Source organism: uncultured Flavobacterium sp. (assembly GCF_951805225.1).
Taxonomy (GTDB): domain Bacteria; phylum Bacteroidota; class Bacteroidia; order Flavobacteriales; family Flavobacteriaceae; genus Flavobacterium.
Genome location: NZ_OX638201.1, coordinates 1,845,487 through 1,960,829 on the forward strand (window position 1 = coordinate 1,845,487; position 115,343 = coordinate 1,960,829).

75 protein-coding genes (2 of these 75 only partly in view) are annotated in these 115,343 nt (G+C 35.1%); 48 read left to right on the top strand and 27 right to left on the bottom strand.

Going from position 1 to position 115,343, the window contains the following annotated elements:
* The 16 genes from WN975_RS07790 to WN975_RS07865 form a co-directional block, all read left to right on the top strand.
* Window positions 1–453: the 3' end of a hypothetical protein gene (locus tag WN975_RS07790; protein ID WP_337966026.1), read on the top strand. The gene continues 1,491 nt to the left of window position 1, outside the view; the window shows 453 of its 1,944 coding nt (coding positions 1,492–1,944); its start codon lies off the left edge, out of view; it ends in the stop codon at window positions 451–453.
* A 14-nt stretch (window positions 454–467) separates the two neighbouring features.
* Window positions 468–1,310 carry a hypothetical protein gene (locus tag WN975_RS07795; protein ID WP_337966027.1) on the top strand — a complete coding sequence of 281 codons (843 nt, stop codon included), beginning with the start codon at window positions 468–470 and terminating at the stop codon, window positions 1,308–1,310.
* 438 nt (window positions 1,311–1,748) lie between these two features.
* The gene (locus tag WN975_RS07800; RefSeq protein WP_337966028.1) at window positions 1,749–2,672 is read left to right on the top strand and encodes a hypothetical protein; all 924 of its coding nucleotides are present in this window, start codon (window positions 1,749–1,751) and stop codon (window positions 2,670–2,672) included.
* Window positions 2,662–4,035: an ATP-binding protein gene (locus WN975_RS07805; RefSeq protein ID WP_337966029.1), complete on the top strand. Its 1,374-nt coding sequence runs from the start codon at window positions 2,662–2,664 to the stop codon at window positions 4,033–4,035. Before WN975_RS07800 ends, WN975_RS07805 begins: the two co-directional genes overlap by 11 nt.
* A gap of 6 nt (window positions 4,036–4,041) precedes the next feature.
* On the top strand, window positions 4,042–4,620 hold the full coding sequence (locus tag WN975_RS07810) for a hypothetical protein (RefSeq protein WP_337966030.1): 579 nt from the start codon (window positions 4,042–4,044) through the stop codon (window positions 4,618–4,620).
* A gap of 83 nt (window positions 4,621–4,703) precedes the next feature.
* Window positions 4,704–5,342: a GH25 family lysozyme gene (locus WN975_RS07815; protein ID WP_337966031.1), complete on the top strand. Its 639-nt coding sequence runs from the start codon at window positions 4,704–4,706 to the stop codon at window positions 5,340–5,342.
* A gap of 44 nt (window positions 5,343–5,386) precedes the next feature.
* Window positions 5,387–6,205: a GH-E family nuclease gene (locus WN975_RS07820; RefSeq protein WP_337966032.1), complete on the top strand. Its 819-nt coding sequence runs from the start codon at window positions 5,387–5,389 to the stop codon at window positions 6,203–6,205.
* 7 nt (window positions 6,206–6,212) lie between these two features.
* Complete coding sequence (locus WN975_RS07825; protein ID WP_337966033.1) at window positions 6,213–7,346, top strand: DUF4157 domain-containing protein; 1,134 nt, start codon at window positions 6,213–6,215, stop codon at window positions 7,344–7,346.
* 75 nt (window positions 7,347–7,421) lie between these two features.
* The gene (locus WN975_RS07830; protein WP_337966034.1) at window positions 7,422–7,808 is read left to right on the top strand and encodes a hypothetical protein; all 387 of its coding nucleotides are present in this window, start codon (window positions 7,422–7,424) and stop codon (window positions 7,806–7,808) included.
* Between the two features lie 192 nt (window positions 7,809–8,000).
* Window positions 8,001–9,047, top strand: coding sequence for a DUF4157 domain-containing protein (locus WN975_RS07835; protein WP_337966035.1), 1,047 nt, complete (start codon window positions 8,001–8,003; stop codon window positions 9,045–9,047).
* A gap of 188 nt (window positions 9,048–9,235) precedes the next feature.
* Window positions 9,236–10,357 carry a hypothetical protein gene (locus WN975_RS07840; protein ID WP_337966036.1) on the top strand — a complete coding sequence of 374 codons (1,122 nt, stop codon included), beginning with the start codon at window positions 9,236–9,238 and terminating at the stop codon, window positions 10,355–10,357.
* A 62-nt stretch (window positions 10,358–10,419) separates the two neighbouring features.
* Entirely contained in the window at window positions 10,420–11,904 is a 1,485-nt protein-coding gene (locus tag WN975_RS07845) for a DUF4157 domain-containing protein (protein WP_337966037.1), read from the top strand.
* 533 nt (window positions 11,905–12,437) lie between these two features.
* Complete coding sequence (locus WN975_RS07850) at window positions 12,438–13,016, top strand: tail fiber protein (RefSeq protein ID WP_337966038.1); 579 nt, start codon at window positions 12,438–12,440, stop codon at window positions 13,014–13,016.
* Between the two features lie 54 nt (window positions 13,017–13,070).
* Entirely contained in the window at window positions 13,071–14,207 is a 1,137-nt protein-coding gene (locus WN975_RS07855) for an ABC transporter substrate-binding protein (RefSeq protein ID WP_337966039.1), read from the top strand.
* Between the two features lie 15 nt (window positions 14,208–14,222).
* A complete protein-coding gene (locus WN975_RS07860; RefSeq protein WP_337966040.1) occupies window positions 14,223–23,225 on the top strand; it encodes a T9SS type A sorting domain-containing protein in 9,003 nt (3,000 codons plus the stop codon).
* Window positions 23,226–23,276: 51 nt separating this feature from the next.
* Window positions 23,277–24,125, top strand: coding sequence for an outer membrane beta-barrel protein (locus WN975_RS07865; protein ID WP_337966041.1), 849 nt, complete (start codon window positions 23,277–23,279; stop codon window positions 24,123–24,125).
* A gap of 533 nt (window positions 24,126–24,658) precedes the next feature.
* Here the strand turns inward: WN975_RS07865 and WN975_RS07870 are convergent.
* Both WN975_RS07870 and WN975_RS07875 read right to left on the bottom strand, forming a co-directional pair.
* Window positions 24,659–25,081: an MgtC/SapB family protein gene (locus tag WN975_RS07870; RefSeq protein WP_099708117.1), complete on the bottom strand. Its 423-nt coding sequence runs from the start codon at window positions 25,079–25,081 to the stop codon at window positions 24,659–24,661.
* A 49-nt stretch (window positions 25,082–25,130) separates the two neighbouring features.
* Window positions 25,131–25,499 carry a helix-turn-helix domain-containing protein gene (locus WN975_RS07875; RefSeq protein WP_099708118.1) on the bottom strand — a complete coding sequence of 123 codons (369 nt, stop codon included), beginning with the start codon at window positions 25,497–25,499 and terminating at the stop codon, window positions 25,131–25,133.
* Between the two features lie 158 nt (window positions 25,500–25,657).
* Between WN975_RS07875 and WN975_RS07880 the strand changes: the two genes are divergently transcribed.
* A complete protein-coding gene (locus WN975_RS07880) occupies window positions 25,658–26,188 on the top strand; it encodes an NAD(P)H-dependent oxidoreductase (RefSeq protein WP_337966042.1) in 531 nt (176 codons plus the stop codon).
* 342 nt (window positions 26,189–26,530) lie between these two features.
* Here the strand turns inward: WN975_RS07880 and WN975_RS07885 are convergent, their stop codons facing one another.
* Window positions 26,531–27,646: a taurine catabolism dioxygenase TauD gene (locus tag WN975_RS07885; RefSeq protein ID WP_337966043.1), complete on the bottom strand. Its 1,116-nt coding sequence runs from the start codon at window positions 27,644–27,646 to the stop codon at window positions 26,531–26,533.
* A 270-nt stretch (window positions 27,647–27,916) separates the two neighbouring features.
* On the opposite strand from WN975_RS07885, the gene WN975_RS07890 reads away from it, so the two are divergent.
* The 8 genes from WN975_RS07890 to WN975_RS07925 all read left to right on the top strand — a co-directional run bounded on the left by WN975_RS07890 (window position 27,917) and on the right by WN975_RS07925 (window position 39,447).
* On the top strand, window positions 27,917–28,549 hold the full coding sequence (locus WN975_RS07890) for a nitroreductase (RefSeq protein ID WP_337966044.1): 633 nt from the start codon (window positions 27,917–27,919) through the stop codon (window positions 28,547–28,549).
* A gap of 29 nt (window positions 28,550–28,578) precedes the next feature.
* A complete protein-coding gene (locus WN975_RS07895) occupies window positions 28,579–30,102 on the top strand; it encodes an aspartate aminotransferase family protein (protein ID WP_337966045.1) in 1,524 nt (507 codons plus the stop codon).
* Window positions 30,080–32,521, top strand: coding sequence for a GNAT family N-acetyltransferase (locus tag WN975_RS07900; protein ID WP_337966046.1), 2,442 nt, complete (start codon window positions 30,080–30,082; stop codon window positions 32,519–32,521). Before WN975_RS07895 ends, WN975_RS07900 begins: the two co-directional genes overlap by 23 nt.
* 17 nt (window positions 32,522–32,538) lie before the next feature.
* Complete coding sequence (locus WN975_RS07905; RefSeq protein ID WP_337966047.1) at window positions 32,539–33,879, top strand: SidA/IucD/PvdA family monooxygenase; 1,341 nt, start codon at window positions 32,539–32,541, stop codon at window positions 33,877–33,879.
* Between the two features lie 201 nt (window positions 33,880–34,080).
* Entirely contained in the window at window positions 34,081–35,916 is a 1,836-nt protein-coding gene (locus WN975_RS07910) for an IucA/IucC family protein (RefSeq protein ID WP_337966048.1), read from the top strand.
* On the top strand, window positions 35,913–37,319 hold the full coding sequence (locus WN975_RS07915) for an MATE family efflux transporter (protein WP_337966049.1): 1,407 nt from the start codon (window positions 35,913–35,915) through the stop codon (window positions 37,317–37,319). Before WN975_RS07910 ends, WN975_RS07915 begins: the two co-directional genes overlap by 4 nt.
* Before the next feature lie 215 nt (window positions 37,320–37,534).
* On the top strand, window positions 37,535–37,777 hold the full coding sequence (locus WN975_RS07920) for an acyl carrier protein (RefSeq protein WP_337966050.1): 243 nt from the start codon (window positions 37,535–37,537) through the stop codon (window positions 37,775–37,777).
* A 284-nt stretch (window positions 37,778–38,061) separates the two neighbouring features.
* Complete coding sequence (locus WN975_RS07925; protein ID WP_337966051.1) at window positions 38,062–39,447, top strand: AMP-binding protein; 1,386 nt, start codon at window positions 38,062–38,064, stop codon at window positions 39,445–39,447.
* A 231-nt stretch (window positions 39,448–39,678) separates the two neighbouring features.
* Here the strand turns inward: WN975_RS07925 and WN975_RS07930 are convergent, their stop codons facing one another.
* Window positions 39,679–42,066 carry a TonB-dependent receptor gene (locus tag WN975_RS07930; RefSeq protein ID WP_337966052.1) on the bottom strand — a complete coding sequence of 796 codons (2,388 nt, stop codon included), beginning with the start codon at window positions 42,064–42,066 and terminating at the stop codon, window positions 39,679–39,681.
* A gap of 456 nt (window positions 42,067–42,522) precedes the next feature.
* On the opposite strand from WN975_RS07930, the gene WN975_RS07935 reads away from it, so the two are divergent.
* Window positions 42,523–43,638: a PepSY-associated TM helix domain-containing protein gene (locus tag WN975_RS07935; RefSeq protein WP_337966053.1), complete on the top strand. Its 1,116-nt coding sequence runs from the start codon at window positions 42,523–42,525 to the stop codon at window positions 43,636–43,638.
* A gap of 361 nt (window positions 43,639–43,999) precedes the next feature.
* Here the strand turns inward: WN975_RS07935 and WN975_RS07940 are convergent, their stop codons facing one another.
* Entirely contained in the window at window positions 44,000–44,434 is a 435-nt protein-coding gene (locus WN975_RS07940; RefSeq protein ID WP_121330337.1) for a carboxymuconolactone decarboxylase family protein, read from the bottom strand.
* A 321-nt stretch (window positions 44,435–44,755) separates the two neighbouring features.
* On the opposite strand from WN975_RS07940, the gene WN975_RS07945 reads away from it, so the two are divergent.
* The 4 genes from WN975_RS07945 to WN975_RS07960 all read left to right on the top strand — a co-directional run bounded on the left by WN975_RS07945 (window position 44,756) and on the right by WN975_RS07960 (window position 47,432).
* Window positions 44,756–45,595, top strand: a complete 840-nt coding sequence (locus tag WN975_RS07945) for a hypothetical protein (RefSeq protein WP_337966054.1) — start codon at window positions 44,756–44,758, stop codon at window positions 45,593–45,595.
* A gap of 20 nt (window positions 45,596–45,615) precedes the next feature.
* Window positions 45,616–45,972, top strand: a complete 357-nt coding sequence (locus tag WN975_RS07950; RefSeq protein WP_337966055.1) for a hypothetical protein — start codon at window positions 45,616–45,618, stop codon at window positions 45,970–45,972.
* Between the two features lie 88 nt (window positions 45,973–46,060).
* Entirely contained in the window at window positions 46,061–46,693 is a 633-nt protein-coding gene (locus WN975_RS07955; protein ID WP_337966056.1) for a hypothetical protein, read from the top strand.
* 154 nt (window positions 46,694–46,847) lie between these two features.
* Window positions 46,848–47,432: an XRE family transcriptional regulator gene (locus tag WN975_RS07960; protein ID WP_099708132.1), complete on the top strand. Its 585-nt coding sequence runs from the start codon at window positions 46,848–46,850 to the stop codon at window positions 47,430–47,432.
* Between the two features lie 244 nt (window positions 47,433–47,676).
* Here WN975_RS07960 and WN975_RS07965 read toward each other — a convergent pair whose 3' ends face one another.
* From WN975_RS07965 to WN975_RS07985, 5 genes are all read right to left on the bottom strand, one after another.
* Window positions 47,677–49,359 carry a DUF4983 domain-containing protein gene (locus WN975_RS07965; protein ID WP_337966057.1) on the bottom strand — a complete coding sequence of 561 codons (1,683 nt, stop codon included), beginning with the start codon at window positions 49,357–49,359 and terminating at the stop codon, window positions 47,677–47,679.
* 309 nt (window positions 49,360–49,668) lie between these two features.
* Window positions 49,669–50,349: a phosphonatase-like hydrolase gene (locus WN975_RS07970; protein WP_337966058.1), complete on the bottom strand. Its 681-nt coding sequence runs from the start codon at window positions 50,347–50,349 to the stop codon at window positions 49,669–49,671.
* A gap of 232 nt (window positions 50,350–50,581) precedes the next feature.
* Window positions 50,582–51,739, bottom strand: coding sequence for a TIGR03364 family FAD-dependent oxidoreductase (locus WN975_RS07975; protein ID WP_337966059.1), 1,158 nt, complete (start codon window positions 51,737–51,739; stop codon window positions 50,582–50,584).
* Window positions 51,740–51,803: 64 nt separating this feature from the next.
* Window positions 51,804–53,084 carry a DUF5690 family protein gene (locus WN975_RS07980; RefSeq protein WP_337966060.1) on the bottom strand — a complete coding sequence of 427 codons (1,281 nt, stop codon included), beginning with the start codon at window positions 53,082–53,084 and terminating at the stop codon, window positions 51,804–51,806.
* A gap of 155 nt (window positions 53,085–53,239) precedes the next feature.
* Entirely contained in the window at window positions 53,240–56,116 is a 2,877-nt protein-coding gene (locus WN975_RS07985) for a TonB-dependent receptor (RefSeq protein WP_337966061.1), read from the bottom strand.
* A gap of 687 nt (window positions 56,117–56,803) precedes the next feature.
* Between WN975_RS07985 and WN975_RS07990 the strand changes: the two genes are divergently transcribed.
* The 3 genes from WN975_RS07990 to WN975_RS08000 all read left to right on the top strand — a co-directional run bounded on the left by WN975_RS07990 (window position 56,804) and on the right by WN975_RS08000 (window position 59,049).
* Window positions 56,804–57,799: an SDR family NAD(P)-dependent oxidoreductase gene (locus WN975_RS07990; RefSeq protein WP_337966062.1), complete on the top strand. Its 996-nt coding sequence runs from the start codon at window positions 56,804–56,806 to the stop codon at window positions 57,797–57,799.
* 183 nt (window positions 57,800–57,982) lie between these two features.
* On the top strand, window positions 57,983–58,606 hold the full coding sequence (locus WN975_RS07995) for a hypothetical protein (protein ID WP_337966063.1): 624 nt from the start codon (window positions 57,983–57,985) through the stop codon (window positions 58,604–58,606).
* Between the two features lie 56 nt (window positions 58,607–58,662).
* A complete protein-coding gene (locus WN975_RS08000) occupies window positions 58,663–59,049 on the top strand; it encodes a hypothetical protein (protein WP_337966064.1) in 387 nt (128 codons plus the stop codon).
* A 191-nt stretch (window positions 59,050–59,240) separates the two neighbouring features.
* Here the strand turns inward: WN975_RS08000 and WN975_RS08005 are convergent, their stop codons facing one another.
* From WN975_RS08005 to WN975_RS08015, 3 genes are all read right to left on the bottom strand, one after another.
* Complete coding sequence (locus tag WN975_RS08005) at window positions 59,241–59,744, bottom strand: hypothetical protein (protein ID WP_337966065.1); 504 nt, start codon at window positions 59,742–59,744, stop codon at window positions 59,241–59,243.
* A gap of 565 nt (window positions 59,745–60,309) precedes the next feature.
* On the bottom strand, window positions 60,310–61,173 hold the full coding sequence (locus WN975_RS08010) for a helix-turn-helix domain-containing protein (protein ID WP_337966066.1): 864 nt from the start codon (window positions 61,171–61,173) through the stop codon (window positions 60,310–60,312).
* A 127-nt stretch (window positions 61,174–61,300) separates the two neighbouring features.
* Window positions 61,301–62,527 carry a PQQ-dependent sugar dehydrogenase gene (locus WN975_RS08015; RefSeq protein ID WP_337966067.1) on the bottom strand — a complete coding sequence of 409 codons (1,227 nt, stop codon included), beginning with the start codon at window positions 62,525–62,527 and terminating at the stop codon, window positions 61,301–61,303.
* A gap of 276 nt (window positions 62,528–62,803) precedes the next feature.
* On the opposite strand from WN975_RS08015, the gene WN975_RS08020 reads away from it, so the two are divergent.
* Entirely contained in the window at window positions 62,804–63,628 is an 825-nt protein-coding gene (locus tag WN975_RS08020; protein ID WP_337966068.1) for a helix-turn-helix domain-containing protein, read from the top strand.
* Window positions 63,629–63,689: 61 nt separating this feature from the next.
* Here WN975_RS08020 and WN975_RS08025 read toward each other — a convergent pair whose 3' ends face one another.
* Entirely contained in the window at window positions 63,690–64,688 is a 999-nt protein-coding gene (locus WN975_RS08025) for a hypothetical protein (RefSeq protein ID WP_337966069.1), read from the bottom strand.
* A gap of 90 nt (window positions 64,689–64,778) precedes the next feature.
* Here WN975_RS08025 and WN975_RS08030 point away from each other — a divergent pair, with 90 nt between their 5' ends.
* Window positions 64,779–65,621, top strand: a complete 843-nt coding sequence (locus WN975_RS08030; RefSeq protein ID WP_337966070.1) for an AraC family transcriptional regulator — start codon at window positions 64,779–64,781, stop codon at window positions 65,619–65,621.
* A gap of 7 nt (window positions 65,622–65,628) precedes the next feature.
* Here the strand turns inward: WN975_RS08030 and WN975_RS08035 are convergent, their stop codons facing one another.
* Window positions 65,629–66,117 carry a MarR family transcriptional regulator gene (locus WN975_RS08035; protein WP_099708141.1) on the bottom strand — a complete coding sequence of 163 codons (489 nt, stop codon included), beginning with the start codon at window positions 66,115–66,117 and terminating at the stop codon, window positions 65,629–65,631.
* Window positions 66,118–66,119: 2 nt separating this feature from the next.
* Complete coding sequence (locus WN975_RS08040; protein WP_337966071.1) at window positions 66,120–66,611, bottom strand: GNAT family N-acetyltransferase; 492 nt, start codon at window positions 66,609–66,611, stop codon at window positions 66,120–66,122.
* A 508-nt stretch (window positions 66,612–67,119) separates the two neighbouring features.
* On the opposite strand from WN975_RS08040, the gene WN975_RS08045 reads away from it, so the two are divergent.
* The 3 genes from WN975_RS08045 to WN975_RS08055 all read left to right on the top strand — a co-directional run bounded on the left by WN975_RS08045 (window position 67,120) and on the right by WN975_RS08055 (window position 71,487).
* On the top strand, window positions 67,120–67,707 hold the full coding sequence (locus WN975_RS08045) for a TetR/AcrR family transcriptional regulator (RefSeq protein ID WP_337966072.1): 588 nt from the start codon (window positions 67,120–67,122) through the stop codon (window positions 67,705–67,707).
* A 153-nt stretch (window positions 67,708–67,860) separates the two neighbouring features.
* A complete protein-coding gene (locus WN975_RS08050) occupies window positions 67,861–68,673 on the top strand; it encodes an SDR family NAD(P)-dependent oxidoreductase (protein WP_337966073.1) in 813 nt (270 codons plus the stop codon).
* Window positions 68,674–69,039: 366 nt separating this feature from the next.
* Window positions 69,040–71,487, top strand: a complete 2,448-nt coding sequence (locus WN975_RS08055) for a sensor histidine kinase (protein WP_337966074.1) — start codon at window positions 69,040–69,042, stop codon at window positions 71,485–71,487.
* Window positions 71,488–71,736: 249 nt separating this feature from the next.
* On the opposite strand, the gene WN975_RS08060 is transcribed toward WN975_RS08055, so the two are convergent.
* The 3 genes from WN975_RS08060 to WN975_RS08070 are packed head-to-tail and all read right to left on the bottom strand — an operon-like array spanning window position 71,737 to window position 74,685.
* Entirely contained in the window at window positions 71,737–72,582 is an 846-nt protein-coding gene (locus WN975_RS08060; RefSeq protein ID WP_337966075.1) for an oxidoreductase, read from the bottom strand.
* Window positions 72,583–72,627: 45 nt separating this feature from the next.
* On the bottom strand, window positions 72,628–73,647 hold the full coding sequence (locus WN975_RS08065; RefSeq protein ID WP_337966076.1) for an MBL fold metallo-hydrolase: 1,020 nt from the start codon (window positions 73,645–73,647) through the stop codon (window positions 72,628–72,630).
* A gap of 24 nt (window positions 73,648–73,671) precedes the next feature.
* Complete coding sequence (locus tag WN975_RS08070; protein ID WP_337966077.1) at window positions 73,672–74,685, bottom strand: alpha/beta hydrolase; 1,014 nt, start codon at window positions 74,683–74,685, stop codon at window positions 73,672–73,674.
* Between the two features lie 425 nt (window positions 74,686–75,110).
* On the opposite strand from WN975_RS08070, the gene WN975_RS08075 reads away from it, so the two are divergent.
* From WN975_RS08075 to WN975_RS08090, 4 genes are all read left to right on the top strand, one after another.
* Entirely contained in the window at window positions 75,111–75,674 is a 564-nt protein-coding gene (locus WN975_RS08075; protein ID WP_337966078.1) for a Crp/Fnr family transcriptional regulator, read from the top strand.
* A 73-nt stretch (window positions 75,675–75,747) separates the two neighbouring features.
* The gene (locus WN975_RS08080) at window positions 75,748–76,074 is read left to right on the top strand and encodes a multidrug efflux SMR transporter (RefSeq protein WP_099708149.1); all 327 of its coding nucleotides are present in this window, start codon (window positions 75,748–75,750) and stop codon (window positions 76,072–76,074) included.
* 471 nt (window positions 76,075–76,545) lie between these two features.
* Entirely contained in the window at window positions 76,546–77,208 is a 663-nt protein-coding gene (ribB, locus tag WN975_RS08085; RefSeq protein WP_337966079.1) for a 3,4-dihydroxy-2-butanone-4-phosphate synthase, read from the top strand.
* Between the two features lie 3 nt (window positions 77,209–77,211).
* On the top strand, window positions 77,212–77,784 hold the full coding sequence (locus tag WN975_RS08090; protein WP_337966080.1) for a Crp/Fnr family transcriptional regulator: 573 nt from the start codon (window positions 77,212–77,214) through the stop codon (window positions 77,782–77,784).
* 502 nt (window positions 77,785–78,286) lie between these two features.
* On the opposite strand, the gene WN975_RS08095 is transcribed toward WN975_RS08090, so the two are convergent.
* The 4 genes from WN975_RS08095 to WN975_RS08110 all read right to left on the bottom strand — a co-directional run bounded on the left by WN975_RS08095 (window position 78,287) and on the right by WN975_RS08110 (window position 100,393).
* Window positions 78,287–79,987, bottom strand: a complete 1,701-nt coding sequence (locus tag WN975_RS08095; protein WP_337966081.1) for a ribonucleoside-diphosphate reductase subunit alpha — start codon at window positions 79,985–79,987, stop codon at window positions 78,287–78,289.
* Window positions 79,988–80,002: 15 nt separating this feature from the next.
* Window positions 80,003–80,977, bottom strand: a complete 975-nt coding sequence (locus WN975_RS08100) for a ribonucleotide-diphosphate reductase subunit beta (protein ID WP_337966082.1) — start codon at window positions 80,975–80,977, stop codon at window positions 80,003–80,005.
* Window positions 80,978–81,788: 811 nt separating this feature from the next.
* The gene (locus tag WN975_RS08105) at window positions 81,789–82,688 is read right to left on the bottom strand and encodes a PorP/SprF family type IX secretion system membrane protein (protein ID WP_337966083.1); all 900 of its coding nucleotides are present in this window, start codon (window positions 82,686–82,688) and stop codon (window positions 81,789–81,791) included.
* Window positions 82,689–82,768: 80 nt separating this feature from the next.
* Window positions 82,769–100,393, bottom strand: coding sequence for an MBG domain-containing protein (locus WN975_RS08110; protein WP_337966084.1), 17,625 nt, complete (start codon window positions 100,391–100,393; stop codon window positions 82,769–82,771).
* 615 nt (window positions 100,394–101,008) lie between these two features.
* On the opposite strand from WN975_RS08110, the gene WN975_RS08115 reads away from it, so the two are divergent.
* From WN975_RS08115 to WN975_RS08130, 4 genes are all read left to right on the top strand, one after another.
* Complete coding sequence (locus tag WN975_RS08115; protein WP_337966085.1) at window positions 101,009–102,487, top strand: ankyrin repeat domain-containing protein; 1,479 nt, start codon at window positions 101,009–101,011, stop codon at window positions 102,485–102,487.
* Window positions 102,488–102,637: 150 nt separating this feature from the next.
* Window positions 102,638–103,114: a DUF2271 domain-containing protein gene (locus WN975_RS08120; protein WP_337966086.1), complete on the top strand. Its 477-nt coding sequence runs from the start codon at window positions 102,638–102,640 to the stop codon at window positions 103,112–103,114.
* Between the two features lie 84 nt (window positions 103,115–103,198).
* On the top strand, window positions 103,199–105,388 hold the full coding sequence (locus WN975_RS08125; protein ID WP_337966087.1) for a PepSY domain-containing protein: 2,190 nt from the start codon (window positions 103,199–103,201) through the stop codon (window positions 105,386–105,388).
* Window positions 105,389–105,590: 202 nt separating this feature from the next.
* Entirely contained in the window at window positions 105,591–106,598 is a 1,008-nt protein-coding gene (locus WN975_RS08130; protein ID WP_337966088.1) for an FAD:protein FMN transferase, read from the top strand.
* Between the two features lie 393 nt (window positions 106,599–106,991).
* Here WN975_RS08130 and WN975_RS08135 read toward each other — a convergent pair whose 3' ends face one another.
* The 4 genes from WN975_RS08135 to WN975_RS08150 form a co-directional block, all read right to left on the bottom strand.
* A complete protein-coding gene (locus tag WN975_RS08135; RefSeq protein WP_337966089.1) occupies window positions 106,992–107,486 on the bottom strand; it encodes a hypothetical protein in 495 nt (164 codons plus the stop codon).
* 202 nt (window positions 107,487–107,688) lie between these two features.
* A complete protein-coding gene (locus tag WN975_RS08140; RefSeq protein ID WP_338140815.1) occupies window positions 107,689–109,065 on the bottom strand; it encodes an efflux transporter outer membrane subunit in 1,377 nt (458 codons plus the stop codon).
* Window positions 109,066–109,111: 46 nt separating this feature from the next.
* On the bottom strand, window positions 109,112–112,276 hold the full coding sequence (locus tag WN975_RS08145; RefSeq protein ID WP_337966091.1) for an efflux RND transporter permease subunit: 3,165 nt from the start codon (window positions 112,274–112,276) through the stop codon (window positions 109,112–109,114).
* Between the two features lie 8 nt (window positions 112,277–112,284).
* Window positions 112,285–113,448 carry an efflux RND transporter periplasmic adaptor subunit gene (locus WN975_RS08150; protein WP_337966092.1) on the bottom strand — a complete coding sequence of 388 codons (1,164 nt, stop codon included), beginning with the start codon at window positions 113,446–113,448 and terminating at the stop codon, window positions 112,285–112,287.
* A 267-nt stretch (window positions 113,449–113,715) separates the two neighbouring features.
* On the opposite strand from WN975_RS08150, the gene WN975_RS08155 reads away from it, so the two are divergent.
* On the top strand, window positions 113,716–114,765 hold the full coding sequence (locus tag WN975_RS08155; protein WP_337966093.1) for a histidine kinase: 1,050 nt from the start codon (window positions 113,716–113,718) through the stop codon (window positions 114,763–114,765).
* Window positions 114,762–115,343: the 5' portion of a LytTR family DNA-binding domain-containing protein gene (locus tag WN975_RS08160; protein ID WP_337966094.1), read on the top strand. Its footprint extends 150 nt past the window's final position; 582 of the gene's 732 nt are visible here — the first part of the coding sequence; the start codon lies at window positions 114,762–114,764; its stop codon lies beyond the right edge, outside the window. Before WN975_RS08155 ends, WN975_RS08160 begins: the two co-directional genes overlap by 4 nt.

Genomic DNA, 115,343 nt, shown 5'->3' on the forward strand with positions numbered 1-115,343 from the left:
GATACGGAGCAGGACAAATCAAAAAATAACAGTTTAAAAAATGCTTTGTCTGATGCTAAAGAAAAATTGCGTCTTGCAAAAATTCAATTGGCAGAATTGAATGCAAAACTGAAAGAAACTAAAGATAAAGCGCCTAAAACGGTTAAAAATACTAACGCTTTTTTCTTCAATCTGAATTTAGCAGAGAATATTCCTGCCGGAAATTATACGAGCGCCAAATCGCATAAAAGCAGTAATTCGGCTAACGAATTTATCGCTCATATTGATGGTACAACTACTGATAATTTTGGAAATCCGCTGATTGAGGACAAAAAATATATTCCTGTTGTTTTGTCTTACTACAAAGGTCCCGAAATTTTTAAAAGCAAGTATACAAACAGTCTTTCTGATTGGCAAAATACTACTCCGGAACTTTATTCTACAAAAGAAATTGCAAACCCAACAACTAATTAATACCACATAACGATATGGAAACTCAAGTATTACAACCTGGCCCAAAATTGCAAAGATATGGGATTACTGAAAAGAAAAAAGCGGAACTGGACTTCCTGAAAAATCAAGTAATTGATGCAACAGCAACTGTTCAGCAACAGCAAATAATTGTGAATTCGCTGAACGAAAAATCGACAAAATATCAAGGTTATTTATTAGTTTCAGAAAGTAATCGTTCACACGCTTTAAGCAATAAAAACTTAATCGATCAGGTGATTCAAAACGCTTATGAATTGGGTTATAATTCTAATAATGCCTTTAGCAAAACGATAATTTCAACTGAGAAAGCGACAAAAGTTACAGAAAACATTAGCGAATTAATCAATAAGTTAATTTATTCTGTAGAAATAATCAACAAGCTTTCTAATCTTGTTATTCGCAAAAAAGCACTTAATCCGTTGATTTCTGACGATTTGATTAGCCGAATAAATACGGCTGGTACAGATGCTAATAATGCTGTTTCGCTTACTTTGATTGCTCTAAAATCGACTTTGGCAGCAGAAGCTTCTGTTCTGGAATCTGAAGCGGCAATTACTTTGGAAAACAAACAGGCTGCTAAATTGTATGTGACTTTGACAGATGAAAAATCTATAGACGCGCCTTTAACTTTGAAACCTGTATCTGATTTTTCAATCAGAGCATTATTATACAATGCTTACAAAAATGCTCAGATTGCATACGAAAAAGCAAATTCGGCAAATGATGAAACTGCAAGACAATTGAGTATTGCAACTGGCAATTTGGCTAAAGCGCAAGTTAGACTTCAATCGCTTCAATCTAGTTTGGCGGCAGCAACTGCAGCAGCTTATGCATCTTAAGATAAAGTAAAAATAATTTTAAACACGAATTTCATGAATTGATACAATTCGATCGTGAACTTGCTTTCGCAAAATCAGTTAACTAATGCGAATCAAGAGTTGAAATGTGCTGTTAGGCACTAAATATTGGTAGAAAACATGAATTGAAATAAATTTAGCGTGCCGTAGGTACGCAATAGTTATCAATTTGTTGCGTACCTACGGCACGCCAACGAATTTAGAACCTATAAGGGCTACCAATATTTAGTGCCAAACGGCACAAATTTCAAACTTTCAACTCTTTATTGGCATAACTAATAAAAGTTTGTGCGAATTAGCGACTTGAGTGATAGTGAACAGACGAAGTAAGTTCGTGTTTGTTTTTTTGCACTTATATCCAAACTGTAACACTGTTTCAGAAATGTATTCAGTGAACTTTAATCAATAAATTTTAAGGTTATGGATCATACAAACAAGAATTTTTACAGACAATTTTATCTTAAAACGGGAGGATTTCTGCCGACGAAACCGTTGAATAAAAATCTTTTTCCAGGTGATTATTTCCAAATTAAAAATGGAGAAATAATGCTTCTTGGCAACATTTATCGCAATGGCATTATATCACATCACGATGCAGATATTAGTGGAATAATTACCTTAAATGATGCTAATTGGAATTTTAGCGACGGGATTTCAAAACCGTATTCGGGACGCGCTCACGCACACGGTTCTATCGAAAGTAATTTTGAATTCAGCAAACAAATACTTGCTTTTGCCAATAAGGGAAGTTTCATTTTTAAGGCTGAAGAACCGGAATCGATAAAAATCAATAATTGGAATGAAATTCAGCAGCAATTAATTATAAAGTTAACGCAAACTTTATATTCTTTCAGGGAACTTTATGTAGTTACAGAAAGTGCTACAGCTTCTAATACAACTCTTGCTACGGCTGGTGAAGCAAATGCTGAACTGGAATTGGCTTGCGAGGCTGAAAACTTTGGTTTGGTTGATATTTTTGGACATCATAATACCAAAACAATTCAATCAAAAGATATTGAATATTATCACAGGGAAACCAAAAGAAAACCTGCTTACTTCAAAGCTAAAAAACTAGTGGTTCAGGACGAAAAACTGGCTTATTTTATTAGTGATTTTATTGCTAAAGAAAATAATATCAGTGAATGGACGGATTCTTTTTTTGACTCGAATTTTCATAATGAAATTGATTATAATACTCAAATGCTGATGCAAAATGCGCAGGGATTTTATCTTGATATGTTGCAATGCAATGAGTTAAATCCTAATACGGCTTTGTTGTATTTTAAATGGGTTGATGCCAATCTTGACGATGTAGAAAAACTATTTGGCGCTTATGGAAACTAATCCTGATATTATTGTTTTGCATAATGAAATGGATTGGCTGCAAAGGGTAATCGATCAGGTTATTTGCAGTTATTTGCTTCAGGAAGGTCATGAAAATCGATGGCAGGATATTCCTTTGCCCGAAACTGAAACTGACACCGATATTGAAGATAGTGTTTATTATAAAAAAATAATAGAATGGGATTTGAATCTCTACGAACGTCTTTGTCTTGCTTTGATTCTTGCGCCTCAGATTAAACCTGAAGTTCTGGATATTTTCTTTAGCAAAAATGCGATGTACGATCGTGGTTTTACGGAGTTTGGCGGAGTTGTCAATAAAAATCACAGCGGTTTTTTACCAACTGGTCAAACTTTATCTTTTTTGATTACGGCGGTTAATCCTGAATTAAGAATCGAAATATTGAATATTCTGAGCTCGGCAAATATCCTTGCTAAAGAACAGGTTTTGGTTCTGGAAGCTACAGAATCTTATGTGCCAGTTTTGAATCAGATAATTTCGATTAATGATCGTTGGTTACATTATTTTATAACTGGAGTTTTGCCTAAACTCGAACATAGTGTTTCGTTTCCGGCGCAGCAAATTTCGACCAATATGAATTGGGATGATTTGGTTTTGGAAGATCATGTTATGAATCAGGTTATGGAAATTAATGCGTGGCTCAATCATGGTGAAACTCTTATGAAGGAATGGGGTCTTGAGAATAAAATAAAACCGGGTTATCGAACGCTTTTCTACGGACCTCCGGGAACGGGTAAAACGCTTACGGCAACTTTACTGGGAAAAAACACAAACAGAGAAGTTTACAGGGTTGATCTTTCGATGATTGTCTCTAAATATATTGGTGAAACCGAAAAAAACCTGTCTAAGATATTTGACGTTGCACAACACAAAGACTGGATTTTATTCTTTGATGAAGCTGATGCGCTTTTCGGAAAAAGAACCAGTGCAACCTCATCAAATGACCGACACGCCAATCAGCAAACGGGATATTTACTGCAAAGAATTGAGGATTTTCCGGGAGTTGTTATTCTGGCTTCTAACTTAAAAGAAAATATGGACGAGGCTTTCTCGAGAAGGTTTCAGTCGATGATTCATTTTACGATGCCAACTGCCGAAGAAAGGATTTTGTTATGGGAAAAAGCATTCTCAGGAAAATGTCGGCTTGATCCGGAAATTGATATTGAGAACATTGCCGAAAATTATGAATTGGCTGGTGGAGCAATTATAAATGTTCTGAGGTTTTGTGCTTTGGCTGCAATTCAAAAAAATGAAACTATTGTAAGTCGTCAGGATTTGCTGGAAGGCATTAGACGTGAATTTAAAAAAGAGAATAAAACGCTAAAGGTTACTCAAATGAATTGACGGATTATGAAAAAGACTGAAAACATAAAGAAAGTCGCCGTTGCTGCACCGCAAATGCAACGCCATAAAGTGACGCTTAAAATTGGTGACTGGAAAAAACATTTCGATTTCAATTATGTAAATGCAATAATTGCAATGGCTTTGAATGATTTTGATGATAAGATTTATTTTTTTATAAATGGATATCTTATTACAAGTCAGAATGTTTATTTGGTTGTACAAACTACCGAAAAAAACATAGAGGAAATGGTGAATAAAATTGAGACTAAGATTATTCTTTTATTAAAAACCAATCCTCAAAAACTAAAGGAAAACAGGAGAGAAATTTCTTTTATTGCTGATGATGAAAATATTTTTTACGAAGCACGAAAACCTTTGTTTAAAATTTATCCTTTACAAAATGATCATTTAGTAAAGCTTATTACGGGAGAAAAAGTTACGCTTCCTTATTATGATCGAAATCTTAGGGAATTAAAAGCTTTGATTCATAACCATCCTTTTTGTTCGGCAATTTATTATTTAAAAGGAATTGGTCCTGTAAAGGTGACTAAGTTTAAAAAAATAGAAGAAGACGACGATCTCTAGAATATAACTGATTAACTTTTTTACTCCCGAAGCCTCGGGATCTTGCAATTCTAATTCAAAAAACAACTTAAAAAACATAAAAAATGACTACACCAACAACCAGTAATTTTACAGTATTTGGCATTGATATTTCGAGATATCAGGGCAATGAAATCAATTTTCTAAACAAGCAAGTTGATAAGCTTTCTTTTATAATTTGTAAAGCTACAGAAGGAATTACGTATACGGATTCGAGTTTTAAGACAAACTGGCCAGCAATTCAGGCAAAAGGATATGTTCGTGGCGCGTATCATTTTTACCATTGTAATGATGATCCTTCTAAGCAAGTTACAAATTATTTGGGTGTTATGGGCGCATTTTCAGACACGGACATTCCTCCTATTGTTGACTTTGAAGAAAGCAGTATTGATGCGGGCGTTAATAAAGCGAGTATTCAGCCTAATTTATTGCAGTTCTTAACTTTATTAGAACAAAAAACGGGACGAAAACCTCTTATTTATACAGATAATAATACAGCAAATGCTTATTTGACGGATCCTTCGTTTGCGGGTTATGCTTTATGGATTGCCAATTATAACAGTACGCTAAAAATACCAAATGTCTGGAAAAACTGGACGATCTGGCAACAATCTCAAAGTTATAAACTAAATGGTCAGCTTAATGATTATGATGTTTTTAATGGTGATAGTAATGCTTTTTCAAATTTTATTCAATCGAGTTAAGATTCTGAAATAATGCGCAGTTGTATAATTCAAAAAGGAGGAAAATGACGCAGCAACACAAAAAAATATCGGAAAATAAAACATTTCTATCTGCCGCAAATGCAAATCGGGATAATAACACGGTTCAATTAAAAGACAATCGTGAATATTCTCTTGTACAAAGAAAAATACAGGAACATGTAGAGAATAGTCTACAAGAAAATACATTTTCTAATACTGGTGTTGTGCAGTTAAAAGGTGGTAAAAAAGAGGAGAAAAAGAATTCGAAGAAAAGAAAAAGAGAAGATCCGGAAAGTGATGAGGAAAAAAATGACGGCGATGACAGCGGTAATTTTGTACCTCCGCAAGCAAAAAAGCAAAAGAGATATCATGTACCACTAGAGACTACTGAACAGGTAATAAGAAAAACTGCGCACAAACGTGAAAATGTAAACGATAAGTACAAGGAGATTTATACTTGTCCGGCATGCAGACGACCATTGGCTGCTACAAAAAAGGAAAGCAAAAAATTAGAATTGACAAAGTTTGCATATACAAGTAAAACAGGGAATTTACACGAACAACGGGCTTTGACATTAGACCACTATCCTACTTGGGCAACACGGGAACGCGATTTGAAGTCGAAAGGTGCAACTAATGAAGAAATAAAAGAAGATCATAATGATCCGGATCGTTTAAGGGCTCTTTGCAAAGTATGCAATGAAAGTCACAAGTATGAGAAAAAGAAAAAAGTAGATTATGAAAGTGATACTGATGAAGAAGGATATCATACTCCTAGTGAAGAACCTGAGAACGAAGGTTTTTATAGCGATTTCCGCAAGGGTCCAGATCCCGGTTCTGGCGGCGCAGGCATAACATCATAAAAAGAAAATGACTCAACAACACGAAAAAATACTCGAAAATAAAATAGCTTCAACTGTTCCCGATAAAGGTGCCGGAGCTACTGCTGTACAATTAAAAAATAATCGGGAATATTCTGTTGTACAAAGAAAACTTGCTGATAGAAGTAGTTTGCAACAGGCTTCTCTTATGCCTGTTCAAAGAAAAGTGAATCAAACTGGTTTGCCCGATAATTTAAAATCCGGAATAGAAAATCTCTCAGGTCATTCTATGGATGATGTAAAAGTACATTATAACTCTAATAAACCTGAACAGCTTAACGCCCACGCTTATGCACAGGGAACAGATATTCATATTGCATCAGGGCAAGAAAAACATTTACCGCACGAAGCCTGGCATGTTGTCCAACAAAAACAAGGACGGGTAAAACCTACTTTGCAAATGAAGGGAAGAGTAAATGTGAATGATGATGCAGGCTTGGAGAAAGAAGCGGATGTGATGGGTGCAAAAGCATTACAGACTAAAGCAAAAGAGAATAACTTAAAATCTCAAAATAAAAACTATTCTGTTGATCAAAAGTCTCTCCGTAACAATTCCAACAAACCCAATCAATTGAAATCTCTTGTCGTACAAAAAGGTAAAAAGCTAAAGCCAAAGGCAAAGGCTAAAAAAGCTCCCAAACATGCAATTGATCTTAAGAAACAAACAATGACTGTTAGAAATAAAAAAGATAGCTATACCTCTGGATTAATAAATGGTTTAAGTCGGGCGACTGGAGTTGAGAGTGGACCAAGAGCGGAAGCACAAAAGGTAAAGAAATTTTTTGGAGGTAGCTGGATTGGAGGACACATGGTTAATGATCAATTGGGAGGCAGTGGAAGTTTCAAAAATATTGTCCCGATTACTTCTTCAATGAATGGGCTACATAAAACCATTGAGAATCGAGCAAATAATCTACTAAGTGCGGGTAATGGTACTCAAATTGAATACAAAATGAAAATCCTTAAAAGAGCAACAGTAAAAAACGCATTAAAAACCGTTAAAAACCTTCCAATTGAATTTAAACAAACCCTTAATGTTCACCCTGTAGGTTTACCTATGTATACAATAGATGGGCATATACTACAAGAAGCTTATCCAGGAGATGGTATAATACAACCTTAAAACTCCATAACAAAACCTGGCAGAAAACTATTTGACTTTAATTAGTACAATTAATTAACCAAATTTTAAAAAAATATGAATACTCACATTGACAAAATACCCGATAATAAAAGCCAATCTGTAGCAAATGCTGTTGCACAGAGAAAAGATAATGGCAAGAATTCAGTAATTGTGGATAACCGTCCAACATCTGTTTTGCAAAGAAAAATAGGAGACGCAACATCTGATAATAAAAATGTGGTACAACTAGCAGATCATCGTAAAAAAGCTTCAGGCACGGGGATGGCAAGAAAAGACCCAGGTCATGGAAATGTAGAAAGTAAACAGCATGCAGCCGCTCGAGCAGAAAAAGACGGAAAAAGAGAAGCCAAAAGGGCTGAAGATAGAAAGCATTTTCAAGAACAAAGAGCAGCAAAAGCGGCAGCAAAAGCTATTAAAAAGGCACCAAAAGGTGGTAGATAAGAAATTTGATAAAAAAAATTAAGTGTTAACACTAGCTTTTTAGACACCTAAGTAGTAAGCGACTTCATTTTTAAAAGAAAATTAGAATAAACCTAAAAATGATGAAGACTTATATAGGCAAAAACACAAGAACAAAAAAAAGCTAATTCGCAGATTTAATAACGGGTTCCTAATATTCTAATAAAATACTAGATGGAAAATAGTTATGAAAAAGCCAAAACGCAATCTGTTGCGAATAGTCTGAATGAAAAACCCATTCAGAACAAAGCAATTACTTTACAAGACAATCGCCCTGCTTCTCTCTTACAAAGAAAAGTAAACAATACTGGCTTACCTGAAAATCTAAAATCAGGAATCGAAAATCTTTCCGGTCATTCTATGGATGATGTAAAGGTTCATTACAACTCTAATAAACCTGCACAGCTTAATGCTCACGCCTATGCGCAGGGAACTAATATTCATATCGCGTCCGGACAGGAAAAACATTTGCCTCATGAAGCCTGGCATGTTGTACAACAAAAACAAGGCAGAGTAAAACCTACTTTGCAAATGAAGGGGAAAGTAAATGTGAATGATGATAAAGGTTTGGAAAATGAAGCTGATGTTATGGGTGCTAAAGCTTTGCAAATGAAATCAAAACCGCAATCTGCAATGGTTTCTCCTAGTAATAAATCAGTGCAAAATACTTCGACAGCGCAACTGGTAAGCGCAAGTAATAAAGAAGGCACGGTGCTAGAGGTTGTTTATTCTGAGGGAAAAGTTTCATTAACGTCAAACGAAAAAGAAATAGGTTTTGTGAATTATACTTCTATAGGTATGGGAGTTGTTTCGCAAGATTACATAAAAGTTGAACCTGGTTTTGCTCGACAAGGAATTTCATATTTATTAACCTATCTCGCAGCTACACAACGTGGACATTCGATTATGTATTTGGGTGGAGGTTCTTTAAGTGAGAGTGGTGCATTAGTTGCAAAAAAATTCGGCTTTAAAAATTATGAGCCTAAAAAAGCTGAAGAAGGTGGTTTCTGGTCTTGTTTTACCAGTTGTTTTGGCAGTAAAAAAACTGGCGACAGCGCTCCATTGCTTCCAAAAGGAAATCTTGCTTTACTCGACTATGCTTACAAGACGCAAGAAGATCAGGCTGGAGGAAAAATACCACCTATTAAGTGGATAGAAATAGAAACACTTATAGCGGAAGCAGCAGGAAAGGTTAAGCAATATGGCTGGATAATTAGTTAAAATGTTTTAAAAAGAGAAAACAATTATTATGTGCGTATCTGCAAATAAATCTGAAAAATTTAATTCCGGCATTAATTCAACTGAGACTGCGTAGCGTGTTTGATATCTGGAATCTTACAATATGAGACATAAATAAAGAATTTTTAAATAATAAATAATTTATTCATTAACCATTAAAATCAACCATTATGAACAAAAATTTCAACGGAATGTGCTACGCACCTTATCCTCACGGATATGATCCATCAACTGCAAATGATACTTTAATCTTCTATGGAAGTGATGTTGCTTATGATTGTATGACTCCTATGTGGGGAAAAGAATATACTTCTAAAGCCGGAAGTCATTGTGATCTTAACGGACCAAATAAAGCCAGAAATGATATTCAGACATTGGCTAATATGGGAGTTACTCTTATTAGATTATACGATTGGGATCCACGAAATAATCATTTGAAGTTTCTGGATTATTGCAATTCATTTAATATAAAAGTTCTGGTATCTGTTTCTTGTTATTTTGTAAAGCCGGGTGATGATAACGGACTAAAGGATCGAGATATACAAATTCCTAAATTGATTGATTCTTTTTCTAATAGTCAAAAAACAGATTACCACAGTGCTGTTGCAGGAATTGTTATTGGAAATGAACCTGCCAGAAATGGTTATAATGCGCAACACTGTATCGATTTTACAACTTCCTGGGCTGATATTGAAGCATCAAAATATCCAAATTATAGAGAAGTACTAATTGGACATCCTGTTGATTTTGCAACATATGGGGCTAAGTATCCTTGCTTTGGTTTTTGGGATCCTTTGTTTGCGGTTTTGGATAAAAAAACAACTAAGAACTTAAACAAACGTTTGTTTCTGGCTCCACAAACTTATAATGATCGCGAGTATCTATTTCAAAATGCCGAAGCATCCGGAAAAGGATACGTTGATATCGCATACGAAAAATATCAAAAGCCAATTATATTTACAGAAATCGGAAATAACAGATTGCTTTCAAATTATCAAGAAGTTGTAGACGGACAATTGGCCGGAAGTATTGAGTATGCTGCTAAAAACCCTAATAAACTATTAGGTATCTGCTTCTTTCAATTTGCTGACAAAGTCTGGATTCCCGGAACTACAGAAGGTTCACACGGTACACGTAGTCAAGGTAACGACATATTGTGTACAATTAACTACGTCAATGGAGATTTTACACATTGGGATAAAGAAGGTATTAAGAATGTTCCTTTGACGGTAAACGCTTTAATCCCAACTCCATTAAATGATATTGTTGTTAAAAATTATAAAAAGGTTTAAGCTGTTTTATAATTCAAAACTGAATCATAGCCTATAAAAAGTAGATTCCTAAAACCAACAAAATGGAACAACGTCAGGAAAGAATACATGAAAACAAAACACAGACTAGCGCAGCTAATGTGAATACTAATGCTATTCAGTTAAAGGATAACAGAGAATCAAATGCCGTGCAAAAAAAACTTTCTGAAAAAGCAATTGGTCAGGAATCTACTTTTAAACCCATTCAAAAAAAAGCAAATAATACGGGTTTACCCAACCATCTGAAATCGGGAATAGAAAATCTTTCGGGACATTCTATGGATGATGTAAAGGTACATTATAACTCAAACAAACCTCAACAACTTAATGCGCATGCTTATGCTCAAGGTACAGATATTCATTTAGCATCGGGACAAGAAAAACATTTGCCTCATGAAGCCTGGCATGTTGTGCAGCAAAAACAAGGCAGAGTAAAACCTACTTTGCAAATGAAGGAGAATGTAAACGAAAATACATCTTCTGAAACTATTCAAAGAATGACGATTTCGACTAAACCCGGTTCTATGGAAATGTTGGGAGATGATAAAAAAACTATCGAAACGTTCAATACTCTTGTAAATATAATACAACATACTCTTCAGCCTGTTTTTCCAAATGATTCCATCGAAATAGAAATCACTAATAAAGGAGAAATGACTCCTGCATGGAATCATCATAAAGGAACAAAGTTTCATCCTGGTAAAAAAGGAAATATTGGTGTTCAATTAAATAAATGGTATTTGGAAAAAGTTTCAATAGGAAATTTAATCGGGATGTTTATCCATGAAATTGGTGTGCACACTTTTGCAGATAACCTTATGGGAAAAGAAATGCTAGACGATGGAGGTTGGGAAGCTGATAATCAAAGTGATGCAATTAGTGAACTTGACGATGAAAACAAGGATCATCATAATGATATTAAGGGCAAAATAGCAAAATATCCAAATGAAATTGAATCAGGAAAGAAAAAAGGCAGATCAAGACAACGTGATCACGTAAATCTGGCAAAAAGCCTCGCAGGCGGAAATAGTACAAGATATAATGTTTATAAAAACTTATATCTAAATACAGGCGATTCTATAGCAAGTAAACTAGAAGGCGAAAAAAGAGATCAGGCATTAAAAGATTTAACCTTTTCATTTTTATTCGATTTAGGAAGAATCGCAGCCACAGATGATGGTAATCCTGTATCTATTTTTACAAATACAGATGCGATTGGGCAGTTAATGATTATTTACCGTAACAATATTGTAAAAGAAAATGAAAACAGATATAAATGGTTGAAAGAAGCTTCCGCTAATATCAAAACAGGCAAATGGCCTTTACGTGCCTATTTAGTTGGTCAAGTTGCGACATTGGCAGCATCTTCTAATCCTCTTGCTAAAAAAGCTCGTCGATCTGCTGTTGGAGGAATAATTGCTGGTGGTGTTGCGATTGCAGCCGGAGCAGCTGCTGCTCCAGCAATAGCAACGGGTATTGCAGTTGGAGTCGGACTTCATTTTTTACAAAAACTGTTTGGGGTCCAATAAAATTGGATTAAAAAATTAAAATAAAATAAGAATAAACTTAGAAAAATCTGTTTTTCTGATAGTTATGTCATATTTATTTTATAAATTTATTATCTCAAATCGAAAAAGCATACTTCAGTATAAGCCTACAAAGATATTCCTTATTACAACTTTCAATAAAGTCTCTGTGTTTTGATTGACAAAAATTAAGCTTCTTCAGCAATAATCAATCAAAATTACTGTGACACAAAAAAGCGATTTTATGACACGAAAAAACTGTTCTGTGTCATATTATCCAGATTTTATGCGTCGGATATTTAATTTTAAAAACTGAAAAGAGAAATGATAGCGCCGGAAAGTTTCAAAGTAGAGTTACTTCGTAAGAAGAATCCTAAATCAGCAGAAAGTTCTTTTAAAAACAGGTAAAAACACCTGTTTCTAAGAGAGTTATATAAAGTAATTTAGCATTTCATTAACAAAAATATATTTCAATTTAAAACTTGAAATGATTAACAAATCTAATATTAACACTAACCAATTAAACAAAAAAAATTATGGACGTATTTTTAGGAACAATTCTAGCATTTGGATTTAACTTTAACCCTAGAGGTTGGCAATTATGTTATGGGCAACTAGTTCCCATATCACAATACAATGCACTCTTTGCACTACTAGGAACAACTTATGGAGGCAATGGGACATCTACATTTGCTTTGCCTGATTTAAGAGGTAGATCTCTTGTAGGTCAAGGACAAGGAAATGGCTTAGCTAATGTCGTGATGGGACAAATAAGTGGTACTGAAACCATTACGCTTACAGCAAACAATATGCCTATACATGGTCATCCTCTTGTTGCGGCTACGTCTCCTATTGCTGTGGCTGTCAGTGCAATAAGCTTAAAACCAATCAGCAATGATCCTGATGGCGGTAATAATAATTTTGCTGCTGGCGGAACTACTCCAAATATCTATAGTGAACCTGGAGGAACAAGTAATGCAGTTGGTGGTGTAACTGCAACAATTAGCGGTGCTACAGGTGTTGCTGGAGGTAGCCAACCATTTGCCTCAAGAAATCCATACTTAGGTATAAACTTTTGTATCGCTATGGAAGGAATTTTCCCAAGTAGAAACTAATACAATTAAAATGAAACAGAGGCAATCATGCCTCTGTTTTTTTAATCTCATTTTATGGAAGATATTATTAAAATAGGAATTCTAATTCCAAAATCACAACAATACCCTACCCTGGACAAAGATTTTATGAGAGGATTAAAACTTAATAATCTCAATGTGAAGTTTTTTGTGGAAAGTATTGGTATTGGTGCTGATGAAAAAATGATAATTGATAAAATACAAAAATTAAATTTTCAAGAGGATATATCTATTATTGTTGGTTTTTTTGGGCATTATAACATGACTGAAGTTTATAACTATGCCTCCAAAAACGATATACTATTGCTTGCTGCAGATACCGGAGCAACTATGCCTTATGAAACATCTCCTTATAAAGGTGTTTATATAAATTCTTTTGGATTAACGGAATCCTGTTATCATTTAGGAACTTATTTAATCGCCAAAAACTATCAAAAAGTCGTAACCTCAACTTCATTTTATGATTCGGGTTATGGTATGCTGGCGGCAATTGAATATGCTTTTAAAGAAAATCCAATTTTTTCAGGCCACTACATCACTCCTTTTGTGCCCAGAGAAGATGAATCTGAATACATGGGACAGTTTATTAATTCGTATGAACCTGATGCTGTTTTTGCTTTCTACAGTGGTTTGTATGCAAAAGAAAATGCTGATTTTGTAAGTCAAAATAAAATCACTAAAAAGTATCCGTTTTATGTTACTCCGTTTTTTATCAATGATAAAATTATTGAAGATTATAAAAATGAACCGCACGATCTTTATGTAGTGAGTTCATGGATGCAAAATGATAGTGATAACAGCAATTTTACTGAGGATTATAAAAATAAATACTCAGAGGTCCCAACAGTCTTTTCTATTTTGGGATATGAAAATGGACTTATATTAGAAAACCTTCTTCTAAATGCAGAAAACAATCTTAATACAAGTTCTTTAATTAACCTGATTAGCAAATTGAATATTACTGGACCAAGAGGCAATATTAAATTTGATAAGGACACTAACAGAACAATATTTAATCATTATATGTATAAATTAAATTTTGATTCTTCTAACGATATAAGCTTTAATAAAATTGAAACATTTGTAAATGACGGGCAATTTACCAGAGCTTTTAATTCATTTACTAAGCCCGATTATGTAGGCGGATGGCAAAATGCCTATTTATGTCATTAAACTAAACTGTATGTTATGAAAAAAAAATTACTCTTATTTATCATCTTTTTGTGTACATTCTTTGTACAACAAAACCTTAAAGCCCAAGCAACTGTCTTGGCGCCAGGTGATATAGCATTTATTGGTTATCAAGCGGGAACTCCAACCGATGGTTTCTCTTTTATCACTCTTAAAGATATCAATGCCGGAACGCTTGTATATTTTACAGAAGATGGCTGGGGAAACGGTTCATGGACTCCAACAAACGTCGAAACAAATTTATTGTGGACTGTTCCAGCCTTTACACCTGCTGGTAGAATTGTATCAATAGTCGAAAGTTCGGCTGATACTTTTACAGTTACAGGTACAACTGGAGTAACACTTGCGTCAGGTTCAGGTTTTAATCTTCCTAATGCCGGCGACCAAATATTGGCGTATCAGTCTGCAACGGGTCCAAGACCAGCGTCACCTACATTTATTGGAGGTATCCATGCAGATTATAACGCTTCAGATTATGACCCTGTAACAACATGGAGTAATGCAGCACAAGTAAGTTCATTTGGAGGATCTGAAAGTTCATTACCTCCTGGTTTAACCAACGGTGAAACTTGTATTTCGTTGTTTCCGGCAGGAGTTCCCCCTGAACAAAATAACAGTAAATACATAGGGACTTTAACAGGTACTACTGCTGAATTATTGGCAAAAATTAATAATCCTTCAGCCACATACTGGTCACATAGTACCGGAAACGTTGATTTAGGAATTACTCCTACTAGTTACCCTACACCTGCAGTATCTACTGTTGTAGTTGCAACTGTTACTACTACAACAGCTACAAGTGTTAAAGCTGTTTCTGCTGTAATGGGTGGAAATTTAACCGCAGATGGTGGTGACGCAACAGTTCAAAGAGGAATTGTTTGGGCGACAACTGCAGCTCCAACTGTTGGTGCTGATCATAAAGTTCAAAACGGAACGGGAACAGGAACATTTAGCGCGACAATAACAGGACTTCCTTCTGGAACAACTATTCATTACAGAGCTTATGCTACAAACAGTGCCGGTACCAGTTATGGTACTGAATTGACATTTAATACAGGTGCAGGTTTAAGTACCTCATCAACTCCACAAGTTGATGTACTTTGTAATGGAGCTTTAACTGGTTCAGCCACTGTTAATGTAACTGGTGGTACGTTAAATTATACCTATTTATGGTCTCCATCTGGAGGAAGCGCAGCAACAGCTTCTAATCTTGCTGCCGGAAACTATACGGTAACTATTACTGATGGTGAAAGCACACAAATTACCAGAGCTTTTACAATAACACAACCTGCAGTAATTGGAGGAGCAACTTCAACAACTCCAGTAACTTGTTTTGGATTAAATAATGGTACTGCAAATGTTAATGCAACAGGAGGTGTTGGATCATATACTTATGCATGGTCTCCATCTGGAGGTACCGCAGCAACTGCATCTGGACTTGCACCCGGAACTTACAGCGTTACTATTACAGATGGTAATGCTTGTTCAAGAACTATTTCTGGTGTTATTGTTGGAGGGCCAACAGCCGCTCTGACTGCAACTTCCTCTACAACAGCAGTTTCTTGTTTTGGAGGCGGTAATGGTACAGCAACTGTTACTCCGGCAGGAGGAACAGGAACGAAAACCTATCTATGGTCAAACGGAGCAACATCTGCTACAGCTACAAATCTTTCAGCCGGAACTTATAGTGTTACCGTTAAAGATGCAAATTTATGTTCTACAACTGTAACAGGAATCGTTGTAGGAGGACCTACAGCCGCTGTTAGCGGAACTTATGTTACTACACCGGTTTCTTGTTTTGGAGGAAATAATGGTAGTGCTACAGTTACTGCATCAGGAGGTGTTGGAGGATATACTTACTCATGGTCTCCATCAGGAGGTAGTGCGGCATTAGCAAATAATCTTACAGCTGGAACTTACAGCGTTACTATCACAGATAATAATGGCTGTCCAACTACTGTTTCTGGAATTGTAGTAGGCGGACCAGCAGCAGGACTTACAGCAATTGCAAGTACAACTGCTGTTAGTTGTTTTGGAGCATCTAATGGATCTGCAACAATTACAGTATCTGGAGGTACTCCAAATTATTCATACTTATGGTCAAACGGAGCTACCGGATCAACAGCATCTGGACTTGTCACTGGAACTTACAGTGTAACAGTTACTGATGCTAATTCATGTAGCCGAACTTTCAATAATATTTCAGTAGGAACAGTAACGGCTATAAACCCTACTCCAACGCAAGTAAATGTAAGTTGCAATGGAGGTAATACTGGTTCTGCAACGGTTACTCCTACCGGAGGATCGGGAACCTATACTTATCTTTGGACTAATGGCGCGACTTCAGCCACAGCATCAAATTTATTGGCAGGAAATTATTCTGTAACTATTACTGATTCTTTTTCTTGTTCAGTAACACAAGCTTTTACTATTACTGAACCAACTGTATTAGTAGCTTCTCAGAATACATTTACTAATCCGAGTTGTAATAGTGGAGCAAACGGATCTGCAACAGTTGCAGTTTCGGGAGGAACTACACCTTATACTTATTCATGGTCTCCATCTGGAGGAACTGCAGCTACTGCTTCAGGTCTTGAGGACGGTACATATACTGTTACCGTTACCGATGCTAAAGGTTGTATAGCAACTCAATCTTTTACACTTGTAGAGCCATCTGCTTTAGCGGTAACACCTTCTCATGTTGATATATTATGTAATGGAGCTGCAACTGGTTCAGCCAGTGTAGTTGTATCAGGAGGAACACCTGGTTATACTTACTCATGGTCACCTACAGGAGGAACTGCAGATACTGCTACAGGTTTAACAGCAGGGACTTATACGGTAACAATTACAGATAGTAAAAGTTGTTCTACTACAGAATCAATTACAATAACAGAACCAACAGCATTAACTGCTACAGCAGGGACAACCGTTAATGTAAATTGTAATGGAGATACTACGGGATCTGCTACTGTAAATGTAACAGGCGGAACTGGTTCTTACTCTTACTCTTGGTCGCCATCTGGTGGTACAGGAGCAACAGCCTCTGGATTAACTGCCGGAAATTATGTTGTAACTGTAACTGATGATAATTCTTGTTCAACAACTCAGAGTTTCACTATCAATCAACCTTCATTTGCACTTTCAGCAACTACAGCATCAACTGGAGTTAGTTGTTTTGGTGGGTCTAATGGAACTGCAAGTGTTACGGTATCAGGAGGAACACCAAATTATTCTTATTCATGGGCACCTTTAGGTGGTTCAACATCAGCTATTTCGGGCAGACCTGCCGGAGATTACACTTGTACAATTACTGATTCAAAAGGATGTACATTAACTAAAACTATTACAATTAGTTCTCCTACTCAACTATCTGGTACGATCTCAAAAGTGGACGTTTCATGTAATGGAGGAACTAATGGATCAGCAACTGTAACTCCAACAGGAGGAGTTGGTTCATATACATATTCATGGTCACCTACAGGAGGTAATGCTGCGACTGCATCAGGACTTGCTCAAGGAACTTATACTGTCACAATCCAAGATGGAAATACATGTGGCGCAACAGTAAGTGTTACGATAGATGAACCTGCACCTTTAACGGCATCAATTACTAAAACTGATGTATTGTGTAACGGTGGCGCAACAGGAACAGCAACCGTAACTCCATTAGGTGGAAATGGTTCTTATACATACATTTGGTCACCTTCTGGTGGAACTGCAGCAACGGCAACTGGTTTGACACCTGGAAATTACAGCTGTTTAGTTACCGATGCTAAAGGTTGTTTTGTATCACAATCAATCACTATTGCTGAACCTGCAATCTTAAGTGCTACAACATCTCAAATAGATGCAACCTGTTCAACAGGTGGTCAGGCAGCTGTAAATGTTAGTGGCGGTTCAATTCCATATTCTTATTTATGGTCTTCTGGTCAAACATCAGCAATAGTAACGGGATTAGCTGCTGGAAGTCATTCTTGTACAATCACAGATGCTAATGGATGTACGCTTACTAAAAACTTTTTTATTAATACAACGAATACTTTAGTTGCTGTTACATCTCAAACTGATGTTTACTGTAATGGTACAAATACAGGTTCAGCTTCAGTAATTCCATCAGGAGCACCGGGTCCATTTACTTATGTTTGGTCACCGTCTGGCGGAAATAGCGATACTGCAAGCAACCTTACAGCTGGAAATTATTCAGTAACAATTACATCTGCAAATGGTTGTTCTATTGTAAAAACCTTTACAATTACTGAACCTTCTGCTTTAGCAGTTACACCATCTCAAGTTGATATTTTATGTCACGGAGGAACTACAGGATCTGCATCTGTAGCTGTTACTGGCGGAGCTGGTTCTTATACTTATGCATGGTCACCTTCTGGCGGAACTGCAGATACAGCAACCGGACTTACTGCCGGAACTTATACTGTAACGATTACAGATGGCAATTTATGTCAAATAACTCAATCATTTACAATTACAGAACCTAATGCTTTTACTGCAACAATTGCTCCAACAAATGTTAGCTGTAATGGAGGAACTAACGGATCTGCAACTGTAACTGCAACCGGAGGAACTGGTGCATATACCTATTCATGGTCTCCAACTGGTGGAACTGCTGCAACAGCTTCAGGGCTTACTGCAGGAACTTATACAGTAACTGTAACAGATGCTAATAGTTGTACAACAACTGAAAGCGTTACAATAACTCAACCAAGCCCATTAGTTGCTTCTAATGGAGGTCAGACAGATGTTACTTGCAACGGTCTTAATAACGGATCTGCAACTGTAACTGCAACTGGAGGATCTGGTTCATATACTTATTCATGGTCACCTTCTGGTGGAACTGCTGCAACTGCAACTGGACTTAGTCCGGGAACTTATACTGTAACAGTTACTGATGGAAACAGCTGTACTGAAACACAAAGTTTTATTATTGTAGAACCAAATGTTTTAACAGCTTCGGCAGCAGGTCAAACGGATGTTTCTTGTAATGGAGGAACTACAGGATCTGCAACTGTAATTGCAGCTGGTGGATCTGGTACATACACATATTCATGGGCACCTTCTGGTGGAACTGCTGACACAGCAACAGGACTTGCTGCAGGAACTTATACAGTAACTGTAACAGATACTAACAATTGTACTGCAACACAAAGTTTTACAATCACAGAACCAAATGCACTTACAGTAATAATTGCTCCAACAAATGTTAGCTGTAATAGTGGAACAAACGGATCTGCAACTGCAACTGTAACTGGAGGAACTGGTTTATACACTTATTCATGGACGCCAACTGGCGGAAATGCAGCGACTGCATCAGGTCTTGCTGCAGGAACTTATACAGTAACTGTAACAGATGCTAATAACTGTACTACAACTCAAAGCGTTACGATAACTGAACCAAATGCATTAGTTGCTTCTGTAGGAAGTCAAACTGATGTTACTTGCAACGGTCTTAACAATGGATCTGCAACTGTAAATGTAACTGGAGGAACTGGTACTTATACCTATTCTTGGTCACCTACTGGTGGAACTGCTGCAACTGCAACTGGACTTAGTCCGGGAACTTACACTGTAACAGTTACTGACGGAAATAGCTGTACTGCAACACAAAGTTTTACAATTGTAGAACCAACTGTTTTAACAGCTTCGGCAGCAGGTCAAACGGAAGTTTCTTGTAATGGAGGAACTACAGGATCTGCAACTGTAACTGCAACTGGAGGAACAGGAACTTATACTTATTCATGGTCTCCGTCAGGCGGAAATGCTGCAACAGCTTCTGGACTTAGTGCAGGAACTTATACAGCAACCGTAACAGACGCAAACAATTGTACTTCTACACAAATTTTTACAATTACAGAACCTAATGCACTTACAGCATCAATTGCTCCAACAAATGTTAGCTGTAATAGTGGAACAAACGGATCTGCAACTGCAACTGTAACTGGAGGAACTGGTTTATACACTTATTCATGGTCACCTTCTGGTGGAACTGCTGCAACTGCAACAGGACTTAGCGCAGGAACTTATGTAGTAACTGTAACAGATGCTAATAGCTGTACTACAACTCAAAGCGTTACTATAACTCAACCAGCTGCTTTAATTGCTTCTGCATTAGGTCAAACCGATGTTACTTGCAACGGTCTTAATAATGGATCTGCAACCGTAAATGCAACTGGCGGAACTGGAACTTATACATATTCATGGTCTCCATCAGGTGGAACTGCTGCAACTGCAACTGGACTTAGTCCGGGAACTTATATTGCAACAGTAACAGATGCAAATAATTGTACAGCAACACAAAGTTTTACAATTACAGAACCAACTCCATTAACGGCTTCAGCAACAAATAAAACAGATGTTACTTGTAATGGACTTAACAATGGATCTGCAACTGTAACTGCAGCTGGCGGAACTGGAACTTACACATACGCATGGGCACCTTCTGGTGGAACTGCTGCAACTGCAACAGGTCTTAGTCCTGGAACTTATACAGTAACTGTAACAGATGCAAACAATTGTGTTGCAACACAAAGTTTTACAATTGCGCAACCAGCTGTACTAACAGCTTCAGCAGTAGGTCAAACAGATGTTACTTGTAACGGACTTAGCAATGCATCTGCAACTGTAACTGCAACTGGAGGAACAGGAACTTATACATACTCTTGGTCTCCATCTGGTGGAACTGCTGCAACAGCAACAGGACTTGCCGCAGGAACTTATATAGCAACTGTAACAGATGCTAACAACTGTACTGCAACACAAAGTTTTACAATTACAGAACCTAATGCAATTACTGCGACAATTACACCAACAAATGTAAATTGTCACGGAGGAGCTACAGGATCTGCAACAGTAACAGCAATTGGAGGAACTGGTACTTATACTTATTCATGGGCACCTTCTGGCGGAACTGCTGCAACAGCAACAGGACTTAGTGCAGGAACTTATACAGTAACTGTAACAGATGCTAATAGCTGTACTACAACTCAAAGCGTTACGATAACTGAACCAAGCTTAATAGTTGCTTCTATTACAGTTGACGCAAATGCTTCTTGCAATGGCGCAACTAACGGATCTGCAACTGTAACTGCAACCGGAGGAACTGGTGCATATACTTATGCATGGGCACCTATTGGAGGAACTGCTGCAACAGCAACAGGACTTGGCGCAGGAAATTATACTGTAACAGTAACCGATGCTAATGGATGTATCGCAACTCAAAGTATTATAATTACTGAACCATCTATCTTGACTGCGGCAACTACACAAACAGATGTAACTTGTCTTGGAGCAGCAGATGGATCTGCAACTGTAACTGCAACTGGAGGAACAGGTTTATATACTTACGCATGGTCACCTTCTGGTGGAACTGCTGCAACTGCAACAGGTCTTAGCGCAGGAAATTATACTGTAACTATTACAGATGCAAACGGATGTTCAGTGACAAAAGCACTAAGCATAATAACAATTCCTGATGTAACAGCTCCGGTACCTAATTTGGCAACATTGCCTGCGATTAATGCTAGTTGTTCAATTACTGCAGCTCAGATTCCTGTTCCAACAGCAACTGACAACTGTGCAGGAATAATTAATGGAACTACAACAGATCCTTTAAATTATACAACTGTTGGTGCTCACGTAATTACATGGAGCTATAATGACGGACACGGAAATATTTCAACTCAAAATCAAACAGTTAATGTAACAGCATCTCCTTTAGATCTTGTAACATTTATCGATACAGAGTTTACTTATAACGGAAGTCTTAATACTATACAAGTAGGAAATCTTCCTGCAGGAGCAACAGTAACTTATGCAATAACTCCTTCAACAGGAACGCCAAATGGAGCAATAAATGCAGGTGATTACAGCATAACAGCTACAGTAACACCATCTGCAAGTACGCCAAATTGTACTCCTGTAACTCTAACTGCGCAGCTTACAATTAAAAAAGCAGCACAACAGATTACTTTTGGAGCTATACCAGTTAAAATTCTTGGAGCAATTAACACCTTCAATTTAGCTGCAATTGCCAATTCAGGATTAGCAATACGTTACTCATTTACATCTCCTACTGCCCTGCCGGCTGCAAATGTTTCTGCAACTACAGGTTTAGTAAATTTGTTAAGAGCAGGTTCAATATCAATTACTGCACATCAGGATGGTGATAACAATTATTTACCAGCTCCAGACGTTACTCAACTTCTTGTGATCAAGAATAATGATGTATCAATTGCAAAAATTACTATTGGAAGCCAAACATTCCTTACTCCAGGTAATAATATTAAATACGTAATGGCATGTGATGAAAACAATCCAAGTGTTTCTATTGTAAATGAAACAAATGCGATTATTACTCCATCTGCTAACTTTAATATCAGTACTCCAAAACCGGGAATTTATACGCAAAACGTAACAGTTACTTCTGAAGATGGAAGTGTAAGTAATACTTATACAATCACTGTAGAAAAACCATTTGGATTCTTTGATATCGTTCGTCAAAAATTCAATAACGTACTTCTTGTAAATAACAATCCATTAACTAATGGAGGTTACGAATTTGTATCGTACGAATGGTTTAAAAACGGTCAGCCAATTGGAACAGGTCAGTATTATTCAGCAGGAAATGCTTTAGGAACAACATTAGATCCAACAGCAGATTACAGCGTAAAAATGACTACAAAAGATGGAAAAGTACTTCAGACTTGTAACAGTAAAATTACACTGGCAAAAACAGCAGAAGCGAAACTTTATCCAAATCCAATTCAGACTGGAAAAACAATTACTGTTGAAGCAGATTTCCCTGTAGAAGAATTAGCAAACATGCAAATTAGTCTATATTCTGTATCAGGTCAATTGATCAAAACGGTTAAATCGTCTTCAATACAAACTGAGATACAATTACCAGAAGCAGAAACAAGTATGTATATCGTAGTTGTTGAAACTGGTAATATCAAGAAAACACTAAAAGTAATTGTAAATAAATAATATCTGTCAGTGCTATTCATTCAATAGCACTGACATAAAAAACAATTAAAGATGAAAAAATATATAAACTATATAACATCAACATTGATGATTACGGTACTTTTAGGAACATCTCTAAAAAGTAATGCTCAGGATAAAAAACAAGAACTATCAATTTCTGTAGCAGGTCCATTTTCATTTCTGAAGTATCCTAGCGCAGGACAAGTAGTCCCTGGAAACGGAATCAGTGCCGGACTTCGCTATTCGTATTATTTAAACGAAGGCATAAGTATTGGTATTGGTGCAGAATATCAAACGTATCGTTCTGATGTAAAATTCGCGTATTTAGCAGGGCAATATACAACTACTGATGCCGAAAATGAATCATTTCAATTCAGATATAAAGCAACTCAATTAAGAGAGAAGCAAAATTTAGGATATGTGAATGTTCCAATTACGATTCAATATGAGAATCCGGGACCAACAAAATTGTATGTAGCTGCCGGTGTTAAAGTAGGATTCGCAGTAAGCGGAAACTACGAAACAAAAATGCACAATCTTACTACAAGCGGTTATTATCCACAATACAATGTTGAATTGTTTGGACCGACATTTGCAGGATTTGCAAGTACAGATGACGTTAAGGTAAGTAAGCAAGATGTTACTACTAAGACCTCTTATTCTGCTACTTTTGAAACAGGTCTAAAACAAAAAGTTGGAGACAGAAGTGCAATTTACATCGGACTTTATCTGGACTATGGATTAAATGACATAATAGATAAAAACAACAATAAAAATCTAGTCGAATATAATCCTGCATTGCCAGTACAACTGCACTACAACAGTTCACTTAATACCCAATTCACAAATAATATCAGATTGGTTTCATACGGACTTAAATTGAGATATGCCTTGAGATAAGTTTTTACAATTTAGATAATCTTTCCATAAAATGGGAAAAATTAAAAGCCGATTTTCTTAACGAAAATCGGCTTTTTTATTAATATATAATCCTCCACAATTTGTGTCGCTAGACACTAAATATTGGTAGAAAAAAATATGCGCAGAAATGATTTAGCGTGCCGTAGGTACGCAACAAAATAATAACAATTATGTACCTAAAGGCACGCCAACGAACAATGAGCCTATAGTTATTACCACCATTTTGTACCTAAAGGCACATCTTTTTTTAATACAAATTTTAAAACACAAAGTTAGCAAAGCTATAATCGATAAAGCTTTGCGAACTTTGTGTTTATTAAGCGCAATCTAAAAAAAGACCTTTGCTATCTTTGCGGTAAAAAAACTACCAATATTTTGTACCTAAAGGCAAATATCTTTTTCTTTAAAACACAAAATTCGCAAAGCTATAATTGATAAAGCTTTGCGAACTTTGTGTTTATTAAGCGCAATCCAAGAAAAAGACCTTTGCTATCTTTGCGGTTAAAAAAAAATCACTTCCTGTTTCTCAACCAATTCTCAACAGGTTCCAAAACAGTATTTACAGTAACAACCAAAAAAGTACAAATCAAAGCCTCAACAAAATACCCCGAAGCAGCAATACAGCCAATAGCCGCGCTGCACCATATTGTAGCCGCCGAATTTAATCCGTGTACATTGGCACCTTCCCTAAAAATAACTCCCGCACCCAAAAAACCAACGCCCATAACAACTTGAGCAGTAATACGCGTAACATCAATATTTGGTGCCGTTCCAGCCACTTTTATAGACAACAAAACAAAAGCTGCCGCACCGGTTGCAACCAGCATATTTGTTTTTAAACCAGTTTCTTTATGATGCCATTGACGCTCAAAACCAATAATTAATCCTGCAAACAAAGCAATTACGAGTCGGGTTAAAAATTCTGTAGTACTCAATATGATATGATTTTATAAGATTAAAAATAAAAGTTTCCAAAAGCAGATATTAGCTTTCTACTTCAACAGTTTGATTTTCTAATATATTTTTTAACTGAGGAGCAAATTCCAATCCCCATTTATCAATAGCAGAAATCAAAGGCATTAATGATTCGCCCTCTTCCGTTAGAAAATATTCTACACGCAGCGGAACTTCATAATAAACAGTTTTTCCTAAAAGTCCATGAAATTCCAATTCCTTAAGCTGGTTTTGCAATACGCGTTTCGTAATCCCCGTAATCGCATTAACCAAATCCTTGGGACGTTTTATACCTTTTGAAATTTCATCCAACAAACAAAATTTCCATTTAGAACCAAACACTTCCATAGCTACAGTAAGACCGCAGTTATAATCAATTGGTATTTTTCGCTGATACATAAAATATTCATTTAGTATTACAAAAATAGAAAACAAATATCGTTTTTATAAGAAAAATGAATAGGGATTAATTTATCACTATGGGATTAATTCGCCCCTTATTGTAGTATTTATCAATGTGTTTGATCTTTGCAATAGCAAATTTTAATAGAAAAAAAATGAAAACACTTGTAATTATAATTCATCCCAATCTCGAAAAATCCATTATAAACAAAAGATGGATCGAAGAATTAAATAAATATCCAGATCAATATACCATACACGATTTGTACAGTTTATATCCAGACGAAAAAATCGACATTAAAAAAGAACAAGAATTAGTAGAAAATCACGATAAAATTATATTTCAGTTTCCATTTTACTGGTTCAATTGCCCGCCTTTATTCAAAAAATGGCTCGATGAAGTTGTAATCTCCGGATGGGCTTACGGAAAAAATAGCCCTTATAAATTAGCCAATAAAAAAATAGCCTTAAGTATTTCAGCAGGAATTAATAAAGAAGATTACAGCCAAAACGGAAGATACAAATACACACTCGAACAACTAACGGCGCCATTTGAAGTTTCTTTCAATTACATCAAAGCAGATTACAAACCCTTATTTGCTTTTTACGGAGCAGAACACGAAGTAACCACAGAACAACTAGAAAATAATACAAAAGAATATATTTCATTTCTGGAAGCTTTGTAAACATAATTTTGTCATAAAGATCATCCACAATACAACCATAATCTTGTCATTTCGACGGAGGAGAAATCACACTAGAAACTCGACAAAGATTGGCAACAAACTAACCACAATCTTGTCATTGCGAGGAACGAAGCAACCTCACTAACATTAAGACACGAAATTTGATTTAGCAAATGTGATTGCTTCGTTCCTCGCAATGACAAAAAACAACAAAAAAACCTCTAAAATCAATACTTTAGAGGTTTTTATAAAATAAAAAAAAAAAGAAAAAAATACGCTACAATTTGCATCTAACATCTTGCCTCTTGCTTCTTGCTTCTAAAATCTTGCATCTAAAAAAAACTAATCCAGATCAAAAATTTTCCCCAAATGCTCTTCCATGATAAAATAAGGATCGTTAGTCTGAGTTACAGATCGCATATGAATTAAACTAGTTTTGCTCATCATTCTAAGCATTTGTCGGCGTTCGCATTTTACAATCTTGCCATTTTCTTCGCGTTGTCCCGCAACAAAAGCACTTCGCCCATGTGCGCACAAATGATTATTTACAAAGATTACATCACCGGAATTTGGCACATATTCACTATTTATAAGTTCCTTAGCCTCGTTCCAAAATTCAGTTAAATTATAAAGAGCTTCCGGAGTTTGTCCCGCATTTTCATTGAATATTTGTTCGGCGGCGTCAAAACGAATAAAAGGAAGTTGTCTGTTTCCGTATAAAACCGAAGCCGTTGGACCAGGAATTGCCTGATCATCATCATAATTAGCATCTTTTGGACACTGATAAATCGGATCAAATAATTTTTCCATAGTCTCATTAACTTCACCGTGAGAACGAATCGAATATAAAGTTGAAGGAACCCTTTCCTCATTTCTTAAATAAAGAAAACTCAAAAAGTCAGCCTGATTGCTCAAAAAAGCATCTTCGGTATGAACGTACAAATCCGTTTTAGAACCTGATCCGGTTTGAGTTGCAGCCATTTTTTCGTCAGGAATCACAGCGTGCAAAAGTCCTCCACCCTTTCTTTGCGCATAATATTGCACCGGTTTAGAAGGAACTGCCCCGTGAAGAAGCGAACATATAAATCCGTATTTATTCAGCTTTGCATAATCAGCGCCTTGCCAGTTTGGAGGTGTTGGCCCTAAATCTTCCTGATCTACTTCCAAAAGACCCTGAAAAACAATTGCCCCATATTGATTAGCAGAAAAATCAGAACCAAACTGACTCAAAATTCTACTAAGGCGTTCCGGAAGCAATTGAAAAGCGTGAAGATGAAGCGCGGCAATATAATCGGGGTTTTCATAATGATCAAAAGCTTTCACTAAAAGATTGCCAACATTCGACAAAATATTCCTTTCCTGAGGCGTAACTACTACTATTAATGGCTTTGTAGGAATTTCAAAACTTAAACTTGTTTTCGCAGGCCTTTCCTCTGCAATAATTGATTGTGATTTCATTTTTTCAATTCATTTATAGTTATTAAAAGATGTGGGTGATAAAATTTACAATTACTTAATATTCAATTAAATAAAACTTAAACATTAGATACATATGTTTTAATATGTACGGACATTCGTATAAAATTTTTAGCATTTATTTTTTTTATAAAGATTAATTTATACATTTGTCAAACACTATTCTTATTTATTCTAAATAATAATTACTTACAAATATATTTTTATTTAATCAAAACAAAAAGAATTTTCTTAAAAAAATTTCGAAAATGTATGAAAATTAAGTACAATGCCAGTAAAATCAAGCAATCAGAAACTTCTGATAAACTAAAAAAGGTTTCAAAGAATATTCGCAATAGAAGAAGCGTCTTTGCCAATGAGTTTATCAAAAAAGAATTGCCCGATAAATTGCTTGAAGAAATTCTCATCAATGCCACTTGGGCTCCAAATCATAAAATGACTGAGCCTTGGAGATTTATTGTTTTTAAAGGAAAATATCTTAAAGAATATGGTGAATACATGGCGCAGTATTACACCAATTTCTATAGCGAATTATCTCCCGAAGATCAAAAAGAGAAGCTTCGTTATCTCGCCAATTATCCACTAAATGCGGCTTGTCTTATTGGCGTAATTATGGTTCGAAACACCAAAATTAATTTACCGGAATGGGAAGAAATTGCAGCAGTTTCTTCGGCTGTGCAAAATATAGCGCTTACCTGTACTGCCCATAAAATAGGCAGTTATTGGAGCACAAAAGGAGTTGCTATCGATTATGTTGCACAGTTTGATCTTGCTGAAAACGAAAAATCATTAGGACTTCTCTATCTGGGATATCATCCTGAGGATTTAAAATCTTCTAAAAAGAAGCGAACTCCCCTATCCAAAAAAGTCATTTATCTAGAATAACAATAACTAAACCCCTTAAACAACTATTTATGAATACCACACTAATCAACGAAAAACTACCTACAGACAAAGCGCTCCTGCCAGAACAGGAACTTTACAAAGACATATTCCATCAAAATTCAGGTCAGGAATATGAAAATGCTGTAAAATTAGCGCAGGAACGTGTTTCTAATTTTCTAAAAAACACAAAGAAACCTTTTACGGGAATCAGACCGGCAGAAATGAAAACCAAAGTTGAATCAATAGATTTAGCTTCACCTCTACCCGATTATCAAAGTCTCCTTGACGAAGTCGACGAAATTTATGTAAATCATGCTACAGCTTATCACCTTCCTGAATATATCGCGCACTTAAATTGCCCGGTTGTAATTCCGGCTTTGGCAGCAGAAGTTTTGATAAGCGCTATAAATTCTTCGCAAGATACTTATGATCAAAGTGCTGGCGGAACTTTTATGGAACGTAAACTTATCGACTGGACAAGCGAACAAATTGGTTACGAAAACGGCGATGGAATTTTTACTGCCGGAGGTTCTCAAAGTAATTTAATGGGATTGCTTTTGGCAAGAGATTATTATTCGTTAGAATACCAAAAATGGAATATCAAATTAGACGGTCTTCCGCCTGATGCATCAAAATTCAGAGTTTTTGTTTCGGATAAAGCCCATTTCAGCAATCATAAAAATGCATGGATTTTAGGACTTGGAGAACAAGCAATCGTTCATGTTGGTGTCGATCAAAGATACCGTATGGATCCTGAAAAACTGGAAAAAGCCATTGCTCAGGAAATCGAAAAAGGCAATATTCCAATCGCGATTACAGCAACTGCGGGAACAACAGATTTTGGAAACGTAGATCCGCTAAAAGCAATTGCCGAGATTGCCAATCGCAACAATTTATGGCTACATGTCGATGCAGCTTACGGTTGCGGATTGCTTCTGACAGAAAAACACAGACATCTTTTAAACGGAATTGAACTGGCAGATTCTGTAACGATCGATTATCATAAATCGTTTTTTCAGCCAATCAGCAGCAGCGCTTTTATCGTAAAAAACAAACTTCACCTGAATATAATCAAACATCACGCTGATTATTTAAATCCAAAAGAACAAAACTACGACGCACTTCCTGCACAAATCAATAAATCGATTATACAAAGTACGCGCCGTTTTGATGCCTTGAAACTGTGGTTTACACTTCGTTATTTGGGCAAAGAAAAGTTGGGACAATTTACCGATACTATTATCGAAACAACCCAAAAAACAGCCGCTTATATAGAATCTGATAAAAACTTTGAACTATTATGTCATTCAGATATGGGCGTTTTAGTGTTCAGATATCTTGACGGTCCAGCCGAATCGAACTCTTGCGAAGTCAATCAATACATCAAAGAAAAACTATTTTTTAGCGGAGAAGTATTAGTTGCAAGCACCAAAGTAAACGGAGAATTCTATTTAAAATTCACCATTTTCAATCCAATTACAACCCTAAACGACATTAAAAACATTCTTAACCTCATAAAACAAAATGGAAATGAATACCACAGACTTAACTAATTTTCATCAATTGGCAGAACAGGTAAATTTTAAATCCCTGCTCAATTGTTATTGCAGAGAATTCAGTAATTGGAGTCGCTACGAAGGCATTCCTAAATACGACCAAACGCTGGCTGATTTCATGCAAACGATTAATCACTGTACGTTTTTTAGATTTGATTTTACAAAGATTGGTCAGGAAGTTTTTGCTCCGCTGACTTATTTTTCTGAAAGCGGCGTTCATTCTTTTGGTTTTCCAATTGTGTCGCGCAATACGACAACAGACGAAATCAAAGCCATAAATCCAATGGAATTTACAGCGCTTGTAGCTCAATATTCTAAAACAGAATATCCTGATATAGATGCAATTCCTACGCAGGAACGTATGGAAAACAGTATCGAAAATCTGGCTTTATACCTGGAAAATTATAAAAATAGCGATCATTCTGCCAATAATGCCGAACAAACTTTTATAGAATCAGAGCAATCTTTGATTCTTGGACATAGCGTGCATCCGTTACCAAAAAGCCGAGAAGGTTTTACAAAAGACGAATTACTGAAATATTCTCCAGAAACCGCAGGGAAATTCCCTTTGCATTTTTTCCTTATTCATCCTGAAAATGTAATAGAAAAAAATGCAGAAGAATTTTTAATGACCGATTATCTGAGAAATGAAGTTTCAAAATATACAGATAAAAGCGCTAAAGAATTACTGGATTTTTATACCAATTACAAAGTAGTTCCTGTTCATCCTTGGGAAGCCAATTATTTATTATATCAAAAAGAAGTAAAAGAAATGCAATCGAAGCAACTTTTATTCAGTCTTGGTCAATTTGGACCTTCATATACAGCGACTTCATCTGTTCGAACGGTTTATAATGAAGAAAGCGAATGGATGTACAAATTCTCTTTGCATGTAAAAATTACCAATTCGTTCCGTGTCAATTATCTACACGAATTAAATCGTGGTTATGATGCTGCATTATTGATGAAAACAGATTGGGGAAAAGGTATTCAGGAAGATTTTCCACAAATTCAGCTTATTACAGATCCTGCTTTTATCGCCGTTACTTATAATGATGAAATTATCGACGGTTTCAGTACAAGCGTTCGTCAGAATCCTTTTTATGGAGCCAATGCAAAAAAAAATGTAACGATGGTTGCTTCACTTTCTCAAGACGGAATTCTGGGCGAAACACCAAGAATCGTGAATCTTATCAATGAAGCAGCCAAAAGACAAGATTCTTCTGTAACCGAAACAGCTCTTTCGTGGTTCAAACAATATTTGAATATTACGATAACGCCTTTGGTTGGAGTTTTTAATGAATACGGATTTGGTTCCGAGTTTCATCAGCAGAATATGTTGGTAGAATTTGATGAAAATCTTTTTCCTGTAAAACTTTATTTCAGAGACAATCAAGGCTATTTTTTCCGTCAGGGAAAAGTTGAAGAATTAGAAAAACTGATTCCTGATTTCGGAAAAGACAGCAGATCTTTTATTGCCGAAAAAAGAATTATTGATTTCTGGGGATATTATCTTTTAGTAAATCATTTGTTTGGAATAACAAGTATTTTGGGCAAAAACAAACTAGCTGACGAAAATGTATTGCTTAATCTAATCTATGAAGCATTAAAAAAACAAGAAGATTCAGATACTACAGGTTTAATTTCGCATTTTACAAATAGTGTGACATTGGTTGTAAAAGGAAATCTCTTAACGAGTTTAAACAATATGGATGAAGCGAGCGCGCCAAGAACAAATCCGGCGGTTTACAGAACTTATCCAAATCCGTTAAACAAACATTTCTTCTCTAAAAAACTCATTAATCCAAAAGAAAATACAACCGTTTTCAGTCGCTTTTTCGAAAAAGAAAATGTAACCATAACATTGCGTCCCGTAGATATTGACAAAGATATTGAGATGCTTCACGAATGGTTTCACCGTGAACATGCTTTGAAAATCTGGCAAATGAACTGGCCAATTCGCCAAATCGAAGCCTTCTACAGAATGTTGCTTCCCGGAGATCACGGACATAGTTTTATTGGCGAAGCAAATGGAGCTCCAACTTTTAACATCGAAGTATATTGGGCAAGCCGCGATATTGTTGGAGAATATTATGATGTTCTGCCGTCAGATTATGGAACCCATCAATTTATCGCACCAACAGATCCAAAACTAAAATACGGATCTCCGGCAACACAATCGATGATGGATTTTGTTTTTGGAGAGCCAAAAGTTGGTAAAATGGTTGGCGAAGGATCTGTAGATTCAATTGCGTCAATGATGAATAAAGCGCACGTAGGTTTTAAAATCGAAAAAGTGATCGAAATGCCACACAAAAAAGCCAATCTAAACTTCTGTTACAGAGAATGGTATTGGGCAAAATTTCCTGCAGCCAAAGATTTTCAAAACAACACAATTTCAGCACCTCAAGTTTAATTCGTAAAAATACCACAATGAGTACAGAAAAAATATATTCCGTGATCGGGATCGGAATTGGTCCTTTTAATCTTGGACTTGCAGCTCTTATAGAACCCGTTGAAGAACTGTCGGCACTGTTTTTTGATCAGTCAGAAAGTTTTGACTGGCATCCGGGACTTATGCTGAATAACGCAACGCTTCAGGTTCCGTTTTTAGGAGATTTGGTCACAATGGCGGATCCTACAAACAAATACAGCTTTCTAAATTACATCAAAGAAAGCGGACGTTTATACAAATTTTATATCAGAGAAAATTTCTTCATTTACAGACGAGAATACAACGAATATTGCAAATGGGTTGCAAATCAATTGCCAAATTGCAAATTCTCGCATAAAGTAGTTTCAATTGATTATGTTGATGATCTTTATAAAATAATGGTTATCAATACGCAAACTTGCATAACAAATACTTATTATGCCAATAAAATTGTTTTAGGAACCGGAACTTCTCCTCATATTCCTGATTTTATCGATCACGAAGTTTTACCAAATGTAATTCATGCATCAAAATATCTGAATTTCAAATCACGTATTAACAAAAATGCATCCGTTACGGTTATTGGTTCCGGACAAAGTGCAGCCGAAGTTTTCCGTGATCTTTTGCCCGAAACTGAAAATGGTTTACAATTAAAATGGTTTACACGTTCGTCTCACTTTTTCCCTTTGGATAATAAATCAAAACTAACGCTAGAATTGACTTCTCCGGAATATGTAGATCATTTTCATAGTCTTTCTGATGAAAAGCGAAAACAGCTTTTGGCGAGACAACACGGACTTTACAAAGGAATCGATCAGGAATTAATTAACGAAATCTTCGATAGTTTGTACGAAATGAGTTTAGAAGATAAACCTCTAAATGTAGAATTGCGTTCGAATATGCGTCTTACTTCCGTTAACGAAGAAAATGACGGATCTTATAATCTGGATTTCATTCACACAGAATTAGACCAACCTTTTGAAGATCAAACAGATTATGTAATTCTGGCGACAGGATATAAATACAAAGAACCGGGAATTCTTGCAGGAATCGAAAGCAAAATCCAACGTTTAGAAAATGGTTTATTCAACGTAAATCGCAATTATACAATCGACAAAAACGGTACAGATATTTTTGTTCAAAATGCTGAATTACATACGCACGGACTTTCTACTCCAGATTTAGGAATGGGCGCTTACAGAAATTCCTGGATTATAAATCAACTTGCGAATCGTGAAGTTTATAAAGTCGAAAAACGAATTGCTTTTCAACAATTTGGCGTACAAAAAACCACGCAGGAATTGTCTGAAGCCAATGTTTTGGAATTAATAAACGAGTAACTAATTGTGTATAATTTAACACATAGAAATATAGGTTTTGGGCTTGAAAAAAGGCGTTTCACTTATTTAAAATTCACATATACAACTATGTGTGAAAGAATGAATTTCTTTTTAATATCCTTTTTCCACAAATAAAATCTATGTCTCTATGTGTTAAAATTAATGCGCAAACGAATTAAATAAATAAGAAAAATAATCAGGATGATAACCCCAGAAAACACATTCAAAGACGCACAGCATCTCAACTCAGCGACTTGGGATAAAGTAAATCGAAACCTACTCGCCAAAAGTATCGCAGAATTAATGCGCGAAGATGTAGCGAAACCTCAAATAATTAGCCGCGAAGAGAATGGTTTGACCCATTTTATATTAGACACCGATAAAGAGAATATTTATTACAGTTTTTCAGCTTATCCAAGGTTTCTGAATTACTGGCATATTGTCAAAGAAAGCATTCATAAAATCGAAAATGAAGTAAAACTGGATCAAATTGATGTTCCAAATTTCTTTATTGAACTTCAGGAAACTTTCGGGATTAACTCCTTCACACTTGCCCATTATATCGAAGAATTGCTGCATACTTTATATGCCGATGCCTTTATTCATTCAAAACGTCGTTTGTCGGCTTCAAAGTTGGCTGATGCCGATTTTCAAACCATCGAACACAGTCTTGACGGTCATCCGTGGGTAATTGTAAACAAAGGCCGAATAGGTTTTGACTCCGAAGATTATGAAAATTACACGCCTGAATCCGGTCAAAAAACACGTTTAGTTTGGATTGCTGCTCATAAAAACAGAGCAACTTTACGCCTTCAAACCGATATGAATGACCAGACTTTTTATGAAAATGAAATTGGTTCTGAAAAAATAGAAACCTTTAGAAACAAACTAATTCAGTCGAAAGTAAATCCGGACGATTACATTTTTATTCCTGTGCATTTATGGCAATGGCAAAATAAATTGGTTATGCAATTTGCCAATGATATTGCGTCTAAACATCTTATTCCGTTAGAATTAACCGAAGACATTTATAGTCCGCAACAAAGTATTCGTACTTTTTTCAACCAAAGCAAACCCAACAAACATTACGTAAAAACGTCAATGTCAATCTTAAATACAAGTCACATTAGAGGTTTGTGTCCAAGACAATTGTCGATTGCGCCACGTTTGACAGGTTATTTGAAAGATATTCTTAAAAAAGATCAGCATTTACAAAAAATGGATGTTGTGCTTTTGGGCGAAATGGTTTCGGTGAGTTACACACATCCAAATTATAGTAAAGTTGCAAATACACCGTATCAATACAACGAATATTTGGGTGCAATGTGGCGAGAAAGTCCGATCAATTATCTAAAACACGGCGAAAATTTAATGACAATGGCAGCCTTGCTTTATATTGATGATCATGGAAAAAGTCTTGTCGAAGAATTGATCGAAAAATCAGGACTTTCGACAGAACAATGGCTAAAAGCCTATATGACGGCATATCTAAAACCTGTGCTTCAAATCTATTACCAACATTCATTATGCATCGATCCACATGGTCAAAATGTGATTCTTATTCTCAAAGATTACGTTCCAACGCGTATTGCTCTGCAGGATTTTGTGGGCGATATTTTAATTAATGAAGAAGGAAAGAAAAAACTTCCACAGGAATTTATCGAGAATATGTTTGTCGCTTCTCCAAATCCCGAAAATGCGCCATTAACGATCCTTATTGCTGTTTTTGATGCTTTTTTCAGATATCTAAGCGATGTATTAATTACGTCAGCAAACTATTCAGAAACCTCTTTCTGGAATTGTGTTCACGAAATTATTGTAGAATATCAGCAAGAACATCCGGAACTTCAGGATATGTTTGACAAATACAATTTATTCATTCCGGAGTTTAAACGTCTAATTTTCAATAGCCGACGTTTGTATAATGGTTATGAAGAAACAGTTGGTTTTCCACACATGAAAAAAAGCGGCTTTATTCCGAATCCGTTGCATCAATTGATCAATCAGGAAGTATTAATTGAAAAAGAAAACGCATGAAAGAAGCCATTTTAAAAACACGTACTTTCTTTGGTCTTTTAAGGCGTTCTCTTGCCGGAAGCGAAAGCAATTTTACATCAGGAAGTATCAACAAAACCATCATTTTATTGTCTGTTCCAATGGTTGCAGAACTTTTGATGGAATCTTTATTTGTTTGTTCAAACCTGTTCTTTGTGAGTAGATTAGGCACAAATGCTATTTCTATTGCAGGCGCAACAACAACTTTTATTACGTTTTGTTATTCGGTTTCGATAGGTTTAGGAATTGCAGCATCAGCAATGATTTCGCGAAGAATTGGTGAGAAAAAATTCAAAGCTGCAGGACAAACTGCGATGCAGGTAATTTACATCACAACACCAATTGCAGCACTTATAAGCGTTGTTTGTACGATTTGGGCAACCGATATTATGAGCGCAATGGGACTTTCTGCCGAAATGGTTCAGGAAGGAACTTCGTACGGAATCGTGATGTTTGCGTCAAGCGGATTTTTGATTCTGCGTATCGTAATAAACGGTATTTTTCGTGGCGCAGGCGATGCTTCTACAGCGATGAGAATTCTTTGGGTATCAAATGCAATCAACATTATTCTATGTCCAATTTTCATTTTCGGATGGGGACCAATTCCCGCTTATGGTTTATTAGGCGTTGGATTAGCAACCTTAATTGCCCGAGTTATTGGCGTACTTTATCAAGCCTGGTATTTGGTAAGAGGAAAAACGGTCATGAAAATTGGTTTGGCACAATTGGTCTTTAATCTGGCTATTTTCAAAAGAATAGGAAAATTGGCTTTTGGCGGAACGGTTCAATTTATAATTCCCGCTTCAAGTTGGGTATTTATGATTAAGATTATGTCTCATTTTGGACCTAACGCATTGGCTGGATACATTCTGGCGCAAAGAGTAACTTCTATTGCGACAATGCCAGCCTGGGGATTAGGAAATGCAGCCGGAATCTTAACCGGACAAAATCTTGGTGCCAAACAACCTGAAAGAGCCGAAAAATCAGTTTGGAGAGCCGGAATGTTAAACATGGGATTCTTGGTTTTAATTGGAATTTCGTGGATTTTCCTCGCCGTTCCCGTTGTCAAAATCTTCACAGATATTCCCGAAGTAATTTCCTTTAGTACCAGATACATCCATTTTATTTCGATGGCATATATACTTCTGGGATATACAATGGTTATTTCGAGAGCATTAAACGCTGCGGGCGAAGTCAAAGTCGTAACCTGGCTTTATATTTTAATGTTTTATATCGTTCAGATTCCGCTGGCTTATGCTTTAGGAATTTCTTTTGAACTGGGATCAAATGGTGTTTTTACAGCCATTCTTTTGTCTGAAATTGTATTGGCGGTTGCTTGTATAATTGTCTTTCGAAAAGGAAAATGGAAACATACTAAGGTTTAAAATTTTGTTTCACGCAGATTTTGGTGTGTTTTTGTCATTCCGAGGAACGAGGAATCTCCGCAAGTAGCTCGACAATTTAAGAAAAATACTGTGCGTTAGTTTCTTGTGGGGATTCCTCCTCCGTCGGAATGACAATAGTACTGCTGAAATCCTTTTAAAATCTGCGTGAAAAAATCAACACATAAAAATATCAATTTAATTTTAATACTATAAAAATGAGCACAATAGAACAATTACACGGAGTATTTTCAAGAGCTTTTGAAATTCCTGTTGAAGCAGTAAACGACCAATTAGAATATCAGGCTATAGCCGAATGGGATTCTATGAGTCATTTGGTTTTGGTAGAAGAACTTGAAAGCACTTATAATATCTCTATCGAAATGGAAGATATTCTGGAAATGGGAAGTGTAGCAAAAATAAAAGATATCCTTAAAAAATACGGATTCGAAATTAATTAGAACAAACCGCTAGACTTTTAATACATAGTTCCGAAGCTTAATGTCAATAAAATTTCTCGCAAAGTCACCACAATATTGTCATTTCGACGGAGGAGAAATCACAATAGAAACTCCGCAAATTAATTCGCCAATCTTTGCCGATCTACGAGTGTGATTTCTCCTCCGTCGAAATGACAAAACCTTTGCGGCTTTGCGACTTTGCCCGAAATTAATTAGGCTTCAAAACTATGTATTAAATCATTTTTCAATAATTACACTTAACCGATTAAAATAGACCTAAACTTATGGAACTATACGATTTAATCCGAAAAAACGAAAAACTGATCTTTACAGATTCGAGTACAGGAATTTCAAAATCGATTGCAGATATGCATCAGTCTTTAGAAATTGAAAACCTGCGTTCTGTCGTTTTTATATATAATGATAATCAGTTACCGGCAATAGAAACCTTGCTGAATTTTTACCAAAGCAGATACACAATTGCCTTATTAGGAATGGGATTATTGGAGGATTTCAAGGAGAATTTAGAACAAAAATATACTCCGTATTATATCTACGATCCTACACGTACTGAAATCGAAGGTTACGTTACGGTAAATGCATCAGAAAGTATTGTATTGTTTAAACGAAATGTGAATTTAATTTATCCAATACATGCCAAAACCAAGCTTCTTTTAAGTACTTCCGGAACTACAGGTTCGCCCAAATTCGTTAGACTTTCTGATGAAAATCTGGTTCAGAATGCAAAATCAATTATGGAATATATGCCAATCCGAACTGATGATGTGGTGCCGCTAAATGTGCCTATAAATTTTGTATACGGATTATCGATTTTCACCACAAATTGTATTAAAGCAAGTCAAATTGTGTGTACGGATAAAGATGCTTTTCAGAAAGAATTTTGGGCTGATTTCAAAAAATACGGTTATTCTACTTTGGGCGGAGTTCCTTATTTTTATGAGATGTTGTACAGCATTGGTTTTTTCAAAAAAGATCATCCTTCGCTAAGATATCTTACGCATACGGGCGGAATGTTAAACCATAAACTGATCGAAGCAATTTCAGATTTCAGTGAGAAATTTGGTAAACAATTCTTTGCGCAATATGGTCAAACAGAAGCTTGTGGAAGAATGGCTTATTTACCTCCAAAAGATTTATTGCGAAAAGGAACTTCGATTGGTTTACCAGTCAAAAACGGACGTTTTGAAATCGATAATGAAACCGACGAACTAATTTATATTGGTCCGAATGTTTTTGGCGGTTATGCCAATATAAGAGCTGATCTTCAGTTTTTTGAGCAACAGGAAAAACTTCATACCGGAGACAAAGCCAGAAAAGACGACGAAGGTTACTATTATATTGTGGGCAGAATAAAACGAATTGTAAAATTATTTGGCGTACGCCTCAATCTCGATGAAACTGAGCTTCTTTTGAAAGACGCTTTGGGTGGACAAACTTTTATTTGCCTGGGAATAAACGATAAACATTTGGCTGTAATGTACACAGACAAAAATTTAAACAAAGAGTTGATTCTGAAAGTCCTAAAAGCAAAACTGAATCTTCATGCTAATTCTTTAAAAGTAATGCCTATCGAAGATGTGCCGCTTACGCCAAACGGAAAAGTAAATTATCCGCTGCTTAAGGAATGGCTTGAAGTGAGTTATGCTTAGTTTTCAGTCGCAGTATTCAGTCTCATACTAGTGCGAGCTCAATATCTTTAATACTTATTGAATGAATTTCTCGCAAAGACGCAAAGTCGCAAAAGAATTACATAAACTTGGCGACTTTGCGGCTTTGCGAGATTTTTTTAGAGATCTTTTAAATAAAAAAAGGTTCCTGACAAAAAATCGCCAGAAACCTCTCAAATAAAAAAACAAAAAATATTATTATAATATCATTTTTTAGAAACTATAACCAAGAGCTAGATTAAATCTCGAACCATTTCCTCTTGTATAGTTCGCATTTGTACCATAGAACTGAGAAGTAGTTGTGTAATAATCTGTATTGAATATGTTTTCGATTCCAAGTTTTACTCTGATACTGTCTGTAACTTTGTACGCTGTAGCCAAATTCCATAAATTGAAAGAATGAATCGGACCTTCTCCAATTGCATAAGCGCCTTTAGCATTTGGCTGAAAAAGATCACGATCACCAACCAACATCCAGTACAATTCTACATTTAATCTCTCGTCGCCATATTTTGCATAACCCGTCACTTTTACCGGAGGAATTCTGTTTGATTTTAAGTAAATATCTGTAGGTCCGTAAAAATGTCCATCAGAATCTTTATCACCTCTTCCTTGTACATAAGCGTAGTTTCCTCCTACTGTCAATTGCTTCAGAATTTGATAATCTGCCTGAACTTCATAACCCCAAACTCTTTCCGGTAAACGTTCTGCAACTAAATAACCATCAACTTGAACCAGATTCGTTCCTAATTTTGAAGTACTGAAATAATAAGCAGCACTTAAATTAAATTTCCCAAGCTGACTGCTAAAACCTCCTTCATAATTGTTAACGATAATAGGCTTTGTTTGTAATTTTGAAATCGCATCTTCTTTAGCATTTGTAAGTACACGACCAAGATCAAATACAGAGAAAGACTGAGAAAAACTCACAAAAGGATTAAAGAATTTAAACTTCGAATATCTCACTCCGGTATTAAATACAAAGGCATCATAAGTAAGATCACCGCCTTTTACAGCAATACTTCCTGCGCCATTTGCTCCGGTTGCAAGCGTGTTATAATCGTCAATATTGATCTTGATATTCTCTGCACGCAAACCTGCTTTTACATTAAAATCGCCAAAAATCTGCGTCGATAATTGTGCATATGGAGCAAGATTGACCATATTGATATTTGGAACCCAAACGCGCCCGTCAACAAGCTTCTGATTTGTTTTATCATTCAATAAATCAAGACCATACGTTACATCTCCTGTAAAATTTGAAGAAATTGTAAATGGCGTATTCAAATAAACTCTCACACCTTTTTTGGCAGATGCCGTTTGAGATTGTCCACTTCCGTAGAAGAATGCCGAATTAGAAAATATCGTTAAAAAGTCCTGAAAATACAGATTTGCTGTAAACGAAGTATTTCCAAAAAGCTGTTTGTTTACATACTGAAGATTTGCGTTGTGATTGTAACGTGTTCCTTCATCAACTCCAGGCCTGTTGCCCAAAATACCAATCGCCGGACTTACGCCATAAACACCATTTTTAAGGATAAAATCAGAATCCTGATTCGAACTGAAATAATTGTACATCACCTCAATTCGCTGTTTGTCTGTTAAATCATATCCAAGTTTAGTAAAGATATTATAGGTTTTAGTTTCCCCTAATCCGTATTCCGGAGAAATAACCTGTCCTTCGCCATCACGAAAAACACCAGTTTTATCGTAAGTACCAGAAACCATATAATTAAATTTATTAAGGCGCCCGTAAAATTGTTGGTTAAATCTGTATCCTAAAGTACTGTCACCTTTAATGTTTCCGTTAGTTCCTGCTTCACTATATCCGGCAAATTTCTTTTGAGTTTTACCTGATTTTGTAATGTAATTAATCAAACCTCCATCGGCACCATTTCCGTAAATTGCTGTTGCGCCTTTGATTACCTCGATGCGTTCAATTACCGAAGGATCGATAGAACGAATTTCTCTTCCTGCTGATTTTAATGGCGTCGATTGCGGAATTCCGTCAATAAGAACCAACGGATTTCTTCCGCGAAGGGTTTGTCCATAATTTCCTGTATTATTCGTTGCAGATCCTAAACCCGGAACTGCATAAGCCACAACATTGGCAATATTTGGACTCACAATCGATAAATCTTCGATATCCTTAGCATTAATTACTGTTACAGAAGAAGGTGTTTTTGATAATGTTTCGACCTTTCTGCTTGCCGAAATAATAATTTCATTTAGTTGATCGCCATTATTGCCCGAAGCTTCATCAAGTTTTCCCGTAAAATTCAATTGTAGATTTACCGTTTCGGTTTCATTATTGGTGATATAAATATTCTTTTCAATAGTTTCATAACCTGGCAAAGAAGCCTGCAAAGTATAGGTATTTGGAACAACTTTATTGAATGAAAAACTACCGTCACTTTTAGCTGTAGTTTTATATTTTGAACTTATAATGATAATCGTTGCTCCTGAAGCTGATTTTCCGTCAGAAGTTGTTATTTGTCCTTTTATTTTTCCACTATTTTGTTGTGCAAAAGATGAAAAGACCGAAAATAAAAAGCTGATAATAAGTAAAAACTTTGATGTTCTTAAACTAAGATATTTCATTGATTTTAAGTTTTGGTTAGGTATTTTGCTTTTATTTAGAATGAATAAAAACAGTGCAAAAGTAGAAATTAATCGTTGTTTAACAAGTAATATTTTGATTTATTACCCAGAAATATGATTAAGACACTTTCTTTTCATCAGAAAACCAGCGGTTTTATTGACTTTATGTACATCAATAAATGTAATCCTTAATTTTTCTGAATAACTATATATACAGATAACAGCAATAACTTTAACACGTAAATTATTCGTTTAAGAACTACTTTTCTTCTTTCTAATATTAAAATTCTGAATGTTTTATTTCGAATTAAAAAAAGAGCATTTTTTCTAATGATATTGCATGGATTAAGTCTAAATAAGTATAAATTTGCGCCAGAACTTTAAAAGTTCTAATCAGTTTTATTATAACGCAAACAATCTCCCGGAACTAATTGAAAGGTTTTGGAAACAGCATTTATGAAGAAAGGATTTAAAAAAAATATTGGTTTATTGCATTTATGGCTTGGACTTGGTTCTGGATTAATTGTTTTTATAGCTGCCTTAACGGGAAGTATTTTAGTTTTTGAAAAAGAAATTGACAAGGCTATAAATCCTGAATATTATAATGTTGCTACGATTGGAACGACAAAAAAGACAATTGATTATTGTGTAGATATACTTCAAAAAGAGCATTCTATAAAAAAGATTACTCGTATTTATACTTTTAATGATCCTTCGCGCACGATTCAAATTCTTGGAAAGGATTCTGATAAAAAAACACAGTTTTTTTCTATCGATCCTTATACGGGAAAAATCCTTGCACAAACTCCTCAAGAAAGCAGATTTTTTGTTGTTATTTTATCCATTCATAGGGAATTATTATTGGGCGAAACAGGTTCAATTATTATGGGAACTTCCTGTTTGATATTTGCTTTTATGCTTATTTCAGGTATGATTTTGTGGTGGCCTAAAAAAATCAAGAATCTAAAACAAAGACTTACTGTAAAATGGAGTGGTTCTTTTAAAAGAGTAAATTGGGATTTCCACTCTACTTTTGGTTTCTACAGCTTTTTAGTTTTGTTGATTATTTCCTTAACAGGATTATCATTTGCCTTTACGTGGTTTCAAAATGGTGTTTATTTCCTAACTGAAGGAAATGCGAAAAAACCTTCGGCAAAAGTAGAAAACCCAACTAAAATTGATCCTAAACTAAACAATACTGCTTTTTACCAAAATATATATAATAAAGCCGACAGCATTTTTCCATACACGGGAAACATACAAATCAGAATGCCTGCTGACACGATAAATAGTATTTTGGTATTAAAAGAATATTCAGAAATAACGATTCCAAATCAATCGAGTGCTGCATATTTTGATAAATATACCACTGAACAAATTGAAGCAAGACCTTATGATAAATTTTCGACAGGAGATAAAATAAGACGTTTAAACTACCCTATTCATACAGGAAGTATTTATGGTCTTCCTACCAAAATAATCGCATTTATCGTTTGTCTTTTTGCTGCGACATTGCCTATTACAGGGCTTATAATCTGGTTGGGAAGAAAGAAAAAAGGAGCGAAAAAATAAGAGTATATTTTCGTGAACCAAGAATTGAAAATGTTTGTCTAAGCATGAATTAAATTCAAAATTCTTTGCGTTTTATTGGTACGTGATAATGTACTGCATCAAACGTACCTACGGCACGTAAAATTCATCCAATTCGATTTCATTTCTACCGATGATATGGGTCTACCGACGATATGTGCCTAATGGCACATTTTTAAATTGATGTTTGTCTTTATTTCTATTTTGTGCCATTAGACACATTTCATTGGTAAAAAATAGCGCCAAAACTCGTAAGCGTGCCGTAGGTACGCAACAAAAAAAGGACTTAAAGCTTTTCAATTAAAGCTTTAAGTCCTTTTATGTTATATCATTTCAGCTTTACTTAAGCTGGAATAAGATTTGTTGCAATACCAATTCTATTCCAGGCATTAATTGTAATAATGGCTAAAATTACCTGAGCCAGATATTTTTCATCCAAAACTTTAGCCGCAGCTTCATAAGTTTCATCTTTTACATGATTGCTAATCAAAGTAATTTCTTCGGTTAACGCTAATATTGCTCTTTCTTCGTCTGTAAAAAACGGTGTTTCGCGCCATGCATTCAAAGCATAAATACGTTGTTCTGTTTCTCCCGCTTTTCGAGCATCTTTTGTGTGCATATTGATACAAAAAGCACAACCATTAATTTGTGATGCTCTAATTTTAATCAATTCTTTATGCGTTCTTGTCAATGATGTGCTTTCGATGAATTTTTCAAGTCCCAGAATAGCGCTATATCCCGCTGGTTCTACTTTGTCAATATGAATTCTTGTTTGCATTTTGATACTTTTTTATATTATTAATCCTTTATTTTAAAACTAAATTATTGTTTATTAATATTTTATAAAGCAAATTTACAACACTAATCTGGATGCAAAATATGCCAATTTTGAAATAAATACCAGCCCAGATAATCTAATGAATCTCGCTTTTAAAAATGTAAATCTTATAAAAGCTTCTCTACTTTTTGTTTTTAATTTTAGTTTTAATATCAATAGATAATAATGCAAATTCAACGATATTTGTATTGCGTGATTAAAGAATAATTCAGAGAGTTGATTTAAAAATTGACTTATTCAAGTTTAAATTATGATCTATATATGAATGAAAATCTAATAAACCGTTATCAGATTAACTTTGTCAACTTGACGGAACAATCAAAGACTAATCAGGCGAAAATAGCCAAGCATCCATATATTAAAAATAAGCATCTTAGTTTATTTTTGTATGAATGGTCAAATCCTCAGGAAATCAACGAAGCATTATTGCCTGATATTGAAGCGGCTTTTTTAGATACAAATTATTTCGAAGCTAACTCTAGCGAAAATGTAAGCATTATAATTTATCATGATAGAGTTGAGCTTTATGGTAAAACTAAATTTGTTTATGAATTACCTACAGAAGACTTTAAAGAAATAGTTATTGGTTGGCGTGATTTTTTATTAACTCCGCCATTAAATGGAACTAAAATTTATCAAGAAAAGAAAATTGAAAGATCTGAAAATAATTCAGCAGAATCTTATACAGTATTTGAAACGACTGAAAGTGAATTTTCGGATATTGAATTAAAGACTTATTCCAGACAAAACAAGTTTGTATTTATCTTATCGCTGGTTTTATTTGTAGCATCTTTTCTCTTTTTCTTCATTATTCTACCGTCATTAGATGTTGCCAGAATAATAATTCCTGTTTCGATTACAGGATCGATTATGATAAGTTTATCTGGATTTTATTGCTTATTATATTATAAAAGCTGGAAGAAAGATTTTATAGAAAAAGTCGGAAAACCCAAATTAAATATTGAAACCTTTATTCTTATTTGTAGTTTACCAACAGCTTTGTTTTATTTCATAATTTCATGGAATTTCCTGGAAGGTCCCGGACATAATCTGTACAAATTAGGAATAACTCATAGCGTAATAAAGTTTTTCACTTCTTAGAAATATACACCTAATCATCTATGAATACATTCCTTATAAATCACTACGGAATTAAGTTTTATAAAAGAATTGATGGAGAAATTAACATAACAGCTAATTCATTAATTCTAGCGCTCTATTTGACTAGATTTATAAGACAAAAAGATATGCTAAAAGATTTAATTTTAACTTTAGACTTAGCATTAGCAGGCAATTTAATTTCTCCAGATGATAAAGAATGGAGTGTAGAACTTGGTTTACAACTATATACAGGAGTAATTCAAACAAACATGACTTTTGATATATTTCTGGAAGATCATTACGATCAAACCTTAGAAAATTTTCCTCTTTTCGATATAAACGAAATCTTAAAATCATTATTAGAATTTATAAGGTAATTCATTTTCTCTACAAATTCTTCTGACATTAATAGCTAAAATATACAGAGCAATAATTATTTTTAAAAACCGAAAGTTTTAAAAAAACATGAGCACAAAAATAAAATACAAAGATTATTATGGTAATTATATTGCGGAGCAAAAAGTATCAGATTTAAAATTCTACTCAAAAGAATTTTTTAATAATGATGAATTGAAATTAGTTGAAGATTATGGTCCCAAAGGAAGAACTAATGAAATTATTTTACGAGGCGGTGAATATTATTTATCTGCCGATGAAGATTTGCAAACAATTGTTAATCAACATAAATACATTGGTAATCATTGGATCTTTTTCTTTAATAAACAACAAAATAATCTGCGAGATACTTATTGGGAATATCATTTTTACGAAAAAGGAGAACTACATAGAAGCGGAATAAAAGTTTTCAATAATGATAATCTGTTAATTGCTTCATGTACAATAGATTTAGAAACCAATGAAATTGACAATAAACGAAAATACTTTTATGGAGATCCAAATATTTATAAAAGACCAGAATATGAAAGTCATTTTTTAAGTGTTTCTTATCATACCAATAATGATGTAAGCGACATATATATTTATGACGAAGATTACCAGAGCGCAGATGAATTTTTAGCCTCTTTTGATTCTAAATATTTCGATTGGGCATCACAACCTTATTTTCATAGCTTTGTGCCTATAATGCAACAAGATTAATTGTCTAATTTACCCTGTTTTTGTTTTTCATTAGAAAATCCTGAAATATATTGCTCTGAATTGTTTATTCCTGATAAAATTTTTCTTCGATCAATATCTTAAAAGATTTCACGGCTAATTGTATATATTTACCATTTAAACCGAAGTTTTTATTATGGAAGATTTTTTAATTGGTATTGGAAAAAGATTAAAAGAAATTAGAAAGAAAAATTCGCTGACCATTCACGAAGTAGCAAACATGGCGGGTGTAAGTAATGGTTTGATTTCCAGAATCGAAAATGGAAGAACTATCCCTTCTTTGCCTGTTTTAATCGAATTGATACAATCTCTTAATACTGATGTAAGTTACTTTTTTGAAGGTGTTGAAAATACCAAAAATGCCAAATACATTCATATTAAAAAAGAAGATTACCAAAAAATAGAAAAAGAAGACCGCGCCGAAACTACTGGTTTTAATTACTATCATATCTTTAGTAAAAGCATAAATTCTATAGGTTTTGAAGCCGTAATTCTTGACGTTGAACCCAATTGTAAACGTGAAAAAGTAATTACAGATGCCTGGGAATTCAAATATATCATAAAAGGAAGCGTAACATATATCATTGATGATGTTGAAGTTATCGTAAACGAAGGCGATTCGTTATGTTTCAACGGAAGACATCCACACGTACCTGAAAACAGAACTACAGAAAATTGTGTAATGCTAGTACTTTACTTCTATTCTGAAAGCAATAGTTAGTCTGCATAACTTTAAAATTTAACCGCGTATTTTTACCGCAAAGTCAGCAAAGTTTTTGCGCAAAGTTCGCAAAACTTTGTATTGATCTAGCTTTGCGAACTTTGCGTTTTCTATGCGCCAAGTAAAATTAAATCTTAGCGCGCTTTGCGGTAAAAAACACGGTTAAATCAACATAAAGTTAAACGAGTAAAAGGCTACCTCCAAAATGGAGATAACCTTTTAAAAACAAAAAACACAAACTGAATTAATTTCCTGCCGGAAGCCAAGAGCGACCATCCAGCGACCAAGCCGAATTAATTGGCACTCCAAACCATAACAGCGAAGAATATGCGATATCTACCATTTTAGGAACTACTCCAGTTGCAGTTCCGCATTTTAAAGTAGCTGTACTTGTTGTCCATGTTGGTGTATTTGCAAAAGCAAGATTAATTTGTTGCGCGCTGGAATCTGTAAAAGAATTTCCTGATCCGTTATCGCCTTTCCAATATCCAATAAGATTTGCATAATCAGGGTGAGAACTTGTTACAGATGAACATGTATAATTAAGAATTGAAGTTTCAGACAAAGCTTTGTTCCATACACGAACTTCAGCAATATTACCGTTTACATTTGCGCCATAAATCAAAGTTCCGTCTTGTCCAACTGCGAAAGGCAAACCAGAAGTTAAACTTCCAAAAGTGCTAACAATTGCTGCTTGTCCTACAAAAGCGCCATCTTGATAGGTTTTAACCAACTTTGCCGTACGATCAACCACCATTGTCAAATGATGCCATTTTCCGTCGTTGATTGAACCTCCTGAAATATCTACACGATTTTGAGTGTCTCCAATATTTACTTTCCATGTTCCACCAGTATTAGCACAAATCACAAATCCGCGATTTTTACCACTTACCCAATTTTTATTTGAAACCAATGATGGATCGCTAGAATAACCGGAAGTTTTTACTCTGCATTCAACTGTAAAACTTGAATTTCCAAAATTGTACAAAGCATTATTTGTCGAAGCATAAATACTATTCGAATTAAAACTTGCGAATTTACCTGTAATAGATGTCGTAGGATCAACTGGTTTTTCGATTTTAGTCGAAGTGAAATTCTTATTATTGAAGATTGTAAAAATATTTCTTTCCTCATAAGATGTTCCTCCGTGCGATCCTGTAGAACCTGTAACGATTCCGCCATGATCCGGCGCTACAATTACCAACCAATCTTCATTGGCATAATTTGGTCTGTTTTTTAATGCGGTTAAGATTTCGCCAATATAACCGTCTGTAGTTTCGATTGCAGCTTTGTATTGAGACACATTAAGCGAAAATCCATAACTGTGACCCGCGTGATCTACATCATCAAAATGCAGAAATAACGCATCAGGATTGTCATTTGTTAAAGCCGTAACAACTTCATTTTTAACGGCTAAATCTGTAGTTAAAGTTTTTTCTACATCAATTCCGTCAACGATATAAGTATTGATTGGTGCCCAATGTACAATTGACATTGTTCTTAAAGCGGTATTATACGTTTCAAGACGTTTTAAAAAACTTGGATAAGTTCCAAAATTTGGAGTTGAAAATGAATTGTCTGTAACGCCGTGTTTCAAATGAGTTACACCGCTAAGCATTGTCGACCAGCCGTTTCCACTCCAGGTTGGCGCTTCGGTCAAAGCATCTAAACTATAAACTGAATTTGGCAATAAAGCGTGAACATTTGGTGTGTTTGCGCCCATCAAAGCGTCTCCACGACAGCCATCGATTCCTATAATAAGCAGTTTTTTAGTACCGCCGCTTAAAGCAGATTTGCCTGTTTTTAAAATAGTTTTTGTATTTACTGAACTTTCGTCGCTCGCAAGCGTTGGTTCATTGGTACAGGAAGTCACTAAAAGTGCACTTGCAAGAATTGTAATGTAACTTAATCTAAAAATCTTTTTCATTGGGTTGAATTGTTTTAATGTGTTACTATTGATTTACTTGTAAAACTATTTCCTGCAGGGATTTTTATTTTAACTAATTAGTTTATTAATGTTTAGCACATAGAAACATATTTTGAATTTTATAAAGGATGCTTCGCTCAAAGTAGATTATTTTTCTCTCGCAGATTTGGCAGATTTAGCAGATTTTTTTCAATCTTTTTAATGTTTTTAATCCTTTTATCTGTGTCAATAACTATGTGCGTCATAATCAAGTGAAACGCCTTTTTTCATATCAAAATTCTATGTTTCTATGTGTTAAAAAAAAGTGTTTTAATTCATAATGCTGTACAACGAAGCAAGAGAATCTAAGATGTAATCCGGTTTTGCTTCTTCGAGTTGTGATCTGGTTTGTGCTCCGGACAAAACGCCAATCGTGATTCCGCATTTAGCATTTTTACCTTCTTCGATATCAATTGCTGAATCTCCTGCTTTCAATACTTTTGAAGCATCTTTGATTTCGAACAATTGCATAGCTTTGTGTATCATATCCGGAAAAGGACGTCCTAATTCTACATCGTCAGCCGTGATTAATGCATCGAACTGATGGTCTTTTTTCCAGTTTAATTTCTCTAATAAAGTGTTCGCAACATGGCTGCTATAACCTGTATTTAAAACTACTTTTACGCCGTCTTTTTTAAGGTTTTGAAGTACATTTTCTACGCCTTCAATAGGTAAAACTTTAGCCGTAAGATATTCTTGATCTAATGTTTCTTTAAAATATTCAAATATTTCCTCCGATTTATTGGCGTCTGTAATATTGATATGCTTTAAAATATCTTTTATCGCCTGATGTTTTTCTTTTCCTGCTCCTAACGAAAGTACCAATTCAAGAGAAACATCAATTCCGAATTTATTGATGGATTTATGTAGTGATTTATAGACTATATTTTGTTCATTTATTGTTGTTCCGGCCATGTCAAAAACAACCATTTCAATTTCATTAATTTTCATTTTGTGTGTATTTGTTTTTATAATCAAATGCTTTTTTAACACATAGACACATAGTTTGTAAAACGTAAAAAGTCGTTTCACTCCAAATAAAACGCAGAGCTATGTGTTTAATTTTTCACGCAGTTTTTGCAGATTTTTTTCTCTAATCTTTGAGTTTTTTTTCTCGCAGATTGGGCAGATTGAGCAGATTTTTTTTAATCCTTTTAATCTGTGAAATCTGTGGCTAAAAAAATTAAGCGTTAAAAATTTTATCAATGTTATGTTTAGCAAATCCTGCGCTTCCGGTCATTCCCTTTCCTCCTATTCCGGTTATAATGTGAATATTTTCGCCAACTGTATGTTCAAAAATATCTTTGGTTTTGCATTGCGAATACATTCCAAACCATCTGTTTTGGATTTCATAAGTTGGTAAATCGATGATCTTTTTGGCTTCTTCAATCATGAAATTGTCGATATCCATATTCAAATCAAATCCCAAAGAATCTATATCTTTTGCAGGAGCATATTCATGAGAATCTCCCAGAATTACAGATCCGTCCAAAGCTTGTTTAAATAAGATATGAACGCCATACTTTTTCTCAAAACTATCCGGATTTTCTTTTGCTTTGATTGCTGCGTAGGATTTACATTCTTCAAAAGATTCGTATCTTCTAATCGTTAATCCGGTTAGAATAGAACCGTCTAATTTGTAATTATTCTGAGGTTTTGTCTGCAGCATCTGAAGTTTTGAAACTACCAAATCGCTGTTGTTGTAAATTTCAGGATATAGTATTTTGAAATCGCTTCCGTTACAAATAATAATTTTTGAAGCTTTGTATTCTAATCCTTCTGAAGTTGTTGCAATTACTTCATTATTTCTGTTTTCGGTATTCAAAACCGTGGTATTCATATATAAATCAAGACCTAAATTTTCGGTCATATATTGATGCAGTTTATGAATCATTGTTGCAGGTTCAACGGTTACTTCTTGCGGAAAAAATAATCCTCCTGTACAATAATCAGAACGTAATCCGGCGTATTTTGCCAAACATTGTTCTTTGGTCAACAAATTTGATTCGTAATCATTTGCTATATTTATTTGATGCAACTCTTCAATTAACAGCATTTCTTCTTCGTTTGAAGCTAAATATACGGTTCCGTTTTGACGAAGATTAATATCAAATTGCGACTGAATATCTTTGTAAATCTTTAAACTTTCTTTTCCGAAGTTTTGCCACTTTCTGTCCATTCCGGAAGGTACAACCTGACCAAAATTTCTAACTGTTGCGCCTTCGGGTTTGCTGTTTTTTTCAAGGATTGCAACTGACATTCCTTTTAGTAAAGCGTGATAGGCATGAAATGTACCTAAAACGCCTGAACCAACGATTATTAAATCATATTTCTCTTTCATGTGTTTGTGTTTGTGTTTGTGTAATTTGTTTTATGCTGATTTTATGCTATTCTTTTCCTTTATTTCAAGTGTATAAAGGTGTTGTACTAATTTTTGATGTTTTTTTGAATTTCCTTTTAAAGTAATTAAAGGACATTATGGTTGTAATTATCCCAACAAAGGATAACAGATAAATACAAGTGGTAAAAAAGCTTAATAACGAAATATTTTTGTCTCCGAAATTCTTAAAAAATAAAACCAAAACGCTTCCTAAATATCCAAAAGCATCGGCGATATAGATTAAAAACCCAGTGTTTCCGTCTATTTTATAAGTGGCAATCATTCGGTCAAAAAACAAACCGTTGAACGGAATATAGCAAACGTACATTCCAAATCCCGAGATCATCATCCACGGAAGTGGCGATATTAAGTGCTTTTGAAACAAAAATGTTGTTGCGCCAATAAGTAATGAACCTAAAAACAATACTAAATGATAATTTTTGAAAGCTTTGTAGTTGTTTTTCATGCTTCCTAAAAATCCTAAAATAACGAGAACTGAGATCGCAATAGGAATTTCTGAATACATATAAATCGAAATACTTTCTTTATATCCCAATGTATCCCACAATTCTCTGGCAAAATTATCCCTGAATTCTCTCATTGCCGTAAGCATTGCGTAGAATATAATTATTGCCGTTAACGGAAATGCAAATTGCTGAAATAATGAAGCGCGTTCTTTTTTGCTGAGTGGTTTTCGTTTTGATTTTAAAGCTAAATCTTCGCTATCAGGATTTGGGATTTTCTCCAAAAACAATGAAAATACGATTAACGGAATTATAAATATTAAACCCGAAACAAAAGGCATCCAAAACTCATTGCATCCCAAAACCGTCAAGACAAATACGCCAACGGATTTTGCGGCTCCAGAAGAAACTATAAAACTCGAACAGAGAATAACGCCTAATAATTCGGTAGTTTTTCTTCCTTCGATATACGAGAAAACAATTCCCCAGATCATTCCCAAAGGCAATCCGTTTATGAATAAAAACAGAATATTGTATGGCGCCGGAACTAATGCAAATCCTAATAAAGCTAACTCAGAAATGGCTATAAAACTGATTAAATATAAAGTTCTCTTTGCCGATTTTAATTCGGATATAATCTTGATTCCTAAAAATTTAGAAAGTGTATATCCTAAAACCTGAGCCAGAATCAACAAGATTTTATAGTCAATTCCCCAAAAAGACATATGGTCAAATGTCGCTACAGTAAAGGGTTTACGGAACGCATACATACAAAAATAAGTACCAAATGCCGCAATGGATGTTTTTAATATAAACCTGAAATTAGATGCTTTTTTAGACATTAGTTTTTGAGATTTAACGTAATAGTTGTGTGGTTGTAAAGTTTAAATAAGTGTTTCTCTATAGTTTTTAGAAACTCGCTGGATGGGGTTGGTTCAAAAAAAATAAACTGTAAAAATAAAACCTGCCAACATCCAACGAGTTAACTTATAGTTGTCTATAAATTATATTTTAAACCAAGATTGAATTTTGCACCATAATATTCTACCTGTTTTGGTCTGTTTGGTGTTTCTCCAAAATGATACATTAATGGCTCATTCAAAACGTTATTTACATCGCTGAAGATTGTAAAATGCTTTCCTACTTTATAAGAAGCCGAGAAATCAAGTGAGTTATATTTACCATAATAAATGTCATTCATATCTGTATTCTTGGCATTTGCATCAAAACTTATGGCGTATGCACCTTTATGGTTGAATGCTGCTCTCACGTTAAGTTTGCCCGTTTCATAGAACAATTGCAGGTTGTATAATTCTTTTGCCTGATAAGGAGTTGATACTTTTCTACCGTTTGGATTATTGGTATTTTGCCCTAAAGTCATTTCAGAATTCATGAAAGTTGCATTAATCTGAGTTCCAAAATATTTTAAGAATCCAGGCAAGAAGCTGAATCTTTTTGTGATTCCAAATTCAACTCCGCCAATCCAGGCGTTACCACCGTTTGTAGGCGAACTGATTTCGATATTAGGAATTCCGTTTATTGTACCTTGATACGTGTCGTCAAAAATTGGATCTGTAATTGATTTGTAGAAAACTCCGGCGTTGATTACACCAACTTCATCTAAGAAATATTCTCCCAATAAATCAAAGTTCCAAGAATAAGTAGGATTCAAATTTGGATTTCCTCCTGCATATTCGCCGTCAATTGTGTTCAAAGATCCCGCTGGAGAAATGTCTCCAAAGTTTGGTCTTGCAAAGGTTCTAGTTGTAGCAAAACGAAGGTTTAAATTCTCAACCGGCGTATATTTAACATGTAACATTGGTAATACTGAAGTATATGTTTTTGTGTTTTCGGCATCCACAACCACATTATTTTCAACTGTTTTACCAGTAACTTGTGTGATTGTATTGGTAACTCTAACACCTCCTAAAACTGTCCATTTATCAGATATTGAATACGTTGCCATTGCATAACCTGAAGATGTAGTTTCGCCAACATTAAAGTTTCTTCCTAAACCTTTTCCTAATTCAGGAATTTGAGAATCTGTTGGATTTAGAACCAAACTACCTTGCGCCGAATTGTATAAATTATTCATTCCGTTTCCAGATAAAACCGGACCAAAAGTGTTTCCAATATTAGTTCCTGTTTCACGTCTCATATAATCTGTTCCGCCAGGCTGATTGATCAAATCTGAACCATAATTTGACAAAAATGGCGTTGGCGATCCTGTCCAATTATAGTATTCGTCTCTAAAAGTTGCGATACGATCTTTGTCTGTTAATTTCGCACCGAACTTCATTTTCAGACTTTCATTAAAATTGTGTTCGTAGTTTACCGCAGCAATAATATTGTCTCTTTCTACAATGCTGATTTTGTATAATTCCAAAGTAGAAAACTTCATCTTAGTTGGATCTGTTTTGAAATTTGGATCTGAGTAAAAATCAAATATCGATTTTGGATTATTCGGATCAAGCATTCCGCCATCCGTAGCCCAATATGCTCTTGGTCCGCCAGCTCCACCAGATGCAACAGGAACTGTGTTCAAATATTCAGGTTTAACGCCAACTCCCGTTTGATTAAATTGAATTAAAAAATAACTGTTGTCTTCTGCATTTGGAATATTTCCATATTTGAATTGGTTTCTGTAAGAAGCCAGACTCCAGTCTAAAGTCCCGTTTGCCAATTGATGTTTTCCGCCTAAATCAAGACCTAGAAATTGTGTCATTAATTCGTTGTGAATATCTTGTTGTTCAACCGTTAAAGCATTTGTTGTGCTGTTGAATTTATCAAATCTGATTCTGTGTTTATAATGTGTTTCTGTATCAGAAAGTCCTCCGTAAGTTGCTTTCAGGAAAATTTTATCTCTCGAAGAAGGATTAAATTCCATTGCAGCATTTAAACCAGTAGTTTTTCTAATTCCGGTATAATCTCTTAATTCTAATCTGTAAACTCCCTGATCACCATTTCTTCTGGCTTCATAATTATCTGTTGCCCAGTTTCTGTCCCAATAAGTACCATTAATAATGTAACCAAACTTTCCGTTTTTACTTTTGTCACCAATAGTAAGTGATCCGCTGTAAATTCCTTTATCCGATTTTTGATTGTATCCGCTAAAAATACTTGCTTTAATAGTTCTTTTTGTTGGAGCAGTTTGTGTGGTAAAATTCACGCTTCCGCCAATTGCATCCCCATCCATATCTGGCGTAAGTGCTTTTGTAGCTTCAACATAAGCGATAAGATCAGACGGAAAAAAGTCAAATGCTGTAGCTCTCGAAGTGGTTTCTTCTTCGGCAGTTGGAATTCTGTTTCCGTTGATTGTTGTTGAAGACCAAAATGGCGGTAAACCTCTTACCGAAACGAAACGTCCCTCGCCCTGATCTCTTTCAATAGAAACTCCAGGCATACGCTGAACAGTTTCGGCAGCATTACGATCCGGAAGTTTTCCTATTCCGTCAGCCGCAATTACATTTACAATGCTCATCGATTTTTTTTGCATGTTCAGCGCTCTTGCTTCACTATTTCTTTGACTCATTCCGCTTACAACTACTTCGCTTAATTCTTTTGAATTGGTTTCTAAGCGAATTATTCCTAAACTAACATGTTGATTGTCTTTTACTTCAACTTTTATATTTTTTGTTTCATATCCTATATAGGCGATTTGTAATTCTAAACTACCAGATCTAACATCCTGAATCGTAAAATAACCACTGAAATCAGTTGTTGCTTTTTGATTGTTAGATAATATAATAGTTGCTCCCGGCAGTGGAGATTGTGAGTCGGTAACAGTTCCGCTTATGGTTGCTTTTTGCGCCGTCATGTTCTGTGCAAAAAGTGCAACCGAAAAAATAAAAATTGCCTTGTAAATTGTTTTCATGGTTAATTTGTTTACAAATATTAAATTTATTGAAGCAAATAAACAATGATTTTTATAAATAGTAAATAAATGAAAATTATGTAATTGTTAAAGAAAAGCAAATTAAAGCACCGCAATTGTTAAGGATTTGTAAAAAATAAAAATGCTAATGAATTGAAAATGACACCAAAATTCCTTTAAATACGGGAGAAATAACCGATTTTGATCAACATTTAAAGCAAAACAGAAAACGTTTTCGAAGCAAACATTCCTTAACAATTCTATTTTGGAATTGGCAACTTATTTACAAATAGTAAACTTTTTGAGTGATATTTTACTAGTTTGAGTTATTCAACATACATTATATTATGACCGTCAAATTTGTGTTTAGTCCCTACGGGACAATTTTGATGTGGTTTGTATTTTATTTTCTACCAACATTTAATCTCTCCGAGATATTCCTTTTAGATATTATAAAAACCTTTTATTATAGAATTTCAACAGACAATACTCCTTTAGGAGTTAAATATTGGTAAAAAAAACTTATCACACACAGAAAAAATGTCCCGTAGGGACTACACTTTCTTATTAAAAATCCAACAAAACAAAATGACGTTTTAAACAAAGTAAAATGACATTCTGAACAAACTCCGTCTTTTAAGTTCCCAATAACTTTGCCTTATAATAATTACTTAAAAAGCACACAAAATGAAAACAAACAATTATCAGGGAACTTTCCAAAAACCAATTGGTTCAGGATTTAATTCACAATCAACAACAAACGAAGTTATCAAAGGAATTGACCTTACGGGAAAAATTGCAATTATAACGGGCGGTAACACCGGAATTGGTTTAGAAACCGTAAAAATTCTTTCCGAAGCCGGAGCAACAGTAATAGTTCCTGCAAGAGATATCGAGAAAGCAAAGAAAAACTTAAAGGATATTCCGAATGTAGAATTGGAAATTATGGATTTAATGAATCCGGATTCTATAGATGCGTTTGCAAAAAAATTCCTTTCGTCAGGAAGACCTTTGCATTTATTGATTAATAATGCCGGAATTATGTGGGTTCCGTATCGTCGTGATAATCGCGGAATCGAATCGCAATTGGCAACTAATTATTTGGCACAATTTCAGCTTACGACAAGATTATGGCCAGCGCTTAAAAAAGCCAAAACTGCGAGAGTAATAAGCGTTTCATCGCAAGGACATCAATTTGGTTCTTTTAATTTTGATGATCCGAATTTTTTACACAAAGAATACGAAACTTTACAAGCTTACGGACAATCCAAAACGGCTTGTAATTTATTTGCTCTCGAATTAGACAATCGCGCAAAAGAATTTGGCGTGAGATCTTATTCGCTGCATCCGGGATCTATCAATGGAACTGAACTTGCGAGAGAAGCTTCTTTAGATTTATTCCAGAAAATGGGACTTTGCGATGCTGCTGGGAATATTCGACCGGAAATTTTAGCAAATCTAAAAACGATTCCGCAAGGCGCTGCAACTACAGTTTGGTGCGCAACGAGTCCGCTTCTTGATAATATTGGCGGTGTATATTGTGAAGATGCTGAAATTGCTTCAATTGCAACCGATTCTTCTATAACTCCAGGAGTAAAATTATATTCGCTTGACGAAGATAAGGCCAAAAGATTATGGTTGCTAAGTGAAGAAATGACGGGAATAACTTTTGATGTTCTTTAATGTGAGGTGTGTTTTGTGAGATAAAAGATGTTAATAGTAAGTTGTCGTTGTTTTGAAGCGGCAACTTCTATTCGATAAAGATTTCTTCTTTGTTTATTTTAAATTTCCGAATGATTGTGATTTTAGTAAATTTGATAAAGGTTCTGATGTCTTTTCCAACTGATAATAATTTAACTTAAAAGAATGCTGGAAACATACCATAATATAAATGACGAAAAAATATCTTCACAAGAATTAAGCTCTTTAAGTGAATACTATAAGGTGTTTAGTGAAAACGAAATAATATTAAAAAAGGAGTTTTATATTGATCATATTTTAAAACATATCAGCCACTATAAAAATGCTGAAGAATCGGAAAATGATATTATTACTATATACAGTACTTCAAATGTTTTTTATTCCATAATTGAAAAGATAAATCTTAGTAATCATGTTCTAGAAATTCACAAAGAATATTCAGGAACAGTTTTAACAAGTCATTCCAGATATTTGTATAATAATACTAATGATTTAATATGTATAGAAAATATTGATCTTTTGACTGGCTTACCAAAATTTAAGGAAACTGAAAAGTATTTTTATGATTTTGAAAAGGATGATTATTTTCCAATAATTACAGCTTCTTTTAATGAAGATAGTAGTTTAGACATCATACAATATGATAGTTATAGATTTGACGGACAAGACGAAATCATATTTTCTGAAGATGGCGTTCCGGGAATTAGTGATTTACCAACTTTAAAAAAACGCTTAGCATTATCTACTCAAGAAATGAATTATTATTTGACTGCAATATTAGAACCGTAAAGAATTTTTATTTACTCATTATGTAAAAAACCTCAGTTCCTAACCAATAAAAGAAAATGAATAAATTATTTATACTACTTATTTTCACACTTTTTTCTTGTGAAAATAAAGAAACAGACATTGATAAAATAGTTGTCCATTCTGTTAACCTTAATATTGATACTTCGGCTGATGTCAGTTGTAAAGATTTTGAACTAACCTTTAATGGTGTTATAAAAGTTTATTCAATAAAAGATAAATCTATTTTCAATAAAATTGATAAATTACTTAAAGGAATAAAAAATAGCAACAAAAACACATCAATAGATATAAGAAGAAAAATAATTGTTTTTCATAAAGATAAGACGATTGATACTTTATGTGTTGATCGGTTTAATATTGTAATGAATGGTCAATTGATTGATAAAAATGACGATTTACTATCATTGTCACTTGATTTATAATTAAATGAATTTTAAACATAACAATAACAAGTATCAACGCTAGCGCGAACGTCTCGGTCGTGAAGATCTGCACGCGCACGAGCGAGACGCTCGCGCCAGCAAATGTAAAATATCTTTGAAAGATTAGAAAATATTATAATTATTCCGTTGGCGAAAATTATAAATTATAAATTATCCTGAATATGGTAAAACTAAAGTGCTTTTTTAAAGTAAAGTTGGTTTGGATTTTCCTGATTCTCTTCATTTTTATAAATGAATTCCTGATATCCTAAAGATCTTAAAGTTTTGATTAAAACTACATCTATTTCAAAAGCTTTTGCCCAAATCAAATCGTGTTTTCTTTGCAAGGCAATTTCTTCGGCACGTTTAAAAAGCACGTTTAAATCATCTGGATTAAAATAAACTATATCTTCTAGTCCAATTGCTTTGTTGGCTTCAAGATCTTGATTTGAAAGTCGGGATGAATTTAATTTCATAAAAGACAAAGGATTTTCGTTTTCGTAAACCATCAACATTTCGATCGAAAAATCATTTTGAATTCTTAAAAACTCTTGCCTTGATAGATTTTCCGCTGCGTACTTCTCGCCTATTTCTTTTGATGATCCAAATAAATCCGAATAAAACTTAAGGGCTTTCTGTTCCATCCAAATGATATTATCATTTATTATCACTACAAATCTTGCTGCTTTAGACATGTTTTATATTTTATTACTAAATATTAAATTTTCTATTATTTATGGCAAAGTTGCGATGATTGTTACTATTAGAAAAGAGCAAAATGTCTTATGTTTTGTTCGAAAAGTCGGGAAGTGTTTTTTTTTTACAAAGGTATTTTCGTGTGATTTGCCATTTCGACGGAGGAGAAATCACACGCGAAACTCCACAAAGATTGGCGACAATATAGAACGCGGATGACACGGATTCGCTTTGCGAAAACGCGGATTAAAACGGATTTTATCTACTTAATATTTTCATTTTGAACGAGAAATAACACAAGGAACTCTACAAAGATTAGAGATTCTCTTTGCGGAGTTTCTGGTGTGATTTCTCCTCCGTCGAAATGACAAATTGGGACTGAAAACTGAAAATTAAGACTGAAAACTAACCCCGATTAAGAATCCGTTCGCTCGCGAGAGGGATAGAAGCTATCCGCCGCGGCGGAGTGTATAGCCCGACAGCATCCTGATAAGAGGGCGTATACGCGCAAAGTAATGTGCCCTCTTGTCAGGATGGTGGCTCGCCCAAAGTATCATCAATAGTCTAAATATTTTTTCTGCGATATTCGAGTGGCGAAATTTCTGTTGCTTTTTTAAAAAATCTTCCAAAAGTCGATTGATTCGGGAAATTTAATATATCGCTAATTTGGTTGATTGTCAAGTCTTTATTTTGAAGTAATACTTTGGCTTCGAGAACCACAATATCTTCTATCCAATTACTGGCTGTTTTGCCACTATTATTTTTGATGACTTCTGATAAATATTTTCTGGTAACGTTTAGAGCATCAGCATAATATTGAACGGATCTTTGGTTTATAAAATCTTTAAAAAGTATTTCTTTAAACTTTTCGAACAAAGAATTTTGGATTGTTTCGGTTAAAATTGTCTGTTTTATAAAATCGAGTTCGTAAATTAAAATATAAAGATAACCTCTAAGAATCAAAGGCTGATGATTCGAATTATTGTCGAGCGATTCTCTTAATAACGAAAAGATTTGCTCAAACTTTAGTTCATTTTTTTTCTCGAGATTGAAAACGTGCATTTCGCTATTATCGAAAAATTCATATTGCGACAGGAAGAAAACATTTGCTTGATTATGAAGAAAAAATTGTGGTTTGAAAAAGATGATATCGATTAAAATTTCGTCGCTGTCTTTTGTAAAACTTCTAATCACCGAAGGCCCTAATGTGATTATGGCTGGTGCATGAATTACAACTTTTTTTAGTTGCGTTTGCATGACAATACTACCCTTTCTTAGAAACTCTATGGCGTAACTTTCTGCCCGATAAGGTTCGCTGATATACGGATGATCTTTTGCCTGAACATAAAAATAATCTTTATCATTGTTGATATTGGTAAACAAACTCTTATGATGTGCGAGCGAGTATGTTGTAATTTTATTCTTCAATTATTTTGTTTTAAGCTGTATCAAATATACTTAACGTTTTTTTGCCTAACAAAAAAATGGCGCTATACAGCACCATTTTTTGCATTCTTCTATCATAAAATAAAAGAATATATATTGAAATTGAATCTTATTTTTTATCGATTTTATAAAGTCTTCCACCATCTGTAATGGCGTATAAAGCTCCGTCGTTTCCTTGTGTTACATCTCTAAAACGTTGATTTTCTGAAGCCAGAAGTCTTTCTTCACCAATCACTTTATTGTCTTTTATTGCAAGACGAACGATATGCATTCCGCTTAAAGCGCCTATGAAAAGATTATTTTGCCATTCAGGAACGCGATTACCGGTATAAAAAGTCATTCCGCTTGGCGAAACCACCGGATCCCAGTAATAAACCGGTTGCTCTAAACCATCTTGTTGCTGAATTCCCGCACCAACTTTTTCTCCGCTATATTCGATTCCGTACGTAATTGTTGGCCATCCATAATTTGCACCAGGTTTTATACGGTTAATTTCATCTCCACCTCTTGGTCCGTGTTCTGCCAACCAGATTTCGCCTGTCACAGAATTAAGTGCTAAACCTTGCGGATTTCTATGACCATAACTATATAATTCCGGTAAAGCTCCGGTTTGCGTAAAAGTAGGATTTCCGGTTGCTGGCTGCCCGTCTTTTGTTATTCTGATTACTTTTCCCAAACCTGTTGCAACAGATTGCGCCAATGGTCTTGTTTCTAATACAGAACGTTCTCCAGTACTTATTACAAGAAAACCTGATTTATCAAAAAGAATACGTCCGCCATAATGCAGCGTACTTGCGTTGGCAGGTTTAGCTCTGTAAATTACGGTTGCTCCTTCGATTGTTTTTTCGTCAGCTGATAATTTTCCTTTGGCTACAGCCGTATTATTTCCGCCAGTTGTAGCTTCTGCAAAAACCCAGTAAACCATACGATTTGCAGTAAATTCCGGATCAATAGTTAATCCTAATAAACCACCTTGTCCGGCAGCATTAACAGCAGGAATACCAGTTATTGGAGCACTCAAAACTCCGGCTGTAGTTGCAATTCGCATCGTTCCGCCTTTCTCGGTAATTAATAATCTGCCATCCGGAAGACTTTTTATTCCCCAAGGACTTGATAAGCTTGTAGCAAGAACAACTCCTTGATAAGGTGTATTGGTTTGAACTCCATTTATACGAGTTTGCCCTTCAAATGCGGGTTTATAAGTTGTGTTAGCAGCATTTCCTTCTACAGGATTCGTAGTTGTTCCTGGATTTGAATCGACATCTTTGTCGTTTGCACAGCTAAAAAAGGTCATTAGCACGCTAGAAACAATAGCAATTTGGTTAATAGTTCTCATAGGTTTGGGATTTTAAGGATTAAAAAAATACAAATGGTAGATATTCTAATGTATAACAAAACAAAAATCTTCAATTAAAATTAAAAAGAGTTATATAATTTATGAGAAAATTTATACAATTATACTGTTTTAAATATAAATTCCCACACCTTAGCATAAATTAAATAACATTAAAAGCTAAAGAACAGAAAAGATTTAAACTCTGCGTAAATGTCTCTAACTTTGCTTAAAGCAGAATATAATCGAAAAAAACATAACTTATAATTACCACATTAAATGGAATACGAAGCAAAATATATAACGCCAGATATTAAGCTTTCTTGTTATGAAGATAAGTTTTTTAAATCGGATATAATGTTTGATCAGCATATGTTGGTTTGGTTTATTTCGGGCGAAACGAAGATTGTGCAAACTGATGGAATTCATATTTTTAAGAAAGGAGATATTTTTCTGATTCCTAGAAATCAACTCGCAACGATTATAAATTATCCAAAAGATGGACAACCTCATAAAACTGTCGTGATGCATTTATCTACTGAAAAACTGAAAGATTTCTACACAAATCTGGATATTAAATTGAAAACTAACATACAGCCAAAAATACATTCTTATAACAATCATCTGTTACTCGAAAGTTGCCTTGCGTCTTTGATTCCGTATTTTGAGATGACGACACTTCCCGCAAATATCGCCGACTTAAAAATAACGGAAGCAATAAGTATTTTAAGATCAATTGATTCTGAAATAGATAATGTTCTGGGAAATTTTGAAGAACCGGGAAAAATTGATTTGGTTAATTTTATGGAACGTAACTTTATGTTCAACATGCCGCTGGAACGACTTGGTTATCTTACCGGAAGAAGTTTGTCTACTTTTAATCGGGATTTTAAAAAGTATTTCGATACAACTCCGCAAAAATGGCTGACCAAAAAAAGGCTTGATCTTGCCCATTATCAGCTAAGCAAAAACAAGAAAAAAACAATTGATGTTTGTTATGAAGTTGGTTTTGAGAATTTATCACATTTCTCTTATGCCTTTAAAAAACAATTTGGTTATACTGCAACTGAATTAATAAGTATCAATAACCAAATCAATATATAAAGCAATATTATCTATCACATTATTATTGATTTGGTTAGAAATAATAAATATTGAATTTTATTTATTTTGGAAAATAATTGCCTTTCAAAACAAGTTTTACAGATCCAATTGCTACTCCTAAAACGACAATATTCGTCAGACAAAAAACAATTAAAGCTAATATCATAATAGCAGAATCGGCGGTTTTTAAAGCAAAAATTGACAAACCTTGCGACAAAGTAGCAATCCCAAAAGTATAAGCCCAATATCCCGGTGCAAAAGCTTGTTCTTTGAGCCATTTTATGGCAAAAGTTATAGAAACAAAAAGAAACAAAGCATATCCCATTAATGCATAAGTAATTGAAATATTACCGCTTTCTCCAGTCAGAACCTGATACGCAACAAATAAAACAACCGCAGGCGCCATATAAATTCCCATAAAATTTCGTGTTTTTGCGCCAAGTCCGCCAACTGTGAGTTGATTTGTAATTACAGAATCCATAATCAACCACGAAATAGTTCCGATTCCCAGAAGTACAAAACCGTAATTTGTATATCCTAACAATCCTGCTGCAAGTGCATTAACCAAAATACTTGCCGTAAAAGTCAAAAACAAAGACGGCGTTGTTTGATTTGCTTCACGATCCTGTGTCCATAAACCTGAAAGTTTGTACGCGCCATAAATAAGATTTAGCACTGAACCAATCCAAAATAAAGTAATTGCAATCGAATAATCATAAACATGAACGGCAATTGCGACCAAAATAACAGACTCGGGAATCAATGCCAAAAATGAAGATTGAACAGGATCATTGAATTCATTTACGGCCAACTTTCTATGCTGAATCCATTTGTTGCAATAAAGTGTTAACCACCAAATAAAGGAAAGTACAGCGAGCATTTCTAAAATTTCTCCAATATAAATTGGCACGTTCCATAATGATGTAGCGTTTCTCCACGCATTTCCTGTTTCTGCTAATCCTAATGTCATTGCAAAAAAAGATGCGGGAGCAATTGGCAATGTAATTTTTTGTTTTTCAAATTGTTGTAGTGCGATTTTATCTTCGATTTTGTCCATCATTAAAATATTAAGTTTAACTTTGAGCAAAATTATACTGATTTAGTAAAATATTAATTGTAATATTCTTCGTTAATATAGTAATAAGAGGTTATGATAAAGAATAATATATATCTTCCGTATGAAGTTATTTTTAGCGAAATAACGGAATCCCTGCAAACTGAAGTGGGAAATAACTTCTTTGAGCTGCTTTATATTGTCTCCGGAACCGGAATCCAAACTATCAATCAAAATAGATTATCATACGAACTTGGACATTTATTTTTAATTACGCCTCAGGATTTTCATTCTTTAGAAATAAAGGAAAAAACGACCATTTTTCAGTTGCGTTTTACTGATATTTATATCAAAAACGGACCTTTTACTTCGAACAATCTTTACAAACTTGAATATATTTTGCATCATGCGCATCATCAGCCCGGATGTATTTTGAAAAGAATTACCGATAAAAATCTCGTTCATCCGGTTATCGAAGCGATCAGGCATGAATATCACAATCCTACTTTATACAATACAGAACTTATCCAGTTATTAATTAATACTTTGATTGTAATTATTGCCCGAAATATCTCTGAATATCTACCGGAAAATATCAATAAACAATCTGATGGAAAAGCGCATACGTTATTAGAATATATTCAAACTCATATTTATGAACCTGAAAAACTGAGCGTAACGGTTATGAGCGAGAAGTTTGGAATTTCGGAAACGTATTTAGGAAGGTATTTTAAAAAACAGGCGAACGAAACTTTACAAGATTATATTTCGAAATACCGAATAAAACTGGTAGAAAACAGATTGCTTTATAGTGATTTGCGTGTGGGAGAAATTGCAAGTGAATTGGGTTTTAATGACGAAAGTCACTTGAATAAAATCTTCAAAAAACACCGCGGCACTACTCCATCAGCTTTTAGAAAAAAAACTTTAAGCGTTTAAAACTTAATTATTGATTTTCGTTTTCGCTTTTTAATTGTAAAGCTCTTTGCAAAAAACTCTGGTGCAAAATCTTGTTTTCGGCTTCGTCAATTGCTTTCAGTAAATTATTCTGATTGTCTGCAATATCAGAAAGAACTTGTGTCATAACGCCCCAAACAGGTTCCATTTTCAAAATAAGCTCCTGCCCTTTTGTAGTTAAAACAATAAGACGTTTGCGCTCGTCTATTTTATCTTTTTTCGAACGAATCAATTTTTGCTTTTCTAATTCTTTGAGCAAACTAATCGTCGAAGGATGTGTATAACCAATTTCGTTTGCGATTTCGACAACGCTCAAAACTCCTTTGTGATGTAAGGTATAAATGACCGGAAACCATTTAGGCTCAAAATCAATTCCGTACGATTTATAAAACAAAGCACCGTCTTTACGCAATTGCTCGCTGAGACGCTGTAATCGCGTTGAAATGGCTAAAATTCCCGATTCATCAATAATATTCATCCTTATTTTTTTAGTTTTAAATGACAAAATACATTGTCTGCGCTCATTATTGGAAATGCTGTTGGAAGCGATTCTTTTTCAACTCGCACAAAATTGTTTCTTTCGTAAAAACGCAAAGCTGCTTCTAAGATCGATACAGTTCCCAAATATAAATCATCGATTTCATTTTCTTTGCAATAATCGATCAAAGTCTCTAATAATTTCTGTGCAATTGAGAACTCTTTTCCTCGGAATTCCTTTTTTACAAACATTTTTCTGATCGCAGCTTCGGAGTTGCTGAATTTTACCAAAGCAATTGTACCAACCAATTCTTCATCGATAAAAGCGCCCCAGAAACCACCGCCACTTGCGTAATAAAAATTGGTTATGTTCAATAAATCCGGCTGATCTTCTAATGTAATTGGAACATTAAATTCTTTTTGCTGAATGCTTAAAACTAAATCTACTACAGCATCTGCATATTTATTTTCTATTGGAATAATTATCGGTTTCATATCAAATAAAATTAAAACACAAAACTACGTAGTTAAATACATAAATAAAAATATTTCTTGAAATTTATGATTTTTTTGAGAAAGAAGAAGATTTTAAATTATTGTTATGCTGTTGCGAAATATGCACGCAAAGTCGCAAAGACGCAAAGTTTTTTATTTCTCGCAGATTTAGCAGATCAAGCAGATTTTTTTTAATCTTTTTAATTCTTCAATCTGTGGCTTTAAAATAAGAACGTTACATCTTTACGCAAATATGCGCGCAAAGACGCAAAGGCGCAAAGTTTTTTTGTTTCTCGCAGATTTAGCAGATCGAGCAGTTTTTTTAATCTGTGATAATAAATATAAAACTTAGCAACTTTGCATCTTTGCGCGATTAAAACCCACTCTACAAACACAATAACCAAAAAAAACAAAAGCCTCGAAATGTGAAACTTATCATAAAAAATGAAAAAAATTTGCACATATGACCAATCGGTCATATATTTGTACTCGATAAATGAAAACTATCATGACAAAGGGAGAAGAAACCAGACAATTCATTATAGAAAAAGCTGCACCAATTTTTAATACAAAAGGGATTGCCGCAACTGCTATGAGTGATATTATGGAGGCTACGAAGTTGTCGAAAGGAAGTATGTATGTTCATTTTGAAAACAAAGACGTTCTTGCCTGCGCCGCAGTTGATCATAATATGAAGATTTTGGGCGATAAACTTTTGTTTGAAATCAGTAAAAGCAAAACGGCAAAAGAGGAACTTTATACTTATATAGATTTCTTTAGTAATGCTGTAAATCCGCCTCTTACGGGAGGTTGTCCGTTATTGAATTTTGGTACAGAAGCAGATGACACGAATCCTATTGTAAAGGAAAAAATAAATAAAGGTTGTAACGCAAATCAGCAATTATTGGCAAATAGTGTCAATAAAGGAATAGCAAACGGAGAATTTAATCCGGAATGGAATGCGGAAGAATTTGCAGTTATTATGTTTGCCATGATGGAAGGCGGTCACTTAATTTCGAGAATGTCAGGCAATAACGATAAGATGAAAATCATCACAAAAAACCTAAAAAAAATTATAGAGGAAAACACACTCTAATTTTTTTTATCATAAAAATGACCTTTCGGTCATATTTAGATAAAAAAACAATATCAATTACAAAATTCAATATCAGCTTTAAAAGAATAACAATTACACAAAACATCAATTTACAATTCACAATTAACCATTAACAATTAAAAAAAAAACATCATGTCAAAAACAATTTTAATTTCAGGATCAACAAAAGGATTTGGTAGAGCCTGGACAGAAGCATTTTTAGAAAAAGGATACAAGGTAGCTGCAACAGCCAGAAATATTGAATCTCTTAATGATTTGAAGGCAAAATACGGAGACGCAATTTTACCACTTACGCTTGACGTAAACAACCGCGAAGATTCGTTTGCTGCCGTTCGAAAAGTACAAGAACATTTTGGAACTATTGATATCCTGATCAACAATGCGGGTTATGCTTTAAATGGCGCTGTTGAAGAAGCAAGCGAAAAAGAAGCGAGAGCACAATTTGAAACTAATTTCTTTGGAACTCTTTGGTTAACTCAAGCTGTTTTACCAATTATGAGAAATCAAAAAAGCGGTCATATTATTCAGGTTTCTTCTATTTTAGGAATTACAACTTTACCAAATTTAGGTCTTTATAATGCAACTAAATTTGCTGTGGAAGGTCTTACTGAAACTCTTTCTCAAGAGGTAAAACAATTTGGAATCAATGTAACTTTGGTTGAGCCAAATGGTTATGTTACTGATATTTGGGGTAACGGATTCAACAGTGAAAGTATTCCTGCTTATGACGGAATTAGAAAAGCAATTGCAGAAGGACATGATCCTGATACTTTTGGAAAAACAAGCGCTACTGTACCTGCGATTGTTAAATTGGTTGAAGCCGAAAATCCTCCTTTACGTTTATTCTTAGGAAAAGTGGCGTTACCATTTGCAAAACAAACTTACGAACAAAAACTTGCAATCTGGGAAGAATGGGCTGATGTTTCTGTGGCTGCGCACGGATAATTAAATCCTTGTTTTATAACTCCGAAAACTGCGTAGAATTGAATTATTTTACGCAGTTTTTTTGCATTTCAATTAAATTTAAAAATCCGTTTTATCTGCGTTACAAAAAGACGCTGATTTAACTGATTCGCTAAAGCGAAAACGCTGATTAAAACGGATTTTTTATACTGATTCCAGAAAAAGGAATAGATATTCTGAAAATTCTACATTCAAAAGTTACTATTTCTAAAAATTACTTCTCTTTTGATACCATAATCATAAATTACTTTATCGTTTCAGTTTAATCTTCATAAAATTAACATTCCTTCTCGTTTATTACTATATTTGATTCTGCTAAAAACCAAGATTACATATACTAAATAAACTATGAAATATTGTTACTGTTTTCTTCTATTGGTTTTTATTTCTGTTCCTTCTTTTTCACAATTACCTTCCTCGACATCACAATATGATTTAAAGAAAAAGAGAGTCTTGATTCAGCTTTGTTCGATGTTTTTGTATGGAAAAAATCAGGGAAAAATTGATGAAGACAGTTCTGCCGTTTTAGCGGTAAAAGCTTATAATTTGCCTCTTTCGCTAAGTTATGACGAAGGTTTTAATGAATCTAAAGATGATGTTTTACCCGGATCTGAATTTATCGAAAAAGGAAATTTCAAAGCTGTAAACCAACTTTTAGAAAACTCAAAAAATACGGATAGAATTAAATTATTGCTTCAACTTGGAAGTTTTTATCTCTTTAAACCGGGAACAAAACCGCAAGATCTTCAAAATGCTTTTTCGAATATAAAAGAAGCTCTCGAACTTAGTAATAAGCTCAAGATTCAAAAATGGCAAAATCAGAGTTTAACGCTTCTTGGGAAATATTACGCTCAGGCAAATAATCCAATTGAAAGTAAAAATTGTTTTGCAAAAGTTGTAGAGCAATGCAAAAAACAAAACGATCAAAAAGCATTGGCTGACGCATTGTCAAACCAAGCTTTATATTTACCAAACCAAGATCCGCAAAAGGAAATTCTTTTAAATAAAGTTATAAAATTATATACGGATTTAGGCTTAGACGATAAAAAAATAGAAATGCACATGAGGCTTATCACTGTGCATTATTATACCGGAAATATTAAGCTTGCGCTTAAAGAATTTTATCAAAATTTATATTACCAAAGGCAATACGGTTTTAAACATACACACTTTACCGAAGGCACAATATCCTACGTTGAACTTTTGCGCTACAACACAAAAAGTGCCTTGTATTATGCTCTAAAGAGTGTAAAAACAATGGAAACGATCAATGATTATAATTTTGCCGATATATTTTATCTCCGTTTTGGCAACGTATATCTTACGCTTGGTCATTATGAAGAAGCGTTGGATTTGTATAAAAAAAGTGTAGAAGCCGGACATCAAAATATTAATAGCGGCGGTTTCTACAGAAGTTTTGTGAGTCTTGTTGCAGCACTTTTCTCCAGAGGAAAAACGACAGAAGCCATCAATTATATCAATACGATTGTACTGAAATATCCGCCAACAGATGTTTTTGATAAAATGATTGTCAATAATGTGAGAGCCGTTTGCTATGAACGCTTAAAAAATTATGCGTTGGCAGAAACCTATTTTAAAGAAATGGATCTCAACGCACAAAAACTTACAGGTCCTGAAACGTTGCTTGATGTATTAAATTCATACTCATCAATGACAGCTTTTTATGCGCACAGACACAGACCTTTGGAAGCTAAATTTTATGCTGACAAGATCCTGACACTTTCAAAAGCTTATAAACGAAATTACACTTCTGAGAATCTTGAGCTGTCTATGTCTGTAATCGATTCTTTAAATGGCAATTACCAAGGCGCATTGAAGCATTTTCAGATTTATAAAAAACTAAACGATTCTTTGGTTGATTTTTCGAAAAACAAACAAATCGAAGAACTTAAAATTCAATATGAAACGCTGAATAAAGAACAAAAAATCAACTTTTTGAACAATCAGTCTTCGTTACAAAAAAGCGAATTGCGAAAATCAAAACTGCTGAATAATCTTTCGATCTGGAGTTTGATTTTATTGTCAATTACAATTGGTTTGCTTTATAACCGTTACCGATTAAAGAAACGAAATCACGCTAAACTTGAGCTTAAAGAGAAAGAAATTAAACTGAAAAACACGAATCTTAGGCATTTATTGCATGAAAAAGAATGGCTTTTGAAGGAAATTCACCATCGTGTAAAAAACAATCTTCAAACGGTTATCAGTCTTTTGAATTCACAATCGGCATATTTGGACAATGATATGGCGTTATCAGCGATAAAAAATAGTCAACACAGGATTCATTCGATGTCATTAATTCATCAGAAACTTTATAATTCTGAGAATATTTCGACGATAAATATGCCTAATTATATTCGGGAATTAATTGAATATTTGAGAGAATCGTTTAATCTTGGACAAAGAATACGTTTCGAAATTAAAGTAGATTCTTTAGAATTAGATGTTGCACAGGCAATTCCGATAGGACTTATTTTAAATGAAGCGATTACCAATTCGATCAAATATGCTTTTCCGGACGATCGCAGCGGAATGATTTATGTAACGCTCGAAGCGACCTCAGAAAACTATTATTTATTGACAATTCTGGACAATGGAGTTGGAATCGACGCTGACTTTTCTTCAAAGAAAATCAACTCTTTTGGTTTAAGTCTGATCAAAGGATTAAGTGCAGATCTTGATGCCAAATTCACAATGGAAAACCATAATGGAACGGTTTTGAAAATTGAGTTTTTGGCTGAACTTCCTATTTCTAAAAAAGAGTTGGAAATCTAGTGTAAACTCAAATTTTTAAACACATAGAAACATAGCTTAACAAATCGAATAAGGCGTTTCACTTGAAATAAAACGCATAGCTATGTGTATTAAAACCAAGTGAAACGCCTTTTTTAAGTAAACAAAAGCTATGTTTCTATGTGTTAAATTATTTTTTGCTTTTATAATTTAAACTAACCACCAATTCCAAAGAATGACCTTTGAAATTGGTGTAATTAGTTCTAATAAAAAACCCTTTATTTTTAAAATTTAAGCTTCAAAATCTGTCGAAAAAGTAAAGTCTTTATTTGCTTCGATTTCATTTTTTAAAGAATCAATTTTATAGTTTGCAAATTGATACGCATCAGATCCTGTTAATAAGTGAAGTGGCGGTTGTGGCCATTTTGTAACTTCAATAATTAATGCCGCTACTTTTTCAGGATCGCCCAATTGTTTCCCCGGAAGATCTTCCTGATGAGAACGCACTGCATCACGAATTTCCTGATAAGCTTCGATTGGTTCCGAAGATGTAATCAATGAACTGCTGTTTAGAAAATTAGTACGCACATAACCCGGTTCAATAAGTGTTACCTTGATGCCGAAAGGTTTAACCTCTTGCACAAGTGCTTCGGAAATGGCTTCTACGGCAAACTTTGTACTACAATATATTCCCCAACCGGCGCCGGCAAGTAATCCAAATACGGAAGAAAGATTTATAATATGTCCGAATTTTGCAGCTCTCATATGTGGCAAAATTGCTCTTGTAACATTTAGCAATCCAAATACATTGACGTCAAAATTGGCACGAACTTCCGCATCAGAACTTTCTTCGATTCCGCCTATTAATCCATATCCGGCATTATTTACCAAATATTCAATAGATTCAAATTTTGCCAAAGTATCTTTTACAGCCTGTTTTACGCTTAATTCGTCGACCAAATTTACTTCAAGCGGAAGAAAATTTTCCGATGAAATTCCGACTGCTTTTTTTAGCGATTCTGCATTTCTTGCTGTTGCGGCTACATTATATCCTTGTGCCAATAATTGTTTGACCAAAATAAGTCCAATTCCTTGGGATGTTCCGGTTATAAACCACGTTTTATCTTGATTTTTCATAATCTCTTTATTATGTTTATTATTCCTCATTTACAAAACGGAAACTTATTTTTTCCCATTTTCTTTAATGTCTTTATAAGCATTTGGAACATTGAAATTAAAATGAAGCCAATTAAAAAGTTCGTATCCTTTATCAAATTCCTTCATTGTTACGGCAGCTTTTGTCTGCTCTAATGTGAGTCCTTTTTTAACTGCATTTTCGACATTTGTTTTTAATGCCTCGACATAATCAATTGTATATTTTATTCCGGCTTTATTGGTAACGCGACCATGACCTGGAACGACAATATCTTTATCGCCAATCATATTATAGATTTTGTTCAAATTGTTTACGGGTTCCAGAAAATAACCGTCAAACAACCACGGAATAGTTGGACTTTCGGCAATAAAAGGATTTCCTGCCCACAATACATTTCCCGAAGCCGATTTTAAATACACAAATAAATCTGCCGGAGATTGTGCCGTTCCTACGTTTATAACCTCAACGATATTGCCTTTTCCCATATCAATTTTCATGGTTTCGTTGATTGGAATTGTAATATCGGCGGGACGATAAACGCTCTCTTCGATTCCTCTTCCTTTACCAAAAAGCATAATCATAAACTGCTTGATATTGTCGTAATTTTTAGAAAGATTGTCTTTGCAGAATTCGTTTTGAATGACAATAGTTTCTTTTGGAAGTAAATAATTTCCAAAGCAATGATCGCCGTGATCGCTCGTATTTATAGCGTATACAATTGGTTTATCACTCACGCTTCTGATTAATTTATAAAGCTGGTCGTATAGTCTTTTGCTTAACATGGTTTCGATAAGTAAAATGCCTTTCTCTCCAACAATAAATCCTGCCGAAGTTGCTTGTGCAATACCTTTTGAAGTTTCGACTTCGGCAGTTTCAGGCGCTACTGAATAAACGTTTTCTGCTATTTTATGTAATTTCAAAGTCACTTTATTCGCATCCCAAATCGGGACATGATCCGGCATTGGAAATTGCGCATAAGCGATAGTATTACAAAGGAAAAACAAGATAACAAATGCAAATCCTGAAAGAATGTTTTTAGTTTTCATGATGTTTATTTTATTCTGATAAAGTTATTTTGCTAGAAAAAAGGCCAATAAATCTTTTTGAACCTGAGCTGTATTTTCCTGAACTAACCAATGTCCTGAACCTGCAATTTTTGACTCGGTTACATTCTCTGCAACTAATTTTGAATGATCTTTCAGGAATGCTGCTGCAAAATATTCTCCACCCATCGCTAGTAAAGGCATTTTAAGTTTTGTTTTCATAAAAATCAAATTGTCTTTTCCGTCTTGCGGAAAGTTTCCAAACCATTTAAAACTTGATTTTGCTGCATCTTTTACTGCGTATGCTCTAACAAATTCTGCAGTTTCTTCTGGTGTAAAAGGATCTTTTACGTGTCCAACCATTGGCCAGAAATTAGTCAAAAACTCTTTTTCTTTTCCTTTAACAATATCTCCCGAAGCTGGCCAAGCAAAAAATCCAAACCACCACGCAGAAGCCGAAACTTGTGACCAAACTGGCTCAATTCCAGGAAGTAAAGCATCCATTAAAGCTATTTTTTTTACTTCGCTTCCATATTGTGCTGCATACGCATAAGCGACCATTAATCCGATGTCGTGACCTGCAAGATTAATATTTGTGTAGCCTAATTTTTTAACCAATTCGTGAATATCGGTTGCCATTGTTTTTTTGTCATAACCACCTTCCGGTTTGTCTGACTCTCCTACTCCTCTTAAATCTGGCGCAATAACTGTAAAGTGTTTCGAAAGTTCCGGAAGCAGGCGATTCCACATGTACCAGTTTTGACCAAAACCATGAACTAATACTAATGGATCGCCTTTTCCTCCAATTACATAATGAATTTTTACGCCGTTTACCAAAGCGGTTTCGTGTTTAAAATTTGCCGGCGGATCTGCTGGTTTCGCAACTGCTGAATCTGTTGTTGTAGTTGCTTCTTCGGAAACGGCTTTTGTAGATTCTTCTTTTTTATTGCATGATGCAAATGATAAAAAACTGATTATTAACAAGCCAAAGATTCCTTTTGAAGTTTTTGACCATAAATTTTGGTTAGAAATTGATTTCATGATTTTCTATTTAAAAAGTTATTAAATGCTTACTAATAGGCTAGAATTGTGCCTAAGACATCAAACCTTTTAAATACAAGGATTTACATATTTTTAAGAAAGCTGAAAAAGTTGTATTTCGTTATCATTTGAAAAACATTGACGATATAACACTAAAATTGAACTCTTCACACGCAATTTTTAACACATATAAACATAGCTAAACAAATCGTATAAGGCGTTTCACTCTAAATAAAACGCATAGCTATGTGCGTTAAAACCAAATGAAACGCCTTTTTTAAGTAAACAAAAGCTATGTCTCTATGTGTTAAAATTACGCGCGACAGATTCTTTTCTCTTTGAATAGGCTAAATTTTATAACTTTATCGTTCTCTAATAAAGCTTACGAAGCTTTTGACTTAATCTCCGGACAAAACAATCTCAAAATGGAAATCGACACTATTCTAGACGAAATATTTAAATTACCGGAAGAATCAAAAACTGCATTAAAACGAAATATTACTCAGATAAAATATCCAAAAGGACATATTCTTTTAAATGCAGGAAAAGTGGAGTCGAATATCTATTTTATAAAAAAAGGAATCGTTCGGGCTTATGTAAATCAGAATGATAATGAAGTTACTTTTTGGTTTGGAAAAGAAGGTCAAACGGTAATTTCGATGAAAAGCTACACGCAAGACGAAAAAGGATATGAAGATATTGAGCTTCTGGAAGATTGTGAACTTTATGAATTAAAGAAAGAAGATCTTCAGAAACTATTTGATTCTGATATTTATATTGCAAATTGGGGCAGAAAATTTGCCGAAATAGAACTTGTAAAAACGGAAGAACGATTGATCTCACGTCAATTTAAAAACGCAACAGATCGTTATTTGGAATTGTTAACCAATCATCCTGAATTAATTAGAAGAATTCAATTGGGACATATCGCTTCTTATCTTGGAATTACACAAGTTAGTTTAAGCAGAATTAGAGCTGAGATTAAATAATTTCATTTTTTATCATTTGTTAAATTTTATTTGCTTCAGGAAAAGGAACTTTGCAACATAAAATTTTAACAATATGAACTGGATTATTCTAATTATTGCGGGACTTTTTGAAGTCTCCTTTGCAACTTGTCTTGGAAAAGCAAAAGAAGCTGTTGGTACAGATGCTTATTTATGGTACACAGGATTTTTTATATCACTAACCGTAAGTATGTTACTACTTATTAAAGCAACTGAAACTTTACCTATTGGAACTGCTTATGCGGTCTGGACAGGAATTGGCGCAGTGGGAACGGTATTAATGGGAATCTTTGTTTTTAAGGAACCTGTAGATTTTTGGAGATTGTTTTTTCTTGCAGCATTAGTTGGTTCAATCATTGGACTTAAAGCTGTTTCTCATTAAGAATGTTCATTTTTTAGTTTTATTTCTTTCGCTTAAGCGGAAGTTTTAAAGCAAAATCAAGATATTTATTTAAAGCTCAATTCATCTGAATTGGGCTTTTTTTATTTCTTAATTCTCTATTCTCGAAATGTCGTTTTATTGGTACAATACAAAAAACCATGGAGTTATAAAAATTAAGGATGTATTTAACCGCAAAGTTCACAAAGTTTTTTATGCATATCGGATTTTATAAAAACACAAAGTTCGCAAAGCTTTGTGTTGATCTAGCTTTGCGAACTTTGTGTGTTCTATTTGCGAAAAGTAAAATTAAATCTTAGCGAACTTTGCGTTTAAAATGGTTATTCAATACAAACTATTTTATGTTTCTCCACAGATTTTTGTATTGATCCGTTTTATTGACCTATGTCAAACTTTTCTATCTAAAACACTTATAGATTTGCTGTTCAAAAATCTTAATATACTTGAATTAAAATGATAAGTACAGAAATAAGTCCGTTGACAAAATTTGGAACAACTAGCCAGGTACGTGTAGAAAATGCATTAAAACATCTTCAAAACGGAAAAGGAATTCTACTAACGGATGATGAAAACAGAGAAAATGAAGGAGATTTAATTTTTGCTGCACAACATATAAATGTTCCTGATATGGCAATGATGATCAGAGAATGCAGCGGTATTGTCTGTCTTTGTCTTACGAATGAAAAAGCAGATCAATTGAATCTACCTTATATGGTAAAAGAAAATACAAGTCATTTTCAAACTCCGTTTACGGTTACAATTGAAGCCAAAGAAGGTGTTACAACCGGCGTTTCGGCAACGGACCGAATTACAACTATCAAAACTGCTTGTGCTACAAATGCATTGCCTGAAGATTTATCAAGACCTGGACATGTTTTCCCTTTGCGCGCTAAAGAAAATGGTGTTCTGGAAAGAAACGGACACACTGAAGGAAGTATTGATTTAATGAAACTTGCAAATTTAAAGCCTGAAGCTGTTCTTTGCGAATTAATGAATCCTGATGGCAGCATGGCTAAACTCGGCAGAATCATTAGTTTTGCAGAAGAAAATGAATTGGTAGTTTTATCTATAGAAGATATTATCTATTACCGCAAATTTGTTAGAGATTATAAATAAACGATGATATACGAGCAACTTGGTAATTTTATAAAAAAAAGAATTCAGATTTCAGATGCCGATTTAAATACTATTCTTTCTTACTTTAAACCTCTAAAACAAAGTAAAAATGATCTTTTGCTTGCGCACGGTCAAACGAGTCAGAATACTTACTTTGTTGGAAAAGGCTGTTTGAGAATCTTTTTTATAAATGAAGACGGAAAAGATGTAACTCGTTATATCGCTTTCGAAAATCAGCTTGCTACGGCTTTGGTGAGTTTTATAACAAAATTGCCTTCTTCAGAATATATTCAGGTGATTGAGAAATCAGAGCTTTTGTATATCAGTCACGATGATTTTAATCATTTGATGAGTATTATCCCGCAATGGAGAGAATTCTATTGTTCGTATTTAGAAAGAGCATACGTTAATAATACCAACAGATTAATGTCATTCACCACAATGGATGCTTTAGAACGATACAATCAATTGCTGAAAATAAATCCGGCGATTGTAAAACGATTGCCGAATAAAGTAGTCGCTTCTTATATTAATATTTCGCAAGAAACTTTAAGCCGATTGAAATCTAAGAATTGAGAATAAAAAAGCCTCTCAAAACTTATGTTTGTGCGATTTAAACCCGACAGGTTTTTAAAACCTGTCGGGTTTGCTATGACAAATATTGGGGTTACGTTGCGTTTCAACGGATTAAAATCCGTTGCTACAAAATAAACCATTCCTTCGGAATTCTATAAAACGTTCCGCAGGAACAAAATATATTGTAGGGATGGATTTTAATCCATCATTCGTCCACAATTGAAACCCAATCTTGTCATTTCGAGGAACGAGAAATCTTCGCAAGAAACTCGACAAAGATTGAAAAAATTCTGTGCGGAGCTACTTGCGAAGATTTCTCGTTCCTCGAAATGACAAATACTGGGGTTACTTAGTCGAGTTTCTAGTGCGAATTAAACCCGACAGGTTTTAAAAACCTGTCGGGTTTACTGCATGTGATTACTTTGGCGAGTTTCTTGTGTTTATCTTTGTCAAAGTTTTAAACTTTGACAAAGATTTCGTGACTTTCGTAACTCTAAAGATTTTATGATTCGCAACTACTACAAGTAACAAGGCTTGTAACAAGTTCTTTTGATACACTTTGACTGCGTTGGTAATAAAGACTTTTAACGCCAAGTTGCCACGCTTCGATCATTAAGCGGTTTACTTCCTTGATTGGTAATTCGGCAGGAATATTTAGGTTTAAACTTTGTCCTTGATCTACAAATTTCTGACGAATAGAAGCTTGTTGTACAATCTCTAACTGACTAATTTCTTTGAAGGTTTTAAAGACATCTTTTTCGTTTTGAGAAAGTTGGCTCATATGTTGAACACTTCCGCCATTAAGCATGATTTCTCTCCAGACTTCTTCGTTATCAAGACCTTTTTTCTCTAATAATATTTTCAGGTATTTATTCTTGCGCATGAAATTACCTTTACTCAATCCTGCTTTATAATAATTACTGCTAAAAGGTTCGATTCCAGGCGAAGTTTGTCCTAAAATTGCTGATGAAGAAGTTGTTGGCGCAATTGCCATTGTGGTTGTATTGCGTCGTCCGTATCCTTTTAATAATTCAGGTTCTCCATAGATTCTTGCTAAATCCTGAGTTGCTTTATCTGCTTTATCGCTTATGTGCTGGAAAATTTCTGTGGTTTTCATTTTGGCTTCCAAGCCTTCAAACGGAATCATATTTTTTTGCAAATACGAATGCCATCCTAAAACTCCTAATCCAAGCGCACGGTGTCTTTTTGCAAAACGATTTGCTGCCGAAAGATAATAGTTACCTTCTGTTTTTTCGATAAATTCCTGTAATACGGCATCAAGGAAAAAGATGGCAAGTTTTACGGCTTCGGTATCTTTCCATTCTTCGTAAAGCTCCAGATTCATTGACGAAAGACAGCAAATAAATGATTCGTCAATATCTGACGGAAGCATGATTTCACTGCATAAATTACTGGCATTTATACGTAGATTTTTATCTTTATATACTTGTGGTTTATTCTTGTTTACGTTGTCACTAAAAAAGATATATGGTAATCCTTTTTGCTGACGGCTTTCGAGAACTTTTGCCCAAATTTGTCTTTTATCGCTATCTCCATCGATCATTTCCTGCATCCAATAATCAGGTACACAGATTCCGGTAAACAAATTCTGAATTGGATTTCCGATGCTTTTTATTTTCAAAAATTCTTCGATATCCGGGTGATCTACATCAAGATATGCTGCAAACGCACCTCTACGCACCCCACCTTGAGAAATTGTGTCCATTGTGGTATCAAAAAGTTTCATGAAACTTACTGCTCCGCTACTCTTTCCGTTGTCTGTTACGGCGCTTCCTCTTTCGCGTAATTCTCCAAAATATCCTGATGTTCCACCACCAATTTTGGTTTGCATGATTACTTCGCCTAGTTTATGTGTAATTCCTTCGATTTCATCCGGAACGTGAACATTAAAACAAGAAATTGGCAATCCGCGTTCTGTTCCCATATTTGCCCAAACCGGAGAACTAATGCTCATCCAACCGCGTTCGATCATTTCTACAAAAGAATCTTTTAGTTCTGGTTTGTAAAGTCTTTTCGCTGCAGCGGTACAAATTCTGTCAATTGCGCCTTCTACAGTTTCTCCTTTTAAAAGATATCCGCGGTTTAATATTTGTTCACTTTCAGAATTTTTCCACCACATTTTATTGTCTGCGTCACTTAATGGCGCGCTTTTTCCTGAAATTGTATCTATTATCGTATTCATATTATTTTTGGCTAATTAAAAAAGGTCGTTTGCTGTAATACTTTTATCATGTTTGGTATATTCTACCGGTCTTTTTGCAAAGAAATCATCTAAACTATTAGCAAAAACTTCTTCTTCAAACCACGCCATTGGTTTGTAATCTTCGGCCGGAATATTAAATATCGTTGGAATATTTATCTGCGTAAGGCTTTCGTCTATTCTAAACTTCATGAAATTCACCAGATCAGCTTTTTTGATTGTTTCGATTTCACCATCTTCAAAAATCCAATCTAATATATCTGCTTCTACGTCTATCGAATTTTTCACCGTTTCTCTAACTAATGCTAAAGTTTCTTCATCAAAATAATTTGGAAATTCTTCTCTTATTTTGTTCACAATATAAATACCTCCATTTGCATGAATTTGTTCATCGATTGAAGTCCACGCAATGATATTACTCACATTTTTCATATATCCTTTGAATCTTGTAAAGGACAATAAAATCGCAAACTGACTGAAAAGTGATACATTTTCGATTAGAATACTAAACAAAATCAATGATACTACATACTTTTTATTGTCTTGTGATTTGGTGTCTTTAAGAACATTCGAAAGATAATCTACTCTTTTACGAACTACCGGAATCTCCATCAATTTCTCGAATTCGTCATTATATCCCAAAACTTCCAAAAGACGAGAATAAGCTTCAGAATGTCTGAATTCGCATTCGGCAAACGTACTTCCTAATCCGTTAAATTCCGGTTTTGGAAAATGCTCGTATATATTACCCCAAAAACTTTTTACGGCAACTTCGATTTGTGCAATTGCCAGCAAACTGTTTTTGATTGCTGTTTTTTCGGCCGCATTCAAATGCGAATGAAAATCTTGTGTATCTGCAGTAAAATCGACTTCTGTATGAACCCAATATGCTTTATTTATGGCTTCTGTAAATTGTAATACTTCTGGATACTCAAAAGGTTTATAGTTGATTCTTTTATCGAAAATAGACATATATATAAGTATTAAATGGTGACTTGAATAAGAAAAAAAACAGCTTTTTGGGGAAAGCGATGTTGTTTTTATATCTACAAAATTAAGCCACAGTTCTTCTTTTGGCCTCGATTTGATGTTAAAAAACGAAGCAATTATCAACAGTTTATTGTCTCTTAAGAAGCGGAAAGAATTTACTTTTTATCAACATGCACAATACTTCCTAAAACCCAAACTCATAGCTATTTATACCGTTTCTAAATAAAGTTATCAACATGATAAGTATCATAAAACGATCATTTTTCAAAAACAGTTATCAACAATAACTCTTTAAATTTTAAGTTTTTTACTACGAAAATGTATTTTGCAAAAGAAAATGGAACGCTAATTTATCATTAAATTAGAATTAAAAATGATTGCATCTGAAGAAGTAAAAGCTAAGCAATAAAAAAGATAATACATTGATTTTAAATAATTTAAATTGTTATTTAAAAATATTCAGTGCTTTTCTTTTTAATACTTTTTTAAAGGAAATATAATTACGAAAGGAAATTTTTCAATCATTGATTACGATTAAAGTAATTTGTAATCAAAATAAAAACATTAAACCAAATTTGAAGTTATTTTCATTTGGCTAAAGCAAAATATACTGCCAAAAAATTCAGAAAACATCAAATTGATTTTGGAAGAAATTTGCAACTTTTTTGTTGTGAAGAGTAATGAAAAATCATTAGCATTTTAAAATTAAAAAAGGAAAAGTAAAATTAAAATGTTGCCATTGAAATTTCACTTTTCCTCTTCAGAATATTAACCTTTAAATTTAACCAAAAACTTAATCTAAAAAGTTGTAACGCAATCCTAATTCAAAAGTATCATTGGCAAAAGCGCCGTTGTTGCCAATATAACTGGAATACGCCAGAAAGATTCCGAGTTTATTTAATTGAAGTCCAAAAGCTCCCGAAATTGCTTCGTTTGTGTGATACATCGCCGATATATTTATATTGTATTCCGGCATGTTGAATCTTCCTCCAATATCTACTATATCCTTGTATCCTCTAATGCCTCTGTAAGCCAAAAGTGGTTCGATATTAAAATCGTTTATTCTGCTGGACAGAAACACTTTATAGCTTATCGCCGAATAGAATATCTGATTGTCTACGTATCTTCTTTCGCCATTATCGTTCTCAAAAAACACATTATTTAAATTAGGAACTGCAGCTTGAATGGTCAATAGTTTAGTTGTGTATGAAACTCCAAAATCACCATCTAAAGCGCCACCTTCATTAAAATTCTGAATGGAAGGATCGTCTATGTTTCCGTTGATTTTACCATTATCAAGGGAGAGAAATCTGGCTCCAAAAGATAATCCGAAGTTTAATTTTCGACCGTCTTCATCAAGTGGCAAATGGTAGGCAAAAGTTCCCAGAATTCGCGTATTGGTTATTAAACCTGCTTTGTCACTATTAAAATTAAGTCCGTAAGCAAGTCTGTCATCCGGATTGTATTCGGCTGTTGCATACATTAATACAGGTCTTCCGGGTACATCGTCCCATTGTCCCTGATATCCAATGTTTACATTTAACCCCTTATTTAGTCCTGCCATCGCCGGATTACCCAAATATTGGTTTTGAAAATACATGGCTTCGAATTTATTCAATTGCGCATAGGCCGTATTTGTTACCAATAAAACTACACTCAAAAACAGGATTGGTTTGATGGCAAATAATTTCATATATATTTTTTTATTTGTACCCATATCGATTGGATTATGATATAACAATTTTCTTATTTTACACTTTTTAACTCTAGGTATTAATCTCTAATCATGGTGATAAAACCTTTGATTCTAGGTAAATTATCGCCCAGATCAATTAGATAATAATAAGTATCATTGTTTAATGGAGCGCCACTAAATGATCCATCCCAATCATTGGTATATGATTTTTTAGAATACACTATTCGGCCAGCTCTGTCGTATACCGTAACTGTATTGTTAGGATATAAAAGAATGTCCTTAATTTCCCAGAAGTCATTTTTACCATCTCCGTTTGGTGATAAAATATTATTTGCGGTTACTTTATCCGGTCCAACAGCTTTGTATACTGTAATTGTATACGTTTCTTTTGTTGTTCCATCTTCTGCCGTAACGACTGTGGTAATAATATTTTCTCCTTCATTTAGAATTATTGGTGCACTTGCTGTAGCATTAGCGACGGCTACTCCATTTACGGTTATGTGAGCGCTAAGATCTGTAACGATTGGTGTCACGGTAATTGATTCTACATCATATTTAACTGCTGCGTTATAGTCTTTTACATCCGATTCAAATCCCGGTTCTAATACTCCATTACTAATAGATAGATTAGATAATGTTGCAATATCTGAAGCTTCTTTTATAATGTTTAATATGTAAGTTTTAGTAACTGTTCCGTCTGGTGAAGTCACCGTTATTACCATTTCATTGATTCCTGTTGCTAATGAAACCGGAGTTAACGATCCGCCATTAACAATGGTAATTCCGTTTATCTTTATCGTTGCCAAAGGATCTTCAGAAGAAACTGTTATTGTTTCTGTGTTGATATCGTTACCAACATTTACATTATACAATAACGTATTTGGTGAAAAAGCAGGATTAAGTAAACCACTATTAATACCTAAACTTGCCAGATTCACATTATTTGAAGAAGAAGATGTTACCGTTAATATACCTGGAACGAAAGTAATCGCGTAATTAGAATCTAATGCTCCGCTTGCCACAATTGGATATGTTCCTGCTGGGCTTGTTGTAACTGCTATTGTCGAAAGCGCTACTGGCGTATCTAAACTTGCCGAAGTATCTCCGTTTACAAATCCTGTGTAACTTGCCGTTAAGGTTGGATTTACGGTTCCGGAAACTTTTGTTTTATCATCAGCTGTAATAGTTAATGTCGCTGTGGTTACCGTTAAATTTCCATTCACGAAAGTGATAGTATAATTGGAATCTAAAGCTCCGTTTGCTAAAATTGGATATGATCCGACTGGACTTCCCGTTACCGCTATTGTCGAAAGCGTTGCTGGTATGTCTAAACTTGCCGCGGTATCGCCGTTTACAAATCCTGTGTAACTTGCCGTTAATGCTGGATTTGCTGATCCGTAGGTTTTCGATTTATCATCGGCTGTAATGGTTAATGTTGCTGTGGTTACGGTTAGGTTTCCATTCACAAAAGTGATCGTATAATTGGAATCTAAAGCTCCGCTTGCCACAATTGGATATGATCCGACAGGACTTCCCGCAATTGCTATTGTCGAAAGCGTTGCTTGTGTATCTAAACTTGTTGCGGTGTCTCCATTTACAAAACCTGTGTAACTTGCCGTTAAAGCTGGATTTGCTGATCCGTAGGTTTTCGTTTGATCATCTGCTGTAATGGTTAATGTTGCTGTGGTTACGGCTAGGTTTCCATTCACGAAAGTGATCGTATAATTAGAATCTAAGGCTCCGCTTGCTACAATTGGATACGATCCGACCGGACTTCCTGTAACTGCTATTGTCGAAAATGTTGCCGGCGTGTCTAAACTTACTGCTGTATCTCCGTTTACAAAACCTGTATAACTTGCTGTTAAAACTGGATTTGCTGATCCGTACGTTTTCGATTTATCATCGGCTGTTACGGTTAAAGTTGCTGTGGTTACGGCTAGATTTCCATTCACGAAAGTGATCATATAATTAGAGTCTATTGCTCCACTTGCTACAATTGGATAGGATCCAACCGGACTTCCCGTTACCGCTATTGTCGAAAGTGTTGCCGGCGTGTCTAAACTTGCCGAAGTATCTCCATTTACAAAACCTGTATAACTTGCCGTTAAAGCTGGATTTGCAGATCCGTACGTTTTCGTTTGATCATCAGCTGTGACGGTCAGATTTGCAGTGGTTACTGTTAGATTTCCATTCACGAAAGTAATTGTGTAATTAGAATCTATCGCTCCGCTTGCTACAATTGGATACGATCCGACTGGACTTCCTGCAATTGCTATTGTCGAAAGCGTTGCTGGCGTGTCTAAACTTGCCGCGGTATCTCCGTTTACAAATCCTGCGTAACTTGCCGTTAAAGCTGGATTTGCAGATCCGTAAGTTTTCGTTTGATCGTCTGCTGTAATGGTTAAAGTTGCTGTGGTTACGGCTAGATTTCCATTCACGAAAGTAATTGTGTAATTGGAATCTACTGCTCCACTCGCTACAATTGGATAAGCTCCAACCGGACTTCCTGCAACTGCTATTGTCGAAAGCGTTGCTGGCGTGTCTAAACTTGCTGCAGTATCACCGTTTACAAAACCTGTGTAACTTGCGGTTAAAGATGGATTTGCAGATCCGTAGGTTTTCGATTTATCATCGGCTGTTACGGTTAGAGTTGCTGTGGTTACGGCTAGATTTCCATTCACGAAAGTGATTGTGTAATTGGAATCTATTGCTCCACTCGCTACAATTGGATATGATCCAACTGGACTTCCTGCAATTGCTACTGTCGAAAGCGTTGCTGGCGTATCTAAACTTGCTGCAGTATCTCCGTTTACAAAACCTGTGTAACTTGCTGTTAAGGCTGGATTTGCTGATCCGTAGGTTTTGGTTTGATCATCAGCTGTGATGGTTAAAGTTGCAGTGGTTACCGCTAGATTTCCATTCACGAAAGTGATCGTGTAATTGGAATCTAAAGCTCCGCTTGCTACAATTGGATATGATCCAACTGAACTTCCCGTTACTGCTATTGTCGAAAGAGTTGCCGGCGTGTCTAAACTTGCTGCTGTATCTCCATTTACAAAACCTGTGTAACTTGCTGTTAAAGCTGGATTTGCAGATCCGTAGGTTTTCGATTTATCATCGGCTGTTACGGTTAATGTTGCTGTGGTTACGGATAGATTTCCATCCACGAAAGTAATTGTATAATTAGAATCTACTGCTCCGCTTGCCACAATTGGATATGATCCGACTGGACTTCCCGTTAAGGCTATTGTCGAAAGCGTTGCTGGCGTGTCTAAACTTGCTGCGGTATCTCCGTTTACAAAACCTGTATAACTTGCCGTTAAAGCTGGATTTGCAGATCCGTACGTTTTCGTTTGATCATCAGCTGTGACGGTCAGATTTGCAGTGGTTACTGTTAGATTTCCATTCACGAAAGTAATTGTGTAATTAGAATCTATCGCTCCGCTTGCTACAATTGGATATGATCCGACTGGACTTCCTGCAATTGCTAGTGTCGAAAGTGTTGCTGGCGTATCTAAACTTGCAGCAGTATCCCCGTTTACAAATCCTGTATAACTTGCCGTTAAAGCTGGATTTGTAGATCCGTATGTTTTCGATTTATCGTCTGCTGTAATGGTTAGAGTTGCTGTGGTTACTGTTAGATTTCCATTCACGAAAGTGATTGTATAATTGGAATCTATTGCTCCGCTTGCCACAATTGGATATGATCCAACCGGACTTCCCGTTAAGGCTATTGTCGAAAGCGTTGCTGGCGTGTCTAAACTTGCTGCTGTGTCTCCGTTTACAAAACCGGTGTAACTTGCTGTTAAAGATGGATTTGCTGATCCGTAAGTTTTCGATTTATCATCGGCTGTGACGGTTAGAATTGTTGTGGTTACCGTTAGATTTCCATTCACGAAAGTGATCGTGTAATTGGAATCTATTGCTCCGCTTGCAACAATTGGATATGTTCCAACCGAACTTCCTATTACCGCTATTGTCGAAAGTGTTGCTGGCGTATCTAAACTTGCTGCTGTGTCTCCGTTTACAAATCCTGTGTAACTTGCTGTTAAAGTAGGATTTGTCGATCCGTAAGTTTTCGTCTGATCATCGGCTGTAATGGTTAGAGTCGCTGTGGTTACGGTTAGATTTCCATTCACGAAAGTGATTGTGTAATTGGCGTCTAACGCTCCGCTTGCCACAATTGGATACGATCCGACAGGACTTCCAGTAACTGCAATTGTTGAAAGCGTTGCCGGTGTGTCTAAACTTGCCGAAGTATCTCCGTTTACAAATCCTGTATAACTTGCCGTTAAAGCTGGATTTGCTGATCCGTAAGTTTTCGATTTATCATCAGCTGTTATGGTTAATGTTGCTGTGGTTACGACTAGATTTCCATTCACGAAAGTAATTGTGTAATTGGAATCTATTGCTCCGCTTGCTACAATTGGATACGATCCGACTGGACTTCCAGTTACCGCTATTGTCGAAAGCGTTGCTGGCGTATCTAAACTTGCTGCAGTATCTCCGTTTACAAAACCTGTGTAACTTGCCGTTAAAGTAGGATTTGCAGATCCGTAGGTTTTCGATTTATCATCAGCTGTAATGGTTAGAGTTGCTGTGGTTACCGTTAGATTTCCATTCACGAAAGTGATCGTATAATTGGAATCTATTGCTCCGCTTGCCACAATTGGATATGATCCAACTGGACTTCCTGCAACTGCTATTGTCGAAAGTGTTGCTGGCGTGTCTAAACTTGCCGCTGTATCTCCGTTTACAAATCCTGTGTAACTTGCTGTTAAAGCTGGATTTGCAGATCCGTAGGTTTTCGATTTATCATCTGCAGTTATGGTTAGAGTTGCTGTGGTTACTGTTAGATTTCCATTCACGAAAGTGATCGTATAATTTACAGCTATCGCTCCGTTTACTGTTAACGGATAAACACCTACTGAACTCGAAGTATCTGCTGTAGTTGTAACTGTCGGAGGGATTAATAAAACTGCTTCGGTATCACCATTTACAAAACCAGAATATGCTACTGTAAAAGTTGGATTTGCCGAGCCATATGTTTTAGTTTGATTATCTGCAGTAACAGTAAGATTAGCAGTATTTATAATAAGATTTCCATTCACGTAAGTGATAGTATAATTTGGATCTACTGCTCCTACTGCGGTTATAGGATAACTTCCTACTCCGCTTCCTAAAAGCGCTGTCGTTGAAACACTTGGGGCTGTCGTTAAACTTGCGACTGTATCTCCATTTACAAATCCTGCATAACTAACCGTTAATGTTGGATTTGCATCGCCATAAACTTTAGTTTTTGTATCTGCGGTAACTGTTAAAGCCGCTGGATTAACAGTAAGAGTTCCGTTAGTATAAGCAATTGTATAATTTGCACTAACTGCTCCACTTGCGGTGATTGGATATGTTCCTGCCGGACTACTCTGAACTGCTGTTGTACTAATGGTTGGTAAAGTAGTTAAATCTGCTTCGGTATCTCCATTAACAAAACCAACATAATTTACCGTTAGAGTTGGATTGGCATCTCCGTAAGTTTTGCTCTGGTTATTAGCTACAATGGTCAATAAAGTTGTAGCACTTACGGTCAGTGTTCCATCAATATAATTAATAATATAATTTGTGGCTGCTGCTCCGTTAGCTGTAATAGGATATGTTCCAACTGAACTTGCTGTTGTCGCTGTTGTACTAATCGTTGGCTGAGTTAGTAAACTTGCCGCAGTATCACCATTTGCAAAACCTGAATAACTAACAGTCAAAGTCGGATTAGCGTCTCCGTAAACTTTATTTTTATCATCGGCTGTTATGGTTAAAGTAGCTCCATTAACAGTTAAACTTCCTGCAACATAAGTAAAGGTATAATTTGCAGATACTGCTCCGCTTGCCGTAATTGGATATGTTCCAACAGGGCTTATCGCAGTTGCAGTTGTTGTAATCGTTGGCGCGGTTGTTAAACTTGCTGCGGTGTCTCCGTTTACAAATCCTGAATACGTCACTGTTAAAGTTGGATTGGCACCACCATAAACTTTCGTTTTCGCATCTGCAGTTATGGTTAAAGTAACTGGTGTTACTGTTAAACTTCCTGCAACATATGCAAAAGTATAATTTGCAGATACTGCTCCGCTTGCCGTAATTGGATATGTTCCAACTGGACTTGTCGCAGTTGCTGTTGTTGTAATCGTTGGCGCTGTTGTTAAACTTGTTGCGCTATCTCCATTCACAAATCCTGAATACGATACGGTTAATGTTGGATTGGCATTACCATAAACTTTAGTTTGATTATCAGCAGTTATGGTCAGAGTAACTGGTGTTACTGTTAAACTTCCGGCAACGTAAGTAAAGGTATAATTTGTCGATACTGCTCCGCTTGCTGTAATTGGATATGTTCCAACAGGGCTTGTAGCAGTTGCAGTTGTTGTAATTATTGGCGCTGTTGTTAAACTTGTTGCGCTGTCTCCGTTTACAAATCCAGAATACGATACAGTTAATGTTGGATTGGCATTACCATAAATTTTAGTTTGATTGTCAGCTGTTATTGTTAGTGTAACTGGTGTTACTGCTAAACTTCCTGCAACATAAGTAAAGGTATAATTTGTCGATACTGCTCCGCTTGCCGTAATTGGATATGTTCCAACTGGACTTGTCGCAGTTGCAGTTGTTATAATTGTTGGCGCTGTTGTTAAACTTGTTGCGCTATCTCCGTTTACAAATCCTGAATACGTTACTGTTAAAGTTGGATTCGCATCACCATAAACTTTGGTTTGATTATCTGCTGTAACGGTTAAACTTACAGGCGTTATACTTAAAGTTCCGGCAACATAATTAATTGTATAATTGGAATCTACCGCTCCACTTGCCGTAATTGGATAAGAACCAACTGGGCTTCCTGTTGTAGCTGTTGTCGTAATAGTTGGTGGTGTTGTTAAACTTGCCGCACTATCTCCATTTACAAATCCGAGGTAACTTACAGTTAAAGTTGGATCTACATCTCCGTAAATTTTAGTTTTATTATTGGCTGTTACGGTTAAAGTGGCAGTTGTTACAGCTAAATTACCTGCAACATAAGTAAAGGTATAATTTGGATTAACTGCTCCAATTGCTGTTATTGGATAACTACCAACAGGACTCGTTGCAAGAGCTGTTGTTGTAATTGTTGGCGCTGTTGTTAAACTTGTTGCGCTATCTCCGTTTACAAATCCTGAATACGTTACTGTTAAAGCAGGATTCGCATCGCCATAAACTTTGGTTTTCGCATCAGCGGTAACTGTTAAAGCTGCTGGATTAACAGTAAGGGTTCCGTTAGTATAAGCAATTGTATAATTTGCACTAACGGCTCCACTTGCGGTGATTGGATATGTTCCTGCCGGACTACTCTGAATTGCTGTTGTGCTAATGGTTGGTAAAGTAGTTAAATCTGCTTCGGTATCTCCATTAACAAAACCAACATAACTTACCGTTAGAGTTGGATTGGCATCTCCGTAAGTTTTACTTTGGTTACTAGCTACAATGGTCAATAAAGTTGTAGCACTTACGGTTAGTGTTCCATTAACATAATTAATAATATAATTTGGATCCGATGCTCCGATTGCTGTAATAGGATATGTTCCAACTGAACTTGCTGTTGTCGCCGTTGTACTAATCGTTGGCGGAGTTAGTAAACTTGCCGCAGTATCACCATTGGCAAAACCTGAATAACTAACCGTTAAAGCAGGATTAGCGTCTCCGTAAACTTTATTTTTATCATCGGCTGTTATGGTTAATGTAGCTGCGTTAACAGTCAAAATTCCATTAACATAAACAATTGTATAATTAGGATCGACTGCTGCACTAGGTACAATAGGATATGTTCCGGCTGCACTTGCTGTTACTGCTGTTGTAGTAATTGTTGGTGCAGTAGTTAAATTTGTTGCGGTATCTCCGTTTACAAATCCTGTATAACTTACCGTTAATGCTGGATTTGCATCACCGTAAATTTTATTTTTTGCATCGGCTGTAATAGTAAGAGTAACTGGCGTTATGCTAAAAGTTCCTGCAACATAATTAATAGTATAATTGGGATCTACTGCTCCACTTGCTGTAATTGGATATGTTCCCACAGGACTTGCTGTGACGGCAGTGGTACTAATTGTTGGCAATGTCAATAAATCAGCTTCTGTTTCTCCATTTACAAATCCGGAATAGGTCGCTGTTAAAGTTGGATTGGCAGCGCCGTAAGCTTTTGTTTTATCAACAGCCGTAACTGTTAACGTTGCTACGGTTACTGTTAAGTTTCCATCAACGTAAGTAAAAGTATAATTAGGATCTGCTCCTCCGCTGGCTACTATTGGATATGAACCAACGGCGCTTGCTGTTGTTGCTGTTGTCGTAATTGTTGCCAATGTCAATAAATCAGCTTCTGTTTGACCATTTACAAATCCGGAATAAGTTGCTGTTAAAGTTGGATTCGCACCTCCGTAAACTTTGGTTTTATCAACTGCCGTAACGGTTAAAGTTGCTAAGGTTACTGTTAAATTTCCATTCACGTAAGTGAAAGTATAATTAGGATCTGCTCCGCCACTTGCCACAATTGGATATGAACCAACGGCGCTTGCTGTTGTTGCAGTTGTGGTAATTGTTGGCTGTGTTTGTAAATCTGTTGCGATATCGCCATTGGCAAAACCTGAATAAGTTACTGTTAAAGCCGGATTGGCACTTCCATAAATTTTAGTTTTATCAACTGATGTAACAGTTAAAGCTGCTGGAGTAACAGTTAATGTAGCGGTTGTCGTATAACCAATTGTATAATTTGCTGCTGTCGCTCCGCTTACTGTCAACGGATAAACACCTACTGAACTTGAAGCATCTGCTGTAGTTGTAACTATTGGAGGTGTCAATAAAACAGCTTCTGTTTCACCATTTACAAAGCCTGAATATGCTACCGTAAAAGTTGGATTTGCAGAACCGTAAGTTTTAGTTTGATTGTCTGCCGTAATTGCAAGATTAGCCGGAGTTACAGTAAGAGTTCCTGCAACATAACTAATGGTGTAATTAGCAGCTGCGGCGCCACTTGCTGTAATTGGATACGAACCAACGCCACTTGTGTTTGTGGCTGTGGTTGTAACTGTTGGCTGTGTAGTTAAATCTGCAGAAGTTTCTCCATTAGCAAAACCAGTATAACTCACTGTTAAAGTAGGATTTGCTACTCCATAAACTTTTGTCTGAGCATCTGCTGTTATTGTTAAAATACCCTGAGTTATTTCTAAATTTCCATTAACATAATTTATAACATAATTAGCACTTACTGCGCCGGTTGGTATTATTGGATAATTTCCAACACTACTTCCTGCAACTGCTGTGGTATTATATATTGGTGGTGTGGTTATAGCACTTTGTGTATCACCGTTTACAAATCCTACATAAGTTCCTGTAAAAGTAGGATTCGCTACTCCATAAGCTCTTGTTTTATCATCGGCTGTAAAGGTTAAAGACGCAACAGTAACCGTTAAATTTCCATCAACATAATTAAAAGTATAATTTGGATTTACTGCTCCAGATGCTGTTATCGGATAACTTCCTACTCCACTGTTTGCAAGAGCTGTTGTTGAAATAGTTGGGGCTGTAGTTAAACTTGTGACAGTATCTCCGTTTACAAATCCAGAATAACTAACCGTTAATGTTGGATTTGCATTTCCGTAAACTTTATTTTTATCAACTGCAGTAACTGTTAAGGCTGCCGGATTTACTGTACTAGAAACTGTGGCTACATTTATAGTAACTGCACTATTACTGGTTAAAACAACATCTCCGGAATAACTTCCTGCCGGAATATTTCCTTTTAATCTTATATAAACCGGTGCTGATAGAATTGTTCCGGCTGCACCAATTGTTATGGTATTTGTAAATGTAATATTATCACTACTTACTTCAAATCCTGAAGGTGCCGTTACTAAAATTCCATCGAGCATATTGGTTCCTGAAACATTAAAACTAGTTGATGCCGATGCTGTACCATAAGCTGTAGTTAGTGCAATTAATGTTCCTGAAGTTAAAATTGTTGCTGGTGCTGTTCTGGTTACTGTTATTGTGTACGTATCTATCGTCGTGCCATCTTGAGCAGTAACTACTGTGGTAATAATATTTGGTCCAACCGCTAAAGCAACTGCTCCGGAAGGATTTCCACTAGTTACGGTTACTCCGTTTACTTTAACCGTCGCGTTACTATCTGTTGTAGTAGGCGTTACCGTTAAACTGGTAATAGCATTTGGCACTGTTGCAATATAAGTTGTCGTTCCTGTTGCAAAAACTGGAGTTAAAGTACCTTGACTTATCGCTAAATCACTCAATGTGGCAACATTACTAAGTGTGGTTACTGCGGCAGGATTTCCTGTACTTACCGTAGATAAATACAATTCATCTGTAGCTGAACCATTTCTTTCGACAACCATAACCTGATAAAGGGTCGCTGGATTTAAACCTGTTATATTTATCGTTGTTCCTGTGCCATAATAAACACAATACCAACCTGATGTACCTATTTGAGCTCCTGTACCAAAAGCTGCATTTGCCGTATATGGTGTATAATCTACCGGAAGAGGACTACCACTAGCTCCCGCGTACATAAATACAGCTCTTGAAGATCCGTTTCCGTTTGTCCAACTTGCGGTGGTTGATGTTCCGGTTGTCGCTGTAAAAACAACATTGATCGCTTGGGTTGTAGGTGCAAATAATGGATTGTTTCGATATACAGAAATAGTATTTGCAGTTGTATTAGTCGCAATAATATCATCTTTACCATCACCATCTAGATCGCCTATTTTTAATTTTCTTACTGTGGTACTAGCAACAAAATCAACTTTTGGTGCAAAAGTAATAGCACTGCCGCTTCCTGTGGTTGTATTGCGAAGGGCAGAAAATAAACCACTAGATGCGCTAACAGCTAAATCTAACTTTCCATCTCCATCCAGGTCTCCAATTGCCAGATTGGTTACATTAGTTGCTGCAGAAAAATCAACTTTCGCATCAAAATTAATATTACCAATCCCGGATGATGTATTGTTAAAAACTGATATCACACTGCTCCCGTTATTAGAAACAGCAAGATCAGGTTTACCATCATTATTCAAATCTCCTATCACTACATTGTTGGCAAACAATCCAACAGGAAGACTCACTATAGGACTAAAATTAATAACGCCAGTTGTTGAAATATTACGAAAAACAGATACTCTTTGTCCGACTAAATCAGCTGTAGCGACATCTATTTTCCCATCACCATCCAGATCACCTATTGATAATCCAATAGATCCACTAGTACCGGAAAAATCAACTTTAGCACTAAAATTAATATTTCCAATTCCGGATGACGTATTACGGAAAGTTGATATTGAGTTGCCATTGTAATTTGTTAGAACTAAATCTGACTTACCATCTCCATCAAAGTCAGCGACAACAGCATTACGAGGGTTTGCCAATGTAGTAAAATTTATTCGCGTAGCAAAAGAAATATTTCCAATTCCGGAAGATGTATTTCTAAAAATAGACATCGAATTATCATTATAATTTACTACCACAAGATCTATTTTACCATCACCATCAAAATCCCCAATTTCTATTCCTTCAGGAGTCGTAGCTGTAGTAAAATCAATCTTTGCAGCAAAGGACGCTCCGGAAATACTTCCGCTTGAAGAGGTATTGCGAAGAATTGATATTGAATTGCCCGAATAGTTTGTTACTGCAATATCTGGTTTTCCATCTCCATCAAAATCTCCAATTGTTGAACTGTAAGCATTCGTATTAACATTAAAATCTACTTTTGGCTCAAAATCATCAATAGTTATATTTCCTTTATTTGGGGTAAATGTGGTTACAAAAGGTACACTCGAAGAACCTAGTAACACAGTAGTTGTATTTAAAACTGAAATTGGTTCATAAGTGGCCCCTGCAGGAACTGTTACCGTTAAACTAGTTGTACTTGCTGCCGTAACGGTGGCCTGAGTTGCACCAAAAAACACTATATTTTGTGGTATTGTAGCTCCAAAATTGGCTCCGGTAATGACCACTGTAGTACCAACCGGACCTGTTTGAGGACTAAAGTTAGTTATTACTGGCGGTGCAATTATTCTGGTTACTGTCGTTGTATACGTTTGTGTTGTAGTACCATTTTGAGCAGTAACTACTGTGGTTATAATATTAGGTCCAACCACTAAAGCAATTGCTCCGGAAGGATTTCCACTAGTTATGGTTACTCCATTAACAGTAACTGTTGCATTTGTATCTGTTGTTGTAGGTGTTACCGTTAAACTTGTAACAGCATTGCCTACTATTGCAGTATAAGTTGTAGTTCCTGTCGCAAAAACAGGGGTTAAAGTACCTTGACTTATTACCAAATTACTTAATGTTGCGATATTATTAAAAGGAGTTATTCCTGCAGGATTTCCTGTACTTACAGCTGTTTGATACATTTCATCACCTGCTGAACCATTTTGCTCTACTACCATCAGTTGGTAATGAGTTCCTGCCGTTAATCCTGTTATATTAACTGTGGTTCCGGTACCATTATAAACACAATACCATCCTGTTGAACCAATTTGAGTTCCTGTGCCAAAAGCAGCATTTGCCGTGTAAACTGTCAAGTCAACCGGTAAAGGACTACCACTGGCTCCTGCATACATAAATACTGCTCTTGATGAACCATTTCCGTTTGTCCAACTAGCTGTTGTCGTAGTTCCTGTTGTTGCTGTAAAGACAACATTAGTCGCTTGCGTAGTTGGAGCAAACAAAGGATTGTTGCGAAATAATGACAAAGTACCATTATTAACAGTAGCAAGGTCACTTTTACCATCTCCATCTAAATCACTTATAACTAAGTCATTAGAAAAAACATTATTTACAAAATTTACTCTAGGAGAAAAACTTATAGCCCCTCCGGATGTTGTATTACGAAAAATATTTAATGAAGTATTCTGCATACTACATGCCAAATCAGGAACTCCATCTCCATCAAAATCCCCTATTGCAATTTGAGTCGATTTTGCATCTATTGCCAAATCTATTTTTGGTGCAAAACTTAAGTTACCTATACCTGCCGTTGTATTTTGAAAAACATAAACGAAATTACTTGTTCCGCCATCAACTACAATATCAGGTTTACCATCCTTATTTAAATCACCAATTTCTACACGTGTAGCTGCAAAACCAGTACTAAATCCTATCTTGGAGCCAAAATTAATAGTACCATTAGTGGAGGTATTAAGAAAAATCGACATTGCTTCAGTTGCAACGCTATTAGTAACAACCATATCAAGTTTACCATCTCCATCTAAATCTCCTAATGCTAATCCGTTGCTATTAGAATTAGCTGTAAAATTAACATTAGGGCTAAAATTAATATTACCAATTCCTGAAGATATATTTCGTAAAACTGATGCCAAACCGCTATCAGTACTTGTTGTTACAATATCTGGCTTTCCATCACCATCAAGATCACCAATTGCTAAAGCATACGTTGACACACTTAAAATAAAATTCTGAGGAGCTTCAAAACCAATATTCCCAACTCCTGATGAATTATTCCTTAAAACAGAAACTGTATTGGAAGAGACAGAATGTGTCACAACAAGATCTAACTTTCCGTCTCCATCCATATCTGCTGCTTTTACAAACAAAGGATGAGTAGCTGTTGCAAAAGTTCCCGAAGCTGTAAAAGATGATGCATTGATTGTACCACTAACCGAAGTGTTACGATAAATAGAAATATTATCAGAAGTAGTAAATACCAACGCAATATCAGCCTTACCATCACCATCAAAATCACCAGTCGTGACAGATTGCATAAAAGTACCAGTTGCAATATCTACTTTTGGCATTATATCATCAATCGTTATTCGTCCCTTATTAGGTGTAAATGTGGTTATAAAAGAACTTATCGAGTAACCTGATAAAACATTAGCTGTATTTAAAACTGAAATAGGCTGATATGTTGCCCCTACAGGAACTGTTACCGTTAAACTTGTTGCGCTTGCGGCTGTAATAGTAGCTCTGGTCGCACCAAAAAACACTATATTTTCTGCTATTGTTGCTCCAAAATTAGTACCAGCTATAGTTACTGTAGTACCAACCGGACCATTTTGAGGACTAAAATTCGTAATTATTGGCGGTGCAAATGCTTTCGTTACTGTCGTTGTATATGTTTGTGTTGTAATACCATCCTGAGCAGTAACTACCGTGGTAATAACATTAGGACCTGCAACTAAGGCAATTGCTGTAGAAGGACTTCCGCTTGTAACCGCTATTCCATTTACAGTGACTGTTGCATTAGTATCTGTTGTAGTTGGAGTTACTGTTAAACTTGTAACACCATTAGCAACACTAGCTGTATAAATTAAAGTTCCTGTTGCAAAAACCGGAGCTAATGTCCCTTGGCTAATTGCCAAATTACTTAATGTCGCAATATCATTAAGGGTGGTTACTCCTGTAGGATTGCCCGTGCTTACTGTCGATAAATATAATTCAGCCCCAGGTATTCCGCTATATTCGACCGTCATAACCTGATAAGCTGTTAGAGCTGTTAATCCTGTTACATCTACTGTTGTACCTGTACCACTATAAACACAATACCAACCTGTTGCACCAATTTGTGTTCCTGTACCAAAAACAGTATTAGCCGTATAAGTCGTCAAATCTACTGGCAAAGCACTTCCGCTTGCTCCTGCATGTATAAATACAGCTCTTGAAGAACCGTTTCCGTTTGTCCAACTAATTGTAGTTGTAGTTCCTTTAGTATTCGTAAAAACAACATTTTCAGCCTGAACTGTAGGAGTTGATAATGTTTGGAAAGTAAATACTGCACCTGTTGGTAAGGCAACAGTATTAAAAGAAACTTTATTTCCGGTAATTGCTGCTGCGGAATATTTTACTACAGAACCACCACTAAAGTTACCCGCGCCTGTAGGATCAACTAATAAAACATAATCGTTGGCAATTTGCCCGGAATAAGCCAATCCTGTTAAATCATAACTCAAAGAAACTGTTCCGGGACTGCCTGTAGTTTGAACTTTCCAGATTCTTTGTATTCTTTTTGTAAAAGTACTTCCAACAGTCACATTTGTTTCAGTAAGTGCACTTGTATTATGACCTATTACTAAAAAACCGTTATTGGCTAATGAAGATGGATTACTGATTATAATATTCCCTTTTCCGGTTTGTCCTGTACCGTCACCACTACCCGTATTGATACTATTAGAAATAATTTGGTTTAATACAGATAAATCATCCTTCCCAATACCAAATACATCATTATCATAGGAAGCATTTGCCGTTGCGTCCCACACTACCGCATTAGAAGATGAAATAAGATTGCCTGTCTTTTTAATACCATATTTAATAGAAAGATAAGATTCTATATTATCCCTTCCTATACCAGCTTTTGAAACTTCATAATTAATTACCTCTGCAAGCCAGCCATTTAATTTGGAATCATTCGATGATCGATCTCCAATTTGTGGTATATCAGTCATAACTGTTGCCATTGCTGCACCAGTACCAACTTGTAAACTATTTTTTCTCAATACATTACCGGTTCCGCTTGCTGTCCATATATCATATTCACCACTTGGAGGTGGAGTTGTAGTCATATAACTATTTACAGAAGCTGACGAAGGTATAATACCCACATAAAGGAGTGAAGAAGCTGAACGAAAGATATAGCGACTCCCTCCTATTGAATTAGTAATTGGTGCCAATATAGTCCCTCTCTCAATATTGGGTGCACCATTAAAAGCAACAACTGTATAAGCTTCACTTATTCCAATAGCACTATTTCCTATAAGTTTTTGACTTCCGGTAAATCTTATTGCATTGTTAAAATTAATGGCATTAGATATAACTGTTGGTTTAGTTGTACTTACCGCGAATGTATTAATACCTGCTAAATCTGCCCATGCAGTTAAATTCCCCCCTGATGCCGTGGTACCATTACCAGCATCCAACCATAAGTTAAGCCCGGTAATTATACCTCCCGGACCCACTGTGCTTCCGGTAATTGCATTTGTTATTATTTCAGCAGGATTACCGGTACTTACGGTAGATAAATATAATTCACCACCCAATATACCGCTATATTCAAGACTCATTACCCGATAAGTTGTTGCAGGAATTAATCCCGTTATATTTGCAGTAGTACCCGTACCATTATAAACGCAATACCAGCCAGTAGTTCCAATTTGTGTTCCTAATCCAAAAACAGTATTTGCAGTATAACTTGTAAGATCAATTGGCGAAGCACTACCACTTGCCCCTGCATACATAAATACCGCTCTTGAAGAACCATTACCATTTGTCCAATTAATTGTAGTAGCAGTAGTTGTTGTGCCGCTGAAAACAATATTAGTTGCTTGTGTACTAGGAGTACCCAAAGTTTGAAAAGTAAATACAGCACCTGTTGGTAAATCAACTGTATTAAAAGAAACTTTATTAGCTGTAATTGCAGCTCCGGAATATCTTACCACAGAACCTCCACTAAAATTTCCTGTTCCTGTGGGATCAACCAAAAGAACATAATCACTAGCTGTCTGTGCCGAATAAGTCTGCCCTGTTATATCATAACTTAAAGATACCGTTCCTGGATTTCCTGTACTTTGAACCTTCCAGATTCTTTGTACTCTTTTTGTAGAACTAACTGTTGTTTCTGCTAAAAGTCCCAAATCATGACCAATAACCAAAAAGCCATTATTAGCTAATGACGATGGATTACTGATTATGATATTTCCTTTTCCAGTTTGTCCCGTTCCATCACCGCTGCCCGTATTAGAACTATTTGATTGTGATTGTAATAAACCCGAAGCATCATCTTGTCCTATACCAAATATATCATTATCATATAATGCATTAGCAGTTGCATCCCAAACGACAGCCCCAGTGCCGCTAAGATAATTACCTACTTTATGAATACCATATTTTAATGCCAGATAACTTTCTACTTTTATAGCATTTGTCCCCGTAATAGCAGATGGATATACAATTATCTCTGATATATTACCAAACCATACATTGCTACCAGACTGATCAGCAATAGAACTAATTCTACCACTATTTGCCAATAATACTGTATTAGTACTTCCTGCAGCGGTACCAATAGCATTTCCAGCATCAAAAAAAGATATCGTTGGGTTATTAAAAGTCATAGTACCTAGCTTAGGTAAATTTGTTACCCAAAAACTAGCTGTAGATTGTCCGGCAAGACCAATGCCACCTGAAAAATATAGAGCTTGTGAACCAAAAGGTCTTCCTAAATTAAATCCTCCTCCGGTTGAGCTATTATCACCATATGCGTATACATAACTATTATTACTGCCTCCTGCTACAGTAGCAGTTGCTACAAAAAATACAGTACGAGCACTTGCACCCGAAGGGAGATTAGTCACTGGAGTATTTAAATACTTTCCAGAAGAAAAGGTAACAGCCTGATTAAAATTAACACCATTAGCAGTATAAACAGGTTGACTTCCTGTACTACCCTGCGTAGCATTATTGGCACTTGTGCTAGAATCATTCCATTGCGAAACATTGCCCGCATTTAATGTAATTCCAGAATTGCCTTTATACCATGAAACTGTTCCCGAAACCCCACCGGGGCTTTGAGCATTAACGGTTTGTAATACAAATAAAGTGGCTATCAAAAAAAATAGAGAAGATCTTTTTACAAAAGGTAAAGTAGTTTTACTAATCATACTGAATAATTTTTTAATGTTTTTGACTAAGAAACAAATAATAGATTCTCTTAAAAAAAAATGGTTTTGGACTCTATTTAGAGATATACAAACAAGCATTTTAGTTTTAAGAATGTGCCTAGGTGAGGTGTATCATTTTATCTTTATAAGTTTTTTTAGTCTTAAAATAAAAAAACATTAAAAAAATTATGGATAAGTTAATCCTTAAGAAGACAGAAAGCAAAGAACTGATTTTCAAAAAGATAAAGTTAAAAACTCTATTCTCCGATTCCCGATAAAAACGTTAAACATTGTTGCATTTTATAACTTGAAACATCTTGTTTATTTTGCAACACCACTAAAATCAAATTTATTTTGTAAATAAACATTTTTATAGGAAAGTCATTTTTTAAGAAAAAATTAAGACAAAGTCAGAGTATGACTAGAAAGAGCTAAACATTGATAACATTAAAAAATCATTAGAAATGGGCTTTCTTCCATAAATAAAAATTGATTTACTAATATTATTTTTTACATTTGCGCTATTTTTATTTATTCTAAATAGGTAATTTAAAGAGAGATTATTTCAATTAGGAAAATAAAAATGAAAAGAAATTCACACAAAAATATCTCAATATGAAAAAGAACCTCCTTCTTTCTTTCGCATTAGTTGCCACTTTGTTTGTTAATGCTCAGCAAAAAAACACATTATTAGAAGCTTCATTTTGGAAAACTGCTCCGGATGTAACAACTGTTCAGGCAGAAATTGCCAAAGGAAACAGCGCTTCTGAAGCCAATGTAAATGCATTTGATGTTACAACTCTTGCTATCAATAATGATGCGCCGCTGGCAACCATAAAATTCTTATTGGATCAACCCGGAAATCCGTTAAATAAAATGACGCACGACAATCGTATTTATTTACACTGGGCGGCATACAGAGGAAATATTGACTTGACTCAATACCTGATTACAAAAGGTTCTGATGTTAATCTTGAAGACAGCCACGGTACTACTCCACTTGCTTTTGCAGCTTCTAACGGACAAACGAATCCGGCACTTTATGAGCTATTCTTCAAAGCAGGAATCGATCCGAAGAAAAAATATACTGATGGTTCAACTCTATTATTAATGGCAATTCCTGCAGATAAAGATCTTGTCTTAACAGATTATCTTATCACAAAAGGATTGTCTCTTAAAGATACTGATACTAAAGGAAGTACAGCATTTGATTATGCTGCAAGAACTGGAAATATCGCGCTGTTAAAAAAATTACTAGACAAGAAAGTAAAATATACAGACAACGCACTTTTGATTGCAAGCCAAGGAAACCGTAGAGAAACAACTTCGCTTGACGCCTATAAATTTTTAGTTGAAGAAGTAAAAATAAAAGCTACAGCCACAAATAAATCCGGAGAAAACGTATTACATTTTCTAGCAACAAAACCAAATCAGAAAGATATTATCGCTTACTTTCTGGCAAAAGGTGTTGACGTAAATAAAGCAAACAACGAAGGAAATACACCTTTTATGCTTGCTGCCGGAGCCAGAGAAAATGGTGCATTAGAACAATTATTAGCAACAGCTAAAAATGTAAATCTGCAAAATACAAAAGGAGAATCAGCTTTGACAATTGCTGTAAAATCAGGAACTTCAGAAGCAGTTTCGGCACTTTTAGCAAAAGGCGCAGACGTTAAAATAATTGATAAAGACGGAAACAATTTAGGCGTTTATTTAGTACAATCTTTCAGACCGGGACCAAAACAAGAATCTTTTGATGCTAAAGTAAAATTACTTCAGGAAAAAGGATTAGATCTTGCTGCCGCTCAAAAAGACGGAAGTACTTTATATCATTTTGCTGTTGCGAAAAACGACTTATCTTTGCTTAAAAAATTAGCCGATTTAAAAATTGATGTTAATGCTAAAAACAAAGACGGAATGACAGCGCTTCACAAAGCTGCAATGATTGCAAAAGACGATGCGATCTTAAAATATCTAATTTCGATTGGCGCTAAAAAAGACATTACAACAGAATTTGACGAAAGTGCTTATGCTTTAGCAAAAGAAAACGAGTCATTGACAAAAAACAATGTTTCTATTGATTTTTTAAAATAGCCTTAAAAGTTATGAATTATGAGTTATGAACTTTTAGTTAAAAACATAAGATCAACTCACAATTCATAACTCACATTTTACATTTTACATTTTACATTTTACATTTCACATTTCACAATTTATAATTAACAATTTATAATTCATAACTATATGAAAATATTCAAAATAGCCCTTACAGCTTCATTAATCTGCCTAATTTCATTTCAGGCTTCGGCTCAAAGCAAATACAAATGTATGCTTCAAATGGCAAATTATATGGGAGAAGGCGCTTATATCGTAGTTTCTCTAATTAATCCAAGTGGAGAATACGAAAAAACACTTTACGTAATGGGCGATGATAAAAAATGGTACAAATCATTAAAAGAATGGAATAAATTTCAAGCTCAGAAACATGAAGATATCAGCGCAAAAACCGGAGCATCTGTAACTGGTGGAGATCGCAGCATTACAACAATAGAAATTGAAGATTCTAAAATCAACAAAGGATATAAATTAAGATTTGAATCAGCAGTAGAAGATCAAAAATACCATGTAAATGACGTTGAAATTCCACTAACAACCGAAGGTCTTGCTGACAAAACAGAAGGAAAAGGTTATATAAGATATGTGAGATTAAACAAGATTTAATACTTTATTATCATAAGCTTTGTCAAAGTTTTGAACTTTGACAAAGCTAAAAACCCATTTTGATTACCTTTTAGCTTACACTCCATGACTCTTTCTTTTTGGCGTTACACACACTTAGCTTTCGCTTTGTTTTCTTCTTTATTTTTACTGCTGGCATCCGTTACGGGTATTATTTTGGCCATAGATGCCGTTCAGGAAAAAACAAATCCATACAAAGTAGAAAATTTTAATTCCATAACTTTAGGAGAAACATTACCCGCTTTAAAAAAGTCATATTCTGAAATTACAGAGTTAAGCGTCGATTACAATCAATTTGTAACACTTCAGGCAATTGATCAGGACGGAAACGATATCAATGCCTACATCAATCCTAAAACTGGTAAAGCTTTAGGAAAACCAGTAAAGAAAAGCGAATTCATACAATGGGTAACCAGCCTGCATCGTTCCTTGTTTCTTCATGAAACGGGACGTTTTTTTGTTGGAGTAATTTCATTTTTATTAGTATTAATTTCGATTTCAGGTTTTGCACTTGTACTTAACAGACAAAGGGGAATTCGCAATTTCTTTTCGAAAGTAATAAAAGAATACTTTGCACAATATTATCACGTTGTTTTGGGAAGATTAGCTTTAATCCCAATTCTGATTATTGCACTTACCGGAACTTATTTATCACTCGAAAGATTTAATTTTTTCATGGGTGAAAAGAAAGAAAAGCAAAAAACAGAAACTTTAGCGCCAACCCAAAAAGGTGCAGAAATAAATATATTCAAAACGACACTTTTATCAGATGTCAAAAAAATCGAATTTCCTTTTACAGACGATCCCGAAGAATATTATATCATCGAATTAAAAGACAGAGAAATTGAAGTTAATCAGGTTACAGGCGCTGTAATTACAGAGAAACGTTCGCCAATGACCGTTCAATTTGCTGATTTAAGCCTTGATCTTCACACAGGAAGAATAAACGGAATTTGGGCTGTAATTCTTGCTATTGCCTGCGTTAATATTCTCTTTTTTATCTATTCTGGTTTTGCAATTACTTTAAAAAGAAGGTCAAGCCGAATTAAAAATAAATTTAATGCCAACGAAAGTAAATATATTTTACTGGCAGGTTCTGAAAACGGAAGTACTTTACGTTTTGCAAATGCAATTCAGAAACAATTAATTGATCGTGGCGAAAAAGCTCACATTGCTCAATTAAATCAATATAAAGTTTTTCCAAAAGCAGAACACATTATTGTGTTTTCTTCGACTCACGGATTGGGAGATGCGCCATCTAACGGAAATAAATTTTTATCTCTTTTAAAGAAATACGATCAACAACAGAAAATCAAATTTTCGGTAGTAGGTTTTGGTTCGAAAGCTTATCCGGATTTTTGTGGTTTTGCAGTAGAAATTGATCAGCTTTTGGCTACTCAAAATTGGGCAGAACGCTTTCTGGAATTACAAACCGTAAACGATAAATCGGCAGAAGAATTTGTAGAGTGGATTAAACTTTGGAGTGCCAAAACAGAAATTCCATTATCGACAACGCCTTCATTATACAATCACGCACCAAAAGGTTTATCAAAACTTATGGTTTTAGATAAAACATTGGTTTCAGAATTCGAACAAACCTTTCTCGTTACATTACGCGCCAATATGAGAACCAAATTTACTTCTGGAGACTTGTTGGCTATTTATCCCGCAAATGATACAAGAGAACGTCTTTATTCAATTGGAAATCATACCGGAAATATTCAATTGGTCGTAAAATTACATCCACACGGATTAGGTTCCGGATTTCTGAATAATCTTGAACCCGGAAATACAATTAAAGCCAGAATAATCAATAATGGAGCTTTTCATTTTCCGAAAAAAACTTCAAAAGTAGCCTTAATTTCTAACGGAACTGGTATTGCGCCTTTTCTGGGAATGATCGAACAAAACAAGAAAAAGATCGAAACTCATTTATATTCCGGTTTCCGAATGGAGACTGAAATGGTTGTAGGATATAAAAAGTTCACATCAGAAATGATCGAAAAGAAACAACTGCATAATTTTCATTTGGCTTTATCACGCGAATCAAATCAGTTTTATGTAATGGATTTAATCAAACGTGATGCTGACTTTTTCACTGATTTATTACAACAAAACGGAGTAATTATGATTTGCGGTTCTCTTGCAATGCAAAAAGATGTTGAGTCAATTTTGGATAATTTGTGTCTCGCAAAAAAGATGAAATCAATTTCTGAATATAAAGAAAATGGTCAATTATTGACGGATTGTTATTAGTTTCAAATTGTGCCGTTAGGTACAAAAGGTCGGTAGAAAAAACACGAATTGAAACACATTTAGCGTGCCGTAGGTACGCAATAGGAATCATTTTGTTGCGTACCTACGGCACGCTAACGAATTTGCAACATAATAACTAACAATATTTTGTACCTAAAGGCACATTTCTAATCTTAATAAAAAGGTTCTAAAATGATTTTTCATGAATAAATCAATCCTATATAAACTTCTATTTCTTTCCATACTAATATCTGGATTATCCGCAAACGCACAAGTTCTCCGCAAAAGAACAACGCTTCTTATGGGCGGACGTTTTGATATTACAATTGTTGCTAATGATTCGCTTGAAGCGGAAAAAAATATAGATATCGTTATTGCCGAAATTACAAGAATTGAAAACCTAATCTCAGATTGGAAATCAGACTCACAGGTTTCTGAAGTAAATCAAAATGCCGGAATTCGTCCTGTAAAAGTAGATCGTGAGGTTTTTGAATTAACGCAAAGAGCAATTAAATTTTCTCAAGCTACAAAAGGCGGATTTGACGTTAGTTTTGCCGCAATGGACCGAATCTGGAAATTTGACGGATCAATGACCGAAATGCCTTCGGCGGAAGCCATAAAAAAATCAGTAGAAAAAGTCGGTTACAAAAACATCATTCTGGATAGTGCACAATCGACTATTTTTTTAAAACTAAAAGGAATGAAAATTGGTTTTGGCGCTTTAGGCGAAGGATATGCAACCGATAAATGTCGCGCCATGATGATAGCAAAAGGCATAAAAGCCGGCATTATAAACGGTTCTGGTGATATGAGTACGTGGGGAAAACAACCAAACGGAAATCCGTGGAAAATTGGAATCACAAATCCATTTAATCCTGATAAACTTCTGGCTACAATTCCGTTAGAACAACATGCAATAACGACTTCCGGCAGTTATGAAAAGTTTGTTATTTTTAATGGCGTACGATATTCCCACATTATAAATCCTGCAACAGGTTATCCCGCAACCGGATTATGCAGCGTAACAGTTCTTGGTCCTGATGCCGAAACTGCAAATGGTTTAAGTACTTCGCTTATGGTTTTAGGACAAAAAGAAGGTCTTATTTTGCTTCAAAAATATCCTGATTATAGTTGTTTGATGATTACGGATAATGGTAAAGTCGTGAAATCAAAAAACTTCAAGATTAAGAAGTTTAAAGCTAAACTTTAATATAACACGCTGGATTATCTTTGTCGAATTCCTTGTGATGGATGGATTAAAATCCATCCCTACAATATAGTTCGTTCCTCTGGAACTCTGCATAAAATTCCGCAGGAATGATTTATCTTGTAGCAAAGGATTTTAATCCCTTGAAACGCAACGTAACCCCAATATTTGTCATTGCGAGGAACGAAGCAACCACACTAACAAAAATTACTTATTGAATTCAGCAATTGAGATTGCTTCGTTCCTCGCAAAGACCAATCTTTGTCGAGTTTTTAGTGTGATTTACTTCGGCTGTTCGCTATCGCTTCGGTCTCGCTCCTCCTTTTTCAGAACGAAACAAACCATAAAAAAAACGCCCCATTTCTGAGGCGCTCTTCCAATTTAGTCATGTTTTAATTAATGGTGATCATCGTGCGAATGATTCTGATCCCTGTCTTTGTTTGGATGATCCTTTTTTGAATTTCCTTTATGATCGTCTTTATCTTTTTTATTATGATAATCTTTGTTGTTTTTTTCCGGTTTATTACCTCTGTTTTTCTGAGGTTTTCCGTGGTATCCTTTTGGATAATTAGCTCTGTGTTTATTATGATAAGTATAAGGAGAATCTCCTCTATAATCATTTAAAACTACTTTATAACCTCCATACAAATCATATTGTCTGTATTTTGAAGGCAATCTATTCTCGCGAATCCATCTGCCGTTATTGTCGTAAATAAACTGACTTTGTACAACATCATAATAAATATCGATGTCCGGTAAATAGTAATATCTACTATTGTCATAACCTTGTGGTCCCCAATTTGGAGGTGTACCAATATTTACGTTTACTGAAACTTGTGCCTGTGCAAAAATGCTCATCAAGAGTATTAATGCGAATCCTATTTTTTTCATTGTTGTGGTATTTAAGTATTATTTGATTTAATACAAAGCTAAAGTAGTGCCAATTATTTACCTTTCTCCTATTCATTATACGAAAACACGATACCAATCGACGAATAGCACTTCTTAATCGATATATAATTATAACAAAAAACGCCTCAATATTGAGGCGTTTTTCATATTAACAATTACAATTAAACAGTGAGGACAAAGGTTATTTCCATCCACCACCTAAAGCACGGTACAAATCAACAACGGCTTGTAATTTTTGTAAATTATCATTTACACCACTCAATTGAGCTGCTAAAAGGTTTTGTTCTGATGTTAATACATCTGTATAATTAGTAGCAGAACTATATTCTAAAAGTTGTTGCGTAAAATCAACTGCTTTTTCAAGAGCTTCGATTTGTTTCTCTCTTGAGTCTTCTTTGGCTACAGCCATTTCGTAAGCATAAAGAGCGTTCGAAACTTCCTGACCAGCAACTAACAAACTTTGCTGAAAAGTATTGAAAGCCTGAACTTGTCTTGATTGCGCATTTGTTAATCTTTCTCTATTAAGTCCTTGATTAAAAATTGGTTGTGTTAATCCTCCAATTATCGAATAAAATATAGACTGATCAAAGAAATTCTTCAATTGCAAAGTCGATAAACCACCACTTGCTGTAAGCGTTAAACTTGGATAAAAATAAGTTCTTGCCAAGTTAGTCGTCTCAAAAGCAGTTCTGAAATTAAATTCAGCCTGACGAACATCCGGACGATTTTCTAACAATTGAGCAGGTAAACCTATTGCAATTTTTTCAGGAATTACCTGATCTCCTAAAACGCCTCTTTCTATTGGTCCTGACGCTTGCCCTAATAAAATATTAAGTGCATTTTCAGTCTCACGAATACTTCTTTTTAAATCTGGAATCAAAACTTCGGCTGCATGTTGATTGGCTTCACTTTGCACAACAGACGCTCCTGTTACAATTGCTCCTTCTTTTAAAGCTTTGATAACTTCTACATTTTTAATACGACTTTCTAATGTTGCCTGCGTAATTTCTAATTGTTTATCATACGCCAACAATAAAAAGTAATTGTTTGCAATATCAGAAATTAATTGTGTTTGTACAGCTTGTTTTGCAGCATCTGTAGAAAGATATGTTGCCAAAGCCGCTCTTTTGGAACTGCTTAATTTTCCCCAAATATCAGCTTCCCAAGACGTACTAAAACCCATTTTATAGGTTGTAGTTAACGTATTGATATTGATTCCTGCCGGAAAGTTTAATGCCGCTTTAGATTGCTTATTACGTGTTGCATTAGCATCAAAATCTAAAGTTGGATAATACCCTAATTTTGTCTGACGTAAAGTAGCACGCGCCTGCACGATATTCTCAATCGCATTTTTTAAATTCAGATTCTGGTCTAATCCTTTTTGAATTAAAGCATTTAGTTTTTGATCTTTAAAAACAGTTTGCCAAGGCATATTAGCGATCGTAGTCGAATCAGTAGAAGTCTGATCTCTGTATAAATTATCTGTCGATAATGTTTTGGGACGTTCGTATTTTTTAGTAACGCAGGCACTCAAAAGAGTGGCTGCAATTACTATCATTATATATTTATTTGAACTATGAGTCATCTTTGTATTAATTAAATTATTACTCTTTATGAGCTTCGATCAGTTGCACATCTTCATCATCTTCGTCGTCATAACCGTCTTTTGCCGGACCACTAAGTTTTTCCTGTAAAGTCTGGAAAATGATAAACAATACCGGAATAACAAATACTCCTAATATAGTTCCAATCAACATTCCTCCTACGGCTCCTGTACCAATCGATTTATTTCCAACAGCTCCAGCTCCCGAAGCAAACATCAAAGGAACAAGTCCTAAAATGAAGGCAAACGAAGTCATTAAAATTGGTCTTAAACGTGCTACAGATCCTTCGACTGCGGCTTGCACAATTGGCATTCCTTTTCGCCTTCTTTCTAAGGCAAATTCAACAATCAAAATACCGTTCTTCGCCAGCAATCCAATCAACATGATTAAGGAAATCTGCAAGTAAATATTACTGTTTAATTTGAATATAATCGAAAACAAATAAGCTCCTGCAAGTCCAAACGGAATCGATAATAATACGGCAAATGGCAATATATAACTCTCATATTGTGCACTTAACAAGAAGTAAACAAACACAAGACATAATATAAAGATGAATATTGTTTCACTTCCCGAAGCTAATTCCTCACGCGTTAATCCTGAGAATTCATATCCATAACCTGCCGGAAGTTCTTGCGCTGCAACTTCCTGAATCGCTTTAATTGCATCTCCGGAACTAAATCCCGGATTTGGCGCTCCTGTAATAGCGATAGAGGTAAATAAGTTAAATCTCGAAATGGATTCCGGTCCAAAAACTCTGGTCATTTTTACAAACTCTGTAATTGGAGCCATTGTTCCTGAGCTATTTCTAACAAAGATTTTATTCAAACCTTCTGTATTTGTACGGAATTCCGGAGAAGCCTGCACCATAACACGATATTGTTTTCCGAATTTATTGAAATTCGAAGCATACAATCCTCCGTAATATCCTTGCATTGTCGACAAAATAGTATTCACCGGAACTCCTGCATCTTTAGCTTTAGCTAAATTAATTTCCATCATATATTGCGGGAAACCAGGATTAAATGGCGTTGTCGCATATTGTATTTCCGGCCGTTTTGATAACTTTTCTAAGAATTCAGTATTAACCTTAAAGAATTCCTGAGTTGTATGTCCTCCTTTATCCTGCAACTGAAATTCGAATCCACCACTTTGTCCAAATCCTGAAATTGTTGGAGGTGAAATAAAGAAGATATTAGCTTCACGAATTCCGCTTGTTTTGGCAAAAAGCTGACCAATTACATCATTAACACTTAGATCACGTTTTTCCCACGTATCCATTTTTATAATAACCATACTGTAAGCACTTCCTGCTCCTGCTGTAAAGTTTTGTCCAACAATACGCAATGTATTTTTAACGCCTGGAATCGTTTTGGCAATACTGTCTACTTTCTTGGCAACTACATCAGAACGTTCCATAGAAGCTGATGGCGGTAAACTGATATTCGCAAAAACAGTTCCTAAATCTTCCGCCGGAACGAAAGCTGATGGCGTGGTTTTCATCATATAAAATAATGACGAACCTGCAAAAATAATCGCTGCTAAAACAATCCATTTTTTTACCGAAAGAAATTGAACTGAACGTTTATACCTGCCAGTTACGTTATCAAAAGCAACGTTAAACGAAGTATAAAATCTTTGAATAAAACTACTATGTTTGTGATCGTCAGCATGTGGTTTTAAAAGTAAAGCACACAATGCCGGACTTAAAGTCAATGCGTTAATTGCCGAAAGGATAATCGCAACCGCTAATGTGATACCAAATTGCTTGTAGAAAACTCCTGTAGATCCATTAATAAAAGTTACCGGAATAAATACGGCAGCCATTACAAGTGTGATCGAAATAATCGCACCCGAAATTTCATCCATCGCATCAATTGTAGCTTTCTTAGACGATTTATAGCCGTGATCCAGTTTGGCATGCACCGCCTCGACGACGACAATCGCATCATCGACGACAATACCAATCGCCAGAACCATTGCAAAAAGCGTCAATAAGTTAATGGTAAATCCAAATAAATTCAGAAAGAAGAACGTTCCTACAATCGCAACCGGAACCGCAATTGCCGGAATCAAAGTTGATCTAAAATCCTGAAGGAAAATAAATACTACGATAAAAACCAATATAAAAGCTTCAATTAAAGTATGAATTACCTTTTCGATAGAAGCATCCAAATTTTCGTTAACATCAACAAGAGTTGTATATTTTACTCCTTTCGGGAAAGTTTTTGCAGCTTCTTCAATTAGCTTTTTAGAATTGATAATTACATCACGTGCATTAGATCCCGGAGTCTGGCTAATTGCCAAAGCTGTCGATTCAATACCATTTGTTTTAGTAGTTGAAGCATAACTTAAAGAACCCAACTCAACTTTTGCAACATCTTTAAGACGCAACATTTGTCCGTTTCCAACAGATTTGATGATGATATCACCAAATTCCTTTGCACTTGTTAAACGACCTTTATATTTAATTACATATTGAAAAGCCTGATTTCCGTTCTCACCAAATTTACCTGGCGCTGCTTCGATATTTTGTTCAGCCAAAGCTGCCGAAATATCACTTGGAATCAATTTGTATTGTTGCATTACGTCCGGTCTCAACCAGATTCTCATCGAGTAATCGTTTGCACCAAAAACAGTTACATCTCCTACTCCAACTACACGCTGAATTTGTGGAACAAGGTTGATCTTAGCATAATTTTGAAGGAAAGTCTGACTATAAGCATTTCCATCACTATATAAAGAGAAAATCAACAAGTTACTACTTTGACTCTTCGTCACCGTTACCCCAGCCTGAGTTACCTCTACCGGTAATAAACTGGTTGCTCTCGAAACCCTGTTCTGAACATTTACCGCTGCTAAATCAGGATTTGTACCTACTTTAAAGTAGATTTTTATAGACGCATTTCCGTCATTTGTTGCTGTAGAAGTCATGTAAGTCATGTTTTCTACACCATTAATTTGCTCTTCCAACGGAATTACAATACTTTTCAAAACCACGTCAGCATTGGCTCCGGTATAACTTGCGGAGACATTTACTGTTGGCGGAGCAATATCAGGATATTGAGAAATAGGCAGCTCAACAAGTCCTAAAATCCCTAAAATGACAATAATAACAGATATTACCGTCGAAAGAACAGGTCTTTGTATGAATATTTTAAACATTTTTTTTCTTATTTTAAGTCAGCATAAACTTCTCCCTGACTTTGATTTTTAGGTTTGATTTCGCTTCCGTCCTTCAACGCTGCAACTCCTTCTAATACAATTTGATCTCCGGTTTTTAAACCTTCGGTTACAACATAATAATTCCCTGCGCTATTTTCTAAAACTTTGATAGCGACATTTTTAGTTTTACCGTCTTTTCCAACTGTAACAGCAAACATTTTATCCTGAAGTTCAAAAGTGGCACTTTGCGGAATCAATAGTTTTTGATCTACGTCTTGCGGAATTTTTACTGTAGCACTGCTTCCGCTTCTGATAATTCCTTTTGGATTAGGAAAACGAGCTCTAAAAGTAACCGAACCTGTTTCTGTATTAATTAATCCGTTTACCGTTTCAACATATCCTTTTTCACTGTAAGTTGAACCATCAGAAAGTAATAATGAAACCGCTGGCATTTTCTTAATCAACTGAGCAAGTGAACTTCCTTCAGCAGCAGTTTGAGTAAAGTTTAAAAGCATTTTTTCATTCAATGCAAAATAAGCATAAACGTTACCAATGCTTGAAACTGTTGTCAAAGGTTCTGTTGTGTTTGAGTCAACTAAACTTCCTAAACGAAACGGAATCGAACCTACAACACCGTTAACAGGACTTGTTACAGTTGTATATCCCAAATTAGTTTTAGCATTTACTAAACTTGCATTTGCCTGTGCTAATGTTGCTACAGCTGATTCGTAAGTATATTGTGCCGATTCTAAATCGTATTTACTGATAATTCCTTTTTCGACCAATGGTCTTACTTTATTTACAGCCAGTTTTGCTGCACTTAAACTTGCCTGAGCGCTCTTTATACTTGCACTTGCTGTACGAACTTCCTGCTCATATTCTGGCGCGCTAATTTTGAATAAAGGCTGTCCAACTTTTACAACAGCACCTTCATCAACAAAGATTTTATCTATATAACCTTCAACCCTTGGACGAATTTCGATATTTTGCTGTCCTTGAATAGTTGCCGGAAAATCAGTATATAAAGTTGCTGATTTAGGTTCTAAAGTCAGCGTTTTATACTCTTTAACTTGTGGTGCGCCGCCAGCCTGAGCCGATTTGTCATTTTTATTTCCGCATGAAGCGATGATAACTGACGCAGCAATAATGCTTAAAAAAGATTGCTTATTCATTTTGATGAATTATGAGATTATCTACTTATTAAGGAACAAAAGAACTAAAACTGTTCAAGCAAAATTTTTGAAATAGACGGAAGCCTTGGCACAATCGATAGATATGCGATAAGAACCGATAAAGGTTGAATCGCTGAAAAATCTTAATTTTGGCGGGCGCTCATCGGTTCTAAAATGGTTTTTATGGACTGTAATTACATTTTGAGCGATTGGTTCTATATCGAATGCAAATAAAATGTAATATTGCCCTTAAAACCATAAATTACAATGGCACCAAACTTTTTTAAACCTTACATTTTCGTCGGATTACATATTCTGGTCTGGCTATTGTTAGGATTTACCTTGTTGTTTTATATTCCGCTAACATGGAATATTGTTCTTCCGGCAATCTTTTGGTTGTGGCAATCTATTGTGCTTTTTTTCATGATTGTTATATTTTATTTTAATGCACATATAATTGTCCCAAGAACTATAATAAGAGATAATATAAGTCCATTTTTTATTCTGGCACTTTTTATCATTTTTATAATGCAACTCGTTGCTTATCTGTACAATTACAATACAGACTTACATAATAAACTGGCATTAATCTTAGGTTTTAAAAAATACCGAAATGATTATTTTGACAATTATGTTTTCACAATAACCTTATTAGTTTTAGGAATCAGTACAAGTTATGCGATGCTACGCCACTGGCAAAAAGCCGCACAACACAAGCAAAAACTGGAACAGGATAAAACCATGGCAGAATTGGCGATGTTGAAAGCGCAAATTAATCCGCACTTTTTCTTTAATTCGCTTAATAGCATTTATTCCCTTACTTATACCAATATCGAAGATTCTAGAAGCGCTTTGCATACTTTAAGCCGAATGATGCGTTATTTACTTTATAGTACAGAAGGCGAACGAACTACGCTATTGAAAGAAGTAGAATTCATGAAAGATTTTATAGCTTTGATGAAGCTTCGTGCCAATAAAAAGCTAACGATAACAACAGATATACCAGAAAAAATTCACGATTTTCCAATTGTTCCAATGTTGTTACTACCTTTAGTAGAAAATGCTTTTAAACACGGTATTCATGCCACAGACAAAAGCGAAATACATATTAGTTTAAAACAAGATGGAAACAACCTTGAATTTGAAGTTGAAAATACTTTTTTCGAAAAAACATCAACTACGGATCAAGGCGGAATTGGGCTAACAAATACAAAACGAAGATTACATTTGATTTATCCAAACAAGCATTCTATGACTGCCGGTATTGACCAAAATGGCAAATACAAAGTAAATCTACAAATAACTTTAGAACAATGATTGTATTAAAATGTATAGCAGTAGACGACGAACCACTAGCCTTAAAACTTGTGGAAACTTTTATAGAGCAAACTCCGTTTTTGCAATTGGCGTGCAGTTGCGATAATGCCGTCGAAGCTATGAGTTTAATACGCGAGCAACAACCTGACATTGTTTTTCTGGATATAAATATGCCTAATTTAACAGGAATGGAACTCGCCAGACTTTTGCAGGAACAACCCGGACCATTGCCTAAAATTATTTTTACAACTGCTTACAATCATTATGCAATCGAAGGATATCGTGTAAATGCTGTCGATTACTTATTGAAACCTTTTAGTTACGAAGAGTTTTTAAGAGCTGCCAATAAAGTTTTGCAAATGTCTGAAGAAGCTTCAAATCAATTTCATTCTGTTGCGGCCGATGATGAATTTATTTTTTTGAAAGTCGAATATCAATGGGTCCGAATTTCTTTAAAAGACATTTTATATATCGAAAGTTTGAAGGATTATGTAAAAGTACATTTTGAAGATTCTCAGAAGTCTTTGATGTCTTTGATTTCGCTTAAAGCATTGGAAGAGAAATTATCCTCTTCAAAA

Bases quoted from the DNA above. Each gene is read 5' to 3' on its own strand.
- WN975_RS07795 (WP_337966027.1), top strand. From the start codon at position 468: ATGGAAACTCAAGTATTACAACCTGGCCCAAAATTGCAAAGATATGGG.
- WN975_RS07800 (WP_337966028.1), top strand. From the start codon at position 1,749: ATGGATCATACAAACAAGAATTTTTACAGACAATTTTATCTTAAAACG.
- WN975_RS07805 (WP_337966029.1), top strand. From the start codon at position 2,662: ATGGAAACTAATCCTGATATTATTGTTTTGCATAATGAAATGGATTGG.
- WN975_RS07810 (WP_337966030.1), top strand. From the start codon at position 4,042: ATGAAAAAGACTGAAAACATAAAGAAAGTCGCCGTTGCTGCACCGCAA.
- WN975_RS07815 (WP_337966031.1), top strand. From the start codon at position 4,704: ATGACTACACCAACAACCAGTAATTTTACAGTATTTGGCATTGATATT.
- WN975_RS07820 (WP_337966032.1), top strand. From the start codon at position 5,387: ATGACGCAGCAACACAAAAAAATATCGGAAAATAAAACATTTCTATCT.
- WN975_RS07825 (WP_337966033.1), top strand. From the start codon at position 6,213: ATGACTCAACAACACGAAAAAATACTCGAAAATAAAATAGCTTCAACT.
- WN975_RS07830 (WP_337966034.1), top strand. From the start codon at position 7,422: ATGAATACTCACATTGACAAAATACCCGATAATAAAAGCCAATCTGTA.
- WN975_RS07835 (WP_337966035.1), top strand. From the start codon at position 8,001: ATGGAAAATAGTTATGAAAAAGCCAAAACGCAATCTGTTGCGAATAGT.
- WN975_RS07840 (WP_337966036.1), top strand. From the start codon at position 9,236: ATGAACAAAAATTTCAACGGAATGTGCTACGCACCTTATCCTCACGGA.
- WN975_RS07845 (WP_337966037.1), top strand. From the start codon at position 10,420: ATGGAACAACGTCAGGAAAGAATACATGAAAACAAAACACAGACTAGC.
- WN975_RS07850 (WP_337966038.1), top strand. From the start codon at position 12,438: ATGGACGTATTTTTAGGAACAATTCTAGCATTTGGATTTAACTTTAAC.
- WN975_RS07855 (WP_337966039.1), top strand. From the start codon at position 13,071: ATGGAAGATATTATTAAAATAGGAATTCTAATTCCAAAATCACAACAA.
- WN975_RS07860 (WP_337966040.1), top strand. From the start codon at position 14,223: ATGAAAAAAAAATTACTCTTATTTATCATCTTTTTGTGTACATTCTTT.
- WN975_RS07865 (WP_337966041.1), top strand. From the start codon at position 23,277: ATGAAAAAATATATAAACTATATAACATCAACATTGATGATTACGGTA.
- WN975_RS07875 (WP_099708118.1), bottom strand. From the start codon at position 25,499: ATGTATCAGCGAAAAATACCAATTGATTATAACTGCGGTCTTACTGTA.
- WN975_RS07880 (WP_337966042.1), top strand. From the start codon at position 25,658: ATGAAAACACTTGTAATTATAATTCATCCCAATCTCGAAAAATCCATT.
- WN975_RS07885 (WP_337966043.1), bottom strand. From the start codon at position 27,646: ATGAAATCACAATCAATTATTGCAGAGGAAAGGCCTGCGAAAACAAGT.
- WN975_RS07890 (WP_337966044.1), top strand. From the start codon at position 27,917: ATGAAAATTAAGTACAATGCCAGTAAAATCAAGCAATCAGAAACTTCT.
- WN975_RS07895 (WP_337966045.1), top strand. From the start codon at position 28,579: ATGAATACCACACTAATCAACGAAAAACTACCTACAGACAAAGCGCTC.
- WN975_RS07900 (WP_337966046.1), top strand. From the start codon at position 30,080: ATGAATACCACAGACTTAACTAATTTTCATCAATTGGCAGAACAGGTA.
- WN975_RS07905 (WP_337966047.1), top strand. From the start codon at position 32,539: ATGAGTACAGAAAAAATATATTCCGTGATCGGGATCGGAATTGGTCCT.
- WN975_RS07910 (WP_337966048.1), top strand. From the start codon at position 34,081: ATGATAACCCCAGAAAACACATTCAAAGACGCACAGCATCTCAACTCA.
- WN975_RS07915 (WP_337966049.1), top strand. From the start codon at position 35,913: ATGAAAGAAGCCATTTTAAAAACACGTACTTTCTTTGGTCTTTTAAGG.
- WN975_RS07920 (WP_337966050.1), top strand. From the start codon at position 37,535: ATGAGCACAATAGAACAATTACACGGAGTATTTTCAAGAGCTTTTGAA.
- WN975_RS07925 (WP_337966051.1), top strand. From the start codon at position 38,062: ATGGAACTATACGATTTAATCCGAAAAAACGAAAAACTGATCTTTACA.
- WN975_RS07930 (WP_337966052.1), bottom strand. From the start codon at position 42,066: ATGAAATATCTTAGTTTAAGAACATCAAAGTTTTTACTTATTATCAGC.
- WN975_RS07935 (WP_337966053.1), top strand. From the start codon at position 42,523: ATGAAGAAAGGATTTAAAAAAAATATTGGTTTATTGCATTTATGGCTT.
- WN975_RS07940 (WP_121330337.1), bottom strand. From the start codon at position 44,434: ATGCAAACAAGAATTCATATTGACAAAGTAGAACCAGCGGGATATAGC.
- WN975_RS07945 (WP_337966054.1), top strand. From the start codon at position 44,756: ATGAATGAAAATCTAATAAACCGTTATCAGATTAACTTTGTCAACTTG.
- WN975_RS07950 (WP_337966055.1), top strand. From the start codon at position 45,616: ATGAATACATTCCTTATAAATCACTACGGAATTAAGTTTTATAAAAGA.
- WN975_RS07955 (WP_337966056.1), top strand. From the start codon at position 46,061: ATGAGCACAAAAATAAAATACAAAGATTATTATGGTAATTATATTGCG.
- WN975_RS07960 (WP_099708132.1), top strand. From the start codon at position 46,848: ATGGAAGATTTTTTAATTGGTATTGGAAAAAGATTAAAAGAAATTAGA.
- WN975_RS07965 (WP_337966057.1), bottom strand. From the start codon at position 49,359: ATGAAAAAGATTTTTAGATTAAGTTACATTACAATTCTTGCAAGTGCA.
- WN975_RS07970 (WP_337966058.1), bottom strand. From the start codon at position 50,349: ATGAAAATTAATGAAATTGAAATGGTTGTTTTTGACATGGCCGGAACA.
- WN975_RS07975 (WP_337966059.1), bottom strand. From the start codon at position 51,739: ATGAAAGAGAAATATGATTTAATAATCGTTGGTTCAGGCGTTTTAGGT.
- WN975_RS07980 (WP_337966060.1), bottom strand. From the start codon at position 53,084: ATGTCTAAAAAAGCATCTAATTTCAGGTTTATATTAAAAACATCCATT.
- WN975_RS07985 (WP_337966061.1), bottom strand. From the start codon at position 56,116: ATGAAAACAATTTACAAGGCAATTTTTATTTTTTCGGTTGCACTTTTT.
- WN975_RS07990 (WP_337966062.1), top strand. From the start codon at position 56,804: ATGAAAACAAACAATTATCAGGGAACTTTCCAAAAACCAATTGGTTCA.
- WN975_RS07995 (WP_337966063.1), top strand. From the start codon at position 57,983: ATGCTGGAAACATACCATAATATAAATGACGAAAAAATATCTTCACAA.
- WN975_RS08000 (WP_337966064.1), top strand. From the start codon at position 58,663: ATGAATAAATTATTTATACTACTTATTTTCACACTTTTTTCTTGTGAA.
- WN975_RS08005 (WP_337966065.1), bottom strand. From the start codon at position 59,744: ATGTCTAAAGCAGCAAGATTTGTAGTGATAATAAATGATAATATCATT.
- WN975_RS08015 (WP_337966067.1), bottom strand. From the start codon at position 62,527: ATGAGAACTATTAACCAAATTGCTATTGTTTCTAGCGTGCTAATGACC.
- WN975_RS08020 (WP_337966068.1), top strand. From the start codon at position 62,804: ATGGAATACGAAGCAAAATATATAACGCCAGATATTAAGCTTTCTTGT.
- WN975_RS08025 (WP_337966069.1), bottom strand. From the start codon at position 64,688: ATGATGGACAAAATCGAAGATAAAATCGCACTACAACAATTTGAAAAA.
- WN975_RS08030 (WP_337966070.1), top strand. From the start codon at position 64,779: ATGATAAAGAATAATATATATCTTCCGTATGAAGTTATTTTTAGCGAA.
- WN975_RS08035 (WP_099708141.1), bottom strand. From the start codon at position 66,117: ATGAATATTATTGATGAATCGGGAATTTTAGCCATTTCAACGCGATTA.
- WN975_RS08040 (WP_337966071.1), bottom strand. From the start codon at position 66,611: ATGAAACCGATAATTATTCCAATAGAAAATAAATATGCAGATGCTGTA.
- WN975_RS08045 (WP_337966072.1), top strand. From the start codon at position 67,120: ATGACAAAGGGAGAAGAAACCAGACAATTCATTATAGAAAAAGCTGCA.
- WN975_RS08050 (WP_337966073.1), top strand. From the start codon at position 67,861: ATGTCAAAAACAATTTTAATTTCAGGATCAACAAAAGGATTTGGTAGA.
- WN975_RS08055 (WP_337966074.1), top strand. From the start codon at position 69,040: ATGAAATATTGTTACTGTTTTCTTCTATTGGTTTTTATTTCTGTTCCT.
- WN975_RS08060 (WP_337966075.1), bottom strand. From the start codon at position 72,582: ATGAAAAATCAAGATAAAACGTGGTTTATAACCGGAACATCCCAAGGA.
- WN975_RS08065 (WP_337966076.1), bottom strand. From the start codon at position 73,647: ATGAAAACTAAAAACATTCTTTCAGGATTTGCATTTGTTATCTTGTTT.
- WN975_RS08070 (WP_337966077.1), bottom strand. From the start codon at position 74,685: ATGAAATCAATTTCTAACCAAAATTTATGGTCAAAAACTTCAAAAGGA.
- WN975_RS08075 (WP_337966078.1), top strand. From the start codon at position 75,111: ATGGAAATCGACACTATTCTAGACGAAATATTTAAATTACCGGAAGAA.
- WN975_RS08080 (WP_099708149.1), top strand. From the start codon at position 75,748: ATGAACTGGATTATTCTAATTATTGCGGGACTTTTTGAAGTCTCCTTT.
- ribB (WP_337966079.1), top strand. From the start codon at position 76,546: ATGATAAGTACAGAAATAAGTCCGTTGACAAAATTTGGAACAACTAGC.
- WN975_RS08090 (WP_337966080.1), top strand. From the start codon at position 77,212: ATGATATACGAGCAACTTGGTAATTTTATAAAAAAAAGAATTCAGATT.
- WN975_RS08095 (WP_337966081.1), bottom strand. From the start codon at position 79,987: ATGAATACGATAATAGATACAATTTCAGGAAAAAGCGCGCCATTAAGT.
- WN975_RS08100 (WP_337966082.1), bottom strand. From the start codon at position 80,977: ATGTCTATTTTCGATAAAAGAATCAACTATAAACCTTTTGAGTATCCA.
- WN975_RS08105 (WP_337966083.1), bottom strand. From the start codon at position 82,688: ATGAAATTATTTGCCATCAAACCAATCCTGTTTTTGAGTGTAGTTTTA.
- WN975_RS08110 (WP_337966084.1), bottom strand. From the start codon at position 100,393: ATGATTAGTAAAACTACTTTACCTTTTGTAAAAAGATCTTCTCTATTT.
- WN975_RS08115 (WP_337966085.1), top strand. From the start codon at position 101,009: ATGAAAAAGAACCTCCTTCTTTCTTTCGCATTAGTTGCCACTTTGTTT.
- WN975_RS08120 (WP_337966086.1), top strand. From the start codon at position 102,638: ATGAAAATATTCAAAATAGCCCTTACAGCTTCATTAATCTGCCTAATT.
- WN975_RS08125 (WP_337966087.1), top strand. From the start codon at position 103,199: ATGACTCTTTCTTTTTGGCGTTACACACACTTAGCTTTCGCTTTGTTT.
- WN975_RS08130 (WP_337966088.1), top strand. From the start codon at position 105,591: ATGAATAAATCAATCCTATATAAACTTCTATTTCTTTCCATACTAATA.
- WN975_RS08135 (WP_337966089.1), bottom strand. From the start codon at position 107,486: ATGAAAAAAATAGGATTCGCATTAATACTCTTGATGAGCATTTTTGCA.
- WN975_RS08140 (WP_338140815.1), bottom strand. From the start codon at position 109,065: ATGATAGTAATTGCAGCCACTCTTTTGAGTGCCTGCGTTACTAAAAAA.
- WN975_RS08145 (WP_337966091.1), bottom strand. From the start codon at position 112,276: ATGTTTAAAATATTCATACAAAGACCTGTTCTTTCGACGGTAATATCT.
- WN975_RS08150 (WP_337966092.1), bottom strand. From the start codon at position 113,448: ATGAATAAGCAATCTTTTTTAAGCATTATTGCTGCGTCAGTTATCATC.
- WN975_RS08155 (WP_337966093.1), top strand. From the start codon at position 113,716: ATGGCACCAAACTTTTTTAAACCTTACATTTTCGTCGGATTACATATT.